This window comes from Ihuprevotella massiliensis, from assembly GCA_900095835.1.
GTDB classification, from domain to species: Bacteria; Bacteroidota; Bacteroidia; order Bacteroidales; family Bacteroidaceae; genus Alloprevotella; species Alloprevotella massiliensis.
The window spans coordinates 2,574,373-2,681,137 of the sequence record LT608321.1 but is presented as its reverse complement, the minus strand read 5'-3'; the positions used below and the strand labels follow the sequence as shown (position 1 = coordinate 2,681,137).

Sequence of the window (106,765 nt, the reverse complement as noted above, 5' to 3'; positions counted from 1 at the left end):
CAATGGCATTTCTCGCATTGGCTATATGAAAGGAGGCGGAAAGGCTCTGTGGAAAGACGAGAACATCGCCGACTCCATCGCTGCTTATGCCATCAACTGGATAGAAGAGCGTGTAGACATGGCGCAAAACGCCTCGCACTGCCGCAAGGGTGAGTGCGACCACACAAGACGCAGTGAAGCAAGTCTGCCCTTCTTCATGTATCTTTGCACCAACGACGTCCATGTGCCACGATGGCCACACGCACGCTTCGCAGGAAAGAGCCCCATGGGTTCGAGAGGCGACGCCATTCTTCAACTCGACTGGACCGTAGGTCAAATCACCGCAGCGCTCCAGCGCATGGGTATCGCCGACAACACGCTCATTATCCTCACTAGCGACAATGGTCCTGTCTTAGATGACGGCTATGCAGACCAAGCAGAGGAGTTGGCAGGCGACCACCGTCCTTCAGGGCACTGGCGCGGTGGGAAGTACAGCGCTTTTGAAGCCGGAAGTGCCGTTCCATTCATCGTAAGTTGGCCCGCGGGAAAAGTGCCTCAAGGCAAAACAAGCCGAGCTTTGGTGAGTCAAATCGATGCTGTGCGCTCGCTCGCCGCCGTGGTAGGAGAGCAACTCTCAGACACCCTGGCAGTGGACAGCCGCGATCAGCACCGCACTTGGCTTGGACTCTCCAACAAATCTCGCAACTACGTGCTTTCCATGGCGTATAATCGTTCGGTGTCTATCCGCACTCCTCAGTGGAAATACATCGTTCCCATGACAGGTCCTGCCATGGTGCCCTGGGGACCACACATCGAAACGGGCTTCTCTGCCGGTGCGCAGCTCTACAACATGCGAAGCGCCCAAGGTGAAACCGACAATGTAGCTGACAAGCATCAGAAGGTGGTGCAACAACTCAACGCACAACTTAAGAAGGAATTGGAAGCTCCTCAACGATAATCTGAGTAGCCCCACTCTTCTTTCTCATCCCTTCCCACTGGCTGGAGGAGAAACTCATCGGTGGAACGCTAGAAATCCTAGTGTTCCACCGATTTTTTTTCCCAAATCGGTCATTAGATTCTGAACAGATTTTACGCCAGTTCGGTATAAGGGTTTGCTTAGAAAAGTTCCAATTGCCTACTCTTTTCAATGCGCACGGGAAGGGTCTCGGGCTTATTCTCGAAGAAACAATATGCTGCTAATGCCGCACAGAGATTCATGAGAAAGTTATGTACGGAGCGATAGTGTGAATGGACAAGGTTGGCCTTGGTCTTGAGCAGTTCGTTGATGCATTCTATTATATATCGCTTGCGCAGCATCATTTTGTCCCACAAGGGCATAAGCTTGTTTTTCATGTTTGATTTGAGTCCATGAACTAGGTGGATGCCTTGGTTGAAGAGGTTCTCAAAGAATTCTTGCTTGATGTAGCCCTTATCGGCAAATACTTTGCCGTAGAGCACCTTGGTGAAGACTCTCCACACCCTAGGGTCCCTGTCGTCCACGTTTGCGGAAAGAGCCAAAATGATAGCACAACAGGACGGTCATGATTTCGCTCTTGGACATCTGCCTTTTGCGTTTTCGCATACGCTTATACCCCTCGTCTATGGGGGCGATATGTAGTTTTTTAGTTAACTCGGCATCTAAATTCTTGCAGAACTCATCCAATATACAAAATATTTCTGTAACTTTGTCTGTGGTAATCATCGCTACATGTGTTTTGTAAGTTATTGATTTACAACTATAAAGTTACAAAATAATAGCGAGATTACCAACTTTTCAGGGCACTTTTTATCCCGAACTGGCGTAAGAACTTGCTTGTTGTCGTTTTTCTTTTTACCTTTGCATGGCAGTGATAATGTTTCCCAAAACCACATCACCACGCGCTTGTGTGTGCAATGTGGTCTCAGGGAAAGGTATTATTTATAAGGCGAGAGAACCATTACGACGGTTCTTTGGCCTGTTGCACCGATCCATTAAAAGAGAAACGTGTATAACATAACAGCACATCATCATTATGGCAGCAAATATATCAACATGGTTGAAACCTGAGATAAAAGCAGAAAGCTTGGAACAAGAGGGTGGTATCTTCTTGTACATGGATAACGACTTCGTTGGTGGAGACAACCATAAATACATGAAGATGTACGATTGGATGTCTTACGTCTACGATTTTGGAGAGAAATGGATAGGACGGCTTAAATTTGGCCGAGGGCTCGAACAGATGCGCACCGAGCTGATGAGCCGTTTGGAGTGGCGAAACAACATCTCCGTGCTCTATGTCTCTATTGGTACAGGGGCCGACTTGAACCATCTGCCGCAGGGTGTCGACCTTAAAACGTTGGAGTTGGTGGGTGCCGACATTTCGTTGGGCATGCTTAGGCGGTGCAAAAAGAAGTGGCAGAAGAAAACAAACTTAACGCTTGTGCAATGTCCTGCCGAACAGCTGCCTTTTGCCGACAATACTTTCGACCTTGTTTTCCACAACGGAGCCATCAACTTCTTTAACGATAAGGCCCGTGCAATGAACGAAATGCTGAGGGTTGCGAAACCTGGGAGTAAGATTCTTGTTGCCGACGAAACGGCCGACTTTGTGGAATCGCAGTACAAAAAAAGTATTTTCTCAAAGTCGTATTTTGAAGGTAAGACGGTCGATTTGCACGAAATGGAGCAATGTGTCCCACCACAGGCAGAAGAAAAGCGAACAGAGCTATTCTGGAATAATCGGTTTTATGGAATCACGTTTAGGAAAAGTAGAGGTTAAGTAGCCGTGCCCTTTAAAGGTGAAAAATTGAAAGGGTGAAAAGGTGAAAAGATGGCTGCTCCACCAATCTTGTTAATTCGTTAACTTGTTACTTGTCAATGACAAGTGTGACCGTATCTGCTAATGAACGTGTGCGGTTTATTGAGCTAATAACTAGAAATTCTAGTAAATCTAGTCAGACTTGTCTGACAAGTCTGACTAGAATAACTAGATAAACTAACCCCGCTAGCTTATTAGAGGACGGCTATGCAGACCAAGCAGAGGAGTTGGCAGGCGACCACCGTCCTTCAGGGCACTGGCGCGGGGGGAAGTACAGCGCTTTTGAAGCCGGAAGTGCCGTTCCATTCATCGTAAGTTGGCCCGCGGGAAAAGTGCCTCAAGGCAAAACAAGCCGAGCTTTGGTGAGTCAAATCGATGCTGTGCGCTCGCTCGCCGCCGTGGTAGGAGAGCAACTCTCAGACACCCTGGCAGTGGACAGCCGCGATCAGCACCGCACCTGGCTTGGACAATCCAACAAATCTCGCAACTACGTGCTTTCCATGGCCTATAATCGTTCGGTGTCTATCCGCACTCCTCAGTGGAAATACATCGTTCCCATGACAGGTCCTGCCATGGTGCCCTGGGGACCACACATCGAAACGGGCTTCTCTGCCGGTGCACAGCTCTACAACATGCGAAGCGCCCAAGATGAAACCAACAATGTAGCTGACAAGCATCAGAAGGTGGTGCAACAACTCAACGCACAACTTAAGAAGGAATTGGAAGCTCCTCAACGATAATCTGAGTAGCCCCACTCTTCTTTCTCATCCCTTCCCACTGGCTGGAGGAGAAACTCATCGGTGGAACGCTAGAAATCCTAGTGTTCCACCGATTTTTTATTCCAAATCGGTCATTAGATTCTGAACAGATTTTATTTGATTATTGAGCAGTTTGTTCCTCGTTTGCTCGATGGCGTAGCGCGCTACGTCGAGAACAAACGAGGAACAAGAAGCCAACAAGAAAAAGAAAGATGACAGGAAGTAATCTTTTCCACTATCACTAACACTTTGACGGTCTAATAACCGATTGGGGGTTATTTCATCCTATCTGATGTTTCAGCAGTAAATTTAGAAAACTCTCTCCACCCAAATAAGAAGAACTCGTGGACTACTCGCAGGTATTTTTACCTTGCAAAGCGTGTTTTTCGCATCACCTCCCACTGCATTTGGGCAGTTCCCTCAAATTATCTATGCTCTCTTTTGCTGTTCTTTTCCCTTTCTCATAAGAAGAATTTCCGTTGTCGCAAAACACAACCTCAAATCTCTCTCACTTCACCACATTATCAACTCATTTTTAAGCCTTTACAACGACGTTTCAACGAGTAAATCTCCCATAAAAGAAACCATCTCTCAGAGTATCTCCCCAAAACGTCGGAGGTTTCGGAAAAAACGTCGGAGATTTTCCGAAAAACGTTGGACTTTTTTCCAAAAACGTGGGAGATTTTCTGAGAAATGTCGGAGATTTTTTCTCGACAGTCAGACATTCTTATCTACACTCTCGTTGACGCTTGTCATAAAACACCAAAAAGGCAGAGTTTTCTCCTAGATATAAGAAAACTCTGCCTTCAATTTGATTGACATTCAGCAGTGTTCAGGGCACAATGAAGCTCGTGTTTGAGGTGCTAGCACCTTATACAAGCCCGTTTGTGCAGCTTACACTACTTGTAATTGCAGTTGTTGCCCAGTGGCCTACTCCACCTTCTTCTTCAAACTCACGATAAGCTCGTCGAGCAAGGGGAGGATTTCAGAGATAGACTGCTCTTGCACTCCATTGTTGCACAGGAGTTCGAGCATACAGTTGGGGATGTTCACCGATTGCTCGCGGAGTGCGTGGCCATGCTCCGTGAGTGCCACAATTGTCTGGCGAGTATCCACCTTTCCTTTGGTGCGCGTTACGATGCCTTCGCGCTCCATGCGCTGAATCAAGGGAGTTACCGTGTTGGTTTCCAAAGCTAACTTCTTGGCTATGTCGTTTACGGGCAAGGAATCCGTTTCCCAAAGCACCATCAAAACGAGGTATTGGGGATAAGTCACGCCCAACTTGTCGAGGTGTGGGCGATATGCCTGCGTGATCAAGCGACTTGCCGCATAAAGTCGGAAGCAGAGCTGGTTGTCAAGTTTGAGTTTATCGTAATTCATGAGTGTAGCTTTCAAACTAATGTAGGGGATTCCGTATTGCAACTGCTGAAATTCCACCTCTCTCTGGGCACAATGAGGTAAGGAACGGGCTATTGCTGCGTCATTTCTCAGGTTGTCGAATACGAAAAAGGACGATTTTACCTAGGCTCAGCGTGGGTGATTTACCGCTTTGCGCAAGCCCTAGGCTAAACCTCAGGAGCGGGAGGCATTGAAACGGAAGAAGCCGACACGGAAAATCTGTGTTCCGTGCCGGTCTTATGGAGTATATTGGCGGACAGTGAATTAGAAGAGTTTTTCAATCTGCTTCTCAATGTCCTTAATGTCGTGTGTGGGCTCGAAGCGTGCCACAACCTTTCCTTCGCGATCAACGAGGAATTTGGTGAAATTCCACTTCACATCGCTAGATTCACGCCAGCCAGGAATATTTTTGTCCAGAAGACCTTCGAGGATGGGTGTAAGTTTGTGGTCTTTGTCAAAGCCCTTGAAGGGTTGTTCAGACTTGAGCCAAGTGTAGAGGGGAAGTTCATTCTCGCCATTCACCTCAGCCTTGCTGAATTGTGGGAAGTCTACACCAAACTTCAAAGAGCAGAATTCGCTGATTTCAGCATCGCTGCCAGGAGCTTGACCTCCAAATTGGTTGCAAGGCACGTCGAGAATCTCAAGACCTTGAGCTTTGTGGGCGCGATAGAGCGCTTCAAGTTCGTCATATTGGGGCGTGAAACCGCATTCCGTGGCTGAGTTCACGATGAGCAAAACCTTTCCTTTGTACTCTTCAAGGCTTACTTCTTGACCTTTCTTGTCGGTCAACTTGAAATCATATACTGTTGCCATAGTTTTTTGCTTGTTTTGACGCTGGTCATCCCAGAGAAATGTACGTTCCATCGTGTTCTGTGCTGGAAGACTAGGAGAGGGAATGGCTACCATGTCGTTGTGTTGAATGGATATTGTTATAGTCTATGTCCGAGAGATGGCTTGTTCTGAGAGCACACTCGGAATGTTTGTACTGCAAAGATACGATTTTCCCCATCTGTCGCAAGCGATAGTCGAAAAAATATCGCAGTTGTTTTACACTTTTTGGGATTGGCAAAGATAAAAGCCCGTGTTTTTTAAGCATATCACGTAAAGAGTCGCGCGTAGAACTCGGCTTTTTTCTCCAACTTCAAGGGATAGGCACGCGAGCTACTCGGCATGCGCCAAAAGATGATGTCGCGCCCCAAACTGTGCTGTGCCTGAGGACAAAGCACAGATTCGCCAATCTTGGGCAAATGCTCCACTCCCAGTGTGCGACACAACGTTTCGCCTGCCAAACCACCAGTAGTAATGATATTATTGCAGGAGGGCATGGCGGCAAGAAGGGAGGCTATGTCGGTGGGCTCCACAATCTCTAAAAAAGCGTCGGAGGCATTGCCCTTCAGACGCCTCACTTTCGTAGCGGTGTCGTAGAATGCAAAACCTTTGTCGCAAGCGAAGGCTTCAATGGCAGCTTGATTAAAGCGCTTTTCGCCCTTTACCACAAAATGCTCACGGTCGTCGAAAAATAGATATCCCATGATGCGCCAAAAATCATTGATGAAATTGGGGTAAAAGAAGAGCATACTCCAGCGCACTTGCGGAGGAGGAAAGCTACCTAAGAAGAGCCACTTTGCATTTTCGGGAAGAAAAGGTTGGAGAGGGTGTGTTTCGATGGGGAGTTCGGACATCGTTATTGCAAAAAAAAGGAGAAGTTACCAATAAGGAGCGAGAAAATCAGCCACACGCTGCGTGTATTTGTTGCGATGTTTGAGATAACTCGCTGCGTGCTCCGCTTGCGGTGCAATCCAAAGCGACTTCGGTTGCGGTTTGGCAGCATACACACGATAGACCATTGCTGTGGGCACAAATTTATCTTGATCACCGTGGATAAAAAGCATCGGTTGACGACAGCGACGCACCGCCTCTTCTGCATCAGCTTCGCGAAACGACCACCCGTAGTGCCATTTGCTCAGCGCGCTAGTGACGTGCATCACGGGAAAGACTGGCAGATGATAGCGCTTTTTCAGCTCACTTGAAAAGATGTCCCACACAGAGGTGTAGCCACAATCTTCGACATAGGCACAAATTGGAGGAAGACTGTCTGCTCCACTAAGCATCATTGTTGTGGCGGCTCCCATGGAGATGCCGTGCACCACGAGATGGGGAGCATTTATCATCGTGTTTCGCGACGATTCCTTCGCAGCAACTTGCGCGGACGTGTCTTTCTGCAGCACGTTTGCAAAAATATTCGAAGCGGTCCACACCCATTGTCGCACGTCTAATCGGTCGTTCCATCCCATACCGATGCTTTCACCAGCCGTTTTTCCATGATAACGCAAATCGGGCATCAACACATTTGCGCCCAAATCGTGATGATAGAGATAAGCAATATGGAGCATTCGCAAAGCCGCATCTTGATAACCATGCACCAATACAGCCACTCGCTTTGTGGGCATCGCTGCACGAATGTAATAACCATGGAGTTTCTCTCCATCGGCCGCGATAATCGTGGTGTCGTGCAGGGCGTGATGTGCCTGCAAACTATCATACCACGGCTGAATGTGCGGATAATTGCGACACATTCTTTCGATAGTGGCGATAGAATCTCTGTAAACACTGGGAGTGGGATGCAAAGCGGTGGTCAACATAAACTCACCGATGCCCCACAAAGACGCTAAAACTAAGAGGAGAATCGCCACAACCCATCGCCACAATCGCTTTTTGAGCGAAGCATTCGGCCGTGGAGGTGTAGAAGATGTAAGAAATGAGTTGGAATGGTTCATGTCAGCTTCGAAACTTTCTCAGAGAAACAATAAAGCTTCTCCCTCTCCTGAAAAGTGTTTTCAAGAGAGGGAGAAGAGGATTCACCTATCACAAACAGTAACAACGTAGATGGGCACAATCATGCCGCATCATCGTCAAGAAATGTGGTGAGAGGCTAGGAATGCGGTCGGCAAGAATTACTTGCGCTTGAGGTCGTACTTCAAGCCAGAAGCTGCAGGTGCGAGAGTAGAGTCAGCAGATGCAGAGAGAACGCTGTCGCCGTTGATAGCGAAGAAACGTACGTCATTTTCAGAAATAGTGAGCTTATAACCCTTCTTGTCGCCAGAAGCTACCTCAGCATACTGACCCTTAGACACTGTAGTGTCTTCGCAGAGGGTGAAACCCATGGTGCTGTCTTGAGCGAGAGCGAGCTTTACAGACATTTCACCGCCATCAGCGTTAGGGAATTGACCTTCGAATACGAGAGAGTCAGCAGTTTGTGCAGAGAGAGTGTCAGCATTTTGCTCAGATTGAGCCTTGTTGCCGCAAGCCATCAATGAGAGGCAAGCTACAGCGAAAAAGAGAACTTTTTTCATTGTAAGTAATTGTATTGAGATTTGTGTAATGTTCTAACTCTGCTCCCTAGTAATAACGACCACCTTTCTCGGTGAAAGGCGTTATCACTCACAGAGAGTTGTGCTAGTGGGCAGGGAGAAAACGGATAATTGTTGTGTTGTTTGTGGGCAAAGGTAGGTACTTTTCTACACTCTATACGCATATTTAGTATTAAAATTCCCAAAACCTCACGCCATTACCCCTTAATCACTACTTTTCTAATGGAGAATTCCAACTGGACACAGCAGAGTCCACAGATTTCTTCGTATCTTTGCTTTATGGTTTCGCGAAATTCGGACATGCTATCCCTCGATTGCCCCTCTGTTTTTTGTAGTTGCTCAGGCTGACTTACGATATTTATAAGAATAGGCCCAATGATGGTGGTCTGATTTTCAAACATTTTGAAGGGCATTTCAAGTCTGAGCACGCAAACCTACAATTTCTCACACATAATCGACATGCAATATATTGGAGTTTTCCTTTCTTCACACGACAATGTGCCTACATCCTATCGCCAAGCCACAGAAGAAGTGGGACGATGGATCGGACAATCTGGACGAACCCTCATTTATGGCGGATCGGGCATCGGCATGATGGAAGTGCTCGCTCAGAGTGCCAAACAAGCTGGAGCCAGAATTTTTGGCATCGTTCCGCAATTTGTGGTGGATCGCAACGTGGTGAGCGATACGCTCGATGTAGAAATTCGTACGGCTGGCCTAACAGATCGCAAAACAATCCTGATTGAACGCAGTGATCTCATGATTGCGCTCCCCGGTGGTGTGGGCACTCTCGACGAAATCTTCACGCTTTTGGCAGAAATCACCATCGACGGCACTCGAAAACACCTTGTGCTTTACAATGTGGACGGATGTTGGGACACGCTCGTGGCAATGCTCGACCAAATGGTGGAGACGAATTTGGTGCACCTCTCCGTGCGCAACAAAGTCCACGTGGTAGAATCTACAGAAGCGCTCGAGGAACTTTGTCAATCGCTTTGATGGCACCTTATCACTCGACGGAATACACTCCTTATGCCCTCTGACGGCAGGGCTTACTGTTCGCCCTGGGCTCGCTTGCTCGTAGTAGATTTCAACTAGAAGCCCCCGAAGGGGCAATAACCTCTCTCGCACAAAAACTACAACTAACAACGGTGACAGAACACGAAAAGACGACTTCTCCGCACCCTTTCTCGCAACGCCTCCTCGCTTGGTATGATGAGTTTGGGCGCGAACTGCCATGGCGCAGCACGCGCGACCCTTATCGCATTTGGATTTCTGAGATTATTCTCCAACAAACTCGCGTGGCACAGGGATATGACTACTATCTGCGCTTCATCCAACGCTTTCCTACGGTGGAAACACTTGCAGAAGCACCACAAGATGAGGTGATGCGCCAGTGGGAAGGTTTGGGCTATTATTCGCGCGCGCGAAATCTTCATGCCGCCGCTCAGCAGATTGTGGAGCAAGGTGGCTTTCCGACAGACTATGAAGGTGTGAGAAACCTGAAAGGGGTGGGCGACTACACGGCAGCAGCTATCTGTTCTTTTGCCTACGATCTCCCAACGGCTGTTGTTGATGGCAATGTTTATCGCGTGCTCTCGCGATTTTTTGGCATCGACACTCCCATCGACAGCACAGCAGGCAAAAAGACTTTTGCAGCCCTTGCCCAAGAACTCATCGTTGCACAACGAGCTGCAGACTACAATCAGGCGATTATGGACTTTGGGGCTTTGCAATGCACACCTCGCACTCCGCAATGTCTACTCTGCCCTTTGAACGAGGACTGCGCTGCCCTCGCAGAAGGCAACGTGGAATCTTTGCCCATCAAGGCCAAAAAGGTGGCTATCTCGCATCGCTACTTCGTCTACATTTGGTTAATGGAGGGACATCGGACAAAGCAGCAAGGAGGATCCACCCATTTCCCTCCCTCATCGGACACTGCCACCGGCAAGTTGTCTATGAAAAGTCCAATGGCTGAAACAGATTGTCATACGTGGATTCACCGCCGCGGCAAAGGGGACATCTGGCAAGGGCTTTACGAACCGCTTTTGCTGGAATTTCCGGCTCCTCCCTCTGCAGAAGAGTTGTTGCAACATCCCGCACTACACCCTTTCCTCTCAGAACAATCCACGCTGCAACCGGTGGTGACTGGACTGACCCACCAACTGACGCATCGCAAACTCCACGCGGACGGTTATGCGTTGTGGGGCGATTTTTCTAAGGCGTTTGACACGCACCCCGAAGATAAAGGCGATTTCATCCGCATCGCGTGGACGGAGCGTGAGAATTATGCATTTCCTAAACTAGTGCACCTGATTTTGGAGCGATTTTCTCTGACGGATTCCCCGAAAGATTCCTCCCAGCAGCAATAATACGGTGAATATGGCAGCAGCTTCTCACACAATCTGCCTGATTGATTCGCACTTCCCTGCTTATTTCTCCTTCTTCGGAAGGTTACATTCCCCAAAACGGAGCATTTCCAAGCTATATTCGCTGGAAATGCTCCGTTTCTTTATTCCCGACTAGGGTGTGCGCTCATTCACCCCAAATCTACAAAGACCTCATCCGCTGGTTTGCGCTTGCGACCTGCATCTTGATGTTTCTCACCAGGATATCCGATGGGCGTCATCGCCACTGGCTGCCATTCTTCAGATAATTCCAAGACTGCAGCACAGGCTTCGATGTCGAAATTGCAAATCCAACAAGTGCCTAGTCCTTCTTCTGCGGCAGCCAAGCACAAATGCTCCACTGCGATGGCCAAATCGATGTCGCCATGGGCGTGATTGTCGGCAGGGCGCACCCAATTTTCTGCCACATTCTTCACAGCAACAAAGAGAGCTGGAGCAGTGGCAAGCCATGGACGAGGATAGGTTTGGCAGAGTCGTGCCAATATCTCGGGATTGGTTACATAAAAGAACCGCCAAGGCTGCTTATTGCACGCAGAAGGCGCTAGGCGAACGGCTTCTTTGATGTGCGCTATGGCTTCGGCAGTGGGAAGGGTGGGAAGATAGTCGCGCACCGATGCGCGAGTGTTGCAAAGAGAAAGGAAGTTACTCATAATTTTCAATACATTTATTGATGCACCATACGATGATAGTTCACTCCGAAGGCATTTACCCTGCCATCGCCACGAAAGCCGCAACGCTCATACAAGGCTCTTGCTTTAGGATTATCGGGATCGACCAAGAGAGTTGCCGATAATTGCAGCTCTTTCGCACGTCCTACAGCACGCGACAAAAGACTTTGGGCGATGCCGCGCCCGCGATAGGTGGGGTGCACAGCGAGGGAGTCGATGTAGAGTTCGCCTGCTTTCGTTTCGTCGTCCATTGCCGCAAGTTCTTCTGCCGTATAAAATGGCAGTTGCGCAAAGGTGCGCTCACGATACTCGCGGAAGTTTTGTCCCTCATATCGGAGTAGCAGGGCAATAGGTTGGTCGTTGAACTGCGCGATTTCGGCATGCAGATAGCTATAAAGCATACCTTTTTGCTGCACCACGGGAACAAGTGCTTCGACCATCTGCTGTTGTTGGGGACTAAGGGGCGTTTCCAACTCAATAAAGTGCAGGGCAGCCAAGACATAGTGGGCTATGAAATGGGCATCCTCTGGAGTGGCAGGGCGGAAGATGGGACTTTCTGTGGACATATTCGGACATTTAAGAGGAAACACTCCTATATTATATAGTGCACCTATTGGTGGTGATGCTAATATCTGCTATAATTAGACTGTATACCGATGATAAGTATACAGTGTAACAACAAAGATTAGAGTGCAGCCTACAGAGTTTGATATGGGACGTCTTAATATACGAGAGAATACCCCCTTACAAATCTTCGTAACGTGGGATTTCTGGGAGGAACAGTACGCGATGCATGGCATAGTCTATACGACAACAGAAATGCTGTATGCCGTTGCTCACGATGAGATAATCAGCGCGAAGCACGCTATTGTAGCTTTGCACCTGGGTGAATACAGACTCGGTGATGGTGACCTGCGGAGCTTTATACTCCACTATCAGACGCGGCACTCCACCCTCACGAGCATAAAGCACGGTGTCACAACGTCTGGACACACCCCCCACATTGACTCCAACCTCATTTGCAAGAAGTCCTTGTGGATATCCACGTTCTGCCACTAAAAAAGCCACAAAATGCTGGCGCACCCATTCTTCTGCTGTCAGTGTGACAAAGCGTTTGCGCAATTCGTCATAGACTTGCGGACGACCATCAGCTGTCTTCCGCAAGCGCAAGGCAGGAGTGGGGAGGTTTAATGGTGGAAATGGAATCATCAGGACGCTATATAATAATATAATAAGGAGTGTAGGAAGTGGGGGATACCTCAGCGAGATATTTCAAAAACAGGAGAGAAACGAATAATACCTTTACGATCAATCGCCTCTAGTCTACGAGTGGAGTGGCAATACTAGCCAAGGAATGCAGGAAGATACCGCGCTATGCGAACTCGAATCTGCGAGTTGAGCGGCAATACTAGCCAAAGAATGTAGGAAGATACCGCGCTATGCGAACTCGAATCTGCGAGTTTAGCGGCAATACTATCCATAGAATGTAGGAAGATACCGCGCTATGCGAACTCGAATCAACAACTAGCTAGGAAAAAACGTGGAGCACAGGACGCAAATTACAGACGAGCTCCCAATAGAACTATAGAATTAACCTAAATCTATTCCTAAAGTTGTGCTATAGATAGGCAACAACTTCGCTCGATACACGGTTGGTGCTACCACAAAGATACGCATTTCTCTCCAATTCTTTCGGTTATATCAAATGAAGTGCCCTTCTTTTCCGGCAGAAACTCATCCATCACTTCCAAAATCGCTTAGTTTCTTACCAAATGACAGACTTATTTGCTAGAAGGTGAGAAAACCTCAAACGTTCCATCGTCATAAAATACACGAATCTCCTTAATTTTACGTGGCTTTTTGTCCATTAAATTCGCGGTTTCCAAGATACCGGCATATTGCTGGGACAAAATACCTCCGTCTCTTCGTAATCCGCGGGCATTTCCCGCTATTGTTCCGGTATTTTGTACCGTACCCCCCATAGCTGTGCTCGGGTTGGATCCTGATAGTTCCTCGCCAAATAGGGAAGTCTCCGAAGATTCACCTACACTTAGCGGATTACTCTCTCCATCTATACCATTTTCAGCACTTGTTCTATCGAGGGAAATCATCATCTCTCCCTCACCAAACATGAGCCAATTGGTATCAATTTCAGGAAACGCCTTATGAATTGCCTGCACATGCTTATTGGTCGGGTTGGTGCGTCCCGTAAATATACTAGAAATAGTGGCAGGGGCAACGCCCAACTGCGCAGCAAAGTTTTGTTGGCTCAGACCATAATGGTCCATAATTTGACGTATTCTTTCTTGCATTGTGGTAGTCGAAAAAAAAGTCCTCAAAGGTCGGTTAGCGTCTCCGCAGATGACTATATATTGATGCGTGATTAATGGCTAAAAACTGCGATGATTTATCGCGGAAATATGAAAACTCGAATTAAAGTTTAGCATGTTCCAATGCTATCCGTCGACAGTCAGAGTGAAACAAGAGAGAGAAGTGCCCACCTTCAGTCATCGTAATAACAACACCTCGGGGTAGTCGCAAGCACACTCCTATTTTTCCTCACAATCGCACGGGTATACAATAGAAGCTCTCTGTAGTGCAAAAGAGCTACTCAGAATATACAGCATTGCATGCAGCATTGTCAACAAGAAACGCAGTAATCCAAAATGATTTCTTACGACACTTTCGCAACTTTACGCACAACAAAATCTTACCCCTATTAAGAGGTCAACTTGGATGTTGGAGAGTAAGGGGAGCACCGAGGGAGAGCTCCACACGTCTCATTCGAGCTTTTTCTTAGCCACTACAAAGGTAACGATAAATTCTCAGACCAACAACTTTCTAAATACGAATTTCAAAACCAAAACAACAAGATATTTCAAAACACAAATCCATATATCTAAATTTCGATTTCCTACACTCCTCACTACATTTACATATTTCTCTCTACACACCTCCTTTATCACACTAGATTATAAAGGATATAATCTAACACTTTCAACTGACTTTCAGCGACATAACAATATACATCTATATTTTATAGCCACATCTAGCGCATTATACACCTGAAACCACCTAATTTTCTACAAGACGCGCAAACAAACAACATATATCTCACTGGTTTTCATATATATAACCAACAACAAAATAAAGTGCATATTCATGGATTTAGAATTCTAGATTCAGAAATATCATACACAAACATAAATCCAACAACGAATCAACAAATATCAACAATGCTCCTTTCTATATGTTTAGATTTACACATTACAACAATATATCTACACAACTAAATCAAGCAACTACAAAACAGAATACTAAGAAAGGCTAACTCTAAATCGCCGATTAGTACAAAATGAGCTTTTGAGAGAATTTTGCGCTCTTCCCATCCCTATTTCAAGTTCTTGGATTTTACGAGATTCTCAGCGCATTAAATTCCACATATCCTACTATAAAACAGTAGATTACGTACATCTACAGCATAAACAACAAGAAGCATTCTAGCGTAAAATGACGTGTTTTTCAGCCAAATATCAAGGCTTTTCGGTCTTCTAAACGTCGTTTTCAGTCTATATAAAGCCCATCTGGGGCTTGTTTTCCGCTAGTTTGGAAGATTTCAGCGCCATTTGCCCTACTCACTCAGATTTTCGTCCGAATCAGCCACCACTGTCTTCTCCTTCTTTACGTCAATAAGCGAAGAAAAGGAGAGATTCTAGAGCAGCACTACAAGAGGACTCGCAAAAAATCAATCTTCCATTTTTAGGCATCGAAGACCCCATTATGCACTTTCCTAGTTACTCTTCCCCAACACCCCCAAACGCATCTCCCCCTTCCCTACTCCTTCCCACTATCTCCTATATAAGCGCTAATTTATCAGTATGCTCAGTTTTCCTCTCCAACAGAAGTCTGCAACGCTCCTAGCCAATAGACGACTACACGCACCCCAAACCAGGAAAGAACAAGAAAACTCAAGCATTCTAGCAGAGTTACAATACACTCTACTACTCTCTCGAAAAAACAACTATGAGCAAGCGGTAAAAGTCCTTTACTTATTCTCAAACCTGAGCCCAACAAGAAAGACTTCTCCCCACCATCTCAAAGATAGTGGGGAGAAGTCTTATGGCTCTTTCAACGTTAGTATCGGAAAGACAAACACGTAATGAGTTTTCTTAAGAAGGGCTAGAAAAAAGATGGGAGAGATGACACAAAATCACGTCCATCCTCGAAAGCATCCAGGAAGGGATATAGGCATCAATGGAGGATGAAGAAGAGCAACTCCTTCATCAGATCACCGGATTCAATAGCAGGATTATCGACACCCTTACTTCTGGCGTCCGTGCGGCGGATTTGTCCGATAATATCCATAACCTTTCGTCCCGAATAAAGGCGCATTGCAGGGAGGATATTACGCTCAGCTTGCCAGTCACTCACCCCCACCCAAGCCGCCACCTCGCGTGGAGTTTTGGAACCTGGCGTATAGTAGGCGATCATCAACTGAGAAAAGAAGCGAAACAAAGCCGGAAGTACCATCTGAATCGGGTTTTTCTTCGAATTTTTGTCGAAGTAATTCGCGATTCTATTCACTTTTACGACGTCTTTTTTGCCCAAGGCGTCCAGTAGTTCAAAAATATTGAACTCCTTACTCACTCCAATATGCTCTTGAACTAGCCCAAGCGTGATGGTAGATAACTTAGCGGAGAGGAGCAACTTATCGATTTCTCCAGACAGACGACTGAGATCAGCCCCAACAAAGTCGGCAAGCATCTCAGCGGCTTGGGGTTCAATGGTGGCTTTCTTGCGTTGCACATAATTTTTCACCCAAGTAGCCAATTGATAATCGCGGAGCTTTGCGCTCTCCATCAGGACACCATGTTTTTCCAATAGTTTAACCACGCTCTTACGTCGGTCGAGCGCCCCATTCTTATGGCAAAGAATGAGCACAGAAGTAGGCTGCGGTTGTTTGAGGTAAGCCTCAAGTGGAGCAAGGTCTTTGAGATTTTGCGCTTCTTTCACCATGACCACCATGCGCTCTGCTCCCATGGGGAAGCCCATAGCAGCTTGCACCACAGCAGTAGAGTCGGTTTCGGCACCAAAAAGCGTGATGAGATTAAAGTCGCGCTCCTCAGGACGGAGGAGATTATCAAGGAGAAAGTCTGCCACATGGTCTATGTAATAACTTTCATCGCCCATGAGATAGTAGACAGGCGCAATGTTTCCAGCGCGCACATCGGCAACAATCGTCTCGTGTGTCGCACCAGTAGGATTTTTTTTCGCCATATTATATATAGGTGTAGGAGAACACAGTCTGCACTCTGCTACATCCTAAGGGAATATAGCAGAGTTGTAGCAAGAGAATTCCTATAAGCAGGTCACAAACTATTACAAGCTAGCTGGCTACCAACTAATATAATCTAGCTATATATTATATGAGCAAGTAACAAACTAATATATGTCAGGCACAATCTAACATGATCCTGCTATAAACTAAAATGAGCAAGCCATAAACAAAACATGGTCAAGCTCTAAATTAAAGAAGGCGCAGCGAAAACCGCATGCGCCTTACACTATGATATAGGAGAGATTACCAGTCAAACTTCAAGTGGCGCACCGTCTTTCGGTCACCTTGCAACAAGCGCAAGGCGGCGATGCCCAATTGCACATGCGTTTCGGCAAAATTACGCGTCACATGATTGTCCGACTTTTCGGTCTTCACGCCTTCAGGTTCCATAGGGTTATCGCTCACCAAGAGCAAAGCACCCGTAGGAATGTGGTTATAGAATCCACAAGAGAACAGAGTGGCGGTCTCCATGTCGATAGCCATGGCGCGCGTCTTACGAAGATAAGCCTTGAATTCCTCGTCATGCTCCCACACACGGCGGTTCGTCGTATAGACCGTTCCCGTCCAATAGTCCAAAGAAGCATCACGGAGCGCAGTAGAGATGGCGCGTTGCAACATAAAAGCAGGGAGTGCAGGCACCTCAGGTGGGAAATAGTCATTACTTGTACCCTCTCCGCGAATACCGGCAAGGGGAAGAATGTAGTCGCCCAACTGAGTTTTGTGGGAGAGTCCTCCCGTCTTACCCAGGAAGAGCACGGCACGAGGTTTCACGCTTGAGAGCAAATCCATGATGAGAGCCGCGTTGGGCGACCCCATGCCAAAGTTGATCATGGTGATACCCTCTGCTGTTGCGGCACGCATATTCGCATCAAAGCCCACGGCAGTCACGTTCATCTGCTCACAAAACATGTCCACATAATTGTTGAAGTTCGTGAGAAGAATGAGATCGCCAAACTCTTCGAGTTGAACTTTGGTATATCTTTGCAGCCAGTTGCCACAAATTTCTTCTTTCGTCATATTATTCCGTTGTTGTTTAGGGGCAAAGTTACAAAATTATTTGTGAACGAGTTGTTCACCTGCGAAGAAAATCGTAACTTTGCGGAAAATATCTGCGGTCACTTCCTATTGACCGCCAAAGCAATGCGCTATGCAGATCAAACAAATCGCAGCAGCCCTTGAAAATTTCGCTCCGCTGCCCCTGCAAGAAGGCTACGACAACGCCGGCTTACAGTGTGGATTAACAGCGAGTGAGTGTTCAGGGGCATTATTGTGCCTTGACGTCACTGAAGCCGTGGTACAAGAAGCCGTGGATTGTGGCTACAATCTCATCGTGGCTCACCACCCTCTCCTCTTCCGGGGGGTGAAATGTGTGAGCGACAGCACTTATGTGGAGCGAACTCTCCGAAAGGCCATCCAAAACGATGTAGCTATCTATGCCGCACACACCAATCTTGACAATGCTGTGGGCGGCGTCAATTATGAAATCGCCCAACATCTCGGACTGCAAGACGTAGACTTCCTTGAACCTCTAGGACGTGGCGACCAACCTGCTGGGAGCGGATTAGTGGGCAACCTGCCTCAACCTATGGATGCTATGGAATTTCTCCAGCTCCTCAAGCAAGAGTTTAAGGTAGAAAATCTTCACTTCTCTCGTGGTCCTCAGCAGATGGTGCAACGCATCGCCTTTTGTGGCGGTGCAGGTGACTTCTTAATTGGTCGTGCCCAAGCCGTTGGAGCAGACCTTTTCTTCACGGGAGAAATCGGTTATCACTACTATTTCGGCCACGAAAATGAACTTTGGCTCGCAGCGCTTGGACACTATCAGAGCGAACGCTACACCATCGACCTCCTACAGCGCATTCTTCAGGAGCATTTCCCCACGCTCCCCACAGCGATGACAACGATTGATACCAATCCCATACAATATCTATAAGTAGCGAAACGCCAGTATTCGTCTCAGCCCTAGCTTATATAAAAGGAGTCTTTAAGCTTTTCGGCATCGACTCTCATCAGATAAATAGATATTGTACGATTCATATCAATAGAATTGCGCGATCTCACAGCATCGCTTTCCACAACGCAATAAAATATCCACCATAATGGCAACAAAGAAAGACAACACTTCCGCAGACATGTCTGTAGAACAGAAGTTGAAAAACCTCTACTCTCTCCAGACTAAGCTCTCTGAAATCGACGAAATCAAGACGCTCCGTGGCGAGCTTCCCCTTGAAGTGCAAGACCTCGAGGACGAAATCGAAGGTCTCTCACACCGTCTCCACAAGTATGAAGAGGAAATCGAACACATCAAGGGCGACATTGCTCACAAACAAGAAAGCATTAAGGAAGCGCAAGCCATGATGACGCGCTACCAAAGCCAACTTGACGACGTGCGCAACAACCGCGAATACGACAACCTCTCAAAGGAGATCGAATTCCAAAGCCTCGAAATCGAGTTGCTTCGCAAGAAGATCAACGATGCAGAGCGTTTGATCAACCTCAAGACGGGCGATCTCGAGAAGGGTCGTGCGGCACTTGAATCTCGCCAACAAGACTTGAATCAGAAGAAGGCTGAGCTTGACGAAATCGTAGCCGACACTAAGGCTGATGAAGAAAAGCTCCGCGAAAAAGCTAAGGCCATCGAGACCACTATCGAACCTCGTTTGCTCACAGCTTTCAAGCGTATCCGCCAAAGCTCACGCAATGGTCTCGGCATTGTCTACGTGCAACGTGACGCTTGCGGTGGTTGCTTCAACAAGATTCCACCTCAGCGTCAGCTCGACATCCGCATGCGCAAGAAGATTATCGTGTGCGAATACTGCGGCCGTATCATGATCGACCCCGAACTTGCAGGGGTTAAGATTGAGCGTCCCGAAGAAAAGCCAAAGCGCCGCGTTTCTCGTCGCAAGAAGACCGAAGAAGCCGAAGGATAAACTCCTCCCTTGGGGGATGTATGCACACTTCTCTTCTATCTGAGAAATAAACTGTACTACATCTTTCATTGCTATAACTTTCGCCCTTTTGCCCTCTCCATTTGGGTAAGAGGGCGATGTTTTTTTCAATCCTCCTATTCTCTTCTGTATAAAAGGGTCTGCGACCCTCTAACGTCTAATCTCTATTCCCTTGAAACTTCACCTACTCGTTGTCGGCCGCACCGTCGATGCCCACCTAAATGCTTTGATCACGGACTATGTTTCTCGTATCAAACACTATATTCCCTTTGAACTTGAAGTGATTCCCGAGCTCAAAAATACCAAAGCCCTCAGCACAGCACAACAAAAAGAGCGTGAAGGACAACTCATTCTCAAGAGTTTGAAAGAAGGAGACTGGGTGGTGCTCATGGACGAAGGCGGCAAGGAATATCGCTCCATCGAGTTTGCCGACTATCTCCACCGCCGTCAGTCGTCAGTCTCCAAACGAATGGTGCTGATTATTGGCGGTCCCTATGGTTTTTCATCTGAGATTTACGCGCTTGCCAAGGAGAAACTCTCGCTGTCCAAGCTCACCTTTTCACACCAAATGGTGCGACTCTTCCTTACCGAACAGATTTATCGCGCCATGACTATCCTTCGCGGTGAACCCTATCACCACGAATAGCTTCCAGCTTTCCCACTTCCATACTATGAAATGCCCTTGTTTTCCTCGCCCTTCTATGATGCAGTGGTTCTTGCCTGCCTTCATCTGCTTATGCACTGTGTTATGGTCTGTCGTTCTTCCGCTTGCCGCACAGAGCACTCCGCCCCACTCTGCCTCAACTCCCACAGCCGAACAATGGCAACCGCATCGAAACTATGCTCATTCCTTGAAACGGCTTCGCATCCTCACTTGGAACGTGGAGAATCTCTTTGACACGCTCCACGACGAAGGATTTCATGACGAAGAATTCCAACCTTTATCTGAACGGAAATGGACTTCTCCACGCTATTGGCGCAAACAAGGTGCCATAGCTCGCACGCTCGTGGCAGCAGCCGACCTACAACCGATAGATCTCATCGGACTTTGTGAAGTAGAAAACGACTCTGTGATTCATCATCTTTGTCGTCGCACTCGTTTAGCTCGTTTAGGCTACAAATTTCTCATCACCCACAGTGGCGACCAACGCGGTGTCGATGTTGCCCTTCTTTATCAACCAGTCACGATGTCGCTGATTGCGCACCAATCTCTCCGTGTGCCATTCGACACTCTCTGCGAACGTCCCACGCGCGACATACTTCATGCCACTTTTCGCGCACCGCGCGGTGACACACTCGATGTTTTTCTTGCCCACTTTCCCTCTCGACTCGGAGGAGCTAAGCATTCCTCGCCCTATCGTGAGCGAGCTGCCAACCTTATTGCCCACACAGCCGACAGCCTACTACGCACACGCCTTCGTCCACATCTCATAGCGCTAGGTGATTTCAACGACGAACCCTCCGATCCGTCCATCGCTCGAGTACTTTCGCCTTATTTCTATGCCCTCACCACGCACGCCACGCCCTATCCAGAACCTAGTATCAAAGAAGAGTCTTTGAGCGGCGGAACATCCTCTCCAAAGACTCTGGAGAAAGACTCTACAACAGTTCACCACCGCACTCCCAACTCCTTCGACAACAGCGCGGTAAGTGGCACCTACTTTTTCCGACATCAGTGGAGCCGCATCGACCAGATTCTAGTTTCTCACAACTTCATCTCTCAAGATTGCTCCCCTTCTTCGCCAATTAACGCTTCACAAAACTCTAAGAAAATCCCATTTTTCACACGTCCCTCCCACGATGTGCATATATTTGCTCCTGCCTTCCTGCTAGAATATTCCAAGTCTGGCGAACTTCATCCCTATCGCACCTACCTCGGCACCTACTATCATGGTGGCATTAGCGACCATCTTCCTCTATTTGCCGATTTTTGGTATTGACTTTCATATTTCCTCAAAAAAAAGCTCCCTCCCATTTCTGTAAAGAGATGGGAGGGAGCTTTTTATTATATCCAAAAGACAATTAGACAAATAAGGAAAGCGATATTCTCTCCTCGTCTAAATTCTAACATCTAATGTCTAAACTCTATTATGCCATCACAGCATCGGCGAGAGCCTCAAGAGCAGGAATATCAGCTTGCTTCAAAGCACTCTTGATGGAAACCACATCTTCGAGCACTTCGAGGTTCTTGAAGTTAGCCAACTCAGCCTTGATGGTCTTCGCAGCCGTAGGAGCCCAAGTGGTATTTTCCATGATGGCAACACGACGCTTGGTGAAACCTTTGAGACGAAGTTTGTGGGTGAAATGGTGCATGGGAGGAAACACTTCTGAGTCGTAGCTAGAAGCAGCCAACACAAGTTTGCCAAGACGGAAAGCATCAGCAAGCGCATGGTCGATAGAACCACGGCAGAGATCGTGAAGCACAACTTCAGAAGCACCCTTTTCGCGGAACACTTCAGCCAAACGGCGAGCAGCCACTTTGGTACCTCCGTGAATGCTCGCATAAGCAATGACAATGCCTTCAGGATTCTCAGGTTCATACTTAGACCAAAGGCCATAGAGACGGAGTGCCTCAGCCATTTCGCCATTGCGAAGGAGCGTGCCGTGGAGAGAACAAATCACTTCAATGTCAAATTGTGCTGCTTTCTCGAGCACCTTAGACACTTGCATGCCATACTTACCGCAGATGTTGAAGTAGTAGCGACGAGCTTCTTGCGCCCAATCGTTGGGGTGCGCATCATAGGTGCCGAATTTACCGAAAGCATCAGCAGAGAAGAACGCTTTGTCACCATCATCATAGGTCATGATTACTTCGGGCCAATGCACCATGGGAGCTGTGATGAAGTGGAGATTGCGACCACCAAGATCGAGCGTGCTACCGTCGGTCACAGTGATAGTGCGGTCGGTCATGTCAAGGCCTTCGTTGAATTGAGCAATGAACGTCAAAGCCTTTGCACTGGCCACGACTTTCAGGTTGGGATACTTGTTCATCGTTTCAGCAATGGCGCCAGCGTGGTCTGGCTCAACGTGCTGCACCACGAGGTAGTCAGGAGTGCGACCTTCAAGAGCCACTTGGAGATTCACCTTCCACTCTTCAGCGCAACGTGCATCGACGGTGTCCATGATGCAAACTTTCTCATCGAGAATCACATAACTGTTGTAGCACATACCTTCTGGCGTGCGATATTGACTCTCGAAAAGGTCGAGATCACGATCATCAGTACCGATGTACTTAATGGTGTTTGACACAAAAGGAATCATATAAATTGAGATTTTATAGAATGACAGAAATACTTTCTTAGAATCAGAGGGAGGAGGAAGTGCGGCATGTGGATGGACTGGGTAGCAATCAGCTCAAAGCCCCCTATCGCCCTATCCTAGAATATGCTAAACTATCTCAGCCACCGCGCGAAGGTAATTGCGGAGATTGCCCGCTTTGTGCACCCTCTTGAAGGGCTTCCGTCCTATTTCAGGTTCGAGATAGTCCCAAAAAGTGCGAAGTTTTTGGTGTAGTTGTGCTTCTCCTGGTATGATGCGCGCATAATGCGCATGGAGGGCATCGTGCAAGCGATGGAGCAACGCAATGCGCTCATGTCTAGCCCATTCACGCTGTTCGCGAAGTTCCGCACCTAGCGAAGGACGTGCCAATAAACCACGTCCGACCATGATGCCCGCCAGTTGTGAAAAACGTTCCTGCATCTGCAACACCTCTTCTGGTGAAGTGAGATCGCCATTGTAGATCAACGGCTTCTTGCACTCAGCAGCAAAGGTAGCAAATGCCTCCACATCGGTCATTCCTTTGTAGCCTTGTGTGCCGATGCGCGGATGCAAAGCCACCTGCATGAGCGGAGCTTCGTTGATGAGGGGCAAAAGTTGCTGTGCCACAGTGGGACTGTCCCACCCAAGGCGGAGTTTGATGGAAAATTGCACCTCAGGGTGCTGTTTCATCTCTGCAAACATCGCTGCTATTTCGTCGGTTTGTGCCAAGAGTCCGCAGCCACGTCCATGTTTGGCTTGAAGCGGAAAGGGACATCCCATGTTGAGATCGATGCGACGATAGCCATTCTCCACAATGAGGTCGGTGAGTGTGCGAAATTCCTGCAGATCCGCAGCTATAATTTGTGGCACCACAGGCACATTTTCATTGTGCGCAGGGAGAATGTCGCGCAAATCTTTGGAGCGCGGAGCCCCATGCTCGAGGCGCACGAAAGGAGTATAGTAGAAGTCCACCCCACCTACAAGCTGATGGTGTAAACGTCGGTAAACATCGTCGGTATATCCCTGCAAGGGAGCGAAATGCAGCGCAATCATAAGGCAAAAATACAACTTTCTTCTGAGATTCACCTCTTGTCCGACAAAAATGACCTAATTTTGTAGTCTAAATCTCCGTAAACCAATGTCTGTACTCTCATCCATCCCTTATTTTGGCGAATCTCTCTCACTCATCGTGGCAACCTTATGGACTGCCAGTGCGCTGTTTAGTGAGGTGGCGACAAAGCGTTTGGGCGCTAGTGTGGTCAATGTGTGGCGCATGATCCTGAGCATGTCCATGATAGCGGTCTTGCTCTTCGCTTTCACAGGCAGCCCATTGCCCCCTCCTGCTTCTACCACCACGTGGATATGGCTCTTGCTCTCTGGACTTGTGGGCTATGTATTTGGTGACTACTGCTTGTTCAATGCCTATCATCTCATAGGATCGCGCTTTGCTCAGTTGTTCATGACGATTTCTCCTGCCACGGCTGCCATAGCAGGCTGGATTTTCATGGGACAAACCATCACCACAAACGGCATCTTGGGCATGACCGTCACCAGCTTGGGTATCGCCCTTTCGATTCTTGGCAAATCAGACAAGGATGCTGCCGATCATCAGAAGAGAAAACGGGTGGAACTGCGCCTGCCCTTGAGAGGAGTGCTCTACGGACTGGGAGCTGGAGTGGGACAAGGACTGGGCTTGGTGCTATCTGCCAAAGGACTTCATCACTACGATTTGAATTTACAATCCCTCTCTCTGTCGTCTGAACAACTCGACACCTACAAAATGCTCTTGCCTTTTGCCGCAACTTTCATGCGCGGCGTAGCAGGTCTTGTAGGGTTCACTTTCCTATTGGCTTTGGCGCGTAAGACGCATCAATTCACCAGGAGTCTTCGCGATGGTCGAGGCTTGAGCATCCTCTCTTGCGCTGTAGTTTTCGGACCCTTTGTTGGAGTGTCGCTCTCACTCATGGCCACGCGCTACACCTCCGTGGGAATTGGCATGACCATTATGTCGCTGAGTCCCGTACTGATTCTTGCGCCTGCCCACTGGATCTTTGGACAGCGCATCACCCTACAAGAAATTATCGGAGCCTGCATCAGCGTGCTGGGTGTTTCCTTGTTCTTTATTGGTTAGCAACTCCTCGGAGGTTTAGCTCACCATTATTATATATGTATTCATTAAAATCCTTTTCTATATAACACTCTGTGTCATGAAACTTACCCCTTATCTCGTTGCGACACTTTGTTGCTCTGCTTTTGTGGCTCAAGCTCAGGAACTTTCTCTGCAAGAAGTGCCCGATGCGCAACGCTATATTTGGCAAACCTGGCAGCAAGAAATGCAATGCTCTAACTCGGCTTTTTCTATTTTTCAGCAAGCTACGCTTCCTTCGCTCAACCAACCTGCTACACAAAGCCTGCTTCTCCCCAGTCAACTAGAAGAAAATGCAGAACTCCAATTCTATTTTGGCACCAAAGGGGAACAACCTAAGGGTGGTTATCCCCTCTTTCTCTATTTGCACGGCAGTGGACCTGCCGATCAGGAATGGGCTAATGGACTGACCTTGTCGCAAGGATTTGACGATGCTCCCTCCACTTATGTGGTTCCTAAGATGCCTAATCCCACTGGTGAGTGGTATCGCTGGTATCAACAGTCGAAACAATGGGCTTGGGAAGAAATGTTGAAACAAGCGATGGCATCTCCAAACATCAACCCCAATCGCATCTATGTGTTTGGCATCTCCGAAGGGGGCTATGGTTCGCAGCGATTAGCTTCTTATTATGCTGACTATTGGGCTGGCGCAGGTCCGATGGCTGGTGGAGAACCTTTGAGAAATGCGCCTGCGGAAAACTGTCAGCACATTGCTTTCTCGCTCCTCACGGGTAGTCAAGACTATGGTTTTGGACGCAACCAAATTACAATGGTAGCTAAGGAGGCGTTCGACCAACTCGAACAACAATATCCTAATACTTTTAAGCACCGCATCGAACTGCAACAAGGGCGTGGTCACGGCATTAACTATAATCCCACCACAAGTTGGCTGAAAGCGTATAAGAGAAATCCACGCCCACAGGAATTCCTTTGGGAGAACTTCCCAATGGGTGGTCGCTATCGCAATGGATTCTACAACCTTCGCGTGGACGAATCGCCCAAATTGCCCGAAGTGGCTGCTACTAGCCCTGGTGCAACCAATGACTATGACGGAAGATCTCCACGCTATTTCCATCACCTGAGCATGGCAAACAATGAGGTGCGCCTTACTGTTCAAGAAGTGAAATATACGGTGACGGACAATGTGCCAGGAACGAGCATCCCGATGAAGTTTAATCGCACATATACTCCTGCGAAGTCAGGCACTTACACCATTTTCTTGGACAATACTCTGGTGAACCTTGCACAGCCTGTGAAGGTGTGGGTGAATGGCAAGAAGGTGTTTGACGGCACCGTGAAATGCGATGCCAAGAACATCCGCGAAAGCCTTGAGCTTTTCCATGATCCCGAGAGATTATTCCCTGCTGCAGTGCAAGTTAAACTCTAAAGCGTGATGAGATTTTCCACACCGATTGAGATTTCTCCCTTCCCCTTCCAACTGACTCCGCAATCGCACATTGTTGTCCTAGGGTCTTGTTTTGCAGAACACATCGGGCAGCGATTGGCGTGCGCGCTCCCTCCTGATAGAGTGAGCGTCAATCCCTTTGGCGTGCTCTATCACCCCACGGTTTTGGCACGTGCCCTGGCGAGAATAGCCTTTGCCCATCCCCTTCCCGAAGATATTTTCTTTGAGGGACGTGATGGGCTGTGGCACAGTTGGTGGCATGCAGGAACTTTTTCGGCTCCTACTCGCGAGGAATGCCAACGTCTAGTGGAAGCGTCGTTGAAGCAAGCGCACGAGGTGTTGCAGAAGGCGGATTTACTCATTCTCACACTTAGCACAGACCACGGTTATTATCTTAAAGAAGAACTCAGCTGGGGGAGTTTGGTGGCAAATTGTCACAAGATGCCCGGTAATCTGTTTGACGAAAAGGTGACTTCTTTGGACGCTTCGATTGGTGTATGGGAGTCGTTGTTGCCATTCATCAAAGCGCGCTATCCACAACTCCACATCCTCTGGACAGTGAGCCCATATCGCTATGCCAAACATGGGATGCACGAGTCGCAACTTTCCAAAGCGCGTCTGCATCTCATGATTGATCATCTCATTCACGCAGAGATTCCTATCGAAAATGGATTTTCACAAGAAGCTGATTCCAAGGAAATTACAAACGAATGGGAGAGTCGCAAAAAAATGTCGGAGATTTTCGGAAAAACGTCGGAGTTTTTTTTGAAAAAGTCCGACGTTTTTGCTCAGCACTCGGAATTTCCATCAGAGAAGAATAGACAGAATACCCCAAAAGGCAAAGAGAAGAAATCTGATGTCACAACATCGTCGCTCGCCACTTCGACTGGTAGATGGCAACATTACTTCCCAGCCTATGAGATTCTCCTTGATGAGCTCCGCGATTATCGCTTCTTTGCCCCGGACATGCTCCACCCTTCGGAACAAGCTGTGGACTACATCTGGGAGAAGTTTCGCGAGACAGTCTTTTCTTCCGAACTGAACGACTGCGCATCACATCTTTATTCAATTCGTCAAGCACTAGCACATCGCCCCCTTCACCCAGAAAGTGAGGATTATCGAAAGTTTTATACACAAACTCAGCAGCGCATCGCAGAGTTCACACGAAAATTTGGATTTGCTCCGCAATAAAAGACGAAGCGTCTACAAAACACACACAAAAGAAGAGGAAATGTTACACTTTTCAATGGAGAGTGTAGCATTCCCTCTTCTTTTGTCATCTTCAAATGTCAAGAAGGCACATTTAAATAAACGGAGCCTGCTCACCTAGCCTCGCAAAAAAATGCAGAAAAAATACAGGCATCATCTAAGAGTACGCATCTTTCTATTTGACAATAAGTTAGCCCCTAAAAAAATAGCCGATTATTCTCGATTCGAATAGCAACATAACCTAAAAAATAGCTCAGAACATTTGGAAGTAAAACACTTTATCTGTATCTTCGCTATCACAAATGCTCACTGAACATAGCAATTCTGCATATCAGAATCGAGTTATCAATTTTTTTCTGCATATAAATACAGCAAAAACCTCCAAATAAACACAACATGCCATGATTAAGCCAATGCTATCTGTAAGAGCGATGCTCTTGGTTGCAATGCTAACTGGTGGGGCGAGTAGCCTTATCCCCACTTCTGTTCATGCAGCTACTTCAAATGTACAGCAAAAAAACGTTCTAAAAGGACGAGTAATTGATGCTACAGGCGAACCCGCTGTAGGTGCTTACGTCATTGTTGTAGGTACCGGCACCGGTACCACAACAGAGCTTAACGGATCTTTCACCCTCAAGAACGTAAAACCTGGTGCATCTATCAAAGTCTCACTCATCGGTTACAAATCACAAACGGTGAAATGGGATGGTACCTCTGAACTTAACTTCACTCTCGAAGAAGAAACTTCCAACCTTAACGAGGTGGTAGTAACAGCTATGGGTATTACCCGTAAAGCAAGTTCTCTGACGTATTCGACTCAGATGCTTCGTTCAGACGAGTTGATGAAGGTGCAAGACCCTAACTTGGTAAACGGCATCGAAGGTAAGATTTCTGGTGTTACGATTACTCCTTCTGCTGGTGGTGCTGGTGGTGCTTCAAAAATCACCCTTCGCGGTAACAAGTCAATCCAAGGTAACAACGCCCCTCTCATCGTGGTGGACGGTGTGCCTATGACCAACAATGTGCGTGGACAAGCTAACCAAGCATACAACCTTACCTATTCGAGTGTAGCTGAAGGTTCTGACCCTCTTTCTATGATTAACCCTGATGACATCGAGTCGATGAACATCTTGAAAGGCGCTAATGCTGCAGCTCTCTATGGTTCGGCTGCAGCGAATGGTGTCGTTATGATTACGACAAAGAAAGGTAAGGAAGGTAAACTTGATGTGAATGTTAACTCTAACATCACCTTTGAAAATCCACTACTTACCCCAAAACTTCAAAACGCCTATGGAGCGGAAGTAAGCTCCGGTGGTCTATCGCTAGATAGCTGGGGAGATAAACTTCCTGGTGGTGGTGCATACACTGCTACTGTCAATGCTGCACCCACCATTGGTGGCACACGCAACATTCACTTACGCAATTCGGCAAACGACGATGTCTCAGACTTCTTCCGCACAGGTGTAACGGCTAACAACTCGGTTTCTCTCTCCGGCGGTACAGAAAAGATCAAGACTTATTTCTCAATTGCCAATTCCCACTCTAATGGTATGTTGGAGAGTAATAACTACAACCGTAATACACTCTCTTTCCGCCAAAGCTATAACTTCTGGAATCGCGTTAACATTGATGTTAATGCCAACTACGTACAAACGAAGACCAACAACCGCATGGGTGGTGGTACAGTGGGTAACCCCATTTACGACCTCTACACCTTGCCACGCAACGTAGATTTTGACTACTACCGCAATCATGTGTCCACCCCTGGTCAGTGGCAATCAGCAGAACGTTCCTATTTTATAGCTGACCCAGTTACAGGCGCTTATAAAGAAACGAGTGGTCGCTCAAAACTTTCTGGACCATTGCAAGAATGGGCTTTCCAAACTGCAGAAAAAAACAACCCCTATTGGTTGCTCAACCAGAATAGCAGCGTCGCACGTGATGACCGTTTCTATGGTAACTTGCAAGGTAGATTTGATATCTATGATGGATTAGCTTTCCAAGCTCGCGTAAGCATCGACCACTCTAGATATAGTGCGGAAGGCAAAACCTACGCTTCCACTTGGGGACCACAGGCCATGAACGACTTTGGTACGTACTATCTATCTAACAATAGAACCAACGAAATCTACACAGACTACTTACTTTCTTACAACAAGCAAATCCAAGACTGGAGCATTTCAGCTACCGCTGGTTGGGTGGGTCACGTCATTAAAGGTACAAACGTGAGTACCTACACCAATGCGACTTATGACACATCTCAAGGTTATATCTTAAAGGACCTTCCTACGATTGTCAATCGCTTCGATCCCTCTTCTGGTGGTGCTGGTGGAACAACCAAGAACACGACTAGTAACTGGGATAAAGCAGCTCTCTTCACTGCCCAAGTAGGATGGAAAGACATGGTTTATGTTGACGGTTCTTATCGTCGTGACTGGTACCGCACTTTCCGCCAATTCTCTGCACTTGGCACACCTGATAACTATGGTTATTTCGGATTTGGTGCTAATGCCATCCTCTCTAGCTTGTTTAACTGGAAGGATGAATACGTGAAATATCGCATTAGTTACTCAGAAGTAGGTAACTCTATCCCTAACGTACTCTTCAATTCCGTAACGATTGACCCACGAACGGGGGCTGCTAGTGTATTAGGTTACAACAACTTCTGGCCTATCCCTGAAAAGACTCGTTCATTTGAAACTGGTGTTGAAACTCAGTTCTTCAACAATCGTTTGAATGTTGACGTGACCTATTATAATGCTGCGATGCATAACTCTTATCTCACTATCGCAGCTTCAAATGGTAAGTCTCAGCCTGTAAATAGTGGTGTCATCCGCAACCAAGGTATCGAAGCTACCGTAGGTTATGACTGGCACAACATCATTCCTGGTTTGCGCTGGAAGACAAGTGTAAACTTCTCTTATAACCACAACCGCGTAGAAAAGACCTATGTCGAAGATGGTCATAACAAGGAAATGGCTATCTCCGTAGCAGGTGGTAAAGTTCAAGTAAACTATAAGGTTGGTCGCCCCTATGGTGAAATGTATGTCAACGACTTTACACGTTGGCGTGACGATGTTTACCGTGATGAAAATGGTGGCCTCAACTCTGAAGGAAGAGGTAAGCTCATCCATAAAGCAGGCGATATCTACATCAACGATCAGGGACAACCCTCTTTCGATGGTAAGAAACGCTATGTAAACTCTGCAGGCAATGTACGTGTCGACAAAGGCGGTGAACGTTTTGGCCTGAATGTGGGTAATATGAACTCCAACATTCAACTCTCTTGGAGCAACACATTCTTCTATAAGAACTTCTCACTCTACTTCCTTGTCAATGGTCGAATTGGCGGTAAGGTTGTTTCCCTCACTGAAGGTTACCTCGATCGTCTTGGAGTTTCAGAACGTACAGGAGAAGCTCGTCGCCATGCCGAAGCAACTGGACTGAAAGCAGCTGACGGCTCATGGGGACTTGCCATCAACGAAGGACGTGACATTGTAAATGGTCGCAAGTATTATGAAGCTGTTGGTAGTAGCAGTGCTATCGATTACATCTATGATGCTACAAACTTCCGTCTACGTGAGCTCTCTATTGGCTACAACTGGCGTAACTTGCTAGGCGAAGGTAAGAACCTCAATGTCTCTGTCATTGCACGCAATCTCTTCTTCATCTACAAGAAGGCACCTGTAGACCCAGATATTTCACTCTCTACAGCAAATGGATTGGGTGGTTTCGAAATATTCAACCTTCCTTCTGCTCGCTCATTTGGTGTGAATATCAAGCTCAATTTCTAACCTTTATATAGCAACAACATCATGAACAAAAATATCTATGCCATTGGGCTCTTAGCTTTTGCCTCTTTTGGTATGCAGTCATGCTTAGACTATGACGACCCCCTCGATTCGTTGCAAGTAAACGACCGCTCCATTGACAATAAGGTCTATGTAGGCAATGTCGATGTCATCGACTATCACAAGCAAGTGACCAAAGAGGGCTTTGCCAAAGCACGTGAGGTTCTAGAAAGAGATGTTTACCCTCAAAGTAAAACGGGACAATGCTTGCTCCGTGGCGGTAAGACAGAAAGCTGGGGGCTTCTCCCTTCTAGCCCACACAACTACCAATTTTTCTATTCATTGGGGCCCGATGCTTATGCTGGATACTTGACAGTACCTCACAACTTTGGCGGACGCCTAACTTCCAGCTATCGCATCGTAGATGGCTTCAATGGAGGTCCATTCGGCGCTTACACGGGAGCAAAAAATGCATTAATGCCTATTTTGCACCATCCCATGTCGGACAGCATACCTGAAATGAAGGCCATCAACTTGCTCTACTATTGTATTGGAGCACAAGAATTGGCTGATATGGCTGGACCTTTCACTTATCTCGAGGATAAGAAAAACTCGCAGAATCCTAAGGTCTATAACGATTTGAAGACCATCTATCACGGCATTGTGCAAAATATTGACACAATTGTGACAACGCTCAAAGCCTTTGACCAACGTCCTCAATGGTATAAAGATGGTATCGAAGAATTGTGCATGACCTACAACGAAAGTAACCTTGATAGTGAACGTGGATTCCAAGGAATGAAGAGCTACATTGCTTTGGCTAATTCCCTCAAACTACGTATGGCTATGCACATCGTAAAGACAGAACCTGAAACGGCTAGAAAATGGGCTGAAGAAGCGGTTAAGAATGGTGTGATAGAGAGCGTAAATGACCAACATGGTATCTTCGTCAAGAAGATGGGTGGTAAGCATGCTTTAGCCGAAATCATGGTCAACTGGGACGACACTCGCTTAAGTGCTTCTATGGAATCTCTCCTTATGAGCCTTGATCATCCCACGACTCACTACCTTTGGAAGAACAATAGTGGTGACATCACCAACAGCAAAAAAGAAGTGACTCCAGACGACAGCCGTATCGTAGGTATTCGCGTAGGAACCTTCGTAGGTGAAGGTAAAAAATCTGCGGGCAACCAATATGGTCGCTATTCTTCATTTGCTTACGATGTTATGAAGAATGCCCCTGCTTACTACGTAAAGTATGCTGAAGTATGCTTCCTCCGTGCCGAAGGTGCAATTCGTGGTTGGAACATGGGCGGTACTGCTGAGCAATTCTACAATGAAGGTATTCGTCATGCTTATGTAGAAGACCCCTCACTCATCAGCAGCAGTCCTTACAGCACACTTGTGGCAAACTACATCCAGAAGGATAAACCCACGGCTTACGTGCAGAAAGATCCCATGGGAGGCGAAGACTGGCCATCACTCACCAAGATTGGTGTGAAGTGGAACGAGTCTGATGACCGCGAAGTGAAACTCGAAAAGATTATCACTCAAAAGTACATCGCGCTCTTCCCACTGTCTACAGAAGCTTGGACAGAACTTCGTCGCACTGGCTATCCCAAACTCTTTAATGTCCTCAATGCCGATGACGGTGATGGTTCACTCCAATATGGAGACATTATCCGTCGCATTCCTTGGAATGCTACCGATCCTATCACGAAAGGTAACATTGAAGCAACAGGACTTAATGCATTAGGTGGTGAAGACCTCCAATCCACTCGTTTGTGGTGGGATGTAAACACACCTAACTTCTAATTTATTATATGGAGAGTCTTTTGCACAGAAACAATTAGACTTTGTGCGAAAGACTCTCTTATTCTACAACGAACCAACTCTATTAATCATTTAAATTTTGTGCCATGAGAAAAGCTACTCTATTCATCTCAACCCTCTTGGCTGTGATGGCTACGAACGGTTATGCGCAACAGCTCAAAAAGGACTATATCACATGGGGATATAGCAGCGAGCAATTTGGCGAAAAACTAAGCAACTGGACACCAGGCAGCACAATCTCTGAAGACGATAACTTCTTCATCTCACGTGTGAAGCCTCGCAAACATTTTAACAACAATGCTACGCAAGTACGCCTTGGCATTAAGCCAGAAGTGGACAAGCGTCTTGTAGCTTGGTTGCCTATCAATGATCCTGAAATCAACGCCCTTCCCAACGGAATCTTCGATAGCGAAGTCTTTTCCATGTGGAACTATGTTGACCACTGGGGCGACTGGTCTGCTCCTCTTGGCCGCGTTCCCGCAGCTTTTTTGGATGTAGCCCACAAAAATGGTGTGGCAGTAACTTCCGTTGCAGGTATTCCTAATACCACTTTGCCTAACGCCTGGAAAAGATGTCTGAAGCAAATGAGTACTGCTGGTGCAGACAAAGCTGCTCAGTTCCTTAATTACTATGGTGTCGACGGATTCGGTTATAACTCTGAATATAGCAGTGGTTTTGCAGAAACAAAAGCCATCCGTGAACTCCACGTTGCCCTCAACGAAAAGATGAAGGACAAGAACCCCGTGTTTGAAAACATGTGGTATGATGGCACGAATGATCGTGGTTCTATCATGTTTGACCAAGGTCTTGCAAGTCACAACGAGAAAAATTTTGGTGTAGACGGAAAACCTGCCGCGTCTCTCTTCTTCAACTACAACTGGAGTTATGGAACAGATCTTCTAGAAAGTTCTGTAGAACACGCTAAATCAATCAACCGCAATCCTCTCTACCTCTACGCAGGTGTGAACATGCAAGGAGCTGAACCTAGGAATGGCATCAACTGGACATTGCTCAAAGACTATCCCATCTCTATTGGTCTTTGGGGCGCACACTCACGCAACATGTTCTGGGAAAGCCGCGGCGAAAAGGGATCTACTCCTGACATCAAGCAGAGAACCTATATGCTCCGCACCGAACGTTGGTTTACTGGTGGCTCACGCAACCCAGCTAACCTCCCAGAAATGAAGAACTCGCTCAAATACAATGCCGATAATTTCGATTTCCCCGGCATGGCAAGCATGATGTCTGCGCGTTCTACTCTATCTTGGGATTTGGCAGAAGAACCATTCATCTCCTACTTCAACTTGGGTAATGGTAAGTACTTCAACTGGATGGGTAAGCAGCAAAACAATCGCGAATGGTACAACATTGGTGTGCAAGACTACCTTCCCACTTGGCGCTGGTGGTTTGCCAACAAGGTGCTCGGTCGCACAAGTAACGATGTTGTGAGCAATGGTTTGAATGCGGAGTTCTCTTGGGACGAAGCCTATATGGGTGGTTCTAGCTTGCGCATCAATGGCACATCCGCTAATGAGTTCCTCCATCTTTTCAAAACTCAGTATGCACTTGCCACAGGTGATGTCATCACTCTCCGCTATAAGGTAAAGAGTGGTAAAGCCAATGTGCACTTGACACTCACTGCCGAAGGTGCGGAAGCAGCTGCCATCAATGAAAGTGACTTCAAGGTTCTCGAAGCAACACAAGATGCCGATGAAGACGTTTGGGTTGAAAAGAAGTTCACCCTCTCAGAAGCCTTCAATGGTAAAAAGTTGGCTCTCGTGGCACTCCACTTAGAGAATGCTGAGAATCTTGACTTCTACTTGGGTGAATTCTCACTCTCTCGTCCTTCTGCAGCAGTTGCTACTCCTTCTGCTCCTGAAATCAAATCTTCAAAATTGCTGGCGTTCAGCCGTAATGGTGTTGATGCGAAGCTTATCTTCAACATGAAGAACGATAAGCCAGCAGGAGAACCATGCTACAACAGTGATGTGAAGACATCAATGTTCAAGATTTACGCTCAACAAGAAGGAAAGCAACCTATCCTCATGGGTGTAACCACTTCATGGGCGGCTATGTTCTACAACATACCTCTTGAACTCACCGAAACAAAAGCCAAGGTTCGTTTGGGTGTTTCTGCTCTTTCTCTTGATCATAAGACAGAATCTGCTATCAGCTGGACAGACTTCCTCGAAGCCTCTAACTACGCTTATAACGATGACGTCCAAATCAACAAGAAGACCATCAAACCTAACGAAGCTTTTGAAATTGGTTACGTTGATCCTCTCCACGAAGACGCAACCTGGAAGATTGTTGACAGCAAGGGTGAAGAAGTGTTCTCAGGCACTGGAAATAAAGTTCAAGTCAATGGACTTGCCAATGTTGGTAGCTACACGCTAAAGGTTACTGGAAACGAGCAAACAGCTGAGGGTCGTAAAGAAACCACTCGCGAATTTGCTTCTTTCGTTCAAATCACGAGCAAAGAAGTTGGTGCACTTCCTGAAATCAAGACGCTCACTGCCAACAATGAAAACTCCAACATTGAGCTCAAGGTTAACGAAGCTGCAGCATTCGCTTACACAGGACGTGAAGCTGATGGTTCTGGATCACAAGGTGTAGAACTCAAGGAAGAACGATTCGGTGTGCCTGTTGCTGACGTTAAGGTTGACAACAACAAGAGCTTCGGCGTAGCTTATTGGCTCAAAATCAACAAGCTCTCTGCTGGTGCTACACAGCTTCTTAGCATTGCGAGCAAACAAGACGGCTGGCCTAAGACTGACTGGGGCTGGATTTGGACTTCACTCAATGCAGATGGTACTATTGGAAGTTACACCTTCCGTGGCACCGACGCTTCTAACAACACAGAGTTGCAATATACCTTTGGTAAAACTAAGCTCCCCGTAGGTAGCTGGGTACACCTTGCATTCAACTTCGAATACGATGCTAGCGGAGCATTCCGCTCTGACTTCTATGTTAATGGCATCAAGCAAGAAGTTACGAAATGGAAACATGGCGGTGCAGAACAAACTTCTCCTGTAGGCTTTGAATCAAACGTCTATTCCATCACGAATCGCATGGTAATTGCAGCTGGTGGTACAGCGGCATTCCGCGCTGGTATTGATGGTGTTATTGACAATTTCCAAATTTGGAACAAGCCCATCACAGCCGAAGATGTTCAAACTTCTATGAAGGATTTGAACAAGGAAGCCCTTCCTCAAGGCCTTGCTGCACTATGGTCTTTTGAAGACAAAGCCACTGACAAGAAGTTTACCTCTGTAGGTGAAATCACTGCACAAGCTGGTTTGCACAACTATGTTTCTGCAGGTGGTGAAGGTCAAGGCAACATCAACTGGGTAGAGCCCTCCTACACTTCTGGATGTCCCTTCATTAAGGGTACAGCATTCCCTGTTAAGACCACAGCTACTTGGACTGCTAAGAATGCAACCATCACAAATGCAGTGGGTAATGACCAAGCGGGTTCTGCTAACATTGCCTTCTCTAAGGATGGTATGTACAATGTGACACTTACGCTCACCAATGCCCTTGGTAGCGACAGCAAGACTTTCTCTGTCATCAAAGTGGGTACAGGAATCACTGGCATTGAAAAAGCTCAATCTGATGAGTTCAAAGCCACAACTGTAGGAGAAAATGTTATGATTGAATTTGAACAATCTGGACATTATAATATTTCTCTTTACAACCTCGCTGGACAACTTGTAACACAAAAGTCTGCACACATTGCAGCTGGCAACAACGCAAGCCTCTATCTCGGTACTCCAGGCACTTACCTCCTCCGTATCGAACGCGATGGTAAACTCGTCCGCACCGTGAAACTCGTAAAGAACTAATTCTTTATAACTAATCACGCATAATCAAAGACCGCGTCAAGACCCATTGGTTTTGATGCGGTCTTTCTTTGTTTCTTATTCCACCGATTATAAACCCCAAAAGGTCATTATTTCCTGAACAGATTTAATTTGATTCTTGAGCAGATTGTTTGCCGTTGACTCGAAGATGTAGTGGCACACCAAGAACTAACGACAATAAGCTGCCAACAGGAAAATAATAGGAAGCTATCTTTTCATTAACGAGAACCACAATTACCCTCTAATTAGCTTTTGGAGTTCAATAACGAATACCACTATCACCCTCTAGTACCTTTTGAGATTCAAAAACGAGTAGCTCGTCACTCTAACGACCTTTGGGGAATCATTGGGGAGAAAAGGAGGAAGAGAACAGAAACAAACACAAAAAAGCCCCAGCCACTCAAAGGAGAGTAGCTGGGGTTTCCTATTATTAGGACAAAGGATGTGATTACTTCACTTCTTCGAAGTCAGCATCTTGGATGTCTTCATTGCCGTTTTGTTGAGCACCTTGTTGTGCACCACCTTGAGCGAAGTCAGCAGCACCAGGTTGAGCACCGCCACCGGCTTGAGCGTAAAGCTCTTGAGTAGCAGCATTCAAGGCAGCAGTAGCAGCATCAATGGCAGCAACATCTTGCGCCTTGTGCGCTTCCTTCAACTGGTTGAGCGCAGCTTCCACCTTACCCTTCACATCTGCAGGGAGTTTGTCACCATTTTCAGAGAGCATATTCTCCGTTTGGAAAATCATGCTGTCAGCTTGGTTGATCTTTTGGATACGTTCAGCCTCAGCCTTATCCGCAGCTGCGTTAGCCTCAGCTTCAGCCTTCATGCGGTCGATTTCCTCTTGAGAGAGGTTAGAAGAAGCCTCGATGCGGATGCTTTGTTCCTTACCAGTAGCCTTATCCTTCGCGCTCACATTGAGAATACCGTTAGCGTCGATGTCGAATGTAACTTCGATTTGAGGCACACCACGGCGAGCAGGAGCGATACCAGCGAGGTTGAAACGACCGATGCTCTTGTTTTGAGCAGCCATAGTGCGTTCACCTTGGAGCACGTGGATGGTCACTTCGGGTTGGTTGTCCTCAGCAGTAGAGAAAGTCTGGCTACGTTTGCAAGGAATAGTCGTGTTAGCTTCCACGAGCTTAGTCATCACGCCACCAAGCGTTTCGATACCCATAGAAAGAGGAGTAACGTCGAGGAGGACGATGTCAGACACACCGCTTTCCTTGTTGAGGATAGCACCTTGGATAGCAGCACCCACAGCCACCACTTCGTCAGGATTCACACCCTTAGAAGGAGCTTTGCCGAAGAAGTTTTGCACGAGTTCTTGCACAGCAGGGATACGGCTAGAACCACCCACGAGGATAATTTCGTCGATTTCGTTCTTTTCAAGACCAGCATCGCGGAGTGCGTTTTGGCAAGGCACGAGGCAAGCTTGGATAAGACCGTGAGCCAATTGTTCAAACTTAGCACGAGTGAGGGTCTTCACCAAGTGCTTAGGCACACCGCCTACGGGCATGATGTAAGGAAGGTTGATTTCGGTAGAAGCAGAGCTAGAGAGTTCAATCTTCGCCTTTTCAGCAGCTTCCTTCAAACGTTGCATTGCCATTGGGTCGGCAGTGAGGTCAGCGCCTTCGTCGTTCTTAAATTCTTGTACCAACCAGTCGATGATCACTTGGTCGAAGTCGTCACCACCGAGGTGAGTATCACCATTTGTAGAGAGCACTTCAAACACACCGCCACCGAATTCGAGGATTGAAATATCGAAGGTACCACCACCGAGGTCGAACACCGCAATCTTCATATCCTTGTTGGCTTTGTCCACACCATAAGCGAGGGCAGCAGCCGTAGGTTCATTTACGATACGCTTCACTTCGAGACCAGCGATTTGACCAGCTTCCTTAGTAGCTTGACGTTGAGAGTCAGAGAAGTAAGCAGGCACGGTAATCACCGCTTCAGTCACTTCTTGTCCGAGGTAATCTTCTGCAGTTTTCTTCATCTTTTGGAGTATCATTGCAGAGATTTCTTGTGGAGTGTAGTTGCGACCGTCGATCGCCACACGAGGAAGACCGCCATCGTTCACCACTTTATAAGGCATACGACCGACTTCTTTTTCCACTTGGCTGAAATTCTCACCCATAAAACGCTTGATAGAGTAAACCGTACGTTCAGGGTTTGTGATTGCTTGACGCTTAGCGGGGTCGCCCACTTTGCGTTCACCATCGCCAACAAAGGCTACGATAGAAGGAGTAGTACGCTTACCTTCGCTGTTAGCGATAACCACAGGTTCGTTACCTTCAAAAACGGAAACACAAGAGTTGGTGGTTCCGAGGTCAATACCAATAATTTTTCCCATAATAGTATATTCTTTTTTTTGTTATTCAAATTGGAGTTTTCACCACACGCATAGCATTATCCTCGAGAGAGGAAGTGCAACATTCGGTTTTGATTGGAAAATCTCCGATGTCGGCGCTGCGATGGCGTTACGCCCCTATTATTGCAAGCCACGTGCCAAAAAAGAAAATGCGCTTTGCTGCATTTCCTCTCTGACATCTTGTCATAAATTTGTCATAACCACCGCACGCGCATACGATTTTACGTGCCAGTTTACGCTACTTTTCATAGATTGGTTCGGCACGCCATCGCCATCGCTGGGCAACAACTCCCCACCTTTCTCCATCCTTTCATCTTAAATACCCAAAAAAACAGAGGTTAGAATGTTAATGGCGAAGGGCAAAAATGGAAACTTTTTGCTCCATTCTAGGAAGATACTCAGCGCTTTCTCCCTGTTTCTATTCGGTTGCTCGGCACTTCTCTGTCAAAACATGGGAAGTTCTCTCTATTATCTACGACCTTTTTCAAATTATCTCCGACGTTTTTCAAATTATCTCCGACGTTTTTCAATTTCTGTCGGACAAAATTTCTTCTTTGTCGGACAAAATCGCTCCTCTCTAGGCGCTTTTTTCAACAATATCCGAACTGTTCTCTCCAAAAACACCTTTTTCATAGCGAAAACACTCGATTCTTACGTCATTTTCTAATCGCTGAGAATCGCGTAGTGGCGCCCAATCCTCCAGTGACTTCGATTTGCGCGTTAAATGGAGGGACGTGAAATGCAAAATTTCCCAAACTTCTACATCGATATTCCCTTTGTTCTCCTCCGTTTTCACCCCCATCTTCGAGCAATATCCCAAGGCGATGCGCACTCTGGGCATCATCCCCTGGAGAAAGACAGTGTTCAAATGAGCTTTCTGGTTTGTTTGTTTGCCTATGTGGGGCATTGTCCGTAACTTTGCGCGCACATTATTATATAATACGTCGCGGCTACGGCCAACGCCAACCCATATCGTCAGGGTAGCTTGCGCACAATTTCCCTGCGCACCACCCTCGTCTTGACGCCCGCTGCCCACATTTCTGCTCATTCCTATGTCCTACACGATAGCACAAGCTGCAAAAATCATTGGCGCTTCCATTGATGGCGCAGCCCATCCCGACATTCCTGCACTAGACGCCCCCATCGATTGGTTGCTCACCGATAGTCGCTCCCTTGCTTTCCCCGAAACTTCTCTTTTCTTTGCCTTTCGCACAGCCACTGGCGACGGACACCGCTACATCCCTGCGCTACTCCAGCGCGGAGTTCGCAATTTTGTGGTCAATGACGACTACAACCTCGAGACACTCACAGCAGATGGCGCGCAACCTCTCGAAGACGAAGTCCATTTTCTCCGTGTCAAATCGCCTCTCCACGCATTGCAGCAGTTGGCAGCTGCCCACCGTGCGCAGTTTTCGCTGCCCGTTGTCGGCATCACGGGGTCGAATGGTAAGACGATTGTCAAAGAATGGCTCTATCAACTCCTTTGCCCATCCGAACAAGTGACACGTTCGCCCCGATCTTTCAATTCTCAGATTGGCGTTCCCCTCTCGGTGTGGTTGCTCAATGCGCAAAGGCGCATCGGCATCTTCGAGGCTGGCATCAGTCGCACGGGCGAAATGGCACGTTTGCGCGACATCATCCAACCCACGCTTGGACTCATCACCAACATCGGGGCTGCACACGAAGCCAACTTCTCCAGTATGGAGGAAAAATGCGCAGAGAAATTGCAGCTCTTCACCCATTGCGAAGCCTTAGTATACTGCGCCGACGATGCCCTCATCGGGGCAACCCTCGACAAAATGAGATTTTCGGGTAAGCGCATCACGTGGTCTAAACAAGGCAAAGCAGCGCAATATCGCTTCTCCACCCACATACTTTCGGACTGCACGGAGATTTCGTTCCAAATTGCGGAGGTTGCACCAGATGGTTCTTACGTTTTCAGTCAGAACCAAGAGAAATACCAGTTTTTCATCCCCTTCACCGACGAAGCCTCCATCGAAAATGCCATCCACACAGCAGTGGTGGGACTACAACTCGGAGTTACGCCCTCACAACTGGCACTGCGCATGCCCAATCTCCAATCGGTGGCGATGCGCCTTGAGGTGAAAGCTGGTGTGCGTGGACTGACGCTCATCGACGATGCCTACAATGCCGATCTCACGTCGCTCGACATTGCCCTCGATTTCCTACATCGTCGCAAAGAAGCACACCATAAATCTGTGCTTGTGTTGAGCGATTTTCAGCAAACGGGCATGCCCGCTGGCGAACTCTATCAGCGTGTGGCGACACTCATTGCATCGCGTCCTGTGGACAAAGTCATCGGCATCGGCCACGAAGTGGAACGTTTACAAGCCTTGTTGGATTGTCAGGTGGAATGCTTCGACCATACCGATGATTTTCTCGCAAGTTCTTGCCTTGCTTCGCTTTCTGATGCCGTGGTGCTCCTCAAAGGTGCACGCGAATTTGCCTTTGAGCGCATTGCCGACGAACTCCAACTCAAGGTGCACGAAACGACTTTGGAAATCAATCTATCCGCACTTGCCGACAATGTGCGCTTCTACCGCTCGCACCTTCGTCCCGGCGTGAAACTCACTTGTATGATCAAAGCCGGAGCTTACGGTTGTGGTAGCGTGGAGGTGGCTCGAACGCTGCAAGACCTTGGCGTAGATTATCTTGCCGTGGCGGTGGCAGACGAAGGTGCGGAACTCCGAAAAGCGGGTATCACTGCCGGAATCTTGGTAATGAATCCCGAAATGAGCGCGCTCCATACCTTGTTTAAGTATCGTCTTGAACCCGAAGTCTACAATTTCCGCCTACTCGATGCGCTTATCGCAGCAGCACGCCATGAGGGCATCACGCAATACCCCGTGCATATCAAGCTCGACACGGGCATGTGTCGCCTGGGTTTCAATCCTGAGCACGACATTCCCGCCGTGATTGAGCGTTTCCGCCACCAACAAGCCCTGCGACCTCGTTCTGTCTTCTCGCACTTTGTGGGGAGCGATAGTTCCGATTTCGACGAATTCTCGGCACAACAGTTTGCGCGCTTCGATCGTGCGTCACTCGAACTCCAAGCGGCATTCCCCCATCTCCTACGCCATATCTGCAACTCCGCAGGTATAGAGCGTTTTCCCGAACGTCAACTCGACATGTGCCGTTTGGGACTAGGACTTTATGGCATCGACCCCATCGACAATCGCACCCTCGAACACGTGGCTACCTTGCGCACCACGATTCTTCAGATTCGTGAAGTGCCTGCTGGCACGAGTGTGGGCTATAGTCGCAAGACCATTGTGCAACGTCGCTCGCGCATTGCTGCCATTCCCATTGGTTATGCCGATGGCTTGGACAGACACCTTGGCAACGGGCGCGGACATTGCCTGGTGAATGGACATCCTGCTCCCTATGTGGGCAACATCTGTATGGATGTTTGTATGATTGATGTGACGGATGTGCCTTGTCGCGAAGGGGATTCCGTAGAAATCTTTGGCGAACACCTGCCGGCTGCCCAACTCGCGGAATGGCTCGACACCATTCCCTATGAAATTCTCACCTCCGTCAGTGATCGCGTCAAGAGAGTCTTCTTTGAGTAATGCTCTTCTTTGTCATTTAATCTAGGTGGTCTAACAGCTGCGAGGTTGCTCCGCACATGATGGTGAGGGGCTCTGTATCTTCACAGAAACGCTTCGCGACCCCTCCCTTAAACACGTAATTTTCGTTGCCTCCTTGGGCACGCTCTTATCTACTTCTATGGATTTGGAGTGCCACAAGGAGGCTCCATCCTGCCTGCTCCCACGGCAATACTTCCAACACATCTACTCTTTTTCAACGACAACTCGCTTACATGGTCTTTTCTGATCTCTTTTTTCTCTTCGTCTTTCTCCCTAGTTGTGCCATTCTTTATCTTTTGGCAGGGCTGATCGACCGAAAATCCTTACAACCCAACGGACGTCCGGTCAACACCTTCAAGAATGCCGTACTCGTGTTGTTCTCACTCATTTTTTATGCGTGGGGAGAACCTGTCTACGTGTTTCTGATGCTGGGTTGCGTGCTTTGGAACTATCTGGGCGGTCTTGCGCTCATCCGTTTTGAACAATACCGCGGTTTTGCGCTCTTCCTAGGTGTTGTCGGCAACTTAACCATCCTCGGCACGTTCAAATATGCCGGTCTTATTGCCGACACTTTGACCAGTTTAGGCATCCCCGTGGCGAACCCTCACATCGCTTTGCCCATTGGCGTGAGTTTCTACACGTTTCAATCTATGTCTTATCTCATCGATGTGTATCGACGTGAGAGTCCTGTGCAGAAATCATTCGGTAATCTCTTGCTCTATGTGTCGATGTTCCCTCAACTTGTGGCAGGTCCCATCGTGCGCTACAGCACCGTAGCAGCGCAAATCCAAGACCGCCGCGTCACTGCCCACGATTTTGCCGAAGGGGTCTATCGTTTCCTCATCGGACTAGGCAAGAAAGTGATCCTTGCCAACCAGTTCTCCGAAATTGTTTCGCAGTTCTTAGGCGGCAATCTCCAGCACCTCACCACCTCTGGTGCGTGGTTAGGCATCTTGGCATTCACTTTCCAAATCTATTTCGACTTCTCGGGCTACAGTGACATGGCGATTGGCATGGGACGTTGTCTAGGTTTCCACTTCAACGAAAACTTTTCGCATCCCTACATTAGCCGAAGCATCACCGAATTTTGGCGCAGATGGCACATCTCTTTGGGAAGTTTCTTCCGCGACTATGTCTACATTCCCCTCGGTGGCAATCGTCGCCACCAATCGCTCAACATCTTGGCAGTGTGGTTCTTGACAGGTCTTTGGCACGGTGCGAGTTGGAATTTCGTCCTCTGGGGCATGTATTTCGGTATCATCGTGATGTTAGAGAAATATACCCTTCTTCGTTTCATCCATCGTGTGCCGCGTGTGCTCCTCCATGTCTATAGTCTGCTGCTCATCGTGGTGGGTTGGGGCATCTTCTACTTCGACGATTTCAACCGCCTTGGACAGTTTTTCCACACCCTAGTGGGAGGAGCGAGCGAACTGCACAGTTTCATCACCACAGGTGCTGTGTTCGACCATTTTTGGTTGTGGATCGCAGCCATCGTCTTGAGCATGCCGCTTCGTCATGGCGCACAATGGCTCACCGCTCGTGCCTTGGGAGGTGAATCTTCAGGCGCGTATGCCGTGGTTGTGACCCTCGGCAGGGTGGCACTCTCCGTGGGCATCCTTGCCCTATCCGTAGCGTTGCTCGTAGGCGCCACGAACAATGCGTTCATCTATACCAGATTCTAAACTTACATTGTCCTTTTCTACCTCAGACTCTTGTTTTTCTCATGCGATATTCTCGTTTTTATCTCCTCATCGTTGGGCTTGTCTTTGCCGCCTTTGCCGTGGTCTTCGACACCTTCCCACGCAGCACCTTTTCGCCTCTCGAGAAGCGCGATCTTGCCACCTTCCCTTCCTTCACTGTGGACCGCCTACTCTCGGGGGCATTCACCAAAGAAATTTCTACTTGGTTCAGCGACAGCGAGCCTTACCGCGACCATTTCATGCAAATGAGCATGGAGACGAAACATGCACTCTCCCTCAATCGCGGTGAAGAAAATGTGACCTTCCATGCTGCCTCTCCTGACTCTTCAGAACTGGCGTCCAACGATGCAGCTGCCAACTCTCACGATCCTGAGATGCAGCAGTATGAAAACCACACTGCCGACGAGAATGCGAAGATTTCCAACGCAGGTATCATCGTCACGGGTTCGGGAAAAAATGTGCGCGCGCTCATGGCTTTTGGCGGAAGTAGCAAGGGCTGTGTGGGATATGCCCAAGCTTGCAACCTCTACCAACAAACTTTTGGCAAGTCGGTCCAAGTGTATTGCTTGCTCATCCCAACGGCAGTGGAATACTATTGTCCAGAACAGGCAAAACGTATTTCGCGCCCTCAATATCCTACAATTCGCAGCACCTATGCTTTGCTCGATCCTGCTGTGAAATCGGTGGATGCCTACACGCCTCTGGGAAAACACGCTCAAGAAGACATCTATCTCCGCACCGACCATCACTGGGCTCCCCTCGGCGGCTACTATGCTGCTGAAGCCTTTGCCAAAACTGCGGGCGTGCCCTTCAAAGACCTCTCACACTACGACCGAAAAGTGGTGCGCAACTATGTGGGTAGCATGTATGGATATGCCAAAGACGTGGCTATCAAGAACGCACCCGAGGACTTTGTCTACTACGTTCCTAAAGGCGTCACCTACACCACCACCTACACCGACTATCAAGTGGACAAAAACTATCGCGTCACTGCCGAAGGAAAGCCGCACAATGGGGCATTCTTCCAGCACTACCGCGATGGACACCCCGGAGCTTACTGCACTTTCATGGGAAGTGACCAACGCCTCACTGTGGTGCGCACCTCTACTCCCTCGAAGCGCCGCCTGCTCATCATGAAAGACAGTTTCGGAAATGCCATTCCTGGCTATCTCTTCTTCAGCTTTGGCGAAATTCACGTGGTAGATTCTCGCTATTTCCTCAAGAACATGAAGGACTATGTGACGCAAAACAAGATTACCGACATCCTTTTTGCCAACAATATCTTCAAGGCTTATTCGCCCAATATCTATAAGTCTTACCTGCGCTTCCTATCGCAGCACGGAGGGGCTCCTACTGCCGCACCTGCAACGCCTGAGAAGAGTGCGCCAAAAACGGAAAAGCCTGCCTCTACTTCTCCGAAGAAGAGTCCTGAAAAATCCCCTAAACCAGCAGCAGAAAGCACGACTACTCCAAGTGAAATGTCAGTAGTTTCGACCAAGGAATAGGATTCCTCTCGAAAGAATTGCCACTTCCCACGCAATGTGCTCCTTTCTCTATGAATCAGCTTACTTTTTTCGATTATACTTATTAATGAGTATTGTCTGTTTTCTCGCTATATCGTAACTTTGCACTGCAATTAACCAACCTATATCTTCAAGTTTTTCCTCTGGAATTTGCTTGAGAAAACCATAAATTATGAAGAAATTTACTTTTAGTCTATTGGTAGCTCTCGCGCTTCCTCTCGCAACGCAAGCACAACGTGCCGTACGATGGACCGTAGGTGTCACCACGCCTATCGTCAGCAGTGCGCCAACCGCTTTCCAATATATAGGATTCTCCGTCAAAGCATCCTATGAAAAAATCAAGAATGTGGAATTGGGTCTGGCTGTTTCTTCGGAGGCGCACACGCGAGGCATACAATATTATAATTATTATTCCCCCACCTTTGATGCTCAACTCGGAGCTCCCAACGAAGTACGCGTAAAAGCCTCTTCGGTGTTGGCGTCTCTCAACGGAACCTATCGCTGGCAACCCGAAAAGACTGTTTCTCCTCTTGCTGGTGTGACCGTAGGTGTGTCTAACGATTCCTATGGTAATCATAATTTCAGTAACGACCAGAGCACATGGAACGCATTTGTGGCTCCACATGTGGGCTTGATGCTCTGGCAACACCTCGACGTGCGCTTCTCCTACTACGTAGCACCCAAAGATTTCAATCGCGGTATGCTCTCCGTAGGCTACAAGTTCTAAACGAAACTCTGTAAACATAGCCCTCAAGTAGGACTTTTCTCCATGGGGCTTCGTGACTCCCCATAAAACTCCCCGAGTATGGCTTTTTTCTGAACCATACTCGGGGACTCTTTTTGCCTAACTTGCACTCTTTCCTTAGGAATCTTGTTTTCCTACTTTACCAACTTTCAGAAGATTCCTTCGTTTCCATCGCTGCCCTATCCGCTAGAGGAGAAGATTCTCTCCTAAGAGACAACCGAAACATTCTGAAGGTGCAGCCTCTCTTCGCGGACGTGATCACTACTACTCTCTAAAAGTGCAATCTCACTTCACGAACGTGATAGCCTCTAATCTCTGTAGATGCAACCCCACTTCACGGACTTTACAAATCCTCTCTCCGACTTTCCAGAGCGAACGACACAAAAAAATTAATGGGACCTCCACTTATTAGCGGTGTCCCATTAACCAACACAAAAACTAAACTAGACTTAACTAAACTATTTTCTCGTTATCATCACGACAACTACTTAGTGCAAATTTAGGAAATTAATGATGACAAGCCAAGGATTTTTTGAAAAAACCGAACTTGCAGTGTCGATTTTAACAATCTACACGGAACATCCTATGAAGAATAGGGCAAAAGGTAGAAAGCATAAGCAGTGATCTTACGTTTCATGTAAAGAGTTCCCCCCCAGAAAGCTACGAGGCTTATGGCTCAAAACGTACTGTTTTTTGCACCAGATAGGCATCTGCCAGTGTGAGGGCTGCCATAGCCTCCACAATAGGTACGGCGCGCGGCAAGACGCAGGGGTCGTGTCTGCCACGAGCGTCGAGCGTTGTGGCTTCGCCATTCACATCAATCGTGCTTTGAGGTTGAAGGATGGTGGCAACTGGTTTGAAGGCTACACGGAAAACAATGTCTTGTCCATTGGAAATGCCACCTTGTATGCCGCCACTGTGGTTAGTGGCTGTGGTGTATCCAGGAAGGAAGCTGTCGTTTTGTTCGGATCCTCGCCAAGAACTTCCGGCAAATCCTAATCCATATTCGAAGCCCTTGACCGCATTGATGCTGAGCATCGCAGCGCCCAAACGAGCATGGAGCTTGCCAAAAGCGGGATCCCCCCACCCTGCTGGCACGCCTTGCACCACACACTCGATCACTCCGCCGATGGTGTCGCCTTCTTCCTTCACTTCCATGATGAGAGCCGCCATCTTTTCTGCCATGTCTGCATCGGGACAACGCACGGGATTTCGCTCGATTTCAGAGAAATCCAACTGGTGATAGTCGGTGTCGAGCACGAGCGTGCCTACTTGTCGTGTCCAAGCGGTGATGCTCACGCCTAAAGCACGCAAGAGGAGTTTGGCAAAAGCGCCACCCACCACACGAGCTATCGTTTCGCGTGCAGAACTTCTCCCACCACCACGATGATCTCTCACCCCATATTTGGCATGATAGGTGTAGTCGGCATGCGAAGGACGAAAGAGTGAGCGCATATTGTCGTAGTCCTTGGAGTGCTGATTGCGATTGCGCACGATGAAGCCAATGGGACATCCAGTGCTCTTGCCTTCAAACACGCCAGAAAGTAGCTCAACTTGATCATCTTCTTTGCGAGAAGTGGTGAGTGGACTCTGACCGGGTTTGCGACGTTGCAGTTCGCTTTGGATGAAATCTTCGTCGATGACGATGCCCGCTGGGAACCCATCTAGCACGCCTCCGATGGCGCTACCATGACTCTCCCCGAAAGTGGTGAGACGAAGGTATTGACCGAATGTATTCATTTTTAGAGGTTAGACGTAAGACATTAGACGTAAGAGGCTCGTATATCCCTTTATGCTCGCCGCTCTATGGCTCGGTGGGTTAGAATTTCTAGAATATCGAGAAATACTAGTACGTCTAGAAAACTAGAACATCTAGAAATCTAGATAAAAAAAGCAGCAAGTCGGACTTTGCGGAACGTATCCGTGAAGTCCGACTTGTGGAGTTTTTAGGGATGAGGTACCGAATGTTCTACTGCTGCTTCCTATCATTCTCTAGAGTTCGCCCTGGAAAGCTCATGATTTATCCATGAAAACGCTCAAGGCTTCTCCGTGACGATGGAGGAAACAACGGAGTTATTCAGCACGACATTGGCTTAATTATGATGATGTCCGCCGCAAGCGCAACCTTCTTCACCATGTTCGTGGTGATGATGCTCGCCGCAAGCGCAACCTTCTTCACCATGTTCGTGGTGATGATGCTCGCCACAACCGCAGCCACCTTCGCCATGTTCGTGATCGTGGTCGCAACCACAGCCACAACCTTCACCAGACATCATGTTGAGCGCACCTTGAATTTCTTCGTTGCTTGCCTCACGAGCCTTTTCCACCTTGCCTTCGTAGTGGAGAGTTTTACCAGCCAAGGGGTGGTTTAAGTCGAGCACCACAACGTCTTCTTTGACTTCGAGCACAAGACCATCGAAGCGCAAGCCATCTTCATTGACGAGAGGGAGCACAGCTCCTGCATAAATAGTGTCAGTGTCGAAACGACCATTCACCACAAAGGTTTGTTTGGGCACTTCAATCACATGTTCTTCCTCGTAAGGGCCATAAGCGTCCTCAACACTCAGCGTGAACTCGAAAGAATCTCCTTCGTTCAGGTGCGCTACTTGGCTTTCGAAGGCCTCCAAAGCCATGCCCAGCCCAGAAATAAACTGAAATGGGTGCTGCGCAGGGGCTTCTTCTACGATTTCTCGCACGCCTGCTTCGTTGTCCACGAAGAGTTGGTAGGAAACTGCAATGTAACGATTTGAACCCGTAGGAAATTGGGTGGTTTCTTGTAGATTATTCATATTGGAAATGTTGTTGCTTTAAGAGCGATTTAATAATATATGAGCATTTATATCGGAGAGAGCACGCCTAAATGTGCTCAATCTATCGATGTATTGGGAAGATCTTCTCCAGAAAGTAGGAAGTAAACGCAGAAATCACAAGACTTCTAAGCGCAAATCCACAGCCAACTTCTTGAAGGCTTCGTTTTTCTTGAGCATCTCTTGGAATATCTCTCTAGGAGAATAGGCACGGGGTTTGGCATTCACCGCAGTGTTGACAACAAACTTCACCACTACGTCGTCATTTTTCAGACCTTGACGCAGATATTGTGTGAGCGCAGGCAACACCTGTTGGAGATAATTGGCAGCGGCTGAGTTTTCCACCATCCCTTCTACCAAATTATTTTCCTTCAACTCAGGTAAAATGATTTTCAAACGCCCAGACTCTGCCCCCTGTCTTGCAGGAAGTTCGTTGGCAAATCGCAACCATTGATAGCGCAACTCTTCGATCGTAAAGGGTTCGTGGCGCTTTTCTGTTGGCGCAACGGCTATGTTCTGTGGTGCCACGCCTTCTCCGCTAGCGCCTTGCGCCGTGGCATGGGCACCTTCCGCAGCATTAGGCCGTGGACGACGCGTGAGTGACACCGTTTGCAAACGACTTTGGTCGAATTGACTTTGAGCATTGCCCTGAGCTCTTGCACCTGCGTTGCCATTTGCAGCGACAGTCGGAGCAGAAGGGCGGTAAGCAGTGGGAGCTTCTGCGACACCAGCGGGCAAAACAGGCGAAGCAGTGGGAGAAACCGCTGAATGTCCCGAAGGCATAGCGGACGCAACTTGAGGAGCTGCCGAGGGCTGAGCCTGGCGCTGCGGAGCTGCACCCACCGCAGTGGTAGGCGCTAGCTGAAAGATGGGAAGGAGGCACTTTTTAGGGCGACGCCCGGAGCCTGCTGCTTCGTCTTCTTGCAAGATTTGTGCCACTTGAATGAGCGTAAGTTCGACCAACAGCCGCTTATTGGGCGCAGCACGATAAGCCATATCGCAGTCGTTGCAGAGTTTCAACGCACGATAGAGGAAACGCGGCGTGCAACGCTGTGCCTGTTCTGCGTATTGTTGGCGCACCGTCTCCGCAACTTCCAGCAAAGGAAGGGTTTGCGCATCACGACTCACCAAGAGATCGCGGAAATGCGCGGCAAGTCCGCTCATGAAATGCCCACCTTCAAAACCTTTTGACAGAATCTCGTTGAGCTTCATCATTGATTCCGAAATCTCCCCTTTGACCAAATGGTCGGTGACAGCGAAATAGTAATCGTAGTCGAGCACGTTGAGGTTGTCGATGGTGGCTTGGTAGGTGATGTTGCCTCCCGTAAATGATGCCACTTGATCGAAGATAGAGAGCGCATCTCTCATACCACCATCAGCTTTTCGCGCAATAACATTGAGCGCAGCTTCCTCATATTGGATGCCCTCTTGCTCTGCCACGTGCTGAAGATGGCGCACCGTGTCGCCCACCTCCATACGATTGAAGTCATAAATCTGACAACGCGAAAGAATCGTGGGAAGAATCTTGTGCTTCTCCGTAGTGGCAAGGATGAAAATCGCATGCGCTGGCGGTTCCTCCAGAGTTTTGAGGAACGCATTGAAAGCGGCTTGCGAAAGCATGTGCACCTCGTCGATGATAAACACCTTGTAACGTCCCACTTGTGGGGGAATCTGCACCTGATCTATGAGTTCTCGGATGTCATCTACGGAGTTGTTGGAGGCGGCATCGAGCTCATGAATATTATATGAGCGACCTCCGTTGAATGCTACGCAACTTTCACAATGATCACAGGCTTCTCCGCTCTCAGTGGGCGTGAGACAGTTGATTGTTTTTGCGAAGATGCGCGCAGAAGTAGTCTTACCCACGCCACGAGGTCCGCAGAAAAGATAGGCATGTGCCAACTTTCCTGTAGCAATCGCATTCTTGAGCGTAGTGGTAAGCGCACTCTGTCCCACCACACTATTGAAGTTGGTTGGACGATATTTACGAGCCGATACAATGTAGTCTGACATAACGTGCTAAGTTTGCTACAAAGTTACAATTTTCCTACGGATAAATCAACAAGTAAGGGCGATGAACCCACGTCCATCGCCCTATTTTTTTGCGTAAGTATCAAAGGTGCGTCACCGAATTTCAGATTTACGAAATACCGATTGCCGACACCGCACCTAAAATGCTGATATCTTCCCTTGGGGAAAGGTTATTTTTCCTCGATCACTTCCACGATTTCTTCGCCACCTTCCTTATGCTTGCCCAAATACTCGGGAAGATTCATTCCAGCTTGTTCGAAGAGATCGGAGAGAGGAGGCACAGACTTGAGCAGACCACTGAGGAAATTGGCAGTACTTCCTTTGCCATCAGCAGACTGACCGCCATTGTCCCAAACCGTCACCTTGTCGATGTTGATGCCCTTGATAGCTTCCACTTGAGTGCGTACGAGTTCTGGGAGCTTTTCGAGGAGCAAAAGGGTGTAAGCCTTCGTAGCATCGCCACCGGCAGCCTGAATCATCTTGTCATATCCTTGAGCTTGGCGCGTGAGAATCTCATAAAGACCCTTTGCCTCTGCTTCCATCTTAGCAAAAATAGCGTCAGCTTCACCACGTGCTTGCACGCGCTTCTGTTCTGCTTCGGCTTCAGCCTCGATAACAACGCGTTTCTTCTCCACTTCTTGTGCCACAATCACGTTGGCTTGTTGAGAAGCGCGCTCGCGCTCTGCACGCGCCAACTCAGCTTCGCGCTCTGCAGAATAGGCTTCTTCCAAAGCTTTTGCCTGCGCCACCTTTTCGGCTGCCACAGCTCTACGACTAGCTTCAGCTTCTTTCTCACGGCGCAAGGCGTCAGAATTGGCAATCGATACCTTAGCTTCGTTTTCTCCGGCAATAGCTTTGGCGTTTGCTTCAGAAGTACGGATGCGCGTTTCCTTTTGTGCCTCAGCACGACCGATTTCACCAATCTTTTCTTGTTCTGCCACGCTAACTTTTGCCTCGTTGATGGCCTTAGCCGCAGCTTCTTTTCCCAAGGCTTCGATGTAACCACTCTCATCTTTGATGTCGGTCACATTGACATTGATGAGCTTGAGTCCGATTTTCTTGAGCTCAATCTCCACGTTGGTCATGATGTTCTCTTGGAATTTGTCACGGTCGCTGTTGAGTTCCTCGATAGACATAGAAGCAATCACCAAGCGCAACTGACCAAAGAGGATGTCGCGCGCCATTTCTTGGATGTCATTGGGCGTGAGTCCGAGCAAACGCTCCGCAGCGTTGTTCATAGACTCGCCTTCTGTAGAGATACCCACGGTGAATCTGCAAGGCACGTCCACACGAATGTTCTGACGTGACAAAGCATTGGTGAGGTTAGCTTCGATGGAGATGGGCGTAAGACTGAGATAAGCGTAGTCTTGCACGATGGGCCATACGAAAGCACCGCCTCCATGCACACATTTTGCCGAGCCTCCGTTAGAGGTTGTTCCGTAGATGACCAGAATTTTGTCGGAGGGGCAACGGCGATAGCGGTTGAGCAAAGCGGCAAGAAGGATGAATCCTGCCAAAACCCCGATAATGGGAAGGAGTAATGGTTCCATATTTTATGATTTTAGATATTAGATACGAGGGAAAAATCCTTAATTTCAGCCTCATCCGTGGGAGGATTACAGCGAATGTGTCACCATTTCCACGTAGGGACGAAGGAAAGGATAGCGATAATCAATGCACCTCATAGACATCGTAGGCAGCACGGTGCGAGTAAAAATCCAAGCAAAGATTTAGGTTCACAGCAGACTGCCACATTTTGTCTTAGGCACGCTCCACGCGCACGGTAGCATCGTCTATGGCTTCCACAATGTGCACTTTAGCACCGGTGGGAATGTCCTCTGCACTAGCATTGAAAGCCTGGAGTTCGTGGAGAGAACCTTCGTAGCTCACCATGACCTTACCACTCTTGTCGGCATCTGCTGGGATGCGAAGGTAGACATCGGCAGTGTATCCCACGATTTTGTCTGCATGGAAGGTATTGTCTTGCGAAAGCATCAGCACTTGTTTGAGCAACAACCAAGCGCCCAACATGAAGAGTGCGCCAATGCCCAACGAGATTAAGGCTACCGCCCAACCATTTTCAAAGAGAGGAGCTAGAATCACTCCGCTCCAGCCGAAGCCCAGTAGGAAGCAAGCCACCGTTTTGACGGAAACCAAAGCCAGACCATCCACGTCGAATGCCACATCACCTCCACCAAAGTCGGCATCGGTGTCGAAACCAACGAACAACAAGATGGTTTGTATCGTAAAAACTAAGCTCGAAATAATGGCAATTCCCCAATAGATATAATACATGGGGGCGAGAAGAAACTGTTCCCAAAGGGAGTTATCAATAGTTGTCATGGTGTTTATTGTAATAATGATACCACGAAATTACAGACTCTTGGGCAATTCTCCAAATGTTCTGCAATAATTCGGAACATTATTCTCACAAATATGATATAGAATGATGCTTTTCTCTAGATTTAAATGGTAAATCTCACATTCGCGCCTCCTAATGAAGACACAAAAAGCACGAATTTAGCATCAAATTTCAGCGATAAGGGCAAAAAAAATGGGATACCACTGTATCCCAACCTTGTTAACCTTAAATCTAATACTATGAAAAACACATTGCAAAAATAGAGTTTTTCTTCATCACCTCCAAGAAAAACGAATAAATTCTGCAAGAAAATTTCATTTTACAGCAATTTTGCTACTTGAAAACTAGCAAAAACACCCTAAAACATCCATTCTGCACTGACTTCCCCTCCAAGAAATAGCTAGATAGTCCGCTTGCGCAGGTCGCATCTTTCGCAGGATATAGGGTAATGTCCCTAATTGCCCCACCCTCATTCCACAAACTAGCAGATTTGAAGCCTATGCACCAGAGAACAAAGCTCAACAAACTATGGAATTTAGGGCTGAAAAGTACGTTTTCTCCTATCTTATTCCACGAATATCGGAGAGAACAAACCAAAACGTGGGAGATTTCCGAAAAAACGTGGGAGTTTTTCCAAAAAATGTCGGAGATTTTCTGAAAAACGTGGGAGAATTTTTGAAAAACGTGGGAGTTTTTTTTCGGTATGTCCGACATTTTCTTTTTTCGCTCCTTTTTCGGGGGCAAAACTAGGGATTTTTCTTCCCCATCCTACGAGGTTACAGATTATATATAAGGAACGCCATCCGGCGATAAAGTAGCACAGAAGAAAGACGCTATGAACTTCACAGCATGCGTCCAGCTTACTCCACACAGCATAGCGGATGGGCAACCAACTATCCAGGAGAGTTCTCCATTGTCTACCGAGAGAAAGGAGAAACAAGTGGACAATGGGGTGCGGAAATAGGGGCGCTCGATTAAGTTTCAGCGCATTATCTTTGCCGTTCGCCGAGAAAGTGGTAAATTCGCACATTGATAGATTGGCTTGCTATGGACTTTCGGCAAGGGAAGACAGCAGAATGTTCCCACAGGGTGGCTCATCGACAAAAGAACCACCGCGATTTTACCACCAAGCAGCACAGTCGCACACAAAAATAAGACTTAATCGGTCTTTCAATAAAGACAACAATTATGGCTTGTATCCTACATATCGAAACCTCCACCACGGTGTGCTCGGTGGCGGTGTCGGAAGATTCCCAAGTGATTTTTGAGCAACACACGCTCGAAGGTCCTTCGCACGCCACTGTGCTCGCTCCTTATGTGGACGAAGCACTGAGTTTCATCGAGAGTCACGCGATTCCTCTTGATGCCGTAGCCATTTCGGCTGGTCCTGGTAGTTACACTGGACTCCGCATTGGTACTTCCGTGGCAAAAGGTGTGGCTTACGGGCGCAATGTCCCCTTGATTTCTGTGCCTACTCTCAAAGTGATCACCGTGCCCACCCTACTCTTCGACGATGAAATGCCCGAAGATGCACTCCTCGTGCCTATGATCGACGCACGACGCATGGAGGTCTATGCAGCGGTCTATGACCGTGCCCTCCGCCCACTGCGTGAGGTGCAGCCCGACATCGTCACTGCCGACACTTACAAAGAGTGGTTAGACCGCGGTCCTGTGTATTTCCTCGGCAATGGTGCGGAGAAGTGCAAAGAAGTGATTGATCATCCCAATGCGCGCTTCGTCGACAACGCCCACCCCTTGGCGAAATATATGGCACCCTTGGCAGAAAAGGCATTCCTCGAAGGAAAGTTTGAAGATTTAGCCTATTTTGAGCCCTTCTATCTCAAGGACTTCCAAGCCTCACAACCTAAAAAACTCCTGTAACACTGCGATGCTCTACAACACTCAACTGGAACCTCTGCGCATGAAAGCCTATGGCCGCGAAGTGCAACTGATGGTGGATCATGCTCTCTCCATAGAAAACCGCGCAGAACGCCAAGCCTATGCACAACGCATCATGATGGTGATGAGAGCTGTGGCGCAAGTGACCAACCCCACGCAGGAGGAAAACGAAAAATTGTGGAACCATTTGGCACAACTCTCGAACTATCAACTCGACATTGACTATCCTTGCGCCATCGAACCCCACGAAGAACAACAGCGTCCTCCACGCTTGCCCTACTCTCAACAGCATCCGCGTCTGCGACACTACGGTGTTTTGGTGGAAAAGCTCCTAAACCAAGCTGCAGACAACGAGGATGCCGAACAACGACGCCTCCATATCGTAGCTGCTGCAAAGCGCATGCGCGAAAAACTCTATGAGGTGCGTGGCGATATGCCCGACAATGAGCGCATAGCCCACGACATTGAATTCCTCACACGCGGACGCATCACGCAGCAAGAAGCGACCTCGCTGATTTCTTAATCCTACATCCTCTCAACTCCTTCCCTCCCGTATGGCTTCATTCCTCATCGAAGGCAACCATCGTCTCCAAGGCGAAATATTCCCCCAAGGGGCAAAAAACGAAGCACTTCAAGTGATTTGCGCCACTCTTCTCACTGACGAAGAGGTGCGCCTGCAAAACGTGCCCGACATCTTGGATGTTAACAACTTGATTCTCCTATTGCAAGACATCGGAGTGAAGGTGAAACGTAATGCCCCTGGCGACATCACCTTCCAAGCCGACAGTATCAACTTGGAATATCTCCGCACCGAGGAGTATTTAGAACGCTGCTCTTCGCTCCGCGGTTCGATATTGACCATCGGACCTTTGGTGGCGCGCTTTGGCCATGCCGTAGTGAGCAAACCTGGTGGCGACAAAATCGGACGTCGTCGCCTAGACTCTCACTTCTACGGCCTACAATGCTTAGGCGCTTCCTTCACTGTCGATGCCGATCATCAGTTGTTTGAAATCAGTGCTGATCACCTGAAGGGAGCGTATATGCTATTGGACGAAGCGAGTGTCACAGGTACTGCCAATATTCTCATGGCGGCTGTGATGGCTGAGGGAACAACTACGATTTACAACGCTGCTTGCGAACCCTATATCCAACAACTTTGCCACATGCTCAACCGCATGGGAGCAAACATCTCGGGCATCGCGTCCAACCGTCTGACGATTGTGGGCACCAAGCTTTTGCGCGGGGCTACTCATCGCATACTTCCCGACATGATCGAGATTGGTTCGTTCATCGGCATGGGAGCGATGGTGGGAGATGGGCTGACCATCAAGCAAGTTTCTCTGCGCGACTTGGGCATTATCCCCGATGCCTTCCGCCGACTCGGCATTAAAATTGAGGTGCAAGGCGACGATTTGTTCATCCCTGGCGGACAACGCTACGAGGTTGAGTCGTTTATTGATGGTTCTCTTATGACATTAGCCGATGCGCCTTGGCCCGGTCTTACCCCCGACCTCCTTTCTATTCTCATCGTTGTGGCAACACAGGCGAAGGGAAGTGTGCTTTTCCACCAAAAGATGTTTGAGAGCCGTCTCTTCTTCACCGACAAACTCATCGACATGGGCGCGCAGATCATCCTCTGCGATCCCCACCGTGCGGTGGTGGTTGGGCACAATTTCGAGCATCAACTCCGTGCGCGCCGCATGTCTAGCCCAGACATCCGCGCAGGCATCGCACTCCTCATCGCTGCCCTTAGCGCAGACGGCACAAGCCGCATAGACAATGTGGAGCAAATCGACCGCGGATATGAGCACATCGAACAACGTCTTAACGCGCTTGGTGCAAAGATTACACGCATCTAAAAGGAAGTTTTTCGGCTTTCCTCACGCATTGTTACAGACTCCCTCACACATTATTATATATAAGGCGTAATCTATCCTCCATACTCTCGCCTTTCTCCATCCTCTTTCTTCCACCTATTCTCAATGATTACCCCAGAAGAAGTATTTCAAATCGGTCGCATCACACGCACACACGGCATCCACGGCGAAGTGGAACTGCAATTTACAGACGACATCTTCGACCGAGCCGAGGCGGAATACCTCGTTTTGCGCATCGACGGGCTGTTTGTACCCTTTTTCTTCGAAGAATATCGCTTCAAAAACAATGAAGCGGTGATTATTAAGTTTGAGGAGGTGGAAGATGACGCAGCAGCGCGCCAATTGGTCGGACTTTCTGTGTATTATCCCCAACAATTTGTGGACGAAGAGGAACATGATGAGATCAACAACCTACAAGCCTTCACTGGTTTCAGCCTTCTTTTGGTGGACGAAGCCAATACCACCGAAGAACAGTTGGCGACATACGAACTGGGCTCCATCGTTTCCGTCAATACCTCCACGGCGAACACCCTTCTCACCGTAGAAACCGAAGAAGGCGATGAACTTTTGATTCCGCTTCACGATGATTTCTTGGTGGACTATAGCGTGAAAGACCGTTATTTGCTGTTGAATTTACCCGAAGGCATCCTAGAACTCAACGCTTGATGCCGACAGACGAACTATGAAAAGAATAGCAATACTTGGTGCCACTGGTTCGATTGGCACGCAAACTTTGGACGTCATCCGCGAACACCGCGACAAATACGAGGCTTATGCCCTCACCGCTGGAAGCAACTCGGATTTGCTCATCCAGCAAGCGCGAGAGTTTCAGCCCGAAGTGGTGGTGATAGCCGACGAAAGTCAATATGAAAAGGTTAACGCTGCCTTGTCCGACCTCCCTATCAAGGTGTGGACGGGTGCAGAAGCCCTTTGCGACGTGGCGCGTCTCCAAGATGTGGACACAGTGGTCACAGCTATGGTGGGATTTGCCGGACTTCGCCCCACCATCGCTGCGATAGAAGCGCATAAAACTATTGCACTCGCCAACAAAGAGACGTTGGTGGTGGCAGGAGAACTGATTACCGAGCTCGCCGTTCGCGAGCGCGTGGCAATTCTTCCCGTAGACAGCGAGCACAGTGCGATATTCCAATGCCTAGTGGGCGAAGATGGCAATGCCATTGACAAAGTGTTGCTCACCGCTTCTGGCGGACCTTTCCGCAAATTCTCCCTCGAACAACTCCAAACCGTCACAGCGGCACAGGCTTTGCAGCATCCGAATTGGGAGATGGGTGCGAAGATCACCATCGACAGTGCGACGATGATGAACAAAGGCTTCGAGATGATCGAAGCAAAGTGGCTTTTTGGTCTCACTCCCGAACAAGTGGAAGTGGTGGTACATCCCGAGAGCATCGTGCACAGTGCCGTGCAACTGGCAGATGGCTGCGTGAAAGCTCAGATGGGATTGCCCGATATGCGCCTGCCCATCCAATACGCGCTCTCATTTCCCCGACATGACAGCCTAAGCGGTGCGCGACTTGACCTCACCGCTTTGGGAAGTCTCACCTTTGAACGCCCAGACTTCGAGCGTTTCGACTGTTTGCGCATCGCGTATGAGGCTGCCGCCATCGGAGGTAATATGCCCTGCATTGTCAATGCAGCGAACGAAGTGGTGAATCTCGCCTTCCGTCAAGAGCGAATCGGCTATCTAGACATTGCGCGCCTCATTAGAAAAGCGATGCAAGAAGCCACATTCGTGCAGAAACCTACGTTGGATGACTATTTCCAAACAGATGCCGAAGTGAGAAAGTTGGTAGAGGCGATGATTCCCTAGCCAAGAAGCTGCCATTTTCTCCCATGGTCCAGCCACACAATTCCTATAAACAAGCAATTCAATCTCAATAGCAATCTATTCTTCTCATGGAAGTATTCCTTATTAAAGCCCTTCAACTCATCTTGAGTATCTCGATTCTCGTGGTATTACACGAAGGCGGGCACTTTTTCTTTGCCAAAGTGTTTGGCATTCGCGTACATCGCTTCAGTCTTTTCTTTGATTTCTGGAAAGGCGGTAAGAAGAAAGCACTAAAACTTGGTCGTTGGGGCAACACAGACTTTGTCATTGGCTGGCTCCCCTTCGGTGGATACGTAGAAATCGCCGGTATGGTGGACGAAAGCTCCAATGCCGATGCAGTGGCAAAGGAAGAAGCCAACATTCCTGCCCACGAACTTTTCAAGAACAAGCCAGCTTGGCAGCGTCTTCTTGTGATGGTGGGTGGCGTATTGGTGAACTTCCTCGTGGCACTCTTTATCTATGCTATGCTCCTCTGGGTAAATGGCGAACAGCGCATCCCACTCAAGGGCATCACTCACGGCATGTCGTTCAACACGGAAGCCAAGAAACTCGGATTCCAAGACGGTGATCTCATCACGGGCGTGGACAGCAAGACTTACACTTACCTTGACCACGTGGCGATGCTCCGCGATTTGGGCGATGCTCACACCGTGCACGTGCTCCGCAATGGAAAGAACGTGGACATCAACATCGATGGTCAGTTCGATTTGCTCAAAGCCTTGAAGCAACAACCTCCCTTCGTCGCGCTCACCCTTCCTTCTATCGTGGACAGTGTCTTGGCAGAAAGCCCCGCAAAAGCCGCTGGTTTGCAAAAGGGTGACACCATTATTGCCATGAACGGTCGTGAAGTCAGCACATGGAACGAGATTGACAATCTGCTTTATCCCATCCAAGACCAAATTGCTGCGGCAGAAGGCAAGCCCGTTGACGCAAAACTCTTGCAGACTACGCTTGTAGTTAAGCACGCTGTCCAAGATACGGCAAAAACTCTCGCAGCTACTGCCGACACCCTCCGTTTTTCACTCAACGCAGAAGGAAAAATGGGCGTAACCAAGCACAATGTCTTTGCGGATTATCCCACTGAAACCATCCACTATAGCTTCATTGAGTCCATTCCTGCGGGCATTTCTCACGGACTCTCCGTGCTGAAGGGCTATGTAAGCGACTTGCGCTATCTCTTCTCCGCAGACGGTGTGAAGAGCGTCGGTTCTTTTGGAGCCATTGGTAGCCTTTTCCCCTCAGCATGGAACTGGACTGCTTTCTGGAATCTCACAGCGTTCATCTCATTGATGCTAGCGTTCATGAACTTCCTCCCCATCCCCATGCTCGATGGTGGCTACATTTTCATCACACTCATTGAGATGATCACTCGTCGTCGCCTATCCGACAAATGGATTGAGCGCGTAAACACCGTAGGATTCTACTTCGTTCTCGGTTTGATGGCCCTAGGCATCTTCAACGACGTCGTACGTTTCATCTTCTAAATCACCCATCAATCAAAGGTGCGTGGGAATTTCCTCCTACGCACCTTTGCCTTTTTAGAGCAACGACAGGAAGATACGCCACATTTTCTCCATTTGCTCTGCACAGAGAAGCCTCATCCCGAGGAAAATTCTCCAACCTATTATCTCGAATGTCAAACGCCTCTTCTCTAAAATCCAAGACTGCTAAAGGATTGCTGTGGGGAACGCTCAGCAATGGCGCACAGCAGGTGCTCACCCTTGTGTTCGGCATCTGGTTAGCTCGCATGCTTTCCACTGCCGACTACGGCATGGTGGGCCAACTCACCATCTTTTCACTCATCGCCTCCACCATTCAGGAGAGCGGATTTACGGCAGCTTTGGTAAATCGTCCCACGATTGAGCACCGCGACTACAACGCCGTGTTCTGGTTCTCCCTTCCTGCCAGTCTTTTTCTCTATACACTCCTCTTTTTTGCCGCACCTTTCATCGCCGACTACTATCGCGATGCGCGACTTATCCCACTTTCGCGCTATCTCTTCCTCTCATTCATCATCTCCAGTATGAGCATTGCACCCTCTGCCCTGCTCTTGAAGCAGATGAAAGTGCGAGAAAAGACCCTCTCCAATCTCATAGCCATGATTCTTTCTGGGGTAGTCGGCATCACCCTTGCCTATCACCACTTTGAATACTGGGGACTTGCCACGCAAACACTTGTGTATGTAGGTATCAATACGGCACTTTATTGGTGGTTCGCGCGTTGGCATCCCACCTTTCATTGGGACTTCGCCCCCGTTCGTCAGATGTTCGGATTCAGCAGTCGGTTGTTGATTACCAATTTGGTCAATCATATCAACAACAACTTCTTTTCGCTCATCCTTGGTCGCGTGTATAATGCCCAGATGGTCGGCAACTACACCCAAGCCAATAAGTGGAATTTCATGGGACACTCCATCGTCACGGGCATCGTGAACGGAGTGGCACAACCGCTCTTCGTAGAAACCCAAGATGACCGTGAGCGACAAGCGCGCGTATTTCGCAAGATGCTGAGATTTACTTGCTTTCTAGCCTTCCCCATCATGTTTGGTCTTTCCATCATCAGCCGAGAATTGATTCTCATTGCCCTAGGAGCGAAATGGGAAATGGCGACACGCATCCTCATGCTCTTGTGCATTAGTGGTGCATTTCTCCCAGCCACCACCCTCTATACCCAATATCTCTTGAGTCGCGGACGTTCGAGTACTTATATGTGGGGCTTAATTGCGATGGTCGTCTGCCAACTCATTGCCGCCATCTTCAGTGCGCCTTTCGGAGTCATGGTGATGCTCCTACCCTACATTGGCATCAATTTCCTTTGGGTAGGCGTATGGCACTACTTCGTTCGCCAAGAACTCCACATCGGCTATGGGCAAGTGCTTCGCGACATCTCCCCTTTTCTCTTCGTAGCCGTGGGAGTCATGGGCGGTGTTTATCTAGGTGTCGGACAACTCCATTGGAATCTTTTGGCAAGCCTATTGGCAAAGGTGGTCTGCGCAGCCCTACTTTATCCCTCTCTCCTTTGGATGATGCGTTCCGACATCTTGCAAGAAAGCATTGATTATCTCCTCAAAAAAAGACGTAAAGCATGAGTAATACAGCACAAAGTCCGAAGCAGGTGATTCCCATCTTCTTCACTTTCGACGAAAACTATGTCGTTCCTGCTATTGTCACCGTGTTTTCACTCCTACACCACGCAGAGACGAGCCACGACTACGAACTGCATGTGCTGCATCCAGGACTCTCTGCCAAAGCCCAGCGCGAGTTGCAGCGTGTAGTTGGGAGATTTCCGCAGGCTTCGTTGCACTTTCACGACACTTCCAACGACCCCATCGCGCAGGAATGCCCTAGCAAGTCGCACTTTTCCAAAGAGATTTACTTCAAACTCTGTGCTCCCGAGCTCTTCCCTCAGCACGAGCGCGTGCTCTGCTCCGATGTCGACGTGGTGTTCCTAGGCGATGTGTCGCAAGTCTTTGCTGCATATCCGGAGGAAAACTTCTACTATGCTGGCGTAGATACGATACTTCCCACCACGCGCGCCACGCTTTACCAATCATTTTCTCCCGAAGCGCAAGACTTGCTCTCCCGAGAGATCAATGCTGGTTTCCTACTTTTCAATCTCAAGGCTCTGCGCCACGACCAGATGCAAGCCACTTGGACGGAGTTTTATAAGACCAACTACGCCCGCCTTCCCTTTCCGGAGCAAGACTGTATGGCAATCTGTGCCGGACACTCCGTGCGCTACTTCCCCATGTACTACTCCGTGTCGAATAGCTACTACAAAGTAGATCCCCACACCACGTCTTTCTATGAGCATTGTCAGTCGCTCCCCACAGACGATGCCGAGCGTCGTCGCATCTTCTCCGATGCCCTTGCTCATCCCATCCAACTGCACTACATCGGTGCCGCAAAACCTTGGAATGCCTTCGGAGTTTCGCGCCAGCGCATTTGGTTCAAATATCTATGGATGAGCGGAGCCACGGGCTATTATCTCCAAGTGTTGCCCCGCATCGTCCGACAGCGGTTGCGCCGCTACAGCCTTTCGCGCTTCTTCCACAAACTCAAGGCGCGACTGCTCGGAAAGTAACCGCAACCCTCTCCCCACTTCCGCAGCGCAACTCCCCTATTCTAGTGCGATGGTAGGAGCAAATCTCGCCACTTCCCACGATTTCTCCCCCTAATCATGCGTTGTCTGCGCAGAAACTCGTACATTTGCATAAAGCATTCCCTTCAGATTCTATGATAGCTCAAAAGAAAATAGTAGTATATACGTCTGGAACCTTCGATATGTTCCACTCCAACCACCTCAAGATGATAAAATATGCCCGCGGCTTGGGCGATACGCTCATCGTGGGCGTGAGTACTGATGAATTGGTCAGTAGTTACAAGCGTCCCCCTGTGATTCCCTTCGAGGAACGTCTGGCGATTTTGGAAGCCCTTCGCTATCCCGACGTGGTTATCCCCCAGCGCACGCTCGACCACACGGAGATTGTCAAGAAACTCAACATTGATGTCTTCGTGGTGGGCGACGATTGGACCGGCAAATACGACTATCTCAAAGAACTTGGCGTAGATGTTTTCTATTTCCCCTATGGTGATGGCGTGAGTTCTACGAAGATTAAGGAGGAAGTTCTCAAGAACTATCAAGACCTTAAGAGTAAAGTGGAAACACGTGTGAATCCTGATGTCAAAGTGAAGGAATAGACGTTAGAGTTTAGACATTAGACGTTAGAGGGTCGCAGACCCTTTTTCGCTCGGCTTCGACTTCGCTCGCCTCGAAAAGGAATAGACGTTAGGCATTAGGCGTTAGATATTAGACGTTAGATATTAGACGTTAGAAGTTAGAGGGTAATCCTTTAACTTATCACACGTGAGCCGTTAGACACACAATTATTGTTCAGAGAAAACTTCGCATCCATGCGCAATCCCCTCATCGTAGGTGGCGCAAGTGGCATCGGACTTGCACTTGCACATTTGCTTGCTACCCAAGAAGACACTGAAACGGTTTGGATCGTCGATAGAAATCTCCCTTCAGCGGAGCAAGACCATCCCAAGTTTCGAGTGCAACAATTCGACCTCACCCACGAAGACTACAGCATCTTCACCCATTTTCCTACCGTGGATGGACTCTTCATCACGGCAGGTTTTGCGCGCCTGTCCCTGTTCAAAGACATCGACGAGGCTCACTTGGTGAGTTCTTTCCAAGTCAATGCGCTCGCCCCTCTACGCATCGTGCACCACTTCTACGAGCGTTTGCAGCAAAAGGCGGATTTTCCTTGTGCCATCATGGTGAGCATCGCCGGATTCTTAAGTTCTCCCTTCTATGCTGTCTATGGTGCCACGAAAGCCGCGTTGAGAAGTTTCATCGAAAGTGTCAATGTCGAACTCTCGCGCGCCGATACTCCCAACCGCATTCTCAATGTTTCTCCCGGACACTTCAGCGGTTCGCAGTTTGAAGGCGGCACTTCCACGCAGCTTGATCAGCTTTTCCCACTGGCACAAGAGATTCTTTCGCGTGCTCTTGCCCACGACGACCTCTACATCCCTCAATATGACGAAGTGTTTCATACCGTGCTCGATCGCTACCAAGCCGATTTTCGCAAAGAGGGGCAGCGAGCCTACGACTATAAACTCCAATCGGGCCGCGTGAAAAACTAGCTGCTTCGCCAGCCGCGCCCTCCCTTTCTCCATCCTCTTCGACATTGCTCATCCTTTCTCCTTATTATATATGCCTCAACCTCCCATTGACCACGAAGCTCTCCGCGAGCGTTTCAACCCCGAAGGCTCACTCCTACGTCGCATGCAGCACCGCATGACCGAAATGCTCGGAGAAATCGATAAAATCTGCCGTCGCCACAACCTGAAATACTGGCTCTGCTCCGGCACTCTCCTTGGTTGCGTGCGCCATGGTGGATATATTCCTTGGGATGACGATCTCGATATCGAGATGCTCCGAGAGGACTATGAGAAACTTCTGAAAATTCTTCCCGAAGAATTGCCTGAGCATCTAAAACTTCAAACTCCCGACACCGATCCAGGCTATTTCTTCCAGTTTGCCAAGGTGCGCGACACACGCAGCTACCTAGAAGAGACCAATGACTACGACCGCATCTTCCAACTCAAGGGCATTTTCATCGACATCTTCCCTTACGAAAAGATGCCTCTCCCCTTACTTTGGATTTCTAATCGTACCTTTGGACGTGTTTACAAGGTGATGAACAATCCCAACTACACGCCCGAGCAGCTCATCGCCAAGGTGCGCCGCATCCGCAAGTTCAATGAGCGTTTCGTCTTCCCAGTATTGCGCACAATCGCCAAATTCTGGCCCACGAAATTCCTCAACTACAGCCCAGGCATCCCCTACGACAACACGATTCTCCCAGCGGAAACTTTCCCCCTCACCACGGCAGAGTTCGATGGTCTGACAGTTCCCGTGCCAGCTGACACAGATGCTTACCTCCGTCGCAAGTTTGGCAATTATATGCAGCTTCCTTCTCTCGACAATCTCCATCCTCATAGCGCAAAGCTCACTATCGATGACTGATTCCTCCCTTGCCCCTGTGGCACTCTTCGTTTATAATCGCCTAGATCACACCAAACGGACGCTAGAAGCCCTAGCTGCCAACTATCTTGCGCCAGAAACGGAAGTGTATGTCTTTTCCGATGGCGGGCGCGACAACAGTTCTTGGCATTCTGTCGAAACTCTACGCGAATATCTCCACGAATTTGCGGAGCGCAACGCACAGGAGCATCTCTTCCGTGCCTTCCACCTCATCGAACGTCCCGAAAATTTCTATCTCGAGCGCAACATCATTGAGGGCATCTCCCAAGTCTTTGACAACCACGAGACGATTATCGTCTTGGAAGACGACATTGTCACAGCGCAGGGCTTTCTTTCCTACATGAATCGCGCTTTCCAACTCTATCGTGACGATACACAAGTGATGCACGTGGCGGGATTCACCCACCTCAATCTGATAGATGAGCACCCCGAACTGTTAGAATCGGACAACGAAGCCTATTTCACGCCCCACATGGGCGGTTGGGGCTGGGGAACGTGGCGCGATCGCTGGCAACAACACTTTGTGCACTACACTTCTGCCCAAGAAGCGCTCGATGGTCTCACCAACGACGACATCGATGCCATGCAATATGGGGGCAATTTTCCCTGCCTTCACTCCATCGACCGCGATCCTATCCCTTGGGATGTCTGTTGGGAAATCGCTATTTACCGAGCAGGCGGACTCTGCCTCACACCTGCGCGCACGCTCATCCGCAACATCGGCTTGCAAGGTGGCACACACTTCAGCGCCACTAGCAGTTGGCTACAGCATTTCAGCTACGACCGTGAGCCCCTCACGCGACCTCTCCAACTTTCGCACCGCACTCCCGAGAAATCCCCTGCCATAGAACGACTCTTCGCAGAAGCCATTCGCGACTGGGGCATCCGCTACACTTGGCTCGGTCAAGTGTTGCGCACGCTCAAACATTGGATAGTCGGCAAACCTAAGCACTAAAACGACCATCTAACAGCTAAGGTGTTTACACCACACTTCGCATTCTTTTTGCAACAATCCACAGAGGACAAGGACATCAACGCCCTTGTCCTCTTGCTTTTGCTTGAGCGCAAAAGTGGTAATTCAAGCCCAAGTGTAGGTCAAACTTCCTAGGGGATTTCGCGTACATCAGTGCTTTGCAATAGAAATGTCGGAGCTATCTCAAAAAACGTTGGACTTTTTCCAAAAAAACTCCCACGTTTTTCCAAAAATCTCCCACGTTTTTCAAAAAACGTGGGAGATTTTTTGAGAGATGTCGGACGTTTCTTTTCTACCCTCGCAAAAGCAGCGATTTTAGCAATGAGAAAATGGTTTAAACATTTGGACGTTCACAGAAGAAAAACTAACTTTGCCCCTATACCAATGGAAGATTTTCCACTACAAACCTTACTAAAACCGCCTAAAAATGAAACTATCAAACCTATTGACCCTATTGTTGCTCGCCCTCTCCGCAACAATCACCAGTGCTTGTTCGTCTGAATCGTCCTCCGCAGAGATTGAAGCGCTGGCTTATCGCAGCTCCGAATCTGGTCGTTGGGGCATCGTGAGCATGGACGGCGAAGTCATCGTCAGAGATTACTTCAAGAACGAACCTACTGTCGCTATGGATGGCAGATATTTCGTAAAAAATGACGAAGGACTGTGGGAGATGTATGACCTTTCCACCCAACCGCAAAAAAAAGGTGGGAAATACGTCTACACTTCTGGCTTTTACCACGGCAGAGCTTTGGTGGCGGAGCGCAATCAAGGGATTTCGCTCATCGACACTGAAGGAAAAGTACTGAAACGTTTGGATCGCATCGCCAATAAATCGGTAGAAGAAATAGCAAGCTTCGACCAAGGCTACGCCATCTTCTTGACCACCGACAGTTTGTACGGAGCCATTGATGAAAACGGCACATGCGTTGTCCAGCCCTCTTATTGTTATTTGGTGGCAGACGAAGGAAATTTCGTGGGCATCCCCAAGCAATACAAAAAAGCCATTCTTTCGGACGACAGCCTTCGCAAATATGCCCTTGATCTCTTCGACAAAACAGGAAGAATGCTGCATCAATTTCAGTCGTCGGAGTTTGAAGAACTCACCACAGGCAACGATAAATTTGCCATCGCCACGAAGCAAAAAGACAAAGAAAGCTGGACTTTCTACAACTTCAAGGGAGATGTGCTCTTTCGCTGCCCAGAAAATGTGAAGAATATCACGGCCATCAAGGGAAATAACTTCATCTATTCCAACCGAAAAGGCTTTGGATTGATGAATCTCAGTGGAGAAATCTTGATTCCTGCCCAATATGCTGACTTAGAATTTGATGGAGACTATCTCATTGCTACGATAGAGAGCAATATCGATAGGAAAAGTATCTGGCTCAATCAGTACGGACAAAAGGTGGGCTCTGAGGCTTTTGAAGCTATCTACAAAGCTTCTGACTTTGACAACGAGCATGCCGTGGTGAAAGTCAACGAAATGGGCTATAGTCTAGTAGACCTTAAAGGAAACCCGCTGAAACACCAGCCCGATATGGTAGAAGTGGGATGGAAAAAAGGCGATGATTTCATCCAGTCTGACATTATAGATTTGAATGAACTGCTCAACCAACTGAAGTTTAGTCCGCAAGGTGTAGATGGACTTTCCTTCCGTTCTTCTGCAGAAGCTGGAGCAAAACACTGGGCAGAAGTGAGTGGCGAAATCGAAGATGAAGAAGCCTTAGAAATGCTCCCTGCATTGTTGGGAAATCGCGCTGACCTCACCTACACCCTCAACGTCATGGGCATCCAAACCGAACTATATGTTGAGTATAATCAACTGATGAGCCACCACAAAGCAGGCAAAAACGGTCTCTTCCCAACGAGTGAATTGGACTATGAAGCGGAGAGAGAGGAAATGATGTCGCATAACTTTGTGTGGAATGACACATATCCCAACTCTTTCGCCATGAAAATAGCGAATAAAGGTAAGATGCACGGCAGACTTCGTCCACTTTTCAATGCGATAGTGGCGCGTTTGCAGCAAACCGGTAGCCTGATGAAAGGCAACAATGGGGCAAAAATCTTCAAACTCAAGGATGGACACCACGCGATTGTGGCATTAGAACCTCATTCCGTCTTTGTGATTTGGGGTAAAATAGAGGGAATTGAAGACTATGATATTGAGATTTTCAAAAACTACAAGGAGGATTTCAACATTACCTCCGAAGAAATGAGCGAGGACATGACGGACGGACTGTCAGAACAGATGATAATGGAGGACAGTTCTTCGGAAGACAGCCCCTTATCCTTTAAAGAAACCATCGCCAATCTAAGAAACAAATAGCAGCGCACTGCGACAAAACAAAGTCCGCATCCCTACACGCGAGGGATGCGGACTTATTATTTTGAGCGAAAGGGACTAGATTAGGACTGCACTTGCGGTTGAATCCACTGCAAGATGGTGGGATCTTTGAGTTTATTATCCTCTGCGAGAAGCACCACCTTGGAGATAATCTCTATCGTCTTGGGATCTTCATCCATGAAAGGCAGATAAATACGGCCGCGGTGCTGACTGTGCACAGGGATAATGGGAATTACTGTGCCGCCCTCTTGTCGCACCAAACCAGAACCTAGGTGAACGGTGTAGTTGGCGAGCATGCCTTTGATGTAGACATGGTTGCCGCTGATGCTGACATTGGCAAATTTCATCAACTCTGCTGTGCAGCGCACGATGGCAGCACGGAGTTCCTTGGTGCTTTGTCCAGTTTCAGGGTCTACACCTCCCACAAAGGCGATGCTCACCGCCATGTCGATATCGCGCATCACCTCACTGTACAACACAGGATCTAGGTCAGAAATGTGGAGCTGTGGTGCATCGGGTACATAGCGAGTGCGAGAGAACTGCACATATTCTATGGCGGGGGCTTCAACATCTGAGGGAGAGAACCAGTCGGCTTGGGCATAGAGCGAAACGCAGATGCCTTGCGCAAGGAAGACTTTCTGCAATCCGTCCTCATAACTGGCTGTCCAGCCACGAGAACGCAAGGCTGCAGCAGCTTGTTTCACTTGAATTTGGTAGCCACTATAGCGACGTGACTCGCTCTGCTTGGACTCTTCGGGCATGGGCACGTAGAGTTCGCGGAAGACTTGCTTGAAGGGCTGCACCAACTTCTCAGCAAAGAGGTAAGATTGCCATTTTGCCCACAGTCCAGCTGCGTTGAAATCTACGGGGTGCGCGAGAAGAAGCGGCGATTTGCCGTACTTCTTCAAGCCATCTAACGTGGCGAGTCCTTCAGCGGTGGGAAGTCCGAACTGCTGGTCTTGGAGCAACACAAGCTTTTTGAACATCGGACTCACCACGGGATTGGAGAGAATGGCGCGCACATCTTCCACGGCTAGCGGAGTGCGGCGTTGCATCATGTCTTCAAGTAGGAAGCGCGCACGGTGATGTTGGGCTTTCCACGCCTTGCTCACCTCCGCTATCTCCAGATATTGCGGATGCTTCTTAAGTTTTGCAGGAACACCCTTGAGCAACTTCTTATCTTTGAGGATTTGCAACCTATTGGTGCCGTCTTCCTTGAGGGAGATGATGCAGGAATATCCATCTATGTCGATGCCTTCTAGGTAGTTGGCTGCGCTTTCCACCTGAAGGGCTTCCATGCGCCACGTGAGTTGCACGGGATCGGCAAAGCCTGCACCGCGAGAAAGATTGAGGAGCGCAATCTCACATACGCGTTTTTCGGAGGCTTGTCGCTGAGCACCAAACTGTTTTGACTCTTTGAGGAACTGCTGAATGCGAAGATAGCGACGTTGAATCGCAGCTTCGTCACGATCGGTGAGCAATCCTAGTGCGCACACAGCATCTTTGTTGCGCTTCTCTTTGATTTGCACCAGGAGTTCTTCCTCTGTCACCTTGCCTTGCACGACATCTGCATAACGGCGTGCCCGAGTGTGGATGGCACCACTGCCGATGTATTTGGCAGCCTTGTAGCAAAGTTCAAAACGCTCTTCCCCGATTTCTTCGAGAGCTTGGCGGAAGAGTGCCTCGTCAAACGCACCATCCGCAAGGTCTTGTGGGTCAAGTTCGGTGTAACGTGCGATGAGTGCCTTCTTTTCGTCGTTGCCCATCTCACGAGCATGGGCGATGAAATAGTAATAGGCGGTACGGAATCCAGGCCAATTCAGACGTTGCTCCACAAGATCCAGCCATTGTGGCGCGAAGAATGCGAGTTCTACGAGGAGTTCTTCCGAGATATCTGCCAACATATCGGGCGTATCCGTGGGAAGAGGGTAACAGCTCGTCGCCAAACTACTGAGGATGGAGCGGCGCTCTGTGCCATAAATGTCGATTTTGAGGTGGTCTTTGCGCAATGCCTTCATGATGCGCGCCACACGCTCTGCCCCTTTGAGCACGAGAACGTAGTGGCACCGACGAAACGCCTCAGTAGCTTCTGTGGGAGCATTGCGACGTTGCATCTCCACTTCAAAGAGATGATTGACATATCGATCGACCAAATCACGAGTACTTTGGACATAACAGATGAAATCTGCGTCACTACCGGCTTGTTTCCCCATCTCTTCCACCTTTTTCAAGTTCAGCGCGCCCCTGCGATGGGCATAAGCGATACTCAACATCCCATACAAACCGTTGAATTCATATAATTCCATCTGCGTAAACAGCTGGTCTTCATTGATAATTCCGTGAGCATGAAGCTGGAGTAGGAGAGCTGTCGAAAGCTGATAGACATCTTCCCAGTTCTCTTGGCGAGCAGGTTCTCCCCATCTGTGGTAGAACGCAAGCAACATCGGAGCTACGCGCTCAAACTCGCAATGAGTGCTGAAATCGCATTTACGAATCGCATACATCAATGGGAATCCTTCAGAGATAGGATAGATTGCATCATCGCGATACCAGTGGTGTTTCTTATAAGTCTCTTGCGGGGAATACCAATAATACAGCTGGCAAAGGGTGTAAGCATGAGAGAAGACTAATTGAGGTTGGCGTTCCTCCACCATCTGCTGCAGACTCTGCATGAAATCCTCAAACATCCATGCGTATTCCCACTGCACTTTTTTGCCTTTATTGGCTAAAGGATAGCCTTCTAAAGGCAAGGGAAACACCTCTGTTCGGTCATAGAGTCTGAGATAACTCACCATCAAATCAAGACCTAAGACTTTTTCATCAGTGATGTTGTGACGTTTGATCCATCCTTTCCAGAGTTCCGGGTAAGGGAACTGATCCAACTCTGTGGCATCAGCCCACGTAAAAGAACGTTCATTGAGATGTAGAGTTTCTCCCCATTTGTTTTGGTAGGTGAGTTCCTTGTTATCCTCAATGATTTGGGCAAAATCGTCATAGATAGCTTTGACCTCTTTTTCCGTAAAAGGAAAGAGTTTGGACAAATCTAGCTTGGGTTTGCTGGTTTCCCATGAGAGCCCTTGCGAAAGCATGGACTTTTGCTCTTCATTCATGGACACCCACTGCGAAACTGGGCTTTCCGCAAAGCGTTCTGCATCAGAAAATGGATTCTCAAAGGGAAGTTGGGGCAACTCTGTGGGAGTGAACCAACCGAAACGTAGTTGACTGTCGCCTGCATCTCCCACTTGCGCTGCCTTTGATTTGCCCTTACCTACTGCGGCTCTACTGTCAGAAGCACTCCCCTCGGAGTTTTTCTTCTCTGACTCGGTCACTTCGCCAAACTTCTCGCGCAAAATGGCACTGCCCTCACGGAGTTCCACCAGACAATCGGCCATATAGTCGCCTTTCGTACGCTGCAATCGCTCATAAGCTCCCACCAAAATGTCATCGGGCTGCGTGAGCAGCAACTGCACTGCACGTTGGCGCGTGGTGGAAACCTTAGATTTGAATTTGGCATCAAGGAGTTTAATCTCCTTATCTGTGAATTGTTCGCGCAAGAATGCCTCGCGGAAGACGAGAAACAGGTCGTCGTTCTCAAAAGTCAAGGCATTGCGCAAGAGAAATTCTCGACGCACCTCGGGAGTTCCCATAGGAAGCACGTAGGAAAAGAAGAAATTTCTGTATTTATCTAATTTAGATTTGGAATAATAAGTAAAAATATGAACACCCCACGAGGGAAACTTCTGGGCAAGGAAGCTGTTGATTGCTTCTTGCGTATGAAGGTATATGGTAGTAGCAAACAATGCATTGATAACAGCTTCGCGCGCGAAAGAAATGTTGAACCACTCGAAGCCTGGATGGACTACTTTGTTATCCGCTTTGAGTGTTGGTAGCCAATCCAGGAGCATTTGATGTATTTGCTCCAAAGCCTTGCGTTTCTTCTCACTGAGTTTGGGAGCTTTTTTATGTTGTACGAAGGTATCTAATAGCTCTGGTTTGCTCAATTCATCTGTGAGATAAGCACGGAAAGCGAATTCATCAGAATGCGCCACGAAAACATCGATATGTTCCAATGCATCATAACGCTTTTTTTGCTGATTGATGCGTTCGAGATACCACAAAGCTGCAACCGACAGCTGAGATGGTTTTCCACTAGCCATAAGAGCTTCAGCCTCTGCATAAGCTACTTGTGCATCGACACCTCCCGCAGTATAGAGGGCTATATAAGCTTCCAATGGATTTTCACCAGCATAGGCAGTAGCGCGTTCCTCGGGATGCTCGAGATATCGGCGAATAGAGTGGAAGATGGTCGCAATATCCTTATCTTCAATCTTGTCGTATCCAAGACCACACCAAGTTTGCACCGCACGACGTACGGAGCTATAGCGCAAAAGTCCCTCTTCGTCGATAACTTTTAGGAGTTTGAGGTAGAAATCCATGTTGTAGGAGTCGCCACTCTCGACTATGACTTGTCGCAATCCCTCTTGCAATTTAGCAGCTTTCAGCAGGTTGAGGAGCAAATCATGGAACTCTTCATTGTCACTACGCTCAATAGCACAAACCAACGAGTAAGATAAGATGCCTACATTGTTTTCAGAAGTTAGTACTTCCTTAGTAGCAGCCATCACTTCGGCATCTCGTTCTCGTAACGCAGCACCAATAAATGAGCTAGCGTCAACTTCTTCAAACTGGCGTAGGCGCATCGTGTGACGACTGCGGACAAGATCATCTAAACTTGCACCATGAAGAGCTATAATCCAAGCAATAACAAGGTAACCTTTCACTATACTCTCTGATAATGAGCCAGCATCGGACAAACGAAAGCGATATATTCCGGTCATCTCACTCTTCGTTTCCTGATAACCTAGGAGATACGCTAGCTTGTCACTGAGCCATGAGGGCAGCAAATGAGGAAGATGGTAACCTGCCTGGAGAAGTTGGGAGTGTTCTAGGGAATCGATAGAATGTTTTTCCAAGGCCATGTCGAGGCCCCACGGAGATGTATTAGAAAGCGCTCTGGAGTTTGCATATGTATACAGTACTTTTTCTATCTTATTCAAGGACTTGACATCAATTTGTGACAAATAATCCTTCTTAAATTGTTCAGCTTGTTCTGGAGTACGCATAAGATTAGATGTTAGATATTAGACGTTAGACGTGAGAGGCTAGACATTAGACGTTTGACCACCGATATTGAACATTAGATCGACAATCTTGGATGTTAGACGTTAGAAAGTAGACGTTAGTCCCTAGAAATATAGGAATGGACAAGAAAAAATACGGAGGAAATCTTCCATATTCACCTTACCACAGCAGGCCAGCGAGGAAGGTAAGACGGAGAAATACGACTTCACTACCCTCTTTCAGGGAGAGTGCGGCATCGAGGTCGGTCACTTCTTCACCATCGACGAAGATGCGCACCAAACCATCGGCAAAGGCCTGGAGCATCACCTGAAGTGCACGTTCTGGAGTGTCGTGATTTTCACCATAACGGCTGGCAAATTTCACGCGCCCTTCCTCGGATTGTGCAGCAATTTCTTCCTCGGTGAGGGGAAAATCACTGACCACCGTTTGGGCTTCACGAAGACCATGAAGGGTAAACTCAGTGAGTAACTGGCGCAAGGTGCTAGGAGCCTCATCAAAAGTGAATGGATGGCGCCCGAGTTCTTTGCGACTTCCGTTGCGCTTGCGAATGAAATAAATGTTCATAGGTCTAAACTAAACTCTAATGTGCGATAACTCTGCGCATATATGCGTTGTACATGCCATAAAATCAAAAAAAACGGCCATTCTTAGGGCAAGAAAGACCGTTTATGCTGAGAGTTCGCATAAAAAACGAAGACTATATATAAAGTATTCTGTGAATGCATAGGTCGTAAAGCTGAGTGTCGCTTTAGCCTATAGTGATGCGACGCGCCACCTTGCCCACTTTCACGATGTAAATGCCGCGCTCCACGTTGAGCGTGAGGGTGAAATCATCACTCTCCACACGGTGGGTGCTCACTTTTACGCCCGTGATGTTATAGACCATCAAGTTGAGTCCTTCTGCATGTTGGACACGAAGTTGGTTACCACGCACAGTTATGGCGATTTCGTCAAAGTTAGGTGCTTCCATCTGCCCAGGGACATTAGGCACCATCGCAGTGGGAGTCGAACTTTGCATAGCAAAGGGTGCCACCTCTGCAGGAGCAGAGTCAGCAAGTCCAGCTTTCTCTTGTGCTGCAGCCGACAAAGCGAAACAGCTCACACAGAAAAGGGCTAAAGAAATGCGGAGTATATATTTGGGCATAGGCTGAAATGCTAAGTGATTGTGGCAAATATACAACAAATTGCGGAGCTCGCCAAAGTTTTATCCGTTTTTCTGCTCCTTTTGACGCGCTTCTTTGTCCAACTCTTGGGGAAGACGGAAGGCGGTGTATAATTGAAACACGACAGCTACGGCAAGACAGAGCTTCCACTCTCCACCTTGCAGGGGCAACAAGCGAAAACTGCTCACGAGCATCAGCAACGCACTAACCATCAAAAGGAAAGCACCGATGATTTCTTGGCGGCGCAGGCGAATAATTGTAGTGTTTTTGCCTTCATAACGGCGCAAAATCTGCGTACCGCCATAAGAGAGTGCTCCCAGAGTGAATACATAAGGAGCATATTCTGCCAAGACTCCAGCAAGCGGAAGGAGCGCTCCGATGATAAGAAGCACACCGCCAATGATGGAAATGGTATTTTGTAGAGGAGTAAGGGATTTCATCATATCTAATGAAGTAGAAAAAGGGAAGAACAATGCGACAGGACTGCGCTACCAAGCAGCATTTGCAGTAGCACAGACGATTAATTGTCGGAATCGTTCACCACCACATACACATCTTCATTCGCCTTTTTCATGAAAAGTTTGACACGAGCCACCTTTTCCACGGCTTCGGGAGAGTTGTCCATCAGTTGGAGTGCTCGAGAATCTTCTTGATACTGCTTTTCAAACTCCGCGATGTCATGACGCAACTCATTGTTGCTGTTCGTGAGCAAGAGGATGTTGAGCACGCTATGTTCGTCGAAAATGCCAGCACCCAGCACAAAAAGTGCAATGACAAAGGCAATGCGGTAACGCCAGATGCGAGAAACGATGTTGGAAACACTTGTCATCCTGAAAAACGATTAGAGAAACGGGGAAAAAAGATGGAGATGTGCTACACGACTAGGCAAAGGCTGACTAAAGATAGTGCTGTTGCAAACGATAGGCTGCGAGTTCTTCGTAGCGAGTACCAGGCTTTCCGTAGTTGGCATAAGGATAGATACTGATGCCGCCTCGAGGAGTGAAGAGTCCAGTGACCTCAATGTATTTAGGATCCATGAGACGAATCAAATCTTTCATGATAACATTGACACAGTCTTCGTGGAAATCTCCATGATTGCGGAAGGAGAAGAGGTAGAGTTTGAGGCTCTTGCTCTCCACCATCTTCACATCGGGGATGTAGGAAATGCGGATTTCAGCAAAATCGGGTTGTCCAGTGATGGGACAAAGCGAGGTGAACTCTGGGCAGTTGAAGCGTACCCAGTAATCATTCTCTTGATGCTTATTGACAAACGACTCGAGCATTTCGGGTGCGTAGTCGGTGGGATATTGAGTGCCTTGGCTTCCGAGATGTTGGAGGCCTTCGGTTTCGCGTTGTGACATAAGGATGATAACTTATATAAGTTGAAAAATCTAAGTAAGAGACTACTTGTGGTTGGTCTTTTTTGTGAGCAAATATTGCTGCAATCCGTCTTGGCGTAACTGGCAAGCAGGACAATGTCCGCAGCCATCTCCCACCACTCCGTTGTAGCAAGTGAGGGTGCGCTGGCGAATGAGGTCGAGTACTCCGAGTTCATCGGCAAGTGCCCAAGTTTCAGCCTTATCGCGCCACATGAGTGGTGTGTGGATGCAGAACTGTTCGTCCATAGCGAGATTGAGCGTGACGTTCAAACTCTTGACAAAGTTGTCGCGACAGTCGGGATAGCCCGAAAAGTCGGTCTGTCCCACCCCAGTGACGAGATGGAAGATGCCACGTTCGCGCGCATATACCGCAGCGATGCTGAGAAAGAAGAGATTGCGCCCAGGTACAAAGGTGTTGGGCGGTGCATCGGCAGGCTTATGCTCATCCATGGTGAGAGAGGTGTCGGTGAGCGAATTGCGACCGAGCTGTCCCAACAAGGGCACATCCATCACCTCAAAGGGCACATTTTGTTCGGCACAAATGGTGCGTGCCAACTCTACTTCGGCTGCGTGCTTCTGTCCATAGGTGAATCCAAGGGCAAACACTTCGTCAAACTCACGAAGTGCCCAAAAGAGACAGGTGGTGGAGTCTTGTCCGCCACTCAAAACGACCAGAGCTTTATTGTTCATTGTGGATGAAATTGGTAAGAACGGAGGTGGAAAACAGGTCCTCCATCCTAGGGTTTCGATCGAAAATCGAAGGGGATGCGATAAACCGTAGGAGCTTTCAAAAAAAACGTTGGACTTTTTCCAAAAAAACTCCAACGTTTTTCCCAAAATCTCCCACGTTTTTCAGAAAATCTCCGACGTTTTTTTTGAAAAGTCCGACATTTTCAATCTGAGGTGCGAGAAGTATAGCCAATAACTGGCAAAATACCTATTGCTACACGGTACAAAGACTAAGATTTGTCCTGAGCATTTTTGGCGTCAATCTCCTTTTCTTGTGCATCAACACCTTCACTGAGCAAGTCATTGCCCCAGTGTTGCGAAGCAAGTCGGGCTTGTCGGTCCACCACTTCTTTGGCTTTGCGAGCGTAAACGATGAAGCGGAGCGATTGAGCGTAGAAGATATAGTTCCAAACCCAGTTGAGGAAAACGATGCTCTTGTTGCGAATGCCGAGGATGCTGCGGAGGTGGACAATGAGCCACATGACCCAAGCAAAGAAACCAGCCATCTTCACTTCGCTAAATTCGGCAACCGCACGGTTGCGTCCGACAGTAGCCATCGCGCCAAGGTTCTTATAGCGGAAAGGTTTGAGGGGCTTGCCTTTCTGAAGGGCTTTGAGATTGCGAGCAAGGAGTTTACCTTGTTGAATGGCGACTTGTGCCAACTGGGGATGTCCACCTTTCCAGCGAGGATCCCCCTCTGGCATGATACATTGGTCGCCGATGGCAAAGACGCCATCCAATCCTTCTACCTGATTGTAGGCATCTACGACGATGCGACGTCCACGACCGATGAATTTAGGATCGAGATTTCCCACAGTTTCTCCAGCCACACCACTCACCCAAATGAAGGTGCGCGTGGCGATTTGCGTACCGTCTTTCAAGATGACGCGATGGTCTTGATAGTCGGTCACCATCTTGTTGAGCAGCACATTGACGCCCATGGTGCGAAGGAAGGTTTCGACGTGTGCAGAAGTGGGAGGACTCATGGCAGGTAGCAAACGTGGACCGGCTTCGATGAGGTAGATGTTCATCAAGCTAGAGGGCATGTCGGGATAGTCCTTGGGAAGAACGTGATTTTTCATCTCAGACAATGCACCTGCTACTTCGACACCAGTGGCACCACCACCGACAATCACAACATTGAGCAGTTCTTGTCGCTCGGTTTCGCTGGAGCAGGTGAGAGCGCGCTCAAAATTTTCGAGCAAGGCGTTGCGGAGTCCCATGGCTTCACTCACATTCTTCATGGGAATGGCGTGCTCTTCCACGTTTTTATTGCCGAAGAAGTTGGTGGTTGTTCCTGCCGCAAAGACCAAATAGTCGTAAGAAATCTTACCAATGGAGGTTTGGAGAATCTTTTGGTCGGTGAATACACTACGCACCTCAGCCATGCGGAAATAAAAATCCTTACGGCCATGAAAAAGTTTGCGGAAGGGGAAAGAGATACTGCTGGGCTCGATGCCAGCCGAAGCCACCTGATAGATGAGAGGTGGGAATTGGTGGTAGTTGTTGCGGTCGATAAGGACAACTTGGAAGTCAGAATTCTTGAGCTTGTTGGCCAATTTCAAACCGCCGAAGCCACCGCCGACGATGACCACGCGCTTTTTATCGGATTGAGGTACATTGAAAGCCATGATAGGATGTGAGAAATGGGAGGGAAATAAGGAATGATGCTCACAGACATCACGCCAGCGACAAAGTTCTTGTGCTTATATATAATATGGAGTAGCGAAGAGTTTGCGGTTGATGGCAACGATTGGCAGGGAGCATTTGCCCTATCTGATGGACTCTGTGAGGAGTTTGATTTCCAGCGGTGGAGAGATGCGCTCATACAAGATGTCGTAAACGGCATCAAGGATGGGCATATTGACGCGATAGCGCTGATTGATATGGCGCATGCAACGCACACCGTAGTAGCCTTCTGCGATCATCTCCATTTCCATCTGGGCGTTTTTCACGCTATAACCGCGACCGATCATCTGACCAAACACACGATTGCGCGAGAAGTTGGAATAACTGGTCACCAACAAGTCGCCGAGATAGGAACTATCGTAGACATTTCGCTCGACAGGATAGACTGCGCTCAAGAAACGATGCATTTCCTGCACAGCACTCGCCAAGAGAACTGAGAGGAAATTGTCACCATATTGCTGTCCCGAACAAATGCCGGCTGCGATGGCATAGACATTCTTGAGCACGGCTGCGTATTCGATGCCAATGACGTCTTGCGAAACTGACGTTTTCACATAGTCGTTGGCAATCAACTGCGCCATGGTACGCGCGCGCTCCACGTCGGTGCAGCCTACGGTGAGGTAGGTGAGTCGATTGAGCGCCACTTCTTCCGCGTGACTTGGACCACCGAGCACCATCAACTGGTCTTCGGGCACCCCAAATGTAGTGCGGAAGTATTCGGTACACACCACGTTTTCATCAGGAACAATGCCTTTGATGGCTGTCATGATGTACTTATTGTGGAGCGTAACTTTGAGTTTTTTGAGCTGGGCTTTGAGATAGGGGGACGGGGTGACGAAGATGAGGGTATCAGCCTCGCGCACCACCTCATTGATGTCGCTACTAAAGTGGATACGATCAATGGGGAACTTCACCGTGGTGAGGTAGGTGGGGTTGTGCTCATAGCGTCGAAACTCCTCGATGGTCTCGTCGCGACGCACATACCAAACGATTTCGGGCACGCTCTCTAAAACAATTTTAGCTACGGCTGTCGCCCAAGAACCGCTACCAATAATGGCGATTTTCCCAGGAAACTCGGCCAAACCACGACTGTCTTCGTTGCTATCGCCAAATCCGAAGAAAGAACTGAAACTAGGCATAAGGAGAAGTAGGCTTAAGTATGGTCGATAGAGGGGAATAATAATAGAGATTCGACTGAAACCTCTGCAACACTGTAGCTCCGCGAAGGGAACAGGCAAGAGGGAAGAGGTTGAAGTCAAAAGAAAATACGGCATTGGTGAGGCGATATGTCCTATCGTCCCCACCAATGCAGCATGATGTGATGTGCTTATGCACCAAGGGCTTCAATCCAAGCTGCGATGTCAGCCACAGAAGGTTTGGTTATTTCGAGTTGATACTTCTTGATAACCTCGCCCATCTGCTGTTGAATCTTCTGAGGATTGGCATCCTTGAGGTCTTGCACCAGATAGTAGCCCACCTTTTGCAGCACGGGCACCAACTCAGCTGGGATGCCGAGGGGAAGATAAGCCTCAACCTTGTCCTTAGCAGGGAGTTTCTCGGGCTTCATTTGTGGGAAGAAGAGCACTTCTTGGATAGTGGTGTTGCCAGTGAGCAGCATCACCAAGCGATCGATGCCGATGCCGATGCCAGAAGTAGGAGGCATGCCATATTGGAGAGCGCGGAGGAAGTCTTGGTCGATGAGCATTGCTTCATCGTCACCCTTGTCAGCCAGGCGCATTTGTTCGACGAAACGCTCTTCTTGGTCGATGGGATCGTTCAACTCTGAGTAAGCATTTGCCAACTCCTTACCATTTACCATCAATTCAAAACGCTCGGTCAAACCAGGTTTGCTGCGGTGCATTTTGGTGAGGGGCGACATTTCCACAGGATAGTCCGTGATGAAGGTGGGCTGAATGAACTTGCCTTCGCAGGTTTCGCCGAATATTTCATCGATGAGCTTGCCCTTACCCATGGTCTCATCCACCTCGATGCCGAGTTTTTCAGCGATGGTGCGGATTTCTTCTTCCGACTTTCCGTTGAGGTCATAGCCAGTTTCTTCCTTGATAGCCTCGAGGATGGGGAGACGACGATAAGGAGCTTTGAAGCTAATCACCTTGCCATCAATTTCTGTTTCGGGTTTGCCGTTCACCGCGATGCAAATTTGCTCCAACATACGTTCGGTGAATTCCATCATCCAGTTGTAGTCCTTGTACTGCACATAGAGTTCTACACAGGTAAACTCAGGATTGTGCGTGCGGTCCATACCTTCGTTGCGGAAGTTCTTACCAATTTCGTAGACACCTTCAAAGCCACCCACGATGAGACGCTTGAGATAAAGCTCAGTAGCGATGCGGCAATACATCTCTTGGCTCAAAGCGTTGAAGTGCGTGATGAAGGGGCGCGCAGAAGCACCGCCAGGAATATTCTGGAGTGTGGGAGTTTCTACCTCAGTGTAGCCAGCTTGGTCCAAGATGCTACGCATAGTGGTGATTACCTTTGCGCGCTTGTAGAAGGTTTCTTTGACATTGGGATTCACAATCAAGTCAACATAGCGACGGCGATAGCGCAATTCGGGATCTTCGAAAGCGTCAAACACTTCGCCATCCTTTTCTTTTGGACTGGGAAGTGGCTTCAAACTCTTCGCCAAAAGGGTCAATTCGCGCACGTGCACAGAGATTTCCCCTGTTTTGGTGCGGAAGACGAAACCTTTCACACCGATGAAGTCGCCCAAATCGAGGAGTTTCTTCACCAAAGAGTTGTAAAGAGTCTTATCTTCTTCGGGGCAGATGTCATCGCGTGTGATATACACTTGGATGCGTCCACGAGAATCGAGAAGTTCGAGGAAGGTAGCCTTACCCATCACGCGACGGCTCATCATGCGACCAGCGATGCAAACCTCACGGGGTTCGTCTTCATCGCGGAAGTTTTCGATGATTTCATCGCTAAAAGCGTTGGTGGGATATTCAGCTGCGGGATAAGGGTCAATGCCAAGGGCACGAATCTCATCGAGTGACTTGCGACGAGCAATCTCTTGCTCACTGAGTTCGAGGATATTCATAGGAAATGTGTTCAAATCTGTAAGATGCGCTGTTTCGACACACGCTCATTTCGGCTATGCTGACGGAGCGTTTCACGCGGGTTTTGAGATTTTCAGAGCTTCCCTCTCCCACTATCGATTGGTGCAATCTTAGGCTAATCTAATATTTGTGGCAAAGATACGATTTTCTTTTGAAAGTCTCTGTGCTACACAAGGACATTTCGCGCGATTCTCCACATAGAAATCCAATTTTCCGTCGTCTTTGCACAACTATACTGGGAACGTGCAACTTATTTGGTCAGAAATTCGTATCTTTGCACACCTGTTGCCTCTTCCGCCTTGCCCACGGCGGTGGAAGAAGGTGGCAAAGTGTAGTTGCTAACCACTCTAAAAACAAGACTTTTTTATGTCCTCTTCAAAAAATGTGAGCCTTTCGCTCTTAGTGCTGAGCGTGGTGTTCTGTGTATGCCTCGTGGCATCTAATCTGTTTGAAACGAAATTGGTGCAAATTGGTCCAATTTCCATGACCGCAGGTTTTCTAGTTTTTCCTATTTCTTACATCATTAACGACGTTGTCGCCGAAGTTTGGGGCTACCGCAAGGTGCGCCTGCTCATCTGGCTGGGATTTTTCATGAACTTCCTCGTTGTTGCCATCGGACGACTTGCCGTGTTGCTCCCTGCAGCTCCCTTCTGGAAAGGGGAAGAACACTTTGATTTTGTCTTCGGACTAGCTCCGCGCATCGCTTGCGCCAGCTTCATCGCCTTCATCATTGGCTCGTTTCTCAACGCTTGGGTGATGAGTCGCATGAAAATCTCAGATGGCGGTAAGCATTTCTCCATCCGCGCCGTAGTTTCCACCTTAGTGGGCGAGACAGGCGACTCACTGATTTTCTTCCCCATCGCATTTTGGGGCTTGGTCTCTGTGACGGAGATGCTCAAACTTATGGCGGTGCAGATTGTGGCTAAGACACTTTATGAAATTATCGTCCTGCCCATCACCATTCGCATCGTAAAATGGGTGAAACTTCGCGAACAAACGGACGTGTTTGACCACAATGTGAACTATCGTATTTGGAGAATCTTTGATGTGTAATCGTAATTGTTTGAGGTGCAATCGTAATGATTCAACATGTACTCCAATTAGTTCGATGCATCATCCGATTTCTTCGGTATATCCTCCTGATAGTCCGACATTTTTTCCACAAAATTCACTTTAACTAGGGCTGTTTTCGCACCTCATCTCCTGCGAAATCCCTAGTTTCTCTTTCATTTGCAACTTCACCACAATGGGGCAATGCGACATACTGCGCATTGCCCCATTATTTTTTGAGTGAGTCTTGATGAAAAGAGCTTTGTGCCCCTCTTCTTCTACATTATTATCGCCTCATCTAGTTTGAGAAAACATCTCATCTAGTTTGAGAAATCACATCGCGCGACGGCGAGACTTGCCAACAGCTCGCTTGTGCTTACTTGGAGAATAGACAATTCCCTCCAGTGCATTGCGACCACTCTTGTCGGTGAGCACGAAAGTAAACATCCATTTTTTGAGGCGCGTGCCATTCGGATTGAAGGGAAGTTTGAGGAGCACCTTGTTCCAGCCCTTTTTGAGGGAGAGTGGCATGGCAGGACGAGCCGTAAAGTTTTCATTCTCCAACAAATCTTCGTTGCTCATGGAAATTTTCCCTGCATTCTTCCAAGCGGGAGCCAGGATTTCCGCATCGTTGAGCCAAATCCTTGCGCCCATTCTGTCCCAATGTCCGTTGTCGGGGGCAAAATCTTTCTCCGAACGGCCGTAATTATAGAGTTCTATGAGCGCCCCTACATCTTGCGTTTTGGGAGAATAGACATACGTCCAAGCATAAGCCGTGGTGTTCTCCTTCGGCTGGGCATAATAAGCAGGGATCGTGCCTTCTCCCCACGTGTGCCTCAGATAGATACCCGCTCCAGTGGCATAACCTGTGGTGTATGTCCGCCCTTGATAGATGTAACTACTCTTCAAGCCTTCTGTTTCTGGGGGAAACTTCATCGCCGCGTTGCCGTTATTGGGAAAAGCCTCGGTGATGGCCCACTGCACATTCGTTTGGCGCACATAGGGGATGGACACTTGCTGCAAAGTAGTGGCTTTGTGATAGAGGAATCTCCGTTCCCAATCGGCAAATTTCTCATATTCCTCGCCAGAAGACGGAAGCATCACCCCACCCTTTTCGATATATGCTTTGCCTCCTCCTATCCATCCGCGTTCCGCAGAGGCAAGTGCGTTGGCATAGAAGTTGTTTTGCGTCAAAATGTCGTCTTGTGTGGGGAGTTTGCGGTCGTTCCACAGACAAGATATCGTACCTGCGATTTCGGCATTCCCACGCGCCGCATAATAAATGCTACTTTTGTAGATGCCCACTAGGTCGGCAAAGACGTCAAAGTGGTTGATATAGTTGTAACGGCAGTCGATATTGGGAATGCCTTTCACGAGTTTTCCGCGTGTGCTCCACATCTGTGTCATGTCCACCTTGTGATTTTGGATAGCCACTCCATTGATGGGATTCCACACGACAGCTTTTTTGCCCAGACTATGGATTTTGTCGATAATCGTGTTGAGGAAGTTCGGGTAGGTTATCGTATGTTCATCAGCCCCAAAATGAATATAAGGCGCACGCACAAAGACTTTTGCAACTTCCTCTAGGATGGTTTGCAATTCTTGCATGCCTTGCTCGGTCTGCATATCGTGTCCCATGGCGCGAACAAAGGCTTGGCTATGACCGGGCATATCGATTTCGGGGATAATCGTCACACCGCGCTCATAAGCATATTCTTCCAATTCGCGACACTCTGCCTGAGTATAGAACTTTCCAGGGAAGCGCGTCATGGAAGTTGCTGAGGTGAGTTGAGGGAAAGCCTTGACTTCAAAGCGCCACGCTTGATTTTCAGTCAAATGCCAATGGAAGACATTGAGCTTAAACTGCGCCAACAGATCAATTTGTCGCTTTAGTTCTTCGATAGCAATGAAAGACCGACCCACATCGTGCATCACGCCACGCACTTTGAAGGCTGGAAAATCCGTCATCGTCAGCGTTTCCACTTGTGGACTGCCCTCGGTGCCCAACGCCAGTTGGCGCAGCGTTTGTGCCGCTCGCACCACGCCGATGGGCTCAGCCACAGTGATGGTGATTCTGTTGGGAGAAACATCCAAACGATAGCCTTCGTTGCCAAATCCTGCCAGAGGATAATCGAAGGTATTGAGCGATTTGTCCATCACAACGTGCACCGTAGCAGCGGAACTCTCGGAGAAGGTGGCGCCATTGTCGGTGAGCACCTTGCGAAGTAGTGGAGTATTTGTAGCATCGTCCAACCGCAAGGCACGCTGCAAGACGAAATACCCTGCCTGCTTGGTGAGTTGTTGCGGACGAGGAAGGAGATGTTCTGTTTTCGCAGGCGAAGATAAGGAGAAAGCACCAACACAAAGGAGGAAGACGAGTGCGAATGGTATTCTAAACATAAGGAGAAAAAGAGTGGAGAGGTACGTACCTATCAAATCAATTAGGCCATCTATCCAACGATAATTGCCTACAAAGATACAAAATCGCAGGAGGATTCGCCCGTATTCCGCGCGGTTTCTTGGATAGACCTTCTGTTTCTCATAAGAAAGGCACCAGCACCTCAAAAAAATCTCGTATCTTTGTATTATAGTTCAAGCACATACTCACTAGACACTTATGAATATTCTCTTTATTTGTTTGGGCAACATCTGCCGCTCTCCGTTGGCTGAGGAAGTTTTCCGCCAAGAAGTTCAAAAAGCGCATCGCACTGCCGATTTTCCCATCATAGATTCGGCAGGAATGATTGACTATCACGAGGGCGAACTCCCTGATCATCGCATGCGCCAACAAGCGGCAGCACGTGGCTACGCACTCACACACCACTCTCGTCCCATGACGGCAGAAGATTTTCGCACCTTCGATTGCATCGTTGCCATGGATGCAGACAATCTCCGCAGACTGCGCGAAAAATGCCCTGAACCAGATTTGATGAACAAGGTGGTGTTGCTCTCCGACAATCTCACAGCGCATCCTGATTTCACGTCAATTCCCGACCCTTACTACGGCACTTTGGCTGATTTCGACCTCGTGATTGACCTCTGCGAAGATGCTTGCGCGCATTTGCTCACGCAATTATAATAGGGCGATAGACTTCTAGCATAAGGTAATAGACATTTATATAATAAGGCTATCCACCTTTTCAGACAACATCCCAAACTACTAGATTATACTCTTCTATGAAATCTGTCATCAACTTCCTTCAACAGCTCCAAGCCAACAACAATCGGGAGTGGTTTCACGCTCACAAAGAGGAATACAAGGCAGCACAAGCCCGCTTCCATGCCTTTGCCGAAACCATGATTGCGCAGATAGCCCAGTTTGACCCCACCGTGGCTGGACTAACGGCAAAAGATGTGACCTATCGCATCCAACGCGACACCCGTTTCTCGGCAGATAAACGCCCTTACAAAGGACACATGGGCTTATTCATTGCGCGTGGCGGTAAGAAATCGGGCTTTTCTGGCTATTATTTCCAGTTGGGTGCCGATGACAATGCCGCAGACTTCGGATCCATTCATTGGGAATCGCAGCACATCGTTGCCCCAGGGCATTACTGCATCGAGCCCAAAGCACTTCGCATCCTTCGAGAAGACATCATGGACGGCGAAGGCGATTTCGACAAACTAGTGCGTGAAACAGCCGATAATCGCTTTCAACTCCTGCACATCAATGAGCTGAAACGAAATCCTAAAGGCTTTCCTGCCGATGCACCTTGGAGCGAATACCTGCGATTGAAGAGCTTCTGTCTAGCCTTTGCTCCTAGCACAGAGGAGATCACTGCAGACGATTTCCCTGAACGCTTGGCACAATATTTTAGCACTACGACACCTTTCCTCAACTACATCAACAGAGCTATAGAGTATGCTCGGGAAGAAGAATAAGAAATTTGTAAAGGCTCGGCAGCACCTTGGGAAACCTCATTTTAGCAACTCAAGTTGCTTATCGCGCAATTTTGAGCGTCCAGAATGTTTTCCAACCTAAATTCTCGAATTTTCTTTGAGATTTTTCTTGGAAGTCTTAGAAGAAAAACATACTTTTGCCAGAGTAAAACAGATTTATCTGACAAATAACATTCAACAACCACAAAAAAAAGACAACATGAAACTATTCAATGCAAACGCTGCGGCTAAATGCCTTGCATTCGCTGCGCTCCTCGCTTTCGGTCTCAATGCTGCTGCACAAGACGTGAAGCAAGCTGACAAAAAGGAAACTTGCTGCAAAAAAGACAACAAGAAGTGCTGCAAGAAAGAAGACAAAAAGGACAACAAAAAGTGCTGCAAGAAGGAAGACAAGAAATCTTGCAAGAAGGGTTGCATGAACGACTGCAAAAAGGAATGCAACGAAAAGAAGGGTTGCTGCGGCGAACAAGGTTGTGGCGACAAAAAGAGCTGCGACAAGAAGTAATCCTGCTCCCTTTCTAGTGCTATTTGCACTTCCAGCATAAACGGAGGTGTTGCAAAACGAGTTTTGCAACATCTCCTTTTTTGTTTGACAAAGGAATAAATGCTAAGCATTGAGAGGGAGGGTGAAGGGAAGGTACTGAAGTATGTGACCAAAGCTAATTTCGAAGATAACGCAATAGTTTCGCCTTGGTCCCCCTGAGTTTTTTTTGTACCTTTCACTATTTCATTCAGCAGATACATTTTTCAATCGCCTACTTTTCATGCAGACTGTAACTGACAAAATGTCGTTTTTATAAAAGAAAAAACAAGTTTGGCAGGAACTTTGCATCTTATGAAAGCAACAAAGCAAGCATTTGCTGCGTACTCTAATCTCCCCAACGAGAAAAACAAAGAAAAGAGGTCGAAGAAGCATCGACAATTTCTCATTGCATTTCAAAACACATAAAGATATAAGACAATGAATATCCAACCTCTAGCTGATCGCGTGCTCATCAAGCCCGCACCCGCAGAAGAAAAGACCATCGGTGGCATCATCATTCCCGACACAGCCAAAGAAAAACCTTTCAAGGGCGAAGTGATGGCAGTAGGTCAAGGCACAAAAGACGAAGAAATGGTGCTCAAAGTGGGCGATATCGTGCTTTATGGCAAATATTCTGGCACAGAAATCGAAGTAGAAAACGAAAAATACCTCATCGTTCGTCAGAGTGAAGTCTTGGCTGTAGTGAAATAAGTCTAAGCATTACACACTCCCTCCCCTACTTCTTCCTATTACTCTCTCAAAAATAGCATACAACAATGGCAAAAGATATAAAATACGACGTAGACGCTCGTGAACTTCTCCGTCAAGGTGCCGACGCCTTGGCTAACGCAGTGAAGGTAACCCTCGGTCCTAAGGGCCGCAATGTGGTCATCGAAAAGAAATTTGGCGCACCTCGCATCACCAAAGACGGTGTGAGCGTAGCAAAAGAGATTGAACTAGAAGATCCTTTCCAAAACGCTGGTGCACAATTCGTCAAGAGTGTAGCCTCTAAGACGGGTGATGATGCAGGTGATGGCACCACAACTGCCACCGTGCTCACACAAGCCATTCTCACCGAAGGCATGAAAAACGTGGCTGCTGGTGCTAATCCTCTCGACCTCAAGCGTGGTATCGACAAGGCTGTGGGCAGAGTGGTGGAAAGCATCAAAGCGCAAGCAGAACAAGTGGGTACCAACTACGACAAAATCGAACAAGTAGCCACTATCTCTGCCAACAACGATGCTGAAATCGGTAAGCTCATTGCCGATGGTATGCGCGAAGTGTCTGTAGATGGCGTGATCACCATCGAAGACGCCAAGGGTCGCGACACTGTCCTCAAGACCGTGAAGGGTATGCAGTTCGACCGTGGTTATCTCTCTGCTTATTTCGTGACGGATCCTGAGAAGATGACTTGCGAAATGGAGAATCCACACATCTTGATTTACGATAAGAAGATCTCCAACCTCCAAGAATTCTTGCCCGTGTTCAAACTTACAGTAGAAAGCGGCCGTCCTTTCCTCGTTATTGCTGAAGATGTAGACAGCGAAGCATTGACCACTCTCGTCGTGAACCGCTTGCGCACACAATTAAAGATTTGCGCTGTGAAAGCTCCTGGCTTCGGCGACCGTCGCAAAGCCATGCTCGAAGATATTGCTGTGCTCACTGGCGGTGTAGTGATCAGCGAAGAGAAGGGTTTGAAGCTCGAACAAGCCACAATCGACATGTTGGGCACAGCCGACAAAGTGAGTATTTCTAAGGATTTCACGACTATTGTGGACGGACATGGCGAAAAAGACGCTATTGCACAACGTATCCAACAAATCAAGAACGAAATCAAGAACTCCACTTCTGAATACGACAAGGAGAAGCTCCAAGAACGTTTGGGCAAACTCTCTGGTGGTGTGTGCGTGCTCCAAGTGGGTGCGGCTAGCGAAACCGAACAGAAGGAAAAGAAAGATCGTTGCGACGATGCACTTTGCGCCACTCGCGCTGCTGTCGAAGAAGGTATCGTGACCGGTGGTGGCGTGGCTTATATCCGCGCTCAAGCAGCTCTCGAAGGATTCTCTGGCGACAACGCTGACGAAAACACGGGTATCCAAATCATTCGCCGTGCCATCGAAGAACCTCTCCGTCAAATCTGCAAGAACGCAGGAGTGGAAGGCGCAGTTGTCGTAAATAAGGTGCGCGAAGGCGAAGGAAACTTCGGTTACAATGCAAAGAACGACACGTATGGCGACCTTCGCGAAGTGGGTGTTGTGGATCCTGCCAAGGTGACTCGCGTGGCACTTGAAAATGCTGCATCAGTGGCTGGTATGTTCCTCACCACAGAATGCGTAATCTGCGACAAGAAGGAAGATACTCCCGAAATGCCCATGGGTGCTCCCGGCATGGGTGGCATGGGCGGCATGATGTAATCTCCCGCACTTCCCTATAACCCAAGCTCAACGCTGAAGACTTACATAGCTCTTCAAACACTGAGCTCCAAAGATAAGGAGATGTTGCAAAAACGAGTTTTGCAACATCTCCTTTTGGTGTTTTATAAAGGGATAAAATGCAAGGCATTGAGATGGAGGCTGAAGGGAGCGTACTGAAGTACGTGACCAAAGCTGATTATCGAAAAAAACACAGCAGTTTGCTCTTTATGAAACACCCTGTTTTTTGTGCCAAATCAGGAGAAATCCCCCCATTGCTCACCTTTGTGACAAAGGATGTCCGTGGATAGTGTCGATGTGTCGCACCTCAGTTAAGACACCACCGCCATTACATCTTCTCCACCGGACGTTTGAGCAAGAGCAATTCGCGTTTGGTCTCCGCATCAATGCGATATGACTCGCGAATCTTCTGAATTGCCTTGTTGTGTGTCCATGCAGGCAGGAGGTTTTGTGCCAACCACGCTTGCGTATCTTCGGGGCAATGCGTGAAACATTCCGCTACCGCCCACGCCACTGCCATGCGCACATAGTAGTCTTCGTGAGTGATGGCAGCAAGTTGCGCCAAAAATGGTGCTAGATGGCTCTGTTTGGCAAAATACTGCAATCCCATCACCACAGCAAAACGAATTTCGTAGGTGCGCTGTGCCGAGAAATAGGGCAAGATGAACGACCAAACCTCCGCTTCATGCGCTGCCACCCAGCGTTTGCCACCCGAAAAACAAAAGATGTCGCAGACCGACCAACTGTGGATACTGGGCACCCATCGCGCCACCCGTTGCAAATAGTCTGCCACGTCGGTGACACGCCATTGACTCAGCACAAGTCCATGTAGGGTTCGGGCTTCCATCCATCCGAAATCCACTTCTGGTTGCACTGATGCTCCATTCTTTTGTTCAGACTCACGCAGTTTTTCCAGCGCAACATAGTGCGCTGCCAACCTTTCGGCTTCCTGCAAATAATCTTCTTGCGTGCCGCTTTTGATGATGTCTTTCGCCAGTTTGCGCAAATCGGGAATACGCACTCCCAGCACACCAGGAATGTTGGGATGCAAGCGTTGGTTGAACTCCCTATTGCCACGTTGCGCGAGCGACAAAAGGTGTTGGTCGATGGTTTGGTTGTGAATCGTGTACATAGTGCGCAGAGTTGAATAAAAGATTATAGAGAAACGACTACAAAAATAGGTATTTTACACTGCATTAAAACCATTTATTACGCAGAATCAGCCTGATTATCCACAAAAATGTAACTTTGCAGGGAAATAGAGATTAGACGTTAGAGTCTTCCTTTCGCCCCCTCTACCTTAGTACAGCATCTTGAGATGCTACATAAAAAACTAAACTTATGCAAGAAATAATCCACCTCATTCACGAGATGTCGCCCTATCTCCTCCTCGGTTTCTTCATCGCAGGACTGATGCACGCCTTCGTGCCTGGACGACTCTACAGCCAATATCTCAGCGGAAATGACCTCCGCTCCGTGCTCTATGCCTCGCTCTTCGGCATTCCCCTACCCCTCTGCTCATGCGGGGTGATTCCCACGGCTATGTCGCTGCGCAAAGAAGGAGCTTCTCGAGGAGCCACCACCGCCTTCCTCATCGCCACTCCTCAAACGGGAGTGGACAGTATCTTTGCTACTTACTCACTTCTCGGACTTCCTTTTGCGATAGTTCGTCCTGTGGCAGCACTGGTCACGTCTGTCTTTGGCGGAATGATGGTGAATCGATTTGCCTCCCTCGAAACTGAAGCTCAGAAAGCGGCAGTAGAGGCTGAAATCAGCAGAGCTACCTGCACCATCGAGGCGCAACAACCCTCCTTTCTTGGAAAACTGAGCATCGCCTTTCGCTATGGGTTTGTCGACATGTTGCGCGACATTGGCAAATGGCTTTTGATGGGTTTGGTCGTTGCTGGACTTATCACCCTCTTTGTGCCCGACAACTTTTTTGTGCAATTCGCAGAAATTCCCTTCCTTAGCTACATTGTGGTGCTGCTCATCGCCATCCCTATGTATGTCTGCGCCACTGGAAGCATACCCATCGCAGCCGCGCTCATGCTCAAGGGGCTCTCGCCTGGTGCAGCTCTGATTCTCCTCATGGCAGGTCCAGCAGCCAACATGGCTTCTGTGCTAGTGGTGCATCGCGCCTTGGGACGTCGCAATCTCATCGTCTATCTTGCATCGCTTATTCTCGGCGCAGTGGGCTTTGCACTCCTCATCGACTATGCGCTCCCACGCACATGGTTCACCCACTTTGCCGTACCTACAGAAGCTAGCTGCCACATAGAAACTCCGTGGTTTCAATGGGCAAGCACGCTCCTCCTTGGTGCGCTTTTGATTTATGTCTTCATCGCGCTTCCACTGTGGAGAAAACTCCATCCACAAACGGAGTGGACCATCGACCAATCATCTTCTTCTGCCACCCTCGTGCGCAAGTTTGCCGTGGAAGGCATGACCTGCAATCACTGTCGCAACCACGTGGAACGCGCTATTCTCGGAGTGGAGGGAGTGACCCAAGCCACAGTGTCGCTCGAAGATGCCGAAGCTCAAATCATCGGCACGGCTTCGGACGAAGCACTCATCCAAGCTGTAGCAGAGATAGGCTATCAACTCAAACCAAAAGCGGAATAAAACCTGCCACTCCTCCAGAGCATCCGTCAGATTGCTCTGATATAACCAAGAGATGGGGCACAGATTCAACAGCGAACTGCGCGTTTTCCTTCCAATCACTTCCCCATTTCTCAACAAAACAGCGACACTACACAGAGAAATTCTCTAGTGCAGTGTCGCTATTTTCATAAAGTTGTAGTGTCCTAAGACATTATCGCTAAGCCTGCTCACTCTCCTTGAGACATTTCACCGGACGACAAGGATTGCCCACCGCCACGCAGTTGCTGGGAATGTCCTTCGCCACCACACTTCCTGCACCGATGGTTACATTGTCTCCAATGGTGACACCGGGCAAGACGGTGACTCCCCCACCAATCCACACATTGTGACCGATGGTGATGGGTTCTGCCCACTCCTGTCGGGAGTTCCGCGCCACGGGATCAGTGGGATGACAAGCTGTGTAAAGCCCGACATTAGGTCCGATGAAACAGTTGTCGCCAATGGTGACGGGAGCTTCGTCGAGCACTGTGAGATTAAAGTTGGCAAAGAAGTCTTCGCCCACGGAAATATGACTGCCATAGTCGCAGTGAAAAGGCTGATTGACAATCACTCTTTCGCCCGTCTTGCCTAAAATTTGCTTGATTTTTTCCGTGCGTTGGGCACGGTCGGTAGGGCGAATCTGATTGTACTCAAAGACGGCATCTTGAGTGGTAAAAAGTTCACTAAGAATTTCAGGGTTGCAAGCATCGTAGATGTGCCCTGCAAGCATTTTTTCTTTTTCGGTCATGGGATAAACTGAGATTTAATGGGTTGTGGGAGGAAGGAGGGCTACCATGGGAAGTTCGATTTCTCCCCACGCTAGCATGGCATTGAACAGTCGGATGCGGGAAAACTCCGAAAGACGATCGAGGGTCAGCGCGGTGTCTTCATGGATAGTGCCAGCGCGCAGGAGAGCTGCCCGATGCGTACCGCGAAGCAAAGGACGCGCAGGTGTGTACCACCGATTGTGCTGTTCGTGCCACAAGGCAATGTTGGCAATCGACGTGTCTGTGAGCAAATGATCTCGCACCATCAGCACATCATCACAACCGTTTCGTTGGTCAAAACACTCCGTGATGACCTTGCGATCGGTAGATTTGAGCGCGTAGTCCACATGGTCTGCCACCACCAGACGGAGCGAGCGTACCAACCGTGGGGCATAACTCTGGAAGGTGATGGAGCGAATGCCCTCTGCTCCATAGACAATGCGCGCCATCGTGCGCCCTTGACGACAATCTTCGGGCATTTGTGCTGAAGTTGCCACCCAGAGTTCGGGCAAATCCTCACTAACATCTCGCCACCCTAAGGCTTGACAAGCCGCTTGCATGCGAGCCAAATGAAAAGGCAAGCGCACCACTGCTCCATCTGTGAGACACATAGTCTCTACCAACTCACTGGGCAGATCTAAATGTGCTGCATCCACCTGAAAATCGGGCAAATAAGCCAAGGATTCATGGAAGAGTTTGTCGAACATCAGCATACTATTTTGTTATCCTTACGAAGGGAGAAAAAAAACGTGGGAGTTTTTCCAAAAAACGTCGGAGATTTTCCAAAAAACGTCGGAGTTTTTTCAAAAAACGTGGGAGAAAATTTTGAAGATGTCGAACGATTTTGCAAAGGTCGGCAATACGTTGCATTTCCTACGAAAAGACTAATAGGAAAATATGGAGACGCCCGTTCACAAGGCGGTGGCGATGTGATGTCCCTTATATTCCTCCTTAAATTCAGTGATGGTTTGCCCCGTCTGCTTCTTGAAAAAGCGCATAAAGTGACCAGGTTCTGAAAAATGAAACTCGTAGGCTAGTTCGCTGGCTGTCTTATTGGTAAATAGAATCTCGTTTTTGATTTCTGCCAACAAGCGTTTTTTCAAGAGGTGAGTGGCCGTTTGTCCATACTGCGCTTGCACTGCTGCATTGAGGGTCACGCGACTGATGCGAAGCATATCGGCATAGTCTGCCACCTGCTGATGCGTGCGAATGTGCTGTTCGAGGAGTTGTTTGAACTCATAAGCATGATAATTCTTAGGAGCTGCAAAGGGAAGGTCATAAGAAGTGGCATATTGCCGATTGAGCAAGATGAGAAGATAGTGCAACAACGACACCATGATGTGATAACTATCGCCCACTGGATTCACCAACTCTTGCTGAATGCGCTCCAATACTTGCACATACTCTGTCTCATTCTCGGGCTTCATGTCGAGAATGGGCGCAAAGTCTGTTTGATGACAATAGAGCAAACGATAGGTGAAGAAGGGATCTGCCAGATAGATATTGAGAAAGTCGTGGCGGAAAAATAGGAAACGCGCCTTAACCTCTCCTTCTTCGATGTGCCACTCTTGTTGCACATGGGGAGAAAGCACCAAAACACTATGATCTTTTAACTCGATTTGCTGAAAGCCATATCGCAAGTGTCCTTTGACTTTATCGAAAAAGAAAAGCTGAAAATAATCCGTCTTGAAGGTCGGATGCTCCATGAGTGCCCCTTGTAGATCGGGATAGTCGCCCACGGCGATATTGAAGTCTACCCCACAACGCGTGCGGCTGAAGGGTACTGTGGTGAGGGTGAAAGGAAGGGACGAAGTTTTCATGACACAAATGTACAAATTCTTGAGGATTTATCAAAATGGCAGAGTATATATCATAAAGGGTAGAAAGAGATTACGCCAAATGCTGTTCCTTTGCACTTGTAATTAAAACCCTAAAAACTCAAAGAAAATGGCTAAACAAGTAGAAGTAAAAAATCAAGGCAACCACTTCACAGCAGTAAACGTGGGCAAGTTGAACGAAATCAAGGACTTTGCCCTTGACCTGGGTGTGATCACCATTCCTGGCAAAACCTTCTTGGGACAAGCTCTTCAAACCACAGGTGCTGAAATCTCCTTCCAAAGTCTGGCAGCTGGTCAAGACTATGCTGCACGACATGCACACAAGACTCACGAAGAACTCTATTTCTTCTTGAAGGGAAGTGGAGAATTTGAGGTGGATGGCGAATTTTTCCCCATCACAGAAGGTAGCGTGGTGCGCGTGGCTCCCAAAGGTGTGCGCAATTTCAAAAACACTGGCGACTCTGAAATGCTGATGCTCTGTGTGCAATATAAGGCAGACTCTTTCGATAAAGAGGATAGCCCTATGAATGATGCTATTATGATGTAATGTACTTATTGCTAATTAAGACGATGGCTAGGAATTGTGAGGAAAAACAGCTGACTGCTTTTACCTTACACCGCATGCAACTCACTAAACAAACGAAGCGTTGGGCTCTCTGTTCAACGCTTCGTTATGGTATATCTCCTAATTGCGCACAATGCTGCTTAAAGGAGGGGGATAAATCGCAAAAAAATCAGTGGACCCATACTCTACAATACTCTACGAAGAAAGGGGCTATCCGATAGGGGCATAGACTTTGTCGAGCAATTCTTGGTATTCGCTTTCGGCATCGCTGCGCGTGGTGATGCCACCGCCTGCCTTGAACACCAGACTGCCATCGGACTGCTGTTCGGCAAAACGAATCATAACAGCACTTTGCAGGGAGGTGCCATCGAAACAGCCCATGATGCCAGTGTAATAGTCACGATCGTAGGTCTCAGCTTCGGCAATGCTCTGCACCGTGGCGCGCTTGGGGGCACCGGTGATGCTCCCAGCAGGAAGCAGAGGCATCAAAATGTCGCCCAGTTGAGAGAGATAATTTTCGGGCAGACGTCCCACGATTTCACTACTCGTTTGGAGCAACGCGCCGCGATGGGTATGAATCTCTTCGACATAGCGATAGCGCGCCACATGCACCTCCGTGGCGATTTGGCTCAGGTCGTTGCGCAAGAGGTCTACGATGGTGGCGTGCTCGGCTTGCTCCTTAGCGTTGGACAACAAGGTTTGTTCGGCTTGGGGCAAAGTGGCATCGATGGTGCCTTTCATGGGGAAAGTGCGAATGATGCCTTCGGTGATTTCCACAAAGGGCTCGGGCGAAAAGCAGACAAAATGGTCTTTCCAGAGAAGTTTGTAGGGAGCGCGTGCCGCAGTGTAGAGTTGCTCCAACGTGAGATTGGTGCGCACGGGCACAGCAAAGGTGAGGTTGGTCAAAAAACTATCACCTCGATGGAGGTGGTGTTGGACGATGTGAAACGCTCGCTGGTAGTCACTGAAATCGGGAGCAGAGATGTCCCACGCGATTTGCGAAGGGAGAGGAGAACAAGGCGCAAAATCCCCAGCGGAAATGGGAGAAAATCCGCTTCCCAAACGACCTCTAAACTCAAACGTGAGGGCATCGGTGTGCCACTCTTCGAGCGGGATCATCACGACTTGCGAAGCCTGATAATTGAGCACAAAGAAGAAACGCCGCCGCTCAGCACCCCACTGATTCATGAGGTGCTGAGCGGTTACCACATCGTGGACAAAGGGGAGTAAACTTGGGGAGAGATTAGTCATCTTGCTCTACGGGACGACCGCTTGCAGCCCAACCCAGGAAACCAGAATCGAGATCAGTGACTTGAAATTTTAATCTAGCCAAGAACATGGCGGCTTGTTTGCTGCGCGCTCCACTGCGACAATACACTGCCACGGGGAGATTGGCATCGAGTTGGGTCTGAGCTCTGGGCAAGAAGTCGGGAGCCATCACGTCCATATTGGTACTACCGGGGATGTGACCTTCGGCATACTCTACAGGGGTGCGCACATCGAGTAACTGCACCTCGGGATGGGATTTCAGATAGGCTTCAAATTCGCTAACAGAAAGAGAGGGGAAAGGGAGCATAGACTTGAAGAGCTTTTTAAGAGGTTTGAAGATTTGAGCAATAAATCGTGGCATAATCATAGGATTTAGGGCAGGTTCTTGGCAGACAATGAGGAACTTGCTCAGAACCAGCCTGAGGTTTTGTGCTACACCCGATGTGCTAGCACCTAGGCAAAATTACGTTTTTCTGTGGAAAGTGCCAAGAACGTATGCAGATTTATCGTGTACGAGTTCTACAAGAAAGTTATCTTTGCTCCATGTATTCACCCATCGTCTTATGGTGATAAGAAGATGAGATGTGAAGAACTCTATTTCTTTGGGATACTCCCTTAGAAATTCCATTACATTCTGCAAAGGCAAAATAGCAAACACGATTGTATTTTGCAAAAATAGCCTACTAATCTAGGAAAGATAACCTGAAAACAGGACACGCACGGGGTTTTACCTTGATTTTTTCGTAACTTCGCTAGTGATTTTATCACTTCATCCCCCCTTATCCCCTCACACACTCCTCACGAATGAGCACACTGAGATTTAAAGTGGTCGAAGAGGCGTTTAAGAAACGTCCCGTGCCTGTGGCTGCTCCAGCCGAACGTCCGTCAGAATACTACGGCAAGTATGTCTTTACGCAAGAGAAGATGCGCAAGTATCTCCCTCTCCGCACCTACCAACAGTACGTGCAGGCACTTGACAACGGCACTCCCCTCGACATCCCTACCGCCAATGTGATAGCACAAGGCATGAAACAATGGGCTATTGAAATGGGAGTGACACACTACACACACTGGTTTCAACCGCTCACGGAAGGTACTGCCGAAAAGCACGACGCTTTCGTGGAACACGATGGCAAAGGTGGCATGGTGGAAGAGTTTTCCGGCAAACTACTGGTGCAACAAGAGCCTGATGCTTCGTCATTCCCCAACGGTGGTATTCGTTCCACCTTTGAAGCGCGCGGCTACACGGCTTGGGACCCTGCTAGTCCGGTGTTTATCATCGGCGATACGCTCATGATTCCTACCGTGTTCATCAGTTATACAGGTGAAGCGCTGGACTATAAAGCTCCGCTCAAAAAATCGCTTGCGGCAGTGAACCAAGCGGCTTTGGAAGTTTGCCGATATTTCTATGATGATGTGCAAAAAGTTTCCACCAATCTGGGTTGGGAACAGGAATATTTTTTGGTAGACGAGGGTCTTTATGCCGCTCGCCCTGACCTTTTGCTCACCGGTCGCACGCTGATGGGACACGATAGTGCAAAGAATCAGCAGATGGAAGACCACTATTTTGGGGCTATTCCTGAGCGCGTGGCAGAATTTATGCGCGATTTGGAAATCCAAGCTCTGGAATTGGGGATTCCCTGCAAGACCCGCCACAACGAAGTGGCTCCTAACCAATTTGAACTTGCACCCATCTACGAAGAATGTAACTTGGCAGTGGACCACAATATGTTGCTCGTGTCGCTCATGCGCAATATCGCTCGCAAACACGGCTTCCGCTGCTTGTTGCACGAAAAACCTTTTGCAGGCGTCAACGGTAGTGGTAAACACAACAACTGGTCGCTCACCACGGACACTGGCGTGATTCTCCACTCTCCTGGCAAGACGCCTGAAGAAACCCTCCGTTTCCTCACTTTCGTCGTGGAGACCTTGGTGGGTGTATACCGTCACAATGGTTTGCTCAAAGCGAGTATCATGAGTGCAACAAACTCACACCGTCTGGGTGGACATGAGGCTCCTCCTGCCATTATCTCCTCGTTCTTAGGTAAGGAATTGAGCGAATTGATTGACACCGTGGCTAATTCTAGTTCGGACGAACTTACGGCTATGGGTGGAAAACAAGGGGTGAAGCTGGATATCCCACAGATTCCCGAAATTCTCGTAGACAATACGGACCGCAACCGCACTTCGCCCTTCGCTTTTGTGGGTAACCGCTTTGAATTCCGCGCACTGGGTTCTAGCGCCAACTGCTCTACGGCTATGATTGTGCTGAACACTGCCGTGGCAGAGGCTTTGTGCGACTTCAAAACTCGCGTGGATGCGCTGATTGCTCAAGGGACTGAGCGCACGAAAGCCATTCTCACGATTCTCCGCGAAGACATTAAAGCTTGTCGCCCCATTCTGTTTGACGGTAATGGTTATTCTGAAGAATGGCAGAAGGAGGCGCTCCGCCGTGGCTTGGACTGCGAAACGAGCTGCCCCATTGTCTTCGATCGCTATCTCGATGAATCGAGCATCGAAATGTTTGAGCGTATGCACGTGATGACACGCAACGAACTCGCTGCTCGCAACGAGATTAAATGGGAAATCTATTATAAGAAGGTGCAAATCGAAAGCCGCGTGCTGGGCGACCTTTGTATGAATCATATTATTCCCGTTGCCACAAAATATCAAAGCGTGCTGGTGGACAATGTGAGCAAGATTTTCAGCGCTTTCCCTGCAGAAAAGGCAAAGCAACTGAGTGCTTATAACGTGACGCTCATCGAGAAAATCAATGCGCACACGGACTTCATCGTGAATGCTGTGGACGAAATGGTGAACAAGCGCAAGTTTGTGAACAAGCTCTCCTCAGTGCGCGATCTTGCCGTAGCTTATCACGATGAGGTAGAACCTTATCTTCACGCGATTCGCCGACATATCGACAAACTTGAACTGATTGTCGAGGACGAAATGTGGACGCTCCCCAAATATCGTGAGCTTCTCTTCGTGAGATAAACGATGCTGGTGCATCACTCTTCCCATAAAAGAGCTTATTTCAAAATAAAAAGGGCTGATACTTCCGTTGAAGTATCAGCCCTTTACGTTATAGTATGGCGCTAAAATTGCATTAGCGTTTACCGGACAGCAACAGTAGCGATGTTCATATTTTCCACATAATCGATTTGATATGAGCCCTTTGACTGAACAACATGCACGCGGATGCGTGTTTCCTGGCTTTCTGTCCGTTGTCCGTTATGCTCTACCTCTGGCCATTTCAGACGCACTTCGAAAGAATCGTCGGGCAATGGAGAGATAAACAGAGAATTCATATAGGCTTCGACGCAATCTTGCACTTCCAAGAAGATGTCATAATTCCATAATCCTTCAACAAATGGTTTAAAATACTCGGGGGCACAACTCTTTATCAAGGCAGCACGAATGTTGTTGGAAGGATCGTACATCGTTCCATTCATATATGCCATATAAAAGCCATAAAGAAAGAGTGCTTTATCCTTTTGCTCAGTTGATACACAAGGGGCGATGTGGGAATACGCTTGACTAAAGTCGGCATGTGTATCTTGTAACGTGGATTTCTCATTGACCGTAAAAACGAACTCACTATTTGCCCGTAGCCATAACTTGGAGTTATCTTTCGCCGTCAAAGGGAAATCCTTTGCCACCTTCAAGCGCAGCTCTTCTCCTGTTGGAGTTGACTTGTAGGAATGCACCAAATTCTTAAGGAACACATCAGAAGCTCCATCGATACAATTAACAGTGTATGTCTTACCATTTAGCGTAAGACTCAGACGATCTGCCTGATTATAAGTCATATATTCAACTCGTAAATCTGAAAGTGCGGCAGCATATACCTTATAGGTTGCGTCATACACCGAATCTGGATCTACAAGAGTTACAAAACGTGCCTTTTGATCCTCACGTTGTATCGACTTATTGTTGCCAATACGAAGATCAACAGTTGCTTTAGCAGGATAGGCAACAGCGGTAGAAAGTGAGTGATACTTTGACTGTACAAATGCAGGAGTGCCATAAGACTCTGTAAACGTGCTTTGTGCTGGTACTTCTGCTATACCTAATGCCAAAGCTAAACCGATAAGTAATGCGCGCATAATGATAAACGGTATAAAGATATAAGACGAAAAGATGTGAGAAAGGAATAAAATAGGACGAAAGTGCAATAAAGCTGCGTGAGTGAGAAACGAAATTGCGCGCGAGAGATAGAAACAAAATCGTCTCACAAGCAAGCAGGTGCGAACAACCTTCTAAACTAAACCAATCCACATCACAGCGCAAATGTAGATAAAAAGAAAGAAACGAAAAAAAAAAAACTGAGTAATTTTCAAGAAACAACAAGAAGTTCATGCTTTGAACAAGAATAACGGCGAAAAATGACAGGCAATTACAGAAGAGACAAGAAGGAATGCTCAAAGAAAACAAGTACTTCTCGAAGATAAATGCTTAAGAGAACTACAAGGTATATACGTTTTCAACCTCAAAACCTGCGATAAGCCTAAACCTGCACGACGTGAGTATCCATAAACAATTATGGTTTCGCAAGAGCAGCAAAGGAAGACCGTAACTCGAGGGTATATCTCTTTGAGCAATTTCACTGATATTGCAAAAAAGGATAGCGTGTAAGGAATAAAAATCAGCAAGTGTAGAAACAAAAAGAAAGCCCCAAGTTCACAATGAACTCAGGGCTTTCGTAAAATGGCGGCGACCTACTCTCCCGCGGGTGTGCAGTACCATCGGCGCGGTCGGGCTTAACTTCTCTGTTCGGAATGGGAAGAGGTGGAACCCCGTCGCTATAACCACCGGAAATATCTCTTGAACATGCAACGCTTTCGCATTCTCCTTGTAACTCTAACTTTAGTCTTCTTATTCAGAAAACAAGCAAACAAAGCAGCTTTAAGTGTATTCCACCAAAGGAATAGAAGTTTCGGGCAATTAGTAGTGCTCGGCTTTGACGTCACCGTCTTTACACCTACACCCTATCAACGTTGTAGTCTACAACGACCCTTATGAGGAAATCTAATCTTGTGGCCGGCTTCGCACTTAGATGCTTTCAGCGCTTATCCGATCCCGACGTAGATACCCGGCGGTGCAGCTGGCGCCACAACCGGTAAACCAGAGGTCAGTCCAACACGGTCCTCTCGTACTAGTGTCAGAGCCACGCAAATTTCCTACGCCCACGATAGATAGAGACCGAACTGTCTCACGACGTTCTGAACCCAGCTCGCGTGCCACTTTAATGGGCGAACAGCCCAACCCTTGGGACCTTCTCCAGCCCCAGGATGTGACGAGCCGACATCGAGGTGCCAAACCACTCCGTCGATATGAGCTCTTGGGAGGGATCAGCCTGTTATCCCCGGAGTACCTTTTATCCTTTGAGCGATGGCCCTTCCATACGGAACCACCGGATCACTATGCTCTGCTTTCGCACCTGATCGACTTGTAGGTCTCTCAGTCAAGCGCCCTTTTGCCATTACACTCTACGGCCGGTTACCAATCGGCCTGAGGGCACCTTTAGAAGCCTCCGTTACGCTTTTGGAGGCGACCACCCCAGTCAAACTACCCACCAAACGCGGTCCTCTCATCTGAGAGTTAGGAACCAGACAGCCAAAGGGTCGTATTTCAACAGCGGCTCCACAAACACTGGCGTGCCTGCTTCATAGCCTCCGACCTATCCTACACATCGACTGCCCAATTACAACGTTAAGCTATAGTAAAGGTTCACGGGGTCTTTTCGTCCCATCGCGGGTAATCGGCATCTTCACCGATACTACAATTTCACTGGAATCATGGTTGAGACAGTGCCCAGATCATTACACCATTCGTGCAGGTCGGAACTTACCCGACAAGGAATTTCGCTACCTTAGGACCGTTATAGTTACGGCCGCCGTTTACTGGGGCTTCAATTCAAACCTTCGACCGGAGTCTAAGCTCTCCTCTTAACCTTCCAGCACCGGGCAGGTGTCAGACTGTATACTGCATCTTTCGATTTTGCACAGCCCTGTGTTTTTGTTAAACAGTTGCCTGGGCCGATTCTCTGCGCCTCACATTGCTGTGAGGACCCCTTATTCCGAAGTTACGGGGTCAATTTGCCTAGTTCCTTAACCATGAATCTTCCAAGCGCCTTAGTATATTCTACCCGACTACGTGTGTCCGTTTACGGTACGGGTATCTTTGCTGTTAAGCTTAGCGGATTTTCTCGGGAGTAGGATTACCTTCACTATTACATTGTCCGAAGACGCTGTATACTATCGACTTTCAGCTCAGATGGTGGATTTGCCTGCCATCCTCATAACCTACAATCTTTAACGAGCTATTCCGTCAGCTCGCGGAAGTGTCACTCCTCCGTCTCCACATCGCCAACAAAGATAGTAACGGAATATTAACCGTTTCTGCCATCGGCATCACCATTAGGTTGAACCTTAGGTCCCGACTGACCCAGGGACGATTAACGTTGCCCTGGAAACCTTAGTCTTTCGGCGAGAGTGCATCTCACACTCTTTATCGTTACTTATACCTACATTTGCTTTTCATGAAGCTCCAACAGAGGTTATCCTCTATCTTCAAGGCCGCATGAATGCTCCCCTACCGATATCAAATAGATATCCCACGGCTTCGGCAATAGACTTTATACCCGATTATTATCCATGCACAGTCCCTCGACTAGTGAGCTGTTACGCACTCTTTGAATGAATGGCTGCTTCCAAGCCAACATCCTAGCTGTCACGGGGACCACACTTCGTTAGTTTAACTTAGCCTATATTTCGGGGCCTTAGCCGGTGGTCAGGATTCTTCTCCTCTCGGGCGTGGACCTTAGCACCCACGCCCTCACTCCCGGGCTTAGCCTGTGTGCATTCGGAGTTTGTCTGGACTTGATAGGCGGTGAAGCCCTCGCATCCAATCAGTCGCTCTACCTCACACAGGGAACGCCCGAGGCTGCACCTAAATGCATTTCGGGGAGTACGAGCTATCTCCAAGTTTGATTGGCCTTTCACTCCTACCCTCACCTCATCCAGAAGCTTTTCAACGCTTATTGGTTCGGTCCTCCATCCCGTGTTACCGGGACTTCAACCTGGACAAGGGTAGATCACTTGGTTTCGCGTCTACCACCGCCGACTATGCGCCCTATTCAGACTCGCTTTCGCTTCGGCTTACGTGCTTCATAGCACTTAACCTTGCCGACGACGGTAACTCGTAGGTTCATTATGCAAAAGGCACGCCGTCACACCATAAGGTGCTCCGACCGCTTGTAGGCGTACGGTTTCAGGAACTTTTTCACTCCTCTAAAAGAGGTGCTTTTCACCTTTCCCTCACGGTACTGGTTCGCTATCGGTCTCTTACGAGTATTTAGCCTTGGCGGATGGGCCCGCCGGATTCAGACAGGATTTCACGTGTCCCGCCCTACTCAGGATACCACTATGCTTCATACGATTGTCGAGTACGAGACTGTCACTCTCTATGGTCGCTCTTTCCAAAGCGTTCCTCTAACTGTAATTCTTGCAACGTCGTGGTCCTACAACCCCATATAGACCGAAATCTATATGGTTTGGGCTCTTCCCCGTTCGCTCGCCACTACTAGGGGAATCATTATTATTTTCTTTTCCTAGGGGTACTAAGATGTTTCAGTTCCCCCCGTTAGCCTCCCGCATTTGCGGGATAACAGGTCTTCAACCTGCTGGGTTGTCCCATTCGGAAATCTGCGGATCAATGGTTATTTGCACCTACCCACAGCTTATCGCAGCTTATCACGTCCTTCATCGCCTGTAAGAGCCTAGGCATCCACCGTACGCCCTTAATTACTTCCTTTTCCTTATTCTAGTTTAGACGTTAGAGATTAGATCTTAGACGTTAGTCTTAGCTAATTCTTTCGTTACTAGAAGGTGGGAATATACTTAAAGCTGTACTTTCGTTTACCTTTGTTTCGTTACTTGGATGATTCTCTGTATTCGCATCTCACCTTGCGGTGGATGGAAACAAGAATCAACTTGTTGCGTGTTCAATATGTCAAAGATCTCGTGCTCTGTCATTATGCTTTGATGTGTTATCATCATTGCGACTGAGCAGTAGAATGAGTGGAGAATATCGGAATCGAACCGATGACCTCTTGCATGCCATGCAAGCGCTCTAGCCAGCTGAGCTAATCCCCCCGATTAGATAATCGGAAAAATCATAACCTATTGCGAGAAGTATAGGTGACAATCTACTAAATTGTACCATTTTCTTTTATTTCCATTCAAGTAACCAGGTAACTGAACTTCCAGAAAGGAGGTGTTCCAGCCGCACCTTCCGGTACGGCTACCTTGTTACGACTTAGCCCCAATCACCAGTTTTACCCTAGGCCGACCCTTGCGGTCACGGCTTTCAGGCACCCCCGGCTTTCATGGCTTGACGGGCGGTGTGTACAAGGCCCGGGAACGTATTCACCGCGCCATGGCTGATGCGCGATTACTAGCGAATCCAGCTTCATGGAGTCGGGTTGCAGACTCCAATCCGAACTGAGAGAGGTTTTTAAGATTAGCATCCTGTCACCAGGTAGCGACCTTCTGTACCCCCCATTGTAACACGTGTGTAGCCCCGGACGTAAGGGCCGTGCTGATTTGACGTCATCCCCACCTTCCTCACATCTTACGATGGCAGTATCCCTGGAGTGCCCAGCATTACCTGATGGCAACCAAGGAAAAGGGTTGCGCTCGTTATGGCACTTAAGCCGACACCTCACGGCACGAGCTGACGACAACCATGCAGCACCTCCAAGAGTGTCCGAAGAAA

The 106,765-nt window shown here is 48.3% G+C and carries 80 protein-coding genes, 1 tRNA gene, 2 rRNA genes, 1 pseudogene and 3 other annotated features; of the genes and pseudogenes, 42 read left to right on the top strand and 42 right to left on the bottom strand.

Annotated features, from left to right (window positions below; all coding sequences use genetic code 11):
- On the top strand, positions 1–937 hold a 937-nt coding region (locus BQ2633_RS10805; RefSeq protein WP_147629120.1), incomplete at its 5' end, for a sulfatase-like hydrolase/transferase.
- 158 nt (positions 938–1,095) lie between these two features.
- Here BQ2633_RS10805 and BQ2633_RS10800 read toward each other — a convergent pair.
- Positions 1,096–1,681: pseudogene (locus tag BQ2633_RS10800) on the bottom strand (transposase).
- Positions 1,682–1,991: 310 nt separating this feature from the next.
- Here BQ2633_RS10800 and BQ2633_RS10795 point away from each other — a divergent pair.
- Together BQ2633_RS10795 and BQ2633_RS10790 are read left to right on the top strand one after the other, a co-directional pair.
- Complete coding sequence (locus BQ2633_RS10795) at positions 1,992–2,738, top strand: class I SAM-dependent methyltransferase (protein WP_075567039.1); 747 nt, start codon at positions 1,992–1,994, stop codon at positions 2,736–2,738.
- Between the two features lie 266 nt (positions 2,739–3,004).
- A complete protein-coding gene (locus BQ2633_RS10790) occupies positions 3,005–3,517 on the top strand; it encodes an alkaline phosphatase family protein (protein ID WP_075567038.1) in 513 nt (170 codons plus the stop codon).
- A gap of 948 nt (positions 3,518–4,465) precedes the next feature.
- Here the strand turns inward: BQ2633_RS10790 and BQ2633_RS10780 are convergent.
- From BQ2633_RS10780 to BQ2633_RS10760, 5 genes are all read right to left on the bottom strand, one after another.
- The gene (locus BQ2633_RS10780) at positions 4,466–4,915 is read right to left on the bottom strand and encodes a MarR family winged helix-turn-helix transcriptional regulator (protein WP_075567391.1); all 450 of its coding nucleotides are present in this window, start codon (positions 4,913–4,915) and stop codon (positions 4,466–4,468) included.
- A gap of 282 nt (positions 4,916–5,197) precedes the next feature.
- Complete coding sequence (locus BQ2633_RS10775; protein ID WP_075567389.1) at positions 5,198–5,746, bottom strand: glutathione peroxidase; 549 nt, start codon at positions 5,744–5,746, stop codon at positions 5,198–5,200.
- A gap of 284 nt (positions 5,747–6,030) precedes the next feature.
- Complete coding sequence (locus tag BQ2633_RS10770) at positions 6,031–6,615, bottom strand: uracil-DNA glycosylase family protein (protein ID WP_075567035.1); 585 nt, start codon at positions 6,613–6,615, stop codon at positions 6,031–6,033.
- A gap of 24 nt (positions 6,616–6,639) precedes the next feature.
- Entirely contained in the window at positions 6,640–7,710 is a 1,071-nt protein-coding gene (locus BQ2633_RS10765; protein ID WP_075567033.1) for an alpha/beta hydrolase, read from the bottom strand.
- 177 nt (positions 7,711–7,887) lie between these two features.
- Positions 7,888–8,286, bottom strand: coding sequence for a hypothetical protein (locus BQ2633_RS10760; protein WP_075567031.1), 399 nt, complete (start codon positions 8,284–8,286; stop codon positions 7,888–7,890).
- A gap of 477 nt (positions 8,287–8,763) precedes the next feature.
- On the opposite strand from BQ2633_RS10760, the gene BQ2633_RS10750 reads away from it, so the two are divergent.
- Positions 8,764–9,303, top strand: coding sequence for an LOG family protein (locus BQ2633_RS10750; protein ID WP_075567388.1), 540 nt, complete (start codon positions 8,764–8,766; stop codon positions 9,301–9,303).
- 152 nt (positions 9,304–9,455) lie between these two features.
- Complete coding sequence (mutY, locus tag BQ2633_RS10745; protein WP_075567027.1) at positions 9,456–10,676, top strand: A/G-specific adenine glycosylase; 1,221 nt, start codon at positions 9,456–9,458, stop codon at positions 10,674–10,676.
- A gap of 167 nt (positions 10,677–10,843) precedes the next feature.
- On the opposite strand, the gene BQ2633_RS10740 is transcribed toward mutY, so the two are convergent.
- The 6 genes from BQ2633_RS10740 to BQ2633_RS10715 all read right to left on the bottom strand — a co-directional run bounded on the left by BQ2633_RS10740 (position 10,844) and on the right by BQ2633_RS10715 (position 17,735).
- On the bottom strand, positions 10,844–11,362 hold the full coding sequence (locus BQ2633_RS10740) for a nitroreductase family protein (protein ID WP_075567024.1): 519 nt from the start codon (positions 11,360–11,362) through the stop codon (positions 10,844–10,846).
- 14 nt (positions 11,363–11,376) lie between these two features.
- Positions 11,377–11,946 (bottom strand): GNAT family N-acetyltransferase, encoded by a 570-nt coding sequence (locus BQ2633_RS10735; protein WP_075567022.1) that lies wholly within the window; start codon positions 11,944–11,946, stop codon positions 11,377–11,379.
- A 178-nt stretch (positions 11,947–12,124) separates the two neighbouring features.
- On the bottom strand, positions 12,125–12,589 hold the full coding sequence (locus tag BQ2633_RS10730) for a type I restriction enzyme HsdR N-terminal domain-containing protein (RefSeq protein ID WP_075567020.1): 465 nt from the start codon (positions 12,587–12,589) through the stop codon (positions 12,125–12,127).
- A gap of 572 nt (positions 12,590–13,161) precedes the next feature.
- Positions 13,162–13,692 carry a helix-turn-helix domain-containing protein gene (locus BQ2633_RS10725; protein ID WP_075567019.1) on the bottom strand — a complete coding sequence of 177 codons (531 nt, stop codon included), beginning with the start codon at positions 13,690–13,692 and terminating at the stop codon, positions 13,162–13,164.
- Between the two features lie 1,939 nt (positions 13,693–15,631).
- Positions 15,632–16,657 carry a DNA polymerase III subunit delta gene (gene holA / locus BQ2633_RS10720; protein ID WP_075567017.1) on the bottom strand — a complete coding sequence of 342 codons (1,026 nt, stop codon included), beginning with the start codon at positions 16,655–16,657 and terminating at the stop codon, positions 15,632–15,634.
- Positions 16,658–16,961: 304 nt separating this feature from the next.
- Positions 16,962–17,735: an AMP nucleosidase gene (locus BQ2633_RS10715; RefSeq protein WP_075567016.1), complete on the bottom strand. Its 774-nt coding sequence runs from the start codon at positions 17,733–17,735 to the stop codon at positions 16,962–16,964.
- Positions 17,736–17,865: 130 nt separating this feature from the next.
- Here BQ2633_RS10715 and BQ2633_RS10710 point away from each other — a divergent pair, with 130 nt between their 5' ends.
- The 4 genes from BQ2633_RS10710 to BQ2633_RS10695 all read left to right on the top strand — a co-directional run bounded on the left by BQ2633_RS10710 (position 17,866) and on the right by BQ2633_RS10695 (position 21,606).
- Positions 17,866–18,651 (top strand): Nif3-like dinuclear metal center hexameric protein, encoded by a 786-nt coding sequence (locus BQ2633_RS10710; protein WP_075567014.1) that lies wholly within the window; start codon positions 17,866–17,868, stop codon positions 18,649–18,651.
- A 166-nt stretch (positions 18,652–18,817) separates the two neighbouring features.
- Complete coding sequence (locus BQ2633_RS10705) at positions 18,818–19,648, top strand: zinc ribbon domain-containing protein (RefSeq protein ID WP_075567012.1); 831 nt, start codon at positions 18,818–18,820, stop codon at positions 19,646–19,648.
- 190 nt (positions 19,649–19,838) lie between these two features.
- On the top strand, positions 19,839–20,312 hold the full coding sequence (gene rlmH, locus BQ2633_RS10700) for a 23S rRNA (pseudouridine(1915)-N(3))-methyltransferase RlmH (protein WP_009436357.1): 474 nt from the start codon (positions 19,839–19,841) through the stop codon (positions 20,310–20,312).
- Between the two features lie 25 nt (positions 20,313–20,337).
- Complete coding sequence (locus BQ2633_RS10695) at positions 20,338–21,606, top strand: endonuclease/exonuclease/phosphatase family protein (RefSeq protein WP_141700205.1); 1,269 nt, start codon at positions 20,338–20,340, stop codon at positions 21,604–21,606.
- Positions 21,607–21,754: 148 nt separating this feature from the next.
- On the opposite strand, the gene BQ2633_RS10690 is transcribed toward BQ2633_RS10695, so the two are convergent.
- Complete coding sequence (locus tag BQ2633_RS10690; protein WP_075567008.1) at positions 21,755–22,927, bottom strand: FprA family A-type flavoprotein; 1,173 nt, start codon at positions 22,925–22,927, stop codon at positions 21,755–21,757.
- A 126-nt stretch (positions 22,928–23,053) separates the two neighbouring features.
- Positions 23,054–23,977: a tRNA dihydrouridine synthase gene (locus BQ2633_RS10685; RefSeq protein WP_075567006.1), complete on the bottom strand. Its 924-nt coding sequence runs from the start codon at positions 23,975–23,977 to the stop codon at positions 23,054–23,056.
- Between the two features lie 85 nt (positions 23,978–24,062).
- Between BQ2633_RS10685 and BQ2633_RS10680 the strand changes: the two genes are divergently transcribed.
- The 6 genes from BQ2633_RS10680 to BQ2633_RS10655 all read left to right on the top strand — a co-directional run bounded on the left by BQ2633_RS10680 (position 24,063) and on the right by BQ2633_RS10655 (position 37,153).
- Entirely contained in the window at positions 24,063–25,055 is a 993-nt protein-coding gene (locus BQ2633_RS10680; RefSeq protein WP_346048640.1) for a DMT family transporter, read from the top strand.
- Positions 25,056–25,131: 76 nt separating this feature from the next.
- Positions 25,132–26,457 (top strand): hypothetical protein, encoded by a 1,326-nt coding sequence (locus tag BQ2633_RS10675; protein WP_075567004.1) that lies wholly within the window; start codon positions 25,132–25,134, stop codon positions 26,455–26,457.
- Between the two features lie 6 nt (positions 26,458–26,463).
- Positions 26,464–27,666 carry a GSCFA domain-containing protein gene (locus BQ2633_RS11630; RefSeq protein ID WP_075567002.1) on the top strand — a complete coding sequence of 401 codons (1,203 nt, stop codon included), beginning with the start codon at positions 26,464–26,466 and terminating at the stop codon, positions 27,664–27,666.
- A 419-nt stretch (positions 27,667–28,085) separates the two neighbouring features.
- Positions 28,086–31,478 carry a SusC/RagA family TonB-linked outer membrane protein gene (locus BQ2633_RS10665; RefSeq protein WP_075567001.1) on the top strand — a complete coding sequence of 1,131 codons (3,393 nt, stop codon included), beginning with the start codon at positions 28,086–28,088 and terminating at the stop codon, positions 31,476–31,478.
- Between the two features lie 21 nt (positions 31,479–31,499).
- Positions 31,500–33,290: a SusD/RagB family nutrient-binding outer membrane lipoprotein gene (locus BQ2633_RS10660; RefSeq protein WP_083234038.1), complete on the top strand. Its 1,791-nt coding sequence runs from the start codon at positions 31,500–31,502 to the stop codon at positions 33,288–33,290.
- 104 nt (positions 33,291–33,394) lie between these two features.
- Positions 33,395–37,153, top strand: a complete 3,759-nt coding sequence (locus tag BQ2633_RS10655) for an endo-beta-N-acetylglucosaminidase (protein ID WP_075566998.1) — start codon at positions 33,395–33,397, stop codon at positions 37,151–37,153.
- 466 nt (positions 37,154–37,619) lie between these two features.
- On the opposite strand, the gene dnaK is transcribed toward BQ2633_RS10655, so the two are convergent.
- Together dnaK and BQ2633_RS10645 are read right to left on the bottom strand one after the other, a co-directional pair.
- A complete protein-coding gene (gene dnaK / locus BQ2633_RS10650) occupies positions 37,620–39,524 on the bottom strand; it encodes a molecular chaperone DnaK (RefSeq protein WP_075566997.1) in 1,905 nt (634 codons plus the stop codon).
- Between the two features lie 595 nt (positions 39,525–40,119).
- Positions 40,120–40,590, bottom strand: coding sequence for a hypothetical protein (locus tag BQ2633_RS10645; RefSeq protein ID WP_075566994.1), 471 nt, complete (start codon positions 40,588–40,590; stop codon positions 40,120–40,122).
- Between the two features lie 4 nt (positions 40,591–40,594).
- On the opposite strand from BQ2633_RS10645, the gene BQ2633_RS10640 reads away from it, so the two are divergent.
- From BQ2633_RS10640 to BQ2633_RS10625, 4 genes are all read left to right on the top strand, one after another.
- Positions 40,595–43,135, top strand: a complete 2,541-nt coding sequence (locus tag BQ2633_RS10640; RefSeq protein WP_075566992.1) for a bifunctional UDP-N-acetylmuramoyl-tripeptide:D-alanyl-D-alanine ligase/alanine racemase — start codon at positions 40,595–40,597, stop codon at positions 43,133–43,135.
- A 251-nt stretch (positions 43,136–43,386) separates the two neighbouring features.
- A complete protein-coding gene (locus tag BQ2633_RS10635; protein ID WP_075566990.1) occupies positions 43,387–44,835 on the top strand; it encodes an MBOAT family O-acyltransferase in 1,449 nt (482 codons plus the stop codon).
- Positions 44,836–44,876: 41 nt separating this feature from the next.
- On the top strand, positions 44,877–46,358 hold the full coding sequence (locus BQ2633_RS10630) for a DHHW family protein (protein WP_075566989.1): 1,482 nt from the start codon (positions 44,877–44,879) through the stop codon (positions 46,356–46,358).
- Between the two features lie 190 nt (positions 46,359–46,548).
- A complete protein-coding gene (locus tag BQ2633_RS10625; protein WP_075566987.1) occupies positions 46,549–47,103 on the top strand; it encodes an outer membrane beta-barrel protein in 555 nt (184 codons plus the stop codon).
- A gap of 687 nt (positions 47,104–47,790) precedes the next feature.
- On the opposite strand, the gene aroC is transcribed toward BQ2633_RS10625, so the two are convergent.
- The 5 genes from aroC to BQ2633_RS10600 form a co-directional block, all read right to left on the bottom strand.
- The gene (gene aroC / locus BQ2633_RS10620; protein WP_075566986.1) at positions 47,791–48,861 is read right to left on the bottom strand and encodes a chorismate synthase; all 1,071 of its coding nucleotides are present in this window, start codon (positions 48,859–48,861) and stop codon (positions 47,791–47,793) included.
- A gap of 353 nt (positions 48,862–49,214) precedes the next feature.
- Positions 49,215–49,910, bottom strand: a complete 696-nt coding sequence (locus BQ2633_RS10615; protein WP_075566984.1) for an FKBP-type peptidyl-prolyl cis-trans isomerase — start codon at positions 49,908–49,910, stop codon at positions 49,215–49,217.
- Between the two features lie 135 nt (positions 49,911–50,045).
- Entirely contained in the window at positions 50,046–51,941 is a 1,896-nt protein-coding gene (locus BQ2633_RS10610; RefSeq protein WP_075566983.1) for a DNA polymerase III subunit gamma/tau, read from the bottom strand.
- A 188-nt stretch (positions 51,942–52,129) separates the two neighbouring features.
- Positions 52,130–53,509 (bottom strand): flotillin family protein, encoded by a 1,380-nt coding sequence (locus BQ2633_RS10605; protein ID WP_075566981.1) that lies wholly within the window; start codon positions 53,507–53,509, stop codon positions 52,130–52,132.
- Between the two features lie 211 nt (positions 53,510–53,720).
- Positions 53,721–54,302, bottom strand: coding sequence for a hypothetical protein (locus tag BQ2633_RS10600; protein WP_075566979.1), 582 nt, complete (start codon positions 54,300–54,302; stop codon positions 53,721–53,723).
- A gap of 868 nt (positions 54,303–55,170) precedes the next feature.
- Between BQ2633_RS10600 and BQ2633_RS11625 the strand changes: the two genes are divergently transcribed.
- From BQ2633_RS11625 to BQ2633_RS10530, 14 genes are all read left to right on the top strand, one after another.
- Complete coding sequence (locus BQ2633_RS11625) at positions 55,171–55,299, top strand: hypothetical protein (protein WP_346048631.1); 129 nt, start codon at positions 55,171–55,173, stop codon at positions 55,297–55,299.
- Between the two features lie 210 nt (positions 55,300–55,509).
- A complete protein-coding gene (tsaB, locus tag BQ2633_RS10590) occupies positions 55,510–56,202 on the top strand; it encodes a tRNA (adenosine(37)-N6)-threonylcarbamoyltransferase complex dimerization subunit type 1 TsaB (RefSeq protein WP_075566975.1) in 693 nt (230 codons plus the stop codon).
- A 7-nt stretch (positions 56,203–56,209) separates the two neighbouring features.
- Positions 56,210–56,743, top strand: coding sequence for a DUF4290 domain-containing protein (locus BQ2633_RS10585; protein ID WP_075566973.1), 534 nt, complete (start codon positions 56,210–56,212; stop codon positions 56,741–56,743).
- Positions 56,744–56,774: 31 nt separating this feature from the next.
- Positions 56,775–58,079 (top strand): UDP-N-acetylglucosamine 1-carboxyvinyltransferase, encoded by a 1,305-nt coding sequence (murA, locus tag BQ2633_RS10580; protein WP_075566971.1) that lies wholly within the window; start codon positions 56,775–56,777, stop codon positions 58,077–58,079.
- A 123-nt stretch (positions 58,080–58,202) separates the two neighbouring features.
- Complete coding sequence (rimM, locus tag BQ2633_RS10575; RefSeq protein ID WP_075566969.1) at positions 58,203–58,763, top strand: ribosome maturation factor RimM; 561 nt, start codon at positions 58,203–58,205, stop codon at positions 58,761–58,763.
- A gap of 16 nt (positions 58,764–58,779) precedes the next feature.
- Positions 58,780–59,928, top strand: a complete 1,149-nt coding sequence (locus tag BQ2633_RS10570) for a 1-deoxy-D-xylulose-5-phosphate reductoisomerase (protein WP_075566967.1) — start codon at positions 58,780–58,782, stop codon at positions 59,926–59,928.
- Positions 59,929–60,014: 86 nt separating this feature from the next.
- Complete coding sequence (gene rseP, locus BQ2633_RS10565; protein ID WP_075566966.1) at positions 60,015–61,430, top strand: RIP metalloprotease RseP; 1,416 nt, start codon at positions 60,015–60,017, stop codon at positions 61,428–61,430.
- A 149-nt stretch (positions 61,431–61,579) separates the two neighbouring features.
- Positions 61,580–63,034 (top strand): lipopolysaccharide biosynthesis protein, encoded by a 1,455-nt coding sequence (locus tag BQ2633_RS10560; protein WP_075566965.1) that lies wholly within the window; start codon positions 61,580–61,582, stop codon positions 63,032–63,034.
- On the top strand, positions 63,031–64,029 hold the full coding sequence (locus BQ2633_RS10555; RefSeq protein ID WP_075566964.1) for a glycosyltransferase family 8 protein: 999 nt from the start codon (positions 63,031–63,033) through the stop codon (positions 64,027–64,029). The genes BQ2633_RS10560 and BQ2633_RS10555 overlap by 4 nt, the downstream gene beginning before the upstream one ends.
- A gap of 152 nt (positions 64,030–64,181) precedes the next feature.
- Positions 64,182–64,646 (top strand): FAD synthase family protein, encoded by a 465-nt coding sequence (locus tag BQ2633_RS10550; RefSeq protein WP_009751953.1) that lies wholly within the window; start codon positions 64,182–64,184, stop codon positions 64,644–64,646.
- A gap of 213 nt (positions 64,647–64,859) precedes the next feature.
- Positions 64,860–65,600: an SDR family NAD(P)-dependent oxidoreductase gene (locus BQ2633_RS10545; RefSeq protein ID WP_075566962.1), complete on the top strand. Its 741-nt coding sequence runs from the start codon at positions 64,860–64,862 to the stop codon at positions 65,598–65,600.
- Between the two features lie 70 nt (positions 65,601–65,670).
- Positions 65,671–66,486 carry a LicD family protein gene (locus BQ2633_RS10540; protein ID WP_075566961.1) on the top strand — a complete coding sequence of 272 codons (816 nt, stop codon included), beginning with the start codon at positions 65,671–65,673 and terminating at the stop codon, positions 66,484–66,486.
- Positions 66,479–67,459, top strand: a complete 981-nt coding sequence (locus BQ2633_RS10535) for a glycosyltransferase (RefSeq protein ID WP_075566959.1) — start codon at positions 66,479–66,481, stop codon at positions 67,457–67,459. Before BQ2633_RS10540 ends, BQ2633_RS10535 begins: the two co-directional genes overlap by 8 nt.
- Before the next feature lie 445 nt (positions 67,460–67,904).
- The gene (locus tag BQ2633_RS10530) at positions 67,905–69,806 is read left to right on the top strand and encodes a hypothetical protein (protein ID WP_141700204.1); all 1,902 of its coding nucleotides are present in this window, start codon (positions 67,905–67,907) and stop codon (positions 69,804–69,806) included.
- A gap of 80 nt (positions 69,807–69,886) precedes the next feature.
- On the opposite strand, the gene BQ2633_RS10525 is transcribed toward BQ2633_RS10530, so the two are convergent.
- The 10 genes from BQ2633_RS10525 to lysS form a co-directional block, all read right to left on the bottom strand.
- Positions 69,887–74,803 carry a DUF5724 domain-containing protein gene (locus BQ2633_RS10525; RefSeq protein WP_487042774.1) on the bottom strand — a complete coding sequence of 1,639 codons (4,917 nt, stop codon included), beginning with the start codon at positions 74,801–74,803 and terminating at the stop codon, positions 69,887–69,889.
- A 322-nt stretch (positions 74,804–75,125) separates the two neighbouring features.
- Positions 75,126–75,530 carry a hypothetical protein gene (locus BQ2633_RS10520; RefSeq protein WP_075566955.1) on the bottom strand — a complete coding sequence of 135 codons (405 nt, stop codon included), beginning with the start codon at positions 75,528–75,530 and terminating at the stop codon, positions 75,126–75,128.
- A 184-nt stretch (positions 75,531–75,714) separates the two neighbouring features.
- Positions 75,715–76,110: a DUF6383 domain-containing protein gene (locus BQ2633_RS10515; RefSeq protein WP_075566954.1), complete on the bottom strand. Its 396-nt coding sequence runs from the start codon at positions 76,108–76,110 to the stop codon at positions 75,715–75,717.
- A 60-nt stretch (positions 76,111–76,170) separates the two neighbouring features.
- Positions 76,171–76,572, bottom strand: coding sequence for a hypothetical protein (locus tag BQ2633_RS10510; RefSeq protein WP_083234036.1), 402 nt, complete (start codon positions 76,570–76,572; stop codon positions 76,171–76,173).
- 77 nt (positions 76,573–76,649) lie between these two features.
- Positions 76,650–76,958 (bottom strand): FtsB family cell division protein, encoded by a 309-nt coding sequence (locus BQ2633_RS10505; RefSeq protein ID WP_075566953.1) that lies wholly within the window; start codon positions 76,956–76,958, stop codon positions 76,650–76,652.
- Between the two features lie 67 nt (positions 76,959–77,025).
- Positions 77,026–77,490, bottom strand: a complete 465-nt coding sequence (gene queF / locus BQ2633_RS10500) for a preQ(1) synthase (RefSeq protein ID WP_075566952.1) — start codon at positions 77,488–77,490, stop codon at positions 77,026–77,028.
- 42 nt (positions 77,491–77,532) lie between these two features.
- Complete coding sequence (gene queC, locus BQ2633_RS10495; protein ID WP_075566951.1) at positions 77,533–78,198, bottom strand: 7-cyano-7-deazaguanine synthase QueC; 666 nt, start codon at positions 78,196–78,198, stop codon at positions 77,533–77,535.
- 269 nt (positions 78,199–78,467) lie between these two features.
- Positions 78,468–79,868 (bottom strand): NAD(P)/FAD-dependent oxidoreductase, encoded by a 1,401-nt coding sequence (locus tag BQ2633_RS10490; protein ID WP_075566950.1) that lies wholly within the window; start codon positions 79,866–79,868, stop codon positions 78,468–78,470.
- A 141-nt stretch (positions 79,869–80,009) separates the two neighbouring features.
- Positions 80,010–81,065 (bottom strand): NAD(P)H-dependent glycerol-3-phosphate dehydrogenase, encoded by a 1,056-nt coding sequence (locus BQ2633_RS10485; protein WP_346048620.1) that lies wholly within the window; start codon positions 81,063–81,065, stop codon positions 80,010–80,012.
- Positions 81,066–81,253: 188 nt separating this feature from the next.
- Complete coding sequence (gene lysS / locus BQ2633_RS10480; protein WP_075566949.1) at positions 81,254–82,984, bottom strand: lysine--tRNA ligase; 1,731 nt, start codon at positions 82,982–82,984, stop codon at positions 81,254–81,256.
- 385 nt (positions 82,985–83,369) lie between these two features.
- Between lysS and BQ2633_RS10475 the strand changes: the two genes are divergently transcribed.
- On the top strand, positions 83,370–84,056 hold the full coding sequence (locus BQ2633_RS10475; RefSeq protein WP_075566948.1) for a queuosine precursor transporter: 687 nt from the start codon (positions 83,370–83,372) through the stop codon (positions 84,054–84,056).
- A 330-nt stretch (positions 84,057–84,386) separates the two neighbouring features.
- Here BQ2633_RS10475 and BQ2633_RS10470 read toward each other — a convergent pair whose 3' ends face one another.
- A complete protein-coding gene (locus BQ2633_RS10470) occupies positions 84,387–86,453 on the bottom strand; it encodes a family 20 glycosylhydrolase (RefSeq protein ID WP_075566947.1) in 2,067 nt (688 codons plus the stop codon).
- A 217-nt stretch (positions 86,454–86,670) separates the two neighbouring features.
- On the opposite strand from BQ2633_RS10470, the gene BQ2633_RS10465 reads away from it, so the two are divergent.
- The 5 genes from BQ2633_RS10465 (at position 86,671) to groL (ending at position 90,890) form a co-directional block, all read left to right on the top strand.
- Positions 86,671–87,132 (top strand): low molecular weight protein-tyrosine-phosphatase, encoded by a 462-nt coding sequence (locus tag BQ2633_RS10465; RefSeq protein ID WP_075566945.1) that lies wholly within the window; start codon positions 86,671–86,673, stop codon positions 87,130–87,132.
- 98 nt (positions 87,133–87,230) lie between these two features.
- The gene (locus BQ2633_RS10460) at positions 87,231–87,935 is read left to right on the top strand and encodes a DUF2461 domain-containing protein (RefSeq protein WP_075566943.1); all 705 of its coding nucleotides are present in this window, start codon (positions 87,231–87,233) and stop codon (positions 87,933–87,935) included.
- A gap of 217 nt (positions 87,936–88,152) precedes the next feature.
- Positions 88,153–88,458 carry a hypothetical protein gene (locus BQ2633_RS10455; protein ID WP_083234075.1) on the top strand — a complete coding sequence of 102 codons (306 nt, stop codon included), beginning with the start codon at positions 88,153–88,155 and terminating at the stop codon, positions 88,456–88,458.
- A 456-nt stretch (positions 88,459–88,914) separates the two neighbouring features.
- On the top strand, positions 88,915–89,187 hold the full coding sequence (locus BQ2633_RS10450; RefSeq protein ID WP_075566941.1) for a co-chaperone GroES: 273 nt from the start codon (positions 88,915–88,917) through the stop codon (positions 89,185–89,187).
- Positions 89,188–89,252: 65 nt separating this feature from the next.
- Complete coding sequence (gene groL, locus BQ2633_RS10445) at positions 89,253–90,890, top strand: chaperonin GroEL (RefSeq protein ID WP_075566940.1); 1,638 nt, start codon at positions 89,253–89,255, stop codon at positions 90,888–90,890.
- Between the two features lie 346 nt (positions 90,891–91,236).
- On the opposite strand, the gene BQ2633_RS10440 is transcribed toward groL, so the two are convergent.
- A complete protein-coding gene (locus BQ2633_RS10440) occupies positions 91,237–92,040 on the bottom strand; it encodes a DNA alkylation repair protein (RefSeq protein ID WP_075566939.1) in 804 nt (267 codons plus the stop codon).
- Positions 92,041–92,249: 209 nt separating this feature from the next.
- Here BQ2633_RS10440 and BQ2633_RS10435 point away from each other — a divergent pair, with 209 nt between their 5' ends.
- Entirely contained in the window at positions 92,250–93,530 is a 1,281-nt protein-coding gene (locus BQ2633_RS10435; RefSeq protein ID WP_075566938.1) for an SO_0444 family Cu/Zn efflux transporter, read from the top strand.
- A gap of 196 nt (positions 93,531–93,726) precedes the next feature.
- Here the strand turns inward: BQ2633_RS10435 and BQ2633_RS10430 are convergent, their stop codons facing one another.
- From BQ2633_RS10430 to BQ2633_RS10415, 3 genes are all read right to left on the bottom strand, one after another.
- Positions 93,727–94,296: a sugar O-acetyltransferase gene (locus tag BQ2633_RS10430; protein ID WP_075566937.1), complete on the bottom strand. Its 570-nt coding sequence runs from the start codon at positions 94,294–94,296 to the stop codon at positions 93,727–93,729.
- A gap of 15 nt (positions 94,297–94,311) precedes the next feature.
- Complete coding sequence (locus BQ2633_RS10425; protein ID WP_083234035.1) at positions 94,312–95,028, bottom strand: aminotransferase class IV; 717 nt, start codon at positions 95,026–95,028, stop codon at positions 94,312–94,314.
- Positions 95,029–95,226: 198 nt separating this feature from the next.
- Positions 95,227–96,135 (bottom strand): helix-turn-helix domain-containing protein, encoded by a 909-nt coding sequence (locus tag BQ2633_RS10415; protein ID WP_075566935.1) that lies wholly within the window; start codon positions 96,133–96,135, stop codon positions 95,227–95,229.
- A 127-nt stretch (positions 96,136–96,262) separates the two neighbouring features.
- Between BQ2633_RS10415 and BQ2633_RS10410 the strand changes: the two genes are divergently transcribed.
- Positions 96,263–96,700: a cupin domain-containing protein gene (locus BQ2633_RS10410; RefSeq protein WP_075566934.1), complete on the top strand. Its 438-nt coding sequence runs from the start codon at positions 96,263–96,265 to the stop codon at positions 96,698–96,700.
- 228 nt (positions 96,701–96,928) lie between these two features.
- Here the strand turns inward: BQ2633_RS10410 and BQ2633_RS10405 are convergent, their stop codons facing one another.
- Positions 96,929–97,969 (bottom strand): aminodeoxychorismate synthase component I, encoded by a 1,041-nt coding sequence (locus BQ2633_RS10405; protein ID WP_083234034.1) that lies wholly within the window; start codon positions 97,967–97,969, stop codon positions 96,929–96,931.
- Positions 97,962–98,348 carry a rhodanese-like domain-containing protein gene (locus tag BQ2633_RS10400; RefSeq protein ID WP_075566933.1) on the bottom strand — a complete coding sequence of 129 codons (387 nt, stop codon included), beginning with the start codon at positions 98,346–98,348 and terminating at the stop codon, positions 97,962–97,964. The genes BQ2633_RS10405 and BQ2633_RS10400 overlap by 8 nt, the downstream gene beginning before the upstream one ends.
- Before the next feature lie 443 nt (positions 98,349–98,791).
- On the opposite strand from BQ2633_RS10400, the gene BQ2633_RS10395 reads away from it, so the two are divergent.
- Positions 98,792–100,981 carry a glutamine synthetase III family protein gene (locus BQ2633_RS10395; protein WP_075566932.1) on the top strand — a complete coding sequence of 730 codons (2,190 nt, stop codon included), beginning with the start codon at positions 98,792–98,794 and terminating at the stop codon, positions 100,979–100,981.
- Positions 100,982–101,100: 119 nt separating this feature from the next.
- Here BQ2633_RS10395 and BQ2633_RS10390 read toward each other — a convergent pair whose 3' ends face one another.
- From BQ2633_RS10390 to BQ2633_RS10375, 4 genes are all read right to left on the bottom strand, one after another.
- The gene (locus BQ2633_RS10390) at positions 101,101–102,093 is read right to left on the bottom strand and encodes a hypothetical protein (RefSeq protein WP_075566931.1); all 993 of its coding nucleotides are present in this window, start codon (positions 102,091–102,093) and stop codon (positions 101,101–101,103) included.
- A gap of 599 nt (positions 102,094–102,692) precedes the next feature.
- A 5S ribosomal RNA gene (gene rrf / locus BQ2633_RS10385) occupies positions 102,693–102,803 on the bottom strand.
- A gap of 109 nt (positions 102,804–102,912) precedes the next feature.
- Positions 102,913–105,802 (bottom strand): 23S ribosomal RNA (locus BQ2633_RS10380).
- Positions 105,803–106,069: 267 nt separating this feature from the next.
- Positions 106,070–106,143 (bottom strand) — tRNA-Ala (locus tag BQ2633_RS10375).
- A gap of 127 nt (positions 106,144–106,270) precedes the next feature.
- Positions 106,271–106,394 (bottom strand) — a sequence feature (16S ribosomal RNA rRNA prediction is too short).
- 63 nt (positions 106,395–106,457) lie between these two features.
- Positions 106,458–106,553, bottom strand: a sequence feature (16S ribosomal RNA rRNA prediction is too short).
- 27 nt (positions 106,554–106,580) lie between these two features.
- Positions 106,581–106,746, bottom strand: a sequence feature (16S ribosomal RNA rRNA prediction is too short).
- Positions 106,747–106,765: the final 19 nt, after the last annotated feature.

Excerpts from the sequence above, each read along its gene's own strand:
- BQ2633_RS10795 (WP_075567039.1), top strand. The coding sequence starts at position 1,992 with ATGGCAGCAAATATATCAACATGGTTGAAACCTGAGATAAAAGCAGAA.
- BQ2633_RS10780 (WP_075567391.1), bottom strand. The coding sequence starts at position 4,915 with ATGAATTACGATAAACTCAAACTTGACAACCAGCTCTGCTTCCGACTT.
- BQ2633_RS10775 (WP_075567389.1), bottom strand. The coding sequence starts at position 5,746 with ATGGCAACAGTATATGATTTCAAGTTGACCGACAAGAAAGGTCAAGAA.
- BQ2633_RS10770 (WP_075567035.1), bottom strand. The coding sequence starts at position 6,615 with ATGTCCGAACTCCCCATCGAAACACACCCTCTCCAACCTTTTCTTCCC.
- BQ2633_RS10765 (WP_075567033.1), bottom strand. The coding sequence starts at position 7,710 with ATGAACCATTCCAACTCATTTCTTACATCTTCTACACCTCCACGGCCG.
- BQ2633_RS10760 (WP_075567031.1), bottom strand. The coding sequence starts at position 8,286 with ATGAAAAAAGTTCTCTTTTTCGCTGTAGCTTGCCTCTCATTGATGGCT.
- BQ2633_RS10750 (WP_075567388.1), top strand. The coding sequence starts at position 8,764 with ATGCAATATATTGGAGTTTTCCTTTCTTCACACGACAATGTGCCTACA.
- BQ2633_RS10740 (WP_075567024.1), bottom strand. The coding sequence starts at position 11,362 with ATGAGTAACTTCCTTTCTCTTTGCAACACTCGCGCATCGGTGCGCGAC.
- BQ2633_RS10735 (WP_075567022.1), bottom strand. The coding sequence starts at position 11,946 with ATGTCCACAGAAAGTCCCATCTTCCGCCCTGCCACTCCAGAGGATGCC.
- BQ2633_RS10730 (WP_075567020.1), bottom strand. The coding sequence starts at position 12,589 with ATGATTCCATTTCCACCATTAAACCTCCCCACTCCTGCCTTGCGCTTG.
- BQ2633_RS10725 (WP_075567019.1), bottom strand. The coding sequence starts at position 13,692 with ATGCAAGAAAGAATACGTCAAATTATGGACCATTATGGTCTGAGCCAA.
- holA (WP_075567017.1), bottom strand. The coding sequence starts at position 16,657 with ATGGCGAAAAAAAATCCTACTGGTGCGACACACGAGACGATTGTTGCC.
- BQ2633_RS10715 (WP_075567016.1), bottom strand. The coding sequence starts at position 17,735 with ATGACGAAAGAAGAAATTTGTGGCAACTGGCTGCAAAGATATACCAAA.
- BQ2633_RS10710 (WP_075567014.1), top strand. The coding sequence starts at position 17,866 with ATGCAGATCAAACAAATCGCAGCAGCCCTTGAAAATTTCGCTCCGCTG.
- BQ2633_RS10705 (WP_075567012.1), top strand. The coding sequence starts at position 18,818 with ATGGCAACAAAGAAAGACAACACTTCCGCAGACATGTCTGTAGAACAG.
- BQ2633_RS10695 (WP_141700205.1), top strand. The coding sequence starts at position 20,338 with ATGAAATGCCCTTGTTTTCCTCGCCCTTCTATGATGCAGTGGTTCTTG.
- BQ2633_RS10690 (WP_075567008.1), bottom strand. The coding sequence starts at position 22,927 with ATGATTCCTTTTGTGTCAAACACCATTAAGTACATCGGTACTGATGAT.
- BQ2633_RS10685 (WP_075567006.1), bottom strand. The coding sequence starts at position 23,977 with ATGATTGCGCTGCATTTCGCTCCCTTGCAGGGATATACCGACGATGTT.
- BQ2633_RS10680 (WP_346048640.1), top strand. The coding sequence starts at position 24,063 with ATGTCTGTACTCTCATCCATCCCTTATTTTGGCGAATCTCTCTCACTC.
- BQ2633_RS10675 (WP_075567004.1), top strand. The coding sequence starts at position 25,132 with ATGAAACTTACCCCTTATCTCGTTGCGACACTTTGTTGCTCTGCTTTT.
- BQ2633_RS11630 (WP_075567002.1), top strand. The coding sequence starts at position 26,464 with ATGAGATTTTCCACACCGATTGAGATTTCTCCCTTCCCCTTCCAACTG.
- BQ2633_RS10665 (WP_075567001.1), top strand. The coding sequence starts at position 28,086 with ATGATTAAGCCAATGCTATCTGTAAGAGCGATGCTCTTGGTTGCAATG.
- BQ2633_RS10660 (WP_083234038.1), top strand. The coding sequence starts at position 31,500 with ATGAACAAAAATATCTATGCCATTGGGCTCTTAGCTTTTGCCTCTTTT.
- BQ2633_RS10655 (WP_075566998.1), top strand. The coding sequence starts at position 33,395 with ATGAGAAAAGCTACTCTATTCATCTCAACCCTCTTGGCTGTGATGGCT.
- dnaK (WP_075566997.1), bottom strand. The coding sequence starts at position 39,524 with ATGGGAAAAATTATTGGTATTGACCTCGGAACCACCAACTCTTGTGTT.
- BQ2633_RS10645 (WP_075566994.1), bottom strand. The coding sequence starts at position 40,590 with ATGAGCAGAAATGTGGGCAGCGGGCGTCAAGACGAGGGTGGTGCGCAG.
- BQ2633_RS10640 (WP_075566992.1), top strand. The coding sequence starts at position 40,595 with ATGTCCTACACGATAGCACAAGCTGCAAAAATCATTGGCGCTTCCATT.
- BQ2633_RS10635 (WP_075566990.1), top strand. The coding sequence starts at position 43,387 with ATGGTCTTTTCTGATCTCTTTTTTCTCTTCGTCTTTCTCCCTAGTTGT.
- BQ2633_RS10630 (WP_075566989.1), top strand. The coding sequence starts at position 44,877 with ATGCGATATTCTCGTTTTTATCTCCTCATCGTTGGGCTTGTCTTTGCC.
- BQ2633_RS10625 (WP_075566987.1), top strand. The coding sequence starts at position 46,549 with ATGAAGAAATTTACTTTTAGTCTATTGGTAGCTCTCGCGCTTCCTCTC.
- aroC (WP_075566986.1), bottom strand. The coding sequence starts at position 48,861 with ATGAATACATTCGGTCAATACCTTCGTCTCACCACTTTCGGGGAGAGT.
- BQ2633_RS10615 (WP_075566984.1), bottom strand. The coding sequence starts at position 49,910 with ATGAATAATCTACAAGAAACCACCCAATTTCCTACGGGTTCAAATCGT.
- BQ2633_RS10610 (WP_075566983.1), bottom strand. The coding sequence starts at position 51,941 with ATGTCAGACTACATTGTATCGGCTCGTAAATATCGTCCAACCAACTTC.
- BQ2633_RS10605 (WP_075566981.1), bottom strand. The coding sequence starts at position 53,509 with ATGGAACCATTACTCCTTCCCATTATCGGGGTTTTGGCAGGATTCATC.
- BQ2633_RS10600 (WP_075566979.1), bottom strand. The coding sequence starts at position 54,302 with ATGACAACTATTGATAACTCCCTTTGGGAACAGTTTCTTCTCGCCCCC.
- BQ2633_RS11625 (WP_346048631.1), top strand. The coding sequence starts at position 55,171 with ATGCGTCCAGCTTACTCCACACAGCATAGCGGATGGGCAACCAACTAT.
- tsaB (WP_075566975.1), top strand. The coding sequence starts at position 55,510 with ATGGCTTGTATCCTACATATCGAAACCTCCACCACGGTGTGCTCGGTG.
- BQ2633_RS10585 (WP_075566973.1), top strand. The coding sequence starts at position 56,210 with ATGCTCTACAACACTCAACTGGAACCTCTGCGCATGAAAGCCTATGGC.
- murA (WP_075566971.1), top strand. The coding sequence starts at position 56,775 with ATGGCTTCATTCCTCATCGAAGGCAACCATCGTCTCCAAGGCGAAATA.
- rimM (WP_075566969.1), top strand. The coding sequence starts at position 58,203 with ATGATTACCCCAGAAGAAGTATTTCAAATCGGTCGCATCACACGCACA.
- BQ2633_RS10570 (WP_075566967.1), top strand. The coding sequence starts at position 58,780 with ATGAAAAGAATAGCAATACTTGGTGCCACTGGTTCGATTGGCACGCAA.
- rseP (WP_075566966.1), top strand. The coding sequence starts at position 60,015 with ATGGAAGTATTCCTTATTAAAGCCCTTCAACTCATCTTGAGTATCTCG.
- BQ2633_RS10560 (WP_075566965.1), top strand. The coding sequence starts at position 61,580 with ATGTCAAACGCCTCTTCTCTAAAATCCAAGACTGCTAAAGGATTGCTG.
- BQ2633_RS10555 (WP_075566964.1), top strand. The coding sequence starts at position 63,031 with ATGAGTAATACAGCACAAAGTCCGAAGCAGGTGATTCCCATCTTCTTC.
- BQ2633_RS10550 (WP_009751953.1), top strand. The coding sequence starts at position 64,182 with ATGATAGCTCAAAAGAAAATAGTAGTATATACGTCTGGAACCTTCGAT.
- BQ2633_RS10545 (WP_075566962.1), top strand. The coding sequence starts at position 64,860 with ATGCGCAATCCCCTCATCGTAGGTGGCGCAAGTGGCATCGGACTTGCA.
- BQ2633_RS10540 (WP_075566961.1), top strand. The coding sequence starts at position 65,671 with ATGCCTCAACCTCCCATTGACCACGAAGCTCTCCGCGAGCGTTTCAAC.
- BQ2633_RS10535 (WP_075566959.1), top strand. The coding sequence starts at position 66,479 with ATGACTGATTCCTCCCTTGCCCCTGTGGCACTCTTCGTTTATAATCGC.
- BQ2633_RS10530 (WP_141700204.1), top strand. The coding sequence starts at position 67,905 with ATGAAACTATCAAACCTATTGACCCTATTGTTGCTCGCCCTCTCCGCA.
- BQ2633_RS10525 (WP_487042774.1), bottom strand. The coding sequence starts at position 74,803 with ATGGCCTTGGAAAAACATTCTATCGATTCCCTAGAACACTCCCAACTT.
- BQ2633_RS10520 (WP_075566955.1), bottom strand. The coding sequence starts at position 75,530 with ATGAACATTTATTTCATTCGCAAGCGCAACGGAAGTCGCAAAGAACTC.
- BQ2633_RS10515 (WP_075566954.1), bottom strand. The coding sequence starts at position 76,110 with ATGCCCAAATATATACTCCGCATTTCTTTAGCCCTTTTCTGTGTGAGC.
- BQ2633_RS10510 (WP_083234036.1), bottom strand. The coding sequence starts at position 76,572 with ATGATGAAATCCCTTACTCCTCTACAAAATACCATTTCCATCATTGGC.
- BQ2633_RS10505 (WP_075566953.1), bottom strand. The coding sequence starts at position 76,958 with ATGACAAGTGTTTCCAACATCGTTTCTCGCATCTGGCGTTACCGCATT.
- queF (WP_075566952.1), bottom strand. The coding sequence starts at position 77,490 with ATGTCACAACGCGAAACCGAAGGCCTCCAACATCTCGGAAGCCAAGGC.
- queC (WP_075566951.1), bottom strand. The coding sequence starts at position 78,198 with ATGAACAATAAAGCTCTGGTCGTTTTGAGTGGCGGACAAGACTCCACC.
- BQ2633_RS10490 (WP_075566950.1), bottom strand. The coding sequence starts at position 79,868 with ATGGCTTTCAATGTACCTCAATCCGATAAAAAGCGCGTGGTCATCGTC.
- BQ2633_RS10485 (WP_346048620.1), bottom strand. The coding sequence starts at position 81,065 with ATGCCTAGTTTCAGTTCTTTCTTCGGATTTGGCGATAGCAACGAAGAC.
- lysS (WP_075566949.1), bottom strand. The coding sequence starts at position 82,984 with ATGAATATCCTCGAACTCAGTGAGCAAGAGATTGCTCGTCGCAAGTCA.
- BQ2633_RS10475 (WP_075566948.1), top strand. The coding sequence starts at position 83,370 with ATGTCCTCTTCAAAAAATGTGAGCCTTTCGCTCTTAGTGCTGAGCGTG.
- BQ2633_RS10470 (WP_075566947.1), bottom strand. The coding sequence starts at position 86,453 with ATGTTTAGAATACCATTCGCACTCGTCTTCCTCCTTTGTGTTGGTGCT.
- BQ2633_RS10465 (WP_075566945.1), top strand. The coding sequence starts at position 86,671 with ATGAATATTCTCTTTATTTGTTTGGGCAACATCTGCCGCTCTCCGTTG.
- BQ2633_RS10460 (WP_075566943.1), top strand. The coding sequence starts at position 87,231 with ATGAAATCTGTCATCAACTTCCTTCAACAGCTCCAAGCCAACAACAAT.
- BQ2633_RS10455 (WP_083234075.1), top strand. The coding sequence starts at position 88,153 with ATGAAACTATTCAATGCAAACGCTGCGGCTAAATGCCTTGCATTCGCT.
- BQ2633_RS10450 (WP_075566941.1), top strand. The coding sequence starts at position 88,915 with ATGAATATCCAACCTCTAGCTGATCGCGTGCTCATCAAGCCCGCACCC.
- groL (WP_075566940.1), top strand. The coding sequence starts at position 89,253 with ATGGCAAAAGATATAAAATACGACGTAGACGCTCGTGAACTTCTCCGT.
- BQ2633_RS10440 (WP_075566939.1), bottom strand. The coding sequence starts at position 92,040 with ATGTACACGATTCACAACCAAACCATCGACCAACACCTTTTGTCGCTC.
- BQ2633_RS10435 (WP_075566938.1), top strand. The coding sequence starts at position 92,250 with ATGCAAGAAATAATCCACCTCATTCACGAGATGTCGCCCTATCTCCTC.
- BQ2633_RS10430 (WP_075566937.1), bottom strand. The coding sequence starts at position 94,296 with ATGACCGAAAAAGAAAAAATGCTTGCAGGGCACATCTACGATGCTTGC.
- BQ2633_RS10425 (WP_083234035.1), bottom strand. The coding sequence starts at position 95,028 with ATGCTGATGTTCGACAAACTCTTCCATGAATCCTTGGCTTATTTGCCC.
- BQ2633_RS10415 (WP_075566935.1), bottom strand. The coding sequence starts at position 96,135 with ATGAAAACTTCGTCCCTTCCTTTCACCCTCACCACAGTACCCTTCAGC.
- BQ2633_RS10410 (WP_075566934.1), top strand. The coding sequence starts at position 96,263 with ATGGCTAAACAAGTAGAAGTAAAAAATCAAGGCAACCACTTCACAGCA.
- BQ2633_RS10405 (WP_083234034.1), bottom strand. The coding sequence starts at position 97,969 with ATGACTAATCTCTCCCCAAGTTTACTCCCCTTTGTCCACGATGTGGTA.
- BQ2633_RS10400 (WP_075566933.1), bottom strand. The coding sequence starts at position 98,348 with ATGCCACGATTTATTGCTCAAATCTTCAAACCTCTTAAAAAGCTCTTC.
- BQ2633_RS10395 (WP_075566932.1), top strand. The coding sequence starts at position 98,792 with ATGAGCACACTGAGATTTAAAGTGGTCGAAGAGGCGTTTAAGAAACGT.
- BQ2633_RS10390 (WP_075566931.1), bottom strand. The coding sequence starts at position 102,093 with ATGCGCGCATTACTTATCGGTTTAGCTTTGGCATTAGGTATAGCAGAA.